The organism is Paenibacillus sp. NPDC056579 (genome assembly GCF_042793215.1).
GTDB lineage: Bacteria > Bacillota > Bacilli > Paenibacillales > NBRC-103111 > Paenibacillus_S.
In genome coordinates, this window is sequence record NZ_JBHTVD010000012.1 from 45491 (window position 1) to 160833 (window position 115343).

Below are 115343 nucleotides of genomic sequence, written 5' to 3' on the forward strand. Positions count from 1 at the left end.
TTTTTTTAAACCACCCCGGGGGGGGCGGGGGCGGGCGGCGCGGGCGCGCGCCCCGCTCCGGGGGGGGGGGGGCCCGCCCCCCCCCGGGTCCCCCCGCCCCCCCACGCCGCCTCGCGCAGCGCGGGCTCGCCCGCTGCTTCGGTGTAGCAGCGGTAGCCTGCAGGCGCGTGCTTCTCGCCGAACAGCAGCGCGTACAGCTCCGGCTGCTGCTTGGGCGGCTCCACCAGCGCGTGCGGCACGCCGAGCCCATGCAGCGCGCGGGCCAGGGCGAGCGCCGCGAACGTGGCGCCTGCGCCGGCGTACAGCGCGCCTACGGCGACGAGCAGCGGCTGCCGCTCCCCCCGCCGGCTGTCCTGCGCCCGCTGCTCCGTGAGCAGGCGCTGCAGCTCGCCGCGCACCTCCGCAGCGCTTTGGCAGCGCGAGTCGGGCTCGGCCTGCAGCAGCTTCTCCACCAGCTCCGCAAGGCCCAGAGGCAGCCCGGCATCGAGCTCGCGCAAATGCTTGCCAGCGGCGTGCCGGTATTGCCCGCCGCTCATCAGGTAGTACATCAGCGCGCCAAGCCCGTACAAGTCGGTCCGCGCATCCGTCTGCCGTCCGGCAAATTGCTCCGGCGCGGCAAAGCCGATCGTGCCGATCGGAACCGTATCGGCATCCTGCCCGATTCGATAGCTGCGCGCAATGCCAAAATCGATCAGCCACAACCGCTCATGCACATCGATCATCAAATTCGACGGCTTCAAGTCCCGATAAATGATCGGATCCTGCAAATGCCCGTGCAAATAGTCCAGCACATCGCACAGCTGCAAAGCATATTCGCTCACTTGGCTTGCCGGCATACGCCGACCTTGCCGCTCGAATCGCTGCAGCAGCGTTTCCCCCTCGATATAATCCATCACCAAATAGTTAAAGCGGCCTTCCCGTTCCGCCCCGTAGTAGTCGACGATATCCGGCAGATTGGGATGGTTCAGCTTGACCAGCATATTGGCCTCGGCGAGGCTGGCGCGGGCTCCCTCCTCCTGCCGGGATTGCTTGACGGCGCGCTTCTTGCCGGGCAAGCGCATATCCTCCGCCAAGTAAACGGTGCTCATTCCTCCTTGTCCGATTAGCGCCTCGATCCGGTATCGCCCTCCAAGCACATCGCCCGGCTTCAGCCTTTGCGGCAGTTCATCCATGCAGATCGCCTCCATCATGTTCTAGTTCCAGCCTTTGATTGTACGGATTCAGCCTGTTTACAGGCTGCACAACCATTTCTGAACAGCAAAAAAAACCGCCCCTCCATGCGACATGCGCATGGCAGAGGCGGTTCTTCCGCTCACGTTTACCAAATGTTGTATATAAATTACCATATATTCCTTACAAATGCAATAAAAAACTCTTTCATGCCCACTGCCTTTTTTTCTCGGTCTTGAACAAGATAGCTAACCGGCCGCTCTGCTTATGTATAAATTCGGACGGTATCGCCCGCATTAACCGTTCCTTCCCGTTCTACGGAACAAACGATGCCCCGCTTCTTCTTGGCTGCCTTTACGAAGGTCGCGGCAATCTCAGGCTTGCCCGTCGCCCGTGCGATCGCTTCCCCCGGACCGATACAGGGCAAATTCTCCCCTTCGCAAATCAGTCCCGTCCCATCGGGGAATAAGAGCCTTGCTCCCTGAGGCAGCAGCGTCAACCCCTCGTACCCGCTTAGCAGCATATTGGCTCCAAGCCATTCCGGAAGCACCTGCTCAATCCCCAGAGCCTCCGCAATTTGGGCGCACTCTTCTGCGGAAACGATACTGATTTGCCTCCGGTTCGCAATCATCGTCCCCCGAGGATAAATGCGCTGTCTCGAATCTGCCGGCCGCAATAGCCCAAAGTGCCGGTCGCCGGGAATCCCTCCAAGCTCAATTGTAATCCGAGGCTCCCGCGACGTAATAAAATGATCGGTATCTCGTGCCGCCAATACCGCATCGGTAACCGCTTCATATACTTTCATTGGCTTCTCCTCCTTAACCATGCCTTTCAGTCGACAAGCATACGGATTCTGTTCCCCAACGCATAATATAAGCTCCGTATTTGTATACCGAACCGGTCATCCCTCTATTATAACTTATCGAATCAGGACGATACTATCCAATGGTCAGTTCCGGATAAAGTTCTGCGAATGATCAATTTTTAGGAAATAATGGGAATTGGATGGATGGGTAATTTTATGCTATTAGGGAAGTCTATGAAGCAATGGAATGAGCACGAAATTACAGGAGGCCATGGGTTATGCATCGTTCAAAAGTGAAAGTATTCGTGCTTTCAAGCTGCATGCTGCTTGCTTTTGGGTCCGCTATAGCGGCGGCGCCGAGCAAAGGGAAAGGACGCCAATATTACGAGAAAAGAGGCGAAGTCGTCTGGGAGGTGCCGACCGAGGAGAAAGTCATTGCTCTGACCTTTGACGACGGCCCCGATCCAGAGGATACGCCGTATATTCTGGATTTGCTGAAGGAATACGATGTCAAAGCGACCTTCTTCATCATCGGCAATAAAGCCGAAAGATACCCCGACTTGGTCAAGAGAGAAGCCGACGAAGGGCATGAGCTCGCCAATCATACGTACAGGCACTTGTATTTCAGCAACAAAGTATCCGAGCGGCAATTCAAAGAGGAATTGAGCAAGACGCAGGAGGCTATTTTTAAAGCAAGCGGGCTTAGACCTCATCTATTCCGGCCGCCTGGCGGGTACTACAACGATACGCTCGTACGAATCGCCAAAAAAGAAGGTTTCAAGGTCGTCATGTGGTCTTGGCATCAAAATACTAACGACTGGAACACGCCAGGCGTTGGCAAAATAACGTCCACCGTGCTCAACAATGCCCGCAATGGCGACATTGTCCTGTTCCATGATTATGTAGAAGGCAAAACGCAAACGATCCCTGCGTTGAAACAAATTTTACCGGAGCTAAGAGACAGAGGCTACCGGTTCGTCACCATTTCCGAGCTTTTGACTTACAGCAAGCATACCCCTGTTAAGCAGGCCGACGATCTGAAATAATGGGCATAAAAGAGAGCAGCCGCCGAAAAAATCGGACAAGCTGCTCTTTTCTTCGTGTTATTTCGTTTTCAAATCTTCAATCGATTCGAGGTTCACATACGAAGGGACGACAAGACCAGTCTTGGTTCCGTTCAAGTTCGGGCCCAAATCTTCAAATTTTCCTTTATACTTGTCGTAATAGTCTTTATGCGTCGTCGGCAGCCAAGCCGCTACAATCGCGTCCGCATCGCCGTTTGAGACTCCGGCCCACATCGGTCCCGCTTCAACCTGAAGCAAATCCACCTTGTAGCCAAGCTTCGTTTCGAGCACCTGCTTGATCACATTCGTGCTTGCGATCTCCGAATCCCATGCGACGTAAGCGAGCTTCAGCTTTTTGCCGTCCGCTTTGGCCGCATCTTTGCTCCAGGCATCGACTTTGGCTGCGTTGCCTTTAACCCATTCCGCAGCCGCTTCCTCCGGCTTTTTCCCGTTCTGGATGTCCACCATCACTTTCGCCATATCCTCAGGCGTCCATTCGAACTTATCCAGCACGCTGTAGGCCGAAGGCTCATCCGTCTTAAGGCCGCTGCGCACAATCGTATGAATTTGCTCGTCTCCGCCGAACACGTTTTTCGGATCCTTTAAATATTTCAAATCGTATTTGCCGAACATCCAGTGCGGAGTCCAGCCGGTGATGATAATCGGCTTTTTGTCCTTGATCGCTTTATCCAAAGCCGCCGTCATGGCTGCGCCCGAGCCCTCGACAAGCTTCCAGTCCTTTAGATCGTAATCCTTGAGTACCTGCGCCGTCGATTTCATAATTCCGGCTCCAGGGTCGATTCCGATAATTTCGTGCTTCACCTGATCTCCGACCGTTTGCGAGGCATTCGCATTCGCATTCGAATTCGTACTTTTGGAACAACCGGATACAATAATAAGTGCAGAAATACTTAGTACTAATATCGATTTAATAGGTTTTAATTTCATATTACCCTCTCCCTTTTCTTTTTCTTTTCATTAAATGCTGTGTCATCCGGTCCAAAAAGATGGCCAAAATGACAATCGCCAGTCCGGCTTCAAACCCTTGCCCCGTTTTAATTTGCGTAACGGCCCTGTAGACGTCGGCGCCAATTCCTTGTGCTCCGATCATGGACGCAATGACGACCATGGATAGAGCAAGCATAAGCGTCTGATTGATGCCTGCCATGATGGAAGGCACCGCTAGCGGCAGCTGAACCTTGAACAGCATTTGCCCGGATGTCGAGCCAAATGCGTCGGCGGCTTCCACCAAATCGGCTGGAACCTGCCTTATACCCAGATTGGTCAGCCGGATCGTTGGCGGAACGGCGAAAATAACGGACGCGATCACTCCGGGTACGACCCCCAAGCCGAAAAAGGTAACGGCGGGAATCAAGTACACGAACGCCGGCATTGTCTGCATGAAATCGAGCACAGGCGTTAATATATTTTGTACTCTCTGGTCCTTGGCGCACAGGATTCCGCTAGGCACTCCAAGCGCTATCGAAATGAGAGCGGAAGTCAGCACCAACGCCAGCGTGTCCATCGTGTGCTCCCAGTAGCCCAGATTGACGATCAAATACATCCCGATCACGGTAAACAGCGCCAGCGGCAGCCTCCCGAACCAATAGGCCAATCCCCCCAGCAAAACTATCATGATAAGTGCCGGAGGCAGGTGCAGCAAGAAGGAGAAGCCTTCAACAATCCCTTCAATGCACCCCGAAACGCCGTCGAAGAAAAACGATAATGACGAGCCCAGCGCATCGACTCCGCTCTCCACCCATTCATCAAGAGGTAGCTTCGGCAGCATGCTCATCCGCCGTCACCTCCTTCACCGGCGAATATTGCCCTGCTAATGCCCCCAGCACGGCTCCGCGCACAATGACGCCGACAATACGGCCAGTCTCATTAATAACGGCAACGGGATATTTGGCCGTCCCGCTTATTTCAAACAATTCGTTCAGCAGCATCTCCGGCGCTACGGTAGGAACGTTCCGGATGACGATATCCTCCAGCGTCCGGCCTTCCCGCGCAGCCGCGGAAGCATCCTCCGCCGTAATAACGCCGATCAGCCGCTTGGACCGGTCAACGACGAACAAGTTCGATATGCCGCTTTCGCGCATAAGCTGAAGGGCAACGCGCGGCCCGCGGTCCAGAGCGATCGTTTCCGGTCTCCGCATGACGTGCGCCGCTGTCAGCACTTTCGACAAATCCACATCTTCGACGAACCGTTCCACGTATTCGTTGGCCGGATTGATCATAATCTCTTCCGGCGTGCCGATCTGTACGATGGCTCCGTCCTTCATAAGCGCGATCCGGTCTCCGATTCGCAGCGCTTCATCCAGATCGTGCGTAATGAAGACGATCGTTTTTTTCATCGTTTCCTGAAGCTCCAGCAGTTCGTCCTGCATATCCTTGCGAATAAGCGGATCCAACGCGCTGAACGCCTCATCCATGAACAAAATATCCGGGTCGTTGGCAAGCGCTCTCGCAAGACCGACCCTCTGCTGCATGCCTCCGCTCAACTGGTCGGGATAGCCGTGCTCCCAGCCCTTCAAGCCGACCAGCTCCAGCGACGCCATCGCCTTTTCCCTGCGGACCGCTTTGTCTATGCCCTGAACCTCCAGGCCGTATTCCGCATTTTCAACTACGGTGCGATGCGGGAACAAGGCGAATTTTTGAAAAACCATGCTGATCTGCTCTCTCCGTACCCGCCTCAGCTCCTCTTGATTCATCTTGACGATGTCTTTGCCGTGCACGGCAATCGATCCGGCCGTCGGCTCAATCAGACGGTTCAAGAGACGGATGAGCGTGGACTTCCCGCTTCCCGACAAGCCCATAATGACGAAGATCTCCCCAGGCTCGATCGTAAAGCTGACTTTGTTGACCCCTATCGTATGCTTCGTTTCTTTGTAAATCTGCTCTTTCGACTTCCCATTCGCAAGGTGCATCAGCGCACTTTCCGGATTAGGGCCGAACACCTTCGTTAGCTCCTTCACCTCGATAATGGCCAAGGTATCACCTCATTCCAGTTTGTTTCCAGTTCACTTAACTAAGTGTAAAGAAAGCACTCTGATGAGTCAACACTTTTTTTAGTTTATTTCGTACGTACAGAAAAAACTGTACAATGTTTTATTTCATTTCCTCCCGTATGCTCCGTTATGTTTGCTTAACGGCCGCTTTACAATCGTTGCATTGTTTTTTACAATAGTCGTGAGTTCTAATCAGGCGGGCGATCCGGATTTAGGACATCGACAGAGGAGAGTGTGCAATATGGACGGGCTCGAAGGAATGACACCCGAGCAGGAAATCGCGATTCAGAAAGCGCGTAAGCGCGTCATTGAGTCCATCGGCAAAAATATGGATTTGTACGGGATCACTCTGTCCCACGGACTTTTATACGGTTTGATGTTCTTCCAAAATAAACCGATGACGCTTGACGATATGGGCAAGGCCATGGAGATGAGCAAGACGAGCATGAGCACGGGGATTCGTACGCTGCTCGATCTGAAGATGGTCAATCAGGTGTGGGAAAAAGGATCGCGGAAAGATCTTTATGAGGTGGAATCGGACTGGTATCAAACCTTCGCCGATTATTTCGGAATCAAGTGGCGCAAAGCGGTGGAAATTAACCAGCAGTCGCTGCGCAAGTCATTGGCCGAGCTGCGCGATTTGACGGACCGTTATCCGGACGATGAATCGTTTCAAGCCCAGCTGGCCGCCGATACGCATAAAATCAAAGAAGCTCTTGCCTACTACGCTTGGCTCGGAAAGCTTATAGATTCGTTCGAATCCGGAGACATTTATCAGTTTATTCCCAAGGAAGCGCCCGACAACGACGGCAAATAAGCCAACCATAGAGCGACGTACTTCAAGAGTGAGGAAAAACAAAAAAGCCAAGCGATCGATAAGATCCTTGGCTTTCTATTTTACCGCATCAGCCCTCGCCGCCATCCGCCGCACCGAGCGCCCTCATGATAAACAGACAGGCGTATTCCGCCGTTTCCTCTACGGTAGCTTCCCGCCCGGCTAAGAGCGGCTGAAGCATGGTCGCTTTTTTCATCGACAAGGCCGTGCTTACAACGAAAATCAAAGTGTGGTCCAACGATTCATAGCGAAACCGTCCGGCCTGCTTTCCCTTTTCGAGCATCTCCCTTATTTTCATCCAGAAGGGTAACGTCCGCTCTTGAATTTGCGGCGCACGCTGCGAGTTCGCAGCAAACTCCTGCTGAATGATGGAAGCCAGCTCCGGGTCGTTCATGCAAAACCATACGATCTCCCGGATCAGCAGCCCTAGCCCTTTCACCGGCTCTCTTAGCTGCTCCTCCACCTCATGCAGGCGATGACCGACGAAAAAATAATCGAACAAGGCATGGAACACTTTTTCCTTGCCGCCAAAATAGTACGAAACCAGCGCTACATTCGCGCCCGCTTCTTCACAAATTTGCCGGACGCTTGTTCCGTCAAACCCTTGCAGAGCAAACAGCTTTTTGGCTGCCAGCAAAATGCGTATTTTCATATCCGATTCCGCGTGTGCCATTGGTATCTCCTTACATATTCCTTTATGAGAGCTCCCAGCTGCAAGCCATGCTCTTTTCTTATTGCTGCATTTCTTCTATTATGAAACTTTATTGGGCGGAGCGCAAGCGATTGCAAAGCAGCTGCATTCACTCCCGTACGGTACTTATTTATCCTAATGGATGCAACAATAACCGCCCGTTCGTCGTCCATCATTCCGGGAGAGGTAATCCCATCATTGTAGAGAGGACCATGCATTGTGTACGACATAGCGATTTTAAGTTATACCGGTATTGTCATTCAGACCGTAGCGCTTATCGGGCTCTATTTCATCTACCGGAAACGGGAACACCTGGAAAATGGATTTGCCTTGAAGCTGTTAGGCTATTTTATGCTCGGCTGCTTCTCCTTCAGCTGGAACTCTCTGTCCATCCCGCTTGGAATAGCGGCATATTTGTTGTGTTTCCGCCCGGTATTGAATCCGGCTCCGAAACGCAAAGCCGTATTTGTCGGCTTCCTGGTGTTTTTGAGCGGCTTCGTCTATCATCTGCTGCCGGACCATTATGTGTCCAGCCACCAAGTGGACGTTCCTGCATCCGACTCGAACATTTACCAGATGAACTGGAAGAGCGACTGGAACGAAATATCCCGCTACACCGGAACCGATGCCATCGTACAGGACGTCCGCGTCAACTTCGAGCCTGACGGGACGCTCGAGCAGTTAAACATGAATTTGGTCCGCGATTCGAATACGGATCATGCCGTTTACTATGCCATCACACTTGACCCGGATCAATCCGAATATCGTATTCAGTACAGCCAGACGCACCCTAAAGATCCGAGGAAGCCTTCCGTCTCAACGAACGGCGGCACAGGCCCGTCACGTCCGCTCTCCGTTCAGCATGTCCGAATGGCTTCCCTGATCCAAACGTTGACCGATCATTCCGTTAAAGACCTGCTGCCTCCCGGGCAAGCCGATGGAAACGGATTCGGTATTTCGGTAGACGGGCAGCTTTGGAGCAGCCATGTCCCCGGTCCGTCCGAAACGGCTTTTGCGATCGACAAAAAAAAGATCCAGCCGCTTGAATCCGGACAGCCGGTTCCGCTGCCTTCTTTTTACCGGATTCTCTTTTACCGTATGGTAAAAGAACCGCCTCAGTATACCAAAGACGGATCGTACACCTTAAGCAGCCGCAGCGAGCAGACCCGTCATTGCTACGTTGCTCCTTAATCCGGCGGGCGGGTTAGGCTCGGGATAATTCCGGCCGGGAAGGAGCGGTACGTGCGCCCGTTTCTTTGCGCAAGCCGACTGCCGCGGTAGCCAGCACCCCGCATACCAGGGCGATGATCGCCAGCGCCCCTGCATCGGAGCCTGCTCCCGGTCCACCGAACAAGATGTTCATCATTCCTTCGACGGCATACGTAGCAGGCAAATAATCGCTTAGCGTCAAATAGAAGCCCGACAGCAGCTCCCGCGGCACCATCGCTCCCGAAGAGACGAGCTGAACGGACAGCATCGCTATGTTAAACAGCATTCCCGCCATGCCGAAAGCAAGCAGGAACAACTGGGAGAACAGCATAAACGTGAACAAAAATAACGTCTGGAACAGCCACATCGCCACAAAGCCCCCGGCCGATTCGCCCCCAAGAGCCATCACAAGCGAGCAGCCTACCAATGCAATTACGACGGATGAAACGATGTTGATAACCATTCTGGCACCAAATTTGCCCCATTTACCCGTTAATTCGGTAGATGGGATCGATAGCGTCGACTGCTGCAAATTCATCCCCATAATCATTGTGCCGACGAAGGAAGCTAGCACCAGCATCATAGGAATCATTTGATTCGCCATATTGCGGACCGGATGCGTATATTCGATGGCCCCCTGCACTTTGTCCGCGATCCCCTGAGCGATCCCCTGAGCGATCTCTTGGGCTTGCTGCGGAGCCATATTCGTTTGCGCCAAAACAGCCTGCGCTCCCGCCGCTGCAGCTTCTTTGTTCACCGTCGTGGTGATGCCATTGGCGACACCTTGCATGATGCTTTTGATTAAAGCAGGATTGGATTCGTTGATCGTGTAGCCGATCTGCCCTTTTTGTCCGGCGGATTGAAGCTGCCGGGTAAAATCGGCCGGTATGTGAAGCACCATTTGCACGTCTCTCCGTTCCAATTGGGCCAGCGCTTCCGTATGGGACGCTTCCTCACGGATCTCGAAAGGCAGGCTTGCCTTTACTTTCTCGGCGATGGCACGGCCCATTCCGCTGTCCTCGTTCACTACAGCAATTTTCAGATGCCTGGTATTGTCCGTAACCCCTGCGTATCCGGTCATCCAGATGACGCTAAAAATAATTTGGAACATCATGGCCGTAACGATCCCTATGATCGTCGTCGGTCTTTTCAAATACTCGCGCAGCGCAGGCAGCATGTATGAATCTCTCCTCTATGTAGGTCTTAAACGTTTATTTTAATTAAACGTTTGTTTAAATAATAAAAGCTATATGTCGGTCCTGTCAACAGCTTCTCGGTTTTATGGCTCGCCGCCGCCGAAGGCCACCCGCGAAAGGCTCCCCACCCCCACCCGAAAGAGTAAGGAGCCTTCCCATCATGGCAGTAGCAGCGCGTTAATCAGCACGCGCATTACCTACTGTGTCATTTTAAGCCGCAGCGCAAGATGATCACGAGCAGAATGAACAGAACCAGAATTGTTCCTGCTGATGATACCCCGCCTACATGGCAACCATGATGGTGATGTTTTTTCGGCCCGTAAATGTTGATTTCTTCGTAGCTGGCGTGAACATTAACCGGTCCCATAGGGTAAGACATTGGCGCAGTCATTGGTGCAGATATTGGCGCAGGACCCATAGGCATTTGCATCGCAGGGGAAGTCATTGGCATTGGCATCGGTTTGTATTTTTCCATGAGGACACCTCCGTAATTTGTAGGGCGTGCTCCTATCGAACACACCAACAGTCTATGGCAATACACCTACTTGGAACACGGCTATTCACCCATATCCCGAAAAATTAGACACTAGCCCTTGAAAAAGCGGTACAAACGCAGTTTCGTACAAGCAACTTTTGGGAATAAAATGCGTCAAAATAGTTAATAAATATTTCCACAGATGGAAAAGCGCTAGCAAGCTTGTCCCCTTTTCCTCTGGAGGCTAAGCATCATGCTTTCGAAGTAAGTTTTGCTCCTCGCAAAACTCAGTAATGCTTTCGAAGCCAGCTTTCCTTTGGAAAGCTCTTAGGAGGGATCCCATGAAAAAAACGCACGAAACCAAGCCGGAGCCGGCACGAACCGATTCCGAAGCCGAATACGTCAATCCTCTAATGCTGGATATGCAAAAAATCGAAGGCGGCGGAACGCCGAAAAAGGCCGACTTGGATTCCATGCCATCCCCAATCCGATATTTCGGCTACTTTTTCTTTGCCTCGGCAACCATCATGCTGATCGTCGGGTTATGGATGCAATTTATGAAGTAAAGCGGCTGCAGCTTGATTGAAGCCTTAAGCGTTAGCGTCATTTATAAGTCAAAGCCTGAACGACATGCGAAATATGCGCAAAAAGCAGGGAAGCCCGCACTGCCGCGGACTTCCCTGTAAGCGCTTTTATAGCGTTAAATGGCCCAATATCACTTGCTTATCCGCACCCGTCACCGCCGGCAAATTGCCGGGCTTGCCCATCAGCGACTGGTGCCCCAGCACGGCAAAGGCAATCGCCTCGCGCGCATCGTCCTGCATGCCGTGTTCGGCAGTGGTCGAAAGCTTCGTGCTGTCCGGGAGCATGCTGCGCATCATGGAGAGCATCGTCTTATTATGCGAGCCTCCGCCCGAAACAATCACTTCCCCGATCCCCGTTGCCGGAAAAACAAATTGCTCGTACGACTGTACGATCGATCGGGCCGTCAAAGCGGTCGCCGAGGCGGCAATATCTTCAAAGCGGAGCTGTCTGCGTCTGCCTTCCGCCAAAAAACGTGCAGCGTAGCCGGAGCCGTATACTTCCCTGCCCGTGCTTTTGGGAGGAACCCGCCGATAAAACTCGTCGCTGTCGTAAAACAATGCAACCAGCTCCTCACAAACCTCGCCCGAGGCGGCAATGGCTCCGCCTTCATCGTACTGCAGCCTGCCTCCGCTCTCTTCACGGACCAATGCGTCGACGACCATATTGCCCGGCCCGGTATCGTAAGCGTACACCTCTTCACCGGTTGAACGTGCCGGAATGACGGTGGCGTTGCCGATGCCGCCGATATTTTGCACGATGCGCCCCTCACCCGGATGTCCGAACAGAAGGCTGTCCAGATATGGAGCGAGCGGTGCTCCTTCACCTCCCGCAGCCATATCGCGGGCACGCAGATTGCCAATGACGGGGATGCCCGTTCGTTCGGCGACCACGGCGGTTTCGCCAATCTGCAGCGTCGAGCGGACAGCTACAGGTCCGGTCGGACCCGGGAAATCGCTCCGCTCCGGCGCATGCCAAATCGTCTGGCCATGCATGCTTATCGCATCGACCTCCGACGGCTTCATCCCCGCCGATTGCAATAGAAGCTGAACCGCATGGGCATACCATTCGGACACCCCGAAGTGGGCCGTTACAAGCTCATCCAACCTAGCGGTGTCGACCGCGCACAAGCGGATGAGCCTATCGCGAAGCTCCTTAGAGAACGGAACGTATTGGAATGCTGCCATGCTTAAAGACTTGATAGTGCCTCCTGAATCAGCACCGGTATCCGTATCGATTTGAACCAAAGCCGCATCCACACCGTCCAGCGATGTTCCGGACATAATGCCGATAACAAAATGCCGTTGTTTGGCTCTATATGACGACCACATCGGAAAACTGCCTTCCCTCACAACCGACTCCCTCCCCATCCTGCTTGATATTCGGGGCTGAGCGTTACAGGCAGCCGGCCTTTGGCCGGAATAGCCCCGATCAAGCATCTAGCGATGCTTTGCAATGCCAGCGGCCGCGATTCATAGGCGGCGAGATACGTTGATATATCCGGGAATTGTTTTATATCGTAAGGATTACGAAGAGCTACAACAATCAGCCGTTTCCCCGTCCTCTGCAGCTCCTTGACCAGCTGTACTTGACCGGGATGGAACGATGCATTGTAGGTGCCGACGACGATTTGCTCGAAGCGTTCCGCCAGCTCGTGCAAGACTTCAAGCTCTTCGCCTGCTTTCGAGGCGGGAATCATCCGTTCTTCAGTCCGAATTCCGGCGGCCGATAACGCTCTGCCCAAGGTCAGCGGCATATGAAGCGTTTCGTCGACAACGGACGAAACCGCCGCCTCCATCTGGATCACCAGCGTATCCGCATGCCGCAAGGGCAAATAGCCGTTGTCGTCCTTCACTAGAGTCATGCTGGCCTCACTTATCACTCTTGCCTTCTCCCTGTGCTCCCGGCTCCCTACCTGCTCGATCGCCATAGGGGCATTCGCCTCTGCGAGCCGTTTTCTCTTGAGCGCCAGCAGCCGTTCTACAGAGCGGTCGATCCGCTCCTCGCTGATTATTCCGGACTCCACCGCCGCAACAATCGCTTCGATAGCGCCTATCTGCAGCTCGTAGCGATGGCTGATCAAGATGCAGTCGGCCCCCGCCTTCACGGCCATGACGGCCGCCTGCACCGTTCCGAAATGGTCCGAAATCGCCTGCATTTCCATGCAATCCGTGACGATGACGCCGCCAAACCCAAGCTCCTCCCTCAGCAAGCCGGTTAGTACGGCAGACGACAGCGTGGCCGGAAGCTTACTCGATTCGAAGGCCGGAGAAACGATGTGCGACGACATAATCGCCTCCACGCCGGCATCTATCGCCTCATGGAACGGCAGCAGCTCCACCTGATCAATCCGTTCCCGCGGGTGGCTGATCGTCGGCAGATCGAGATGCGAGTCGACATTCGTGTCCCCGTGCCCCGGGAAATGCTTGGCGACAGCCACGACACCGGCATCCCGATAACCTCGTATTGCCTCAGCTCCAAAGTCAGCCACTGACTGCGGAGACTCGCCGAACGAGCGAACACCGATAACCGGATTATCCGGATTGACGTTCACGTCCAAATCCGGCGCAAAGTTCATATTAATCCCAAGCGTCCTTAGCTCTTGGCCGCATAGATTCGCCGCATCGTATGCCGCACCCGGATCGCCGCCCGCCGATATCGCCATTTGACCCGGCATCAAGGCGACTCCTTCGGTAATCCGCGCTACCATGCCGCCTTCCTGATCGATAGAGATCCACAGCGGGATGTGGCCGGAGTTTAAGGCAGCCTGTTGAAGCTTATCCGTCAAAGCTGCGACCTGGTTCACGTCTTGAACGTTGCGGGCGAACAATATGACCCCGCCCAAGTGATGCTTCTCGATCAGCTCTATTATTTCCTTGCTTGGCTCCAAGCCGTCGAAGCCGGCCTGAATCATTTGTCCGACCTTTTGCCTCAAGTCCATTGCAGCCAATGCCGTACTGGTAATATGAGCCTTTTCCACCACTACGCATCCACTCCATATAAAAGATAGGGCTGCCGGGTTCGCTCCCATTCGCCAGTTTGACTGTCCCATGCAGAGATGATGCCCTGAAGCCCCTCCGGCTTATGGATAGCGGTCCGAACCGCATCGCTTCCCGACAAATAATCGATGAAAGGTTTGCGCCCTTCCTTGAACGGAGCGATCCATTCAAACTCCGTCGGGTGCATGTCGATCACCGTATGCAAAAGATACAGCGCGCTCATTACGGACCGGTACGAGCCCGGAGAAGTCACGAATGCCTGAACCCCGCCACACAGCTGCCCTTGATGCTTGGAGAACATCGGCGTAAATGTTACCGGATGGTAATGCACGCCGGGAAGCTGCAGACGGCTCATACGCTCGCACAGACGGCGGCCGTCGATCCATGGCGCTCCGATCAATTCGAACGGACGCGTCGTTCCTCTGCCTTCCGAAACGTTCGTTCCCTCGAACAAGCAATGCCCGGCATACACTCTTACCGTATCCATCGTCGGCATATTAGGCGAGGGCATCAGCCACGGCAAGCCCGTTGCAGGATATTCCATCCCGCGCCGCCAGTTCAGCATCGGGATGACCTGCAGCTCACAAGGCTTCTCGAGCCGCGAATTGAAATAACGGGCGAACTCGCCGATGGTCAAGCCCGTGCGAAACGGAACGGGCCCGGCGCCTACCATCGACTCGAACCCCGGCTGAAGCAGCCCGCCCTCACAGACGATGCCGCCGAGCGGATTCGGGCGATCCAGCACAACGAGACGCTTGCCATACTGCGCACATGCCTCCAACATATAAGCAAGCGTGGTCAGATACGTATAAAAACGCACGCCCAAATCTTGAATGTCAAAAATGACGGCGTCGACCGTGCTCATCATTTCTTCGGTCGGCTTTTTGTTCGTTCCGTACAGGCTGAACACGGGGATGCCGAGCAGCGGATCCGTCTCATCCTCGAACAGCACCCCGGCCTGCTTCTCTCCGCGGATTCCATGCTCGCAAGCGAACAACGCTGTCAACACGGCAGAAGACGCGCTTCCGCATACATCGATGAGCGATTCGAACCGGCTCGTTATTCCGGTAGGATTGGTCAGCAATCCGATCCTTAGCCCGCCGATGACCTCCTTTTCCAGCGACAGAAGCCGGTCTGCCCCTGTCACTACCTCGCAAGTGTACGTCATACAGCACTATCCCTCCCTGAGAAACAGCTTCGAGGCGTCGGCAGACAGCCTGCCGTTCTCGCTCCCGCCGGCTTCGTCTTCCTTGCCTGGCAGCACGTTAGCCGTAATTTGATTCAGGAACATGCCGAGCATGCCCAAGTACAGGCAGCCGAAGCCGATTACGGTAAGCCCCAGCAGCAGCGCCATGCTGACCGCCTGAATGAAGGCGCCGAGCGTATACATGGGGTGGGCGACGAACAGCTTCATGCTCCTGCCCATAGCGGTAAATATGCCCGCCTTCTCCTGCACAACCAGTGGAAGCACATACAGCTGCGATACGAAAAACATCGCGACAAAATACGTCTGAAACACAGCCAGGGTCAAATACAGCGTGCCGTTTTTGCTGCCGTAATACCACCAGGACGATACGAGGATCAGCACGAATAAAGCGCAGACGAGCCCGAACAGCAGGGAAGGAAGATAATATTTCCCGGCTCCGGCCAGCATCGCACGAATTCCCGCCCGCTCCCCCTGCAGCTTGCGGTGACAGGCGTAAATGACGCCGGTGCATAAAGGTACATACAGAACAATAAGCGCGATGACGGCGAAAGCGACAGGGAGCAGCAGTACAACCGGAACAAGCACGGCCGAGCTGATCATGCTGAGAAGAAAGACGAATATGATTTCGCGATATACCTGCACCCCGGTTCGGGCTACCATTTCGCTAAGCTTACGCATACCGGACACTCCTTTCTAGCGCTTAAGGCAATTTGCCGATGACAATTCTCGCTTCCGTCTCCGGATCGAAAAAATGCAGCTTGTTGCGATCGAACGCGAACAGCTTCATTTGTCCTACGGCGGCGTCCGTTTCCGGATGTACCCGGGCCGTGACCATACGCTGGCCGACTTTGAAATAAAGCAAGTTTTCCGCGCCCAAATTTTCCACAACCTGTACGACGGCGCGGATTTTATGCTCGCTTGCCGATGGCGGGGCGAACTCTTCGCCGTAAACATGCTCGGGACGTATACCCATAACGATGCTTTTCCCTTCATAGGCTTTCAAGCCTTTTGCCAGCTCGTCACTCAGAGCGAACGAAGCCCCTTCTACATGCGCTTTGCCGTTATCGATCCGCGCATCCATGAAATTCATCGCGGGCGAACCGATAAACCCTGCAACGAACATATTGTTCGGTTCATTATACAGCACCGTAGGCGATGCGACTTGCTGAATCAAGCCCTGATTCATGACGACAATCCGCTCGCCGAGCGTCATCGCCTCGACCTGATCGTGCGTCACGTACACAATCGTCGCTCCCAGCCTTTTGTGAAGCTCCGCCAGCTCCACCCGCATTTGAATACGCAGCTTCGCGTCCAGATTGGACAGCGGCTCGTCGAACAGGAATACCTGCGGATTACGCACGATCGCCCGTCCGACCGCGACCCTCTGCCGCTGGCCGCCGCTTAATTCCTTCGGCTTGCGATCGAGCAGCGCATCCAGACCGAGAATCGTTGACGCCTCATTCACTTTGCGTTCGATCTCGTCCTTGGGGCGTTTCAAATTCCGCAGCCCGAACGACAAATTTTCCTTGATCGTCATATGCGGGTACAGGGCGTAATCCTGAAACACCATGGCAATATCCCGGTCTTTGGGATGCATTTGGTTGACGACCCGGTCTCCGATGTAAATATCTCCGCTCGTCTGCTTTTCCAATCCTGCAATCATGCGAAGCGAGGTCGTTTTTCCGCAGCCGGAAGGGCCGACGAAGACGACGAATTCTTTATCTTCAATGACGAAATTCGAATCAGCTACCGCTGTGAAGCTTCCTCTTTTTTCATCTACATATTCTTTGCGGACGTTTTTGAACACCACTTGTGCCATCGTTTCCTCCCCCTAGCCTTTCACAGCTCCGATAGTAATGCCTTGCAAGAAATATTTTTGCAGCGAGAAAAACAAGATGATCATCGGCAGCGCCCCGATGGTAGCTCCCGCCATGATTGCGCCGTAATCCGTCGATTCCGCAAATTTGAAGCTGGCCAAACCTACCTGAATCGTCCTCATATCGTTGCTTCGGGTAACCAGGAAAGGCCAGAAAAAGTCGTTCCAGTTGGCGACAAACGTGAAAATCGCAAGAACCGCAAGCCCGGGCTTAGCCATAGGCAGGATCACCTTCGAGAAAATACCGAATTCGCTGCAGGCATCGATTCGGGCAGCATGAATGAGCGACGTAGGCAGGGTGGACATATACTGCTTCATCAGAAAAATATTCCCTACGCTGACGAGCGTCGGCACAATCATCGCCGTATACGTGTCCGCCAGATCGAAGACGTTAATGACAAGAACATAAAGCGGAATCAAGGTCACCTGCGCCGGAATCATCATCGTGCCGAGCAGTACCCAGAAGATCGCATTGCTGCCCGGAAACTTCAGCTTGGCGAAGGCATATCCCGCAAGAGATGCGAACAGCAGGTTCGATACCGTCAGCACCGAGGAGACGAACAACGAGTTCAACAGCCATTTGATCGCCATCGTCTTGGAAAAGAACCGCTCGTAAGGAGCGATCGACCATATGTCCGGGATCATCTGAGGCTTGAACGAGGCGGAAGCCATGGAATCCTGAAATGAACCGATAACCATCCAGTACAGAGGGACGATCGTAATGAACGCCCAGAACGAGAGCACGCAGACGGTAATGCTTATGAAAATCACTTTGGCTTTGGTACTCAACACGTCACCCCCTAGTACTCAATGTCCGATGAGAAATATTTGAACTGCACGATGGATATGAGAATGATGATGGCAGCGAGCACGAACGATTGAGCCGACGCCAATCCGAAATCGTAGAACACAAACGCGGTTTGGTAAATCAAATACGCAATCGTCGTCGTGGCAAAGTTCGGACCGCCCTGAGTCATCAAATAGACGCTAATAAACACCTGGAACGACGTAATGACCCCTGTCACGAGCAAATAAAGCGTCGTCGGCTTCAAGAGAGGCCAAGTAATCTTGGTAAACTTCGCCCAGCCGCTGGCATGGTCGATATCCGCCGCTTCATACAGCGATTTCGGAATGCCTCCCATAGCTGCCAAATATAAAATGATCCCGCCCCCGTGGGAGCCGAGGTAAGTCATCAGCATGAGCGAAAACAGGGCGCTGTTCGACTTTCCCAGCCAAATGACCGGATCGAGTCCGAACCAGCTTAATACGGTATTCATAAGCCCCGTAGGGGTCGGATCGAAGATGGCCAGCCAGACGAGCGAGATCGTAACGCCGGAAGCGACTCCCGGCAAATAGAGCGCCGCTTTGAAGAACGTCTGCCACGACTGCTTCATCTGAAAAATAAAGAAGGCCAGCCCAAAGGTAATGATAATATTAACCGGAACGGTGCCTACCGTGAAAATAACGGTGTTTTTCAGCGACTTCCAAAACACCTCGTCCATGAACATATACCGGTAATTGTCCAGTCCCACCCATGTCGTCTTCATGACCGTGTGCTTTTGGAAGCTCATCATAAACGCCGAAATGACCGGGTAGAGCGTAAAGATGAGAAACAGCAGCACCGGGACAAGAATGAACAAATAAGCCCAGCCGTATTCCCTTATAAACTGCCTGACGGGAGAAGCCGTTCGTTGGTCCTTGACGGAGCGATTCGGTACCGGATGTGAATTGTGCATCGCCATTCTCCTTATTCCTTATTTCTTGTAAGCCACCCCTTGCACAGGGAAAAAAGGAGCCCCATATGAGCTCATATAGGGCCGCCGGATTTCTTACTGACCAAAAATTTGTTTCCCTTTCGCCTTGAATTCCTCGGCAATCTGCTCAGGCTTCTTCTCGCCTGCGAGCAATGCCTGGAACGCCGGCTTCTGCACCTGCTCTTGGAACTGCTTCAGCTTCGTCGATTTGTCGACATCCAGCTCGCTCTCGATGGAAGTAACCGTGCTCTTGGTAAAGTTTTGCGCTGCTGCCCAGTTGTGAGGCGTCGCCTTGCTTTTGCCCTCGAACAGTTTGGCTTGGGATTTGCGGACGAACGGCAGATTCAGCTCGTTAGAGGAATTGCCGGCCTTCGCTCCGCTAAGTGCCTCCATGACGAGGAAGGCGTTTTTGGCGTGCTGCTCGCCTTTATCGTTCTTCTGTTTAAACATCACGTAGCCTTCGCCCATGACGTACGTTTTGCCCGGAGCGCTCTCATGGTGAGGAACCGGCAGGTAAATGTAGTCGATCTTCTCGCCCTTCACTTTGCCTGCGTCGATATCCTTGTTGCGGTTCGCAATGATCGTATCGTAATAAGGCAGCGCCTTGCTGATGACAGCCGCTTTGCCGTCATACAGCATTTGCGTTCTTTGTTGCGGAGACAATGCGCCGGTTTCCTTCGGCATGATGCCTTCCTTCATCAGCGTATCGATGAATTTCAAGGAATCGAGGATTTTATTGTCGTTCCAAATAAAGTTGCCTTTGGCATCAACAACTTCGACCAGTCCGGCATTTTTCGTAATCATTTGGCTGAAGTCGAGACTCGTGCCGTCGGTAGCAAGCCCATATTGCATCGATCCGTCAGGGAGCTTCTTCGTCAGCTTTTTGCCGATTTCAATAAACTCCGACCAGGTCCAGCCCTTCTCCTGAATCTTCTTCCAATCGACTCCTGCTTCCTCCAGAATTCGCTTGTTGCCGCCCCAAGCCCATTGTCCCTGCGTCAAAGGCAGACCGTATTGCTTGCCTTGAATTTTACCGAGTTCGAGAGTGCCGGGCAGGTAGTCGTCCTTAATTTCCTGAGTCAAATACTTGTCGAGCTGGATAGCCAAGCCCGTATTCACGTAATGGCCGGATACGGCATGATAATACAGATCCGGCGGATCTCCGGCGTTCAGCGCCACGTCGAACTTCTTCGGTCCTTCCGCCCAGGAGAGCATTTCCGTTTCCACCTTGATGTGCGGATACTGTTTATTGAAATCGGCAACCAATTCCTTCAAGTCTTTCTCATAATCCAAATGAACGGGATAAGTCCATACCTTAACTACGTCAGGCTTGTTGTCGTCCTTGGCCGGCGGAGCCGCCGTATCGCCCTTCGGCTGTTCCGTCTTTGAGCAAGCGGATACGACTACAAGACTCCCGGCGAGCGTTAGTGCCAATAATTTACTAACCTTCATACGTCCATCCCCCAGTACATGGTTTTATTTATGATATTTCGTAAAACCGTTCTCCAGCTCGCGTATCGCTTGACGACTTCTATCCAGGAACATGACGGACTTCTCGTAATTGTCGCTGGCTACGGCGAGATACAAAATGTCGATGACATTCAGCTGAGTCATTCTTGATGCCATAGCGCCGCTGCGGATTTCGTTCTCCGTGGACGAAATGCATAGCGGAATATCCGTGAACGCTCCGAGCGTCGTGGCGCCGTATTTGGAAATGCTAATGGTCGTCGCTCCATTCTGCTTCGCGGCTCGGAGTGAAGCAATGACCTCCCGCGTCTCTCCCGAGTAGCTGATGCCTACGGCGACATCGTCCTCTGTCAGCGTTACCGCCGAGGTCAACTGCACGTGCGGATCGGCAAAGCAGAAGCACATCTTGTTGATGCGCAAAAACTTTTGCTGCGCGTCCTGGCCTATCAGATTGGAAGCTCCTATTCCGTAAAAATAAATGCGTTTGGCTCGACGGAGCGCTTCAACAGCGCGGCTTACCTGATTCAGATCCAAAATTTTGACCGTATCGCGTATCGATTGGATGTTGTTGTTAGATACGTTGTGCACAATAGTTTCGATGGAATCGTTCGAACGAATTTCTTGATAGCCGTGACTTTCCGCGGCGGCCTCCCGCAGATCTCCCGCAACCTTAAGCTTCAAATCCTGATAGCCTTTGACACCCATCGATTTGCATAGTCTGACGATGGCCGCCTGGGAGGCGCCGCTGAATTCGGCAAGCTGTGCGACCGACAGCTCGATCATGCTACCCGGGTGCTCCAAAATATATTCCGCTACCTTCTTCTCTGAAGGGGTCAGATGCTCTATGATTTCCCGTAACCGGACAAGCCCCCCATTCAAAACTCACACCCTCTTTCATGTTATATTAAATTACATAGTACGTATTGTTTTTGTAGGTCTCTGTTATTGATTACGTTTTCAATGAGTCGATTATACAATACATAAAATTTTATATCAATACAATTTTATTTTCATGAAATTTTATTTTACAAACCTAAATTCTTACTTTATACTCTAAATCAAAACTATGCGGGCTCTTTGTCCCCGGTCGAGAGAAGCGGCTGCTGTTTACAGTCGACAGTCCTTTCATTGGACCCTAACCTATTTATAAAGGAGCAAACTTATGTCCAATTTATTGAGCGAACTCACGACGGAACAACGCAATGAACATACGACCCACATCGACAGGCTCTCGTCCGAGCAGATCGTTGCCCTCATCAATGAAGAAGATAAGAACGTGACCATTGCCATTGAGCAAATAACGCCTTTCATCGCCAAAGCTGTGGATATCATTGTTGGCGCTTTCAAACGGGAAGGAAGATTGTTTTATGTCGGAGCCGGAACAAGCGGCCGTCTCGGCATCCTCGACGCATCGGAATGTCCGCCTACATACGGGACGATCCCGTCCATGGTGCAGGGTATTATTGCAGGCGGCGACCAGGCGATCAAGGAATCGGTCGAAGGCGCTGAGGATAACCCGGAACTGGGAGCCCGGGACATGGATACCTACGGCGTCACCTCCCTGGATGTCGTAGTCGGCATAGCCGCCAGCGGCAGAACTCCCTATGTGCTCGGCGCAATGAAGCGCGCGAAAGAAATCGGTGCCAAAGTGATCGGCTTATGCAATAATGAACATACACCTATGGTACAGACCGCGGATTTAATGCTGGAGGCTGTTGTCGGACCGGAAGTCATTCTTGGCTCTACCCGTATGAAATCAGGCTCCGCTCAGAAGCAGATTCTGAACATTTTGACTACCGCCTCTATGATTCAAATGGGAAAAGTGTACGAGAATCTTATGGTCGACGTCATGCCTTCGAACGAAAAGCTCGTCTTCCGCGCTAAACGAATCATCAGCATGGCGACCGGAGCGTCGGAGGAAGCCGTCCATCAAGCGTTCGTCCAATCCGGCGGCCATGTGAAAACGGCTATCGTCATGATTTTGGCGCAGGTGGATTATAACGGGGCGAAACAGCTGCTGGAGCAAACCAATGGTTTCGTACGCCTGGCCCTATTGCAGGCAGAAATGGAAGCAACGGAGCACATTAAGGGAGGAATGTAGGATGTTGGAAATTCGGACGGTCCGTCCGGAAGAGATGAACGATGCCATTGCATTGTCGGATGCCGTATTCCGGGATTCGGAGCAGGTGTCCATGGGAACCGCGTTCCCGGACGTGTTCTCCACAAGCTTGGGACAATCGTACGGCGCGTTCGATAACGGAAAGCTTGTTTCCTTCATGGGCCTTGTGCCCGGTGTCATTCGTATCGGGCAAGCCCGCGTTAACGTTTATTTGCTGGGCTCGGTATGCACGCACACCGAACACCGCGGCCAAGGCTACGCCAGCCAAATTCTCGAGCGCATCTTCGAGCATATCGATAAAGCGGGAGCTTCCCTGCTGCTCGTATCCGGGGGACGCTCCTTGTACACTCGCGTCCATTGCCTTCCCTACGGGCAAATTCAGCGCTTCTCGCTGAATGCCGAGTCGACGGGGCAGCTGCAGGACAGCTCCGGACAGCTGACGCTGCGCGAGCTTGCGCCAACGGATTGGCTGCACCTGCACAAGCTGGCCGCAGCCCGGACCGCTGCCTTCGAGCAAAGCGTCTTTGATATCGCCAAGCTGATACAGAGCGAGGCGATCGTCAGCTGCATCAAGATGAAGCATCGCGTAGTGGTTGCCCAGAAAGCAGGCGTCCCTGTCGCCTACGCGGTCATTGCCGTTCCGAATCCGCCTTACACAAACAAGCGGACTCCGTTCGTTGTCGAGCATGCCGGCGATGCGCAAGCGATCGCCATGCTTGCAGACTATGCGCGTGAGCGATATGGATTGAGCGAAATTCGCGTCGCCGTATCCCCGCATGAAACCGGGCTGTTGGAAGCAATGGCGCCATTCGAATCGAAAACGGAGAAAAACCAGGGAACGGTCAAGATCGTCAGCCTTCCACGCTTACTCGAGCAATTGCAGCCCTATTGGCAGGGCCATCCTGGAGCGGCGCAAGCTCTGCAATCGTTGTCGGTCGAAGCTCTGGAGGAGGACATGATCCGTCTTACCGTACACGGACAGTCCTTCACGCTGAATCCGCAGCAGGTCATCTCGCTCGTATTTGAAGGCGACCTCCCATCGGAAGCCGATCCCCAGGCTGCTTCAGCGCTGTCGGCCCTGTTCCCGGTTCCGTTTCCTTTCACGGATGGGCTTAATTACGTGTAAACGTATTTCCCGCACGTTCGCTCGGGTGGTTAACATCAATAGCCATTAAAAAAACAGCCGGAGACATGAGTATCATGTTCCGGCTCAGGCTGTTGATAAACCTGGCTTACCCGTTGTTTAGTTGCAACGGACCGTAGATCCTTTATTTTACCCAAAATGGCTCAGTATGCAGGGTGATCGGACTCTAGATCCCTTATTTCGTGAAAATACACATGTTTCTCAGGTAAAACTAGCAAATAACGGACTCTCGGTCCGATCGCATTCCAAAAGCAGCATCATTTCAGGAAATAACGGATCTCCTGTCCGATCGATCTTCGTAAGGCTTGACTGGAGAGTGCCTCCACCAACCGAAATATATAATCAAAACACGAGTACCTAGGTATCTCAACAAGCCCAACCGGAGACATGAGTATCATGTTGTTCCGGCTTTTTCTATTCTTGTCTTGGCAGGTCCGACAATCATACCGCCCATCTCGAACCTCCTGGATAAGGGCACCCTCGTTCCTTAAGCAGCGCCCGGACCTGCACGAAGCAGCCGCAATGACGGCATGTATGCGAATCGAGCAGCGATTCGCAATCCTGGCAGCGCGCCAATCTTTGCTCGTACACATCGTCCGGCACGCAATCGGATGGCGTGCGCCGCACGACGTCGGTCAGGCGGACGATTTGCTCCGCCGTGACTTCCATGGCGCCGGGACAGCCGCGGCACGGTCGCGTCGCCATAGCCATCAACCTAGGGTCAGCAGGACTACGGACATCGGCGGCAGCACCGCACTCACCGCTCCGTCCTTCAGCTCAGCGCCCGTGAATTCCACCGCTTGCACGGCCGCCGGCTCCGCAAACGTGTTATGCGCGTTCATGCGCTCCGACGTGACGATCCGCCCGGCAACCGCCGATCCCGTACCGGCATCGGTCTCCGCTCCCCGCAGCTCCAACCGGACGGAGGCTTCCGCCTCATGATCGACGTTGCACAGCGTAATCCGCGTCCGCCCGTCCGTTCCTTTCGAAGCCGAGACGCTGATTTGCGGCAGTGTCGCCCCTTCATACGTATACGGCTCCGATTCCAGCACCCGTACATCCAGCAGCTCCGCATCCTGATGACCTTGGAACAGGTCGAACACATGATAGGTCGGCGTTGTCACCATAGCTCCGCCTTCCGTCAAAATCATCGCCTGAAGCACGTTGACCGTCTGGGCGATGTTGGCCATCTGAACCCGGTCGCAGTGATTGTTGAAAATATTCAGCGTCACCCCGGCGACCAATGCATCGCGCAGCGTATTTTGCTGGTACAGGAAGCCCGGATTCGTTCCCGGCTCAGGATCGAACCAGGTGCCCCATTCGTCGACGATCATGCCGACCCGCTTCTCCGGATCATATTTGTCCATGATCGTCGCATGCTTCGTAACCAGCTCATTCATCGCCTGCGCTTTGCGGATGGTCGTGAACCATTCGTGGACCTCGAAGTCGGTCGCCGAGCCCTTCTTCTGCCACACTCCCGGAACCGTGTAGTAGTGCAGGCTCAAGCCGTGCATATGCCGGCCCGCCTCGCGCATGAGCACCTCGGTCCAGTTGTAATTAAAATCGTTCGCCCCGCCCGCGATTTTGTACACCTTGTTCTCGCCGAAATTGCGCACATACGTCTGAAACTGCCGGTATACGTCCGCATAATATTCCGGCCTCATGCTGCCGCCGCAGCCCCAGTTCTCGTTGCCTACGCCAAAATATTTCAGCTTCCACGGCTTCTCCCGCCCGTTTCTTCTACGCCAATCGGCCATAGGAGACTCTCCGTCGAAGGTCATGTATTCGATCCATTCCTGCATTTCCTGCACCGTTCCGCTGCCCACGTTGCCGCAAATATACGGCTCGCAGTCCAGCAGCTCGCACAACCGCATAAATTCGTGAGTTCCGAAATGGTTGTTCTCAACCAGTCCGCCCCAATGCGTGTTGACCATGCGCTTGCGGGTTTCCTTCGGCCCTACGCCGTCCTTCCAATGGTACTCGTCCGCGAAGCAGCCTCCCGGCCAACGAAGAACCGGAATATTGACCTTCTTAAGCGCTTCCAGCACGTCGTTGCGGAAGCCTTCCGTATTCGGAATCGGCGAATCCTCCCCTACCCAAATGCCTTCGTAAATGCATCGCCCGAGATGCTCGGCGAAATGGCCGTAAATATTTTTGTTAATGGTGCCCCGGGTGATGTCCGTGTTAATAACGATGCGAGTTGTCACGAGAATCGTCCCTTTCTCCATGGTTTGCATGCCAGAGTTTAATTAGATTAATAAATATGTAAATTTAAATAACGAAAACATTAACAACTAATAGTTAATCACACACGAAACCCTTTGACAAGTCTCTTTTGGCTTAACAATGTTGACTTTGTTGAATTTATGTTTATATTAATTACATAGACAAGGTTTCATTTCTAGCCGAATGGGAAGAAGGAGCATCGTATGCTAAAAGCTACAACAGACTCTGTTTATTTGCCCTTGTACGAGGCGCTGGCGAGCGAGGTTAGGCTTCGCATTGTGCAAATGCTGGCGGTACAGCCTATGAATATAAAAGAAATCGCCCATGAGCTCAAGCTGAGCAGCGCGATCATCACGATGCATATCCGCAAGCTGGAGGCGGGCGGGCTCATCCGGACGCAGCTCGTCCGCAAAGAGGGCGGTACGCATAAAATGTGCTCCTTAGCCATAGAGCGCATCCAGATCGACCTTCCGCACAGCGGTACTCCGCAGCGGCATGTGTACGAAAGCGTCATTCCCATCGGGCACTACACGGAGTTCGACATTCATCCGACCTGCGGTCTTGCGACCAAGGAGAAGGTGATAGGGCAGTTCGACGATCCGCGGTATTTTATGGAGCCGGAACGGATGCATGCGCATATCCTCTGGTTCGGCAAAGGGTATGTAGAGTACCGCATTCCGAATTATCTGCTTCCCGGCCAGCAGCTGGAGGAGATCGAAATTACGATGGAGCTGGGCTCGGAAGCGCCGGGCGCGAACGACAATTGGCCGTCGGACATACGCTTTTACTTGAACAGTGTGCCCCTCGGTCAATGGACCAGCCCCGGAGATTACGGAAGCAGCAGGGGACGGTATGCGCCGGACTGGTGGTGGACGGGACTGAATCAGTACGGACTCTTGAAGGTGATTCGCATTCAAGAGGACGGAACCTTCATCGACGGGCAGCTTATGTCGGAAACCGGCTTGGCCGACCTGCCGCTCGACCGCAATCATTGGACGTTGAGGCTTGCGGTGGAGGAGGATTCTACGCACGTCGGTGGCTTGACGATATACGGCGAAGGCTTCGGCAACTACAGTCAGGATCTGCTGTACCGCGTGTATTATCGCTGAGCATAGTCGGCTGCGGCTACGGATTCAGCTGTATGTTCAACAACAAACAGCGCCGGGAAAGAACATGACTTCATGTCCGTTCCTGACGCTGTCTTTTCATTCTATGATCTTTCGATAGAGTGCTCTATATGCTTTTACGTCTTCCGTCTATACGTCTATCGAATACACGTAAAACCCGCTTCTTTTCTCCCAGCCTACCGACGACCAGAAGCCGTTCCCTGCCTCATTATCTTCTAGAACGAACAGGTGGCACTTGTCGATCCCTTCTTTGCGCAATTGCTCCAGGCTCGTTTGCACCAGCTTGTTGCCGAGCTGCTGTTTCCGGCAATCCGGATGTACAGCCACGTGATAGATGTACCCTCTTCTGCCGTCATGCCCGCACAGGATGGTTCCGACAATGGTTTGATCCTGCTCGCCAACGTAGCTTAAGCCCTTGTTTCTGTCTAAATAGCTCTCGATATTGTCCCGGGAGTCGGCATTGCTTAACGCTAGCCCCTCAATGCTGCTCCATAGCTCTATCATTTGCTCGTAGTCGCGGATGGTCATTTCTCTGATCGTGATCATAACGATTGTTCCCCTCTAGGTGATGTATACCATGCCTTTGCTGTGAAAAAAAAGCCGCCTATCCAATCGCGGAAGTCTCATTCCGCCGCAGGCTGCTCGATGTACACTCTTTTATATCCCTACAGTTATCATACTGCAAAATTCATGCCAATAACAGACTGGTAATTAATTTCTTATCGCCGATAATGGGTATATGTCCGAACAAAACAAAAGTTGGAAGCGGAGGTATGAAAATGAAAGTCGGAACTGCACGCACAATGGCGACAGAATGGGTTATACGGCAGGCCAGCCGGGAGGCAGGATTTATCGGGGCCTATTTCAGCGGATCGACGACAGGACTGCCCGATGATGCGGAGCTGTCGGCCTCCTCCGATATCGATGTCATGATCGTCACGGATCAAACCGAACCCCCGCTCAAGCTCGGGAAGTTTACGTACCGAGGCACGCTTGTAGAAGCAACGTACTTGTCGTTGAAAGAGCTCTCCTCTACTCAGGAGGTGCTCTCATCCCATCATTTGGCGAGCAGCCTTCGTCTCGATACGATCATCGCCGACCCGACAGGACAGCTGCGCAGCCTGCAAAGCGAGGTATCGCGCCATTTTGCCGAGTCGGTCTGGGTGCGGCGACGGTGTGTGAATGTGCTGCACAAAATCGAAAGCGGACTGCGTAACACGGATAATTCCGCGCCTCTGCACGATCAAGTGACGTCATGGCTATTCCCAACGGGAATCACCACGCATGTGCTCCTGTTAGCCGCACTACGCAATCCAACGGTAAGACTCCGCTACCTCGCCGCACGTAATGTGCTGCAAGAGTACGGCTTGGACAGCGTATACCCGGAGCTGCTGGGGCTGCTCGGCTGCGCCCATCTGACACCGAAGCGCATAGAGCAGCATGTCGACGGGCTCGCCCGAACCTTCGATGCCGCTGCGGCCGCAGCCAAGACGCCTTTCTTTTTCAGCACGGACATCTCCCCGGTATCTCGGCCCATCGCTATCGACGGGAGCTACGAGCTGATTCGGGCCGGCAACCATCGCGAGGCGATATTCTGGATCGTCGCCACCTACGCGCGCTGCCACAAAATATTGGCCGCCGATGCGCCGCATTTGCAGCATGAGCTCGCTCCGGCATTCGAAGCCGTCATCGCCGATCTTGGCATTGCCACAAGCGATGCACGTAAACGCCGAGCCGACGAAGTCATCCGTTTCCTTCCCAAGCTGCGGGAAACTGCTGAGGCGATTATGCTGGCCAACCCGGACATCGTGAACAAGTAATAAGGACTCGACACGCATGCTAAATCGCGTTCCTTACACCCTCCCGTGATAGTGATAAGGGACGGTGCCGCCCGGTTTTATTTTCAATGTATCAGGCAGGTAAGGCATGAGTTCATTGGCCGTATGCAGATCCATCCACCTCACTTCTTCAATGTCGTTGTCCGGATCCAAAATGCTCATGTCCCCGCCTACGATATTAGCCAAGAAAGTAAACATGATCGCGTGATGTCCCCTCTCTTCGAACAACGCCTCTCTGACCGAATACAGACCGGCGATCTCAATATCATAGCCGGACTCTTCCTTTGCTTCACGTATGGCGGCTTGCTCCAGCGTCTCTCCTTCCTCTACAGCGCCGCCCGGGATGCTCCAATAGGAGGAGTCTCCTTTTTGATTTCTCACCATTAGTATTTTTTCATTGGACGAATCGAATATTAATGCGCATGCCACATTCACTCTAATCACCTGGCGCACCTCCAAAAATAATGACGACACAAAACAAACATAAGCAGACTGCCGCAGCAGTCCGTCCGTTACATAATTCACCGGTTATTTTATCGTACCATAAAGCTCCGCCCGAGTGCTCCCTGCTTTTCATATTTCCGCATGCCAAGCACAATGCTTACAAAAGAAAAAATCCGGGGATAGGTTCCCGCGGATTTTCCTAGAAGCGCTGCGGTTCGTCAGCGCAGCGGTATGGATTTAAACTCTTACTTCTTCATCTTAGCGTCATAAGCTGTTTGATAGATTTCCAAATAGCGCTTCAAATTCATATTTTCCAGGTTTTTCAGGTAACCGTCCCAATCTTTATCCAAGTTTGCATCCCCGATGATAAAGCGGGCGATCATTTCCTGAACATGGTCCGTTATCGTTTTCTCCAGATCTGCGAGCTCCATAGCCTGATCATTGGTGAAGAACATTTGCGGCAGAACGGTATTCAAATTCTGTTTGTAAGGCTCATAGTTCTGTTTGGTTTGGTTATACAGGATCGTCTCTTGCGGATTTTTCGGATCGGCAACCTGGCCTAACCGCAAATCATTGGTTCTGAGTGTCGGTGCGGTTTGCGACCAGGAGACATTTTGTACCGTCGGCAGGATGACATCGGTCTTTTTCCAAATGGCCGGTTTTCCGTTAATGCCCAGCTCGCTTTTATCGGCGTATTTCCACTCAACATCCAGTCGGCCAATCGTTTCACGCATTGTCATTTCTTCATTGTACAGCAAATCTGCAAGCCGGAACGCGGCTTCCGGGTTTTTACTAGCTTTTGTAATAATAAAACGTCCTTGTCCCACGCTGTTGTTAAGCGGTGTAATTTGCACTCCTTTTGGTCCTTTAAGCGGCGGAACCGCAACTACATCAAGCCATCTGCCGCTAGGTCCGTTAAATGTCGTGAATACCCCGTTATGCTGAGCGATGGCCGCTCCTAGAATGTTGATGTCCGGATTTTCCCCCATCTGTCTCGCCTGATCTCTATCCTGCGTGAACGATTGCGGAGCGATCAGTCCTTCGACATACAGCTTATGCAAGTAGGCCAAGCCATCTTTCCACTCCGGCTTATTGTAAGGGACATCCACTTTCCCATTGTTTACAAACAGCCGGTTCCAGTTGTTTTGTCCGACCCCGTTGGCGCTCGAGTCCAGAATAAAAGCATTCATAATAAATGAATCGATATTTACGTTAGGACCTACAGCCGCCCCTGCCAAAGGAATCTCATCCGCCTTGCCGTTGCCGTTGGGATCCTTGGTCTTGAATGCTTTCAGCACTTCGTACAGCTCGTCGGTCGTCTTAGGTACAGCCAGTCCCAGTTTGTCCAGCCACGGCTTGTAGATCCACAGCTTCTGCGACATGGAGCAGTGGAAGCATTCGTTGACCATAGGCAGTGCATAAATCTTGCCTCCCGGCGCCGTAATGGCTTCTTTGACTCCCGAAACCTTTTCGAACATTTTCTTCGTCTCGACTCCATATTTGTCGATGTAAGGAGTAAGGTCAAGGAAATCCCCTTGAGTTCCATAGATGAGCTGCTGAGTAGGAGAAACTCCGAAGCCCATAATCACATCAGGCAAATCTCCGCTTCCCAGTACGAGATTCAGCTTCTCTGTAGCCGATTTCTCCGGAGCAACATCCCATTCGATATGAATGTTCGTCTTCTCTTCAAGAAACTTGGTAAATTCATTTTTGGAGAAATCCTCTACGAACGGACTTCCCTTCACAAGAACCTTTATCGTCGTCTTTTCATTCGTGATCGGCAGCTGTCCGGCCGGATTCACCGTTACCTGCTGTGATTTCCCTGAAGCTTCTTTGGAATCTCCTTTATCCGCACAACCGCTTAGCAGCGTCGTGGTAGCTACCGCCAAGCCCAAGCCTACCGAAACCCATTTTTTCATCTGCATGCTGTTAATCCCCCTTTGAATTTTGCCAATCCATGACCACGTCATCCTATAGCGTCTTAGCCTTTTAACGAACCGATCATAACACCCTTCACAAAATGCTTTTGTACAAACGGATATACCACAAGCAGCGGAACCGATGATACTACAATGAGCGAGTATTTTAACAAAGACCGCAATCCTTCCCGGCTCGCTTGATCCTCTAAGTTGGATAACATGCTTACATCCACCTCGTTTTGTACGAGAATCTCCCTTAACACGAGCTGAAGCGGATACAAAGACGGCTGTTTCAAGTAAATCAAGGCATTAAAATATTGGTTCCAATACCCTACGGCCGAGTAGAGCATAATGACGGCAATAATCGGACCCGATAGCGGGATGACGATTTGCCATACGAATTTAAAATCATTGCAGCCGTCCAATTGGGCAGCCTCCAGCAATTCATCCGGTATCGTCGTCTTGAAATACGTACGCGCAATAATGACATTGAACACACTCAGGGCGCTAGGCAAAATCATGGCCCACACCGTATTTAACATGCCTAAATCTTTTACCAGAATATAGCTTGGAATCAATCCGCCGGAAAAAATCGTAGTAAAAACGAACAACAGCATGAAAGCGTTCTTACCGAACAAGTCTCTTCGCGCCAAAGGATAAGCAGCCATAACCGTCAAGACAACATTGATCAAGGTTCCCGCAACCGTATAAAATACGGAGTTCCGAAACGAGCTCCAAATGAGCTTGTGCTTGAAAACCGCAGCATAGCCTTCAAGGCTTGGCTCAACGGGCCACAGCCATACTCGTCCCGAGGTCACCGCATTAGGGCTGCTGAATGATGCGCTTACAATAAATAGAAGCGGATACAGCACCGTGATGAGGAATAGCGCAAGGATGACATAATTGATAATGTTAAACCAACGGTCGGTTCTGCCTTCTTTTATATTGATGTAATCCATCTCGGTTTCCTCCCCTCTTCGGATCTACCATAGGCTCTCCTGCTTCGCTCTTCTAGCGATGGAGTTGACTGTCACAAGCAGTACCAAGCCTACAACCGATTTGAATAAATTGATCGCCGTTGAGTAAGAGTAATTCATCGCTTGGGAAGCAAGCCCCACCTTGTACACGAACGTATCAATAACTTCGGATGTCCGTACGTTCAGTGAATTTTGCATCAACAGTACCTTCTCGAAGCCGAGATCAAGAATGTGCCCCGTATTCATAATCAGCAATATAATCATGACCGGGATAATACTCGGAAGGTCGATATGGAACATCCGTTGAAATTTGTTGGCGCCGTCAATGACAGCCGCTTCGTGTTGAGCCGGGTCTACTCCGGCAAGGGCGGCCAAGTAAATGATGCAGGAGAAGCCCACGTTCTGCCAAATGCCGGACCAAACATAGATCGAGCTGAAATATTCCGGAATCGCCATGAAATTGATCGGTTCAAAGCCGAGCTGGACCAGCAGCAGATTCACAAGCCCTTTGCGCGGGTCAAGCAGCTCCAGAATGATGCCTACCATAACAACCACGGAAATAAAATGCGGTGCGTAGGTAATCATTTGTACTGTTTTTTTGAAAAACTGGTTTTTTACATAATTCAACGATAACGCCAAAATGATTGGAAACGGGATCCCGGCAAGCAAGCTATATATGCTAATGATCAGCGTATTTTTCATCAGCTTTCCAAACTCATAGGAATTGAAAAACCGGATAAAATGCTTGAAGCCTACCCACTCGCTTCCCGTAATTCCCTTGGATGCAATATAATCCTTAAACGCGATTTGCGCTCCATACATAGGATAATACTTGAATACAAGGACGTAGATAACCGGAAGCGCGAGCAAAGTGTACAATTGCCAGCTTCGCTTCAGCTGCTTCCAGCGGGAAACCTGCTGACTTCTGGTCTTTGTTACACTGCCGTGTTCCGCCTTTACCGTTGCAACCGCTTTCGTCATGCGTTTGTCTCCTTTCTTTTCTGAATACGTTCATCATAAGAGGAGCGGCCAGAAGACGGTAGAAGAAAGCGTATAAATGCTGTGCAATAGTTAGGATTTTACCTTTTGCACTTCGATATTTTCTATACAAAAGTAAAGAAAAACGGCTTATTCAGCCGTGAGCGTGTTGAGAAACCAATGAAAATCGAAATTTATTATATACTCCGGTGGGATATGCCCCTCCAGCCGCTGTTGAAGCCTGTGATTCTGATTAGAATAAGCGGTATTTTCACAGGTTTCAAAGGCGGGCGTAAACTCCTCCGAGGCATATTTTCACCTACCTATTACAAAAATTTCGAGAAAATAAGGCTTCTCAACAGTCTGCCGGCTTATTCAGCCGTGTTTTTCGGCTATCAGCTTCTTATAAACGGTAGGACTAACTCCATGCAGCCGTTTGAACGCTCTGCTAAACGTACTGTGCGAGCTGTAGCCGACATGCTCGGAAATCTCGTTTACCGTTTGGCCTGTCGAATGAAGCAGCACTTTGGCCTGCTCCATACGAAGATTCTCTAAATAATCCGAGAAATTAATGCCGGTTTGCTCTTTGAAAAATTGGGATAAATACACTTTGGATATCCGCATTTGATCGGCTACTTTGTCAAGACAAAGCTCGCTGTCCATATACGAGTTTTGAAGCAAGGAAATTATCGTCTCGATCAGCTCTACATTTTGACTCTTCTTATTTTCGTTCGCGTTGTCACATACCCATTGGAACGTAGCTTTAATCGATTCAAAATTTTTGCACATGCCGTCGTAGGAATCGTTGCTGCCATGCAGCGCAGTCATTTGGTTGTACACGTTCTGAAGATCGAGCTCCATCTGCGGCAGCAGCTTTACCAGGCAGCCCCACATTTCGAACAGAAACAGCTTCATAACCGATATCGACAGATGCCGGTGCTCGAAGTTTTCGCGGTATAGCTCGTCCAGTACAAAGCGGACCTCGGTTTGATCTCCTGCTTTTGCCAAGTGAATTAATCGAGTCTCGACATCCTGAGGAAAGTAGTAATGGTTCATATCGGTAGGGAGCTCGTCATACCATAGTCCCCCTTCTTTGTTGTTCCATATTTGCGCATTTAACGCTTCACGTGCCTGCTCATAAGACCGGGAAATCCCTGTGAGACTGTCACACACCCCGCCCATGCCATATACAGGCACAAGCTTGAGCTGATCGGCAATGTTCTCTTTCGTTTCCTTCAGCTTCTGCTCGACATAATCTTTGTAGAACCCGACTTGCTCCTCTTTATAAATAAAAAGCACGGCAAATTGATCATCGGCTATATCATATACGAAGCCATCGTAATCCATTGATTTGCGCAGAGTCTCTTTGGCCAACACCCGCTTCATATCGAGCTCCTCAAGCAGATCGCTGCTGTAGCCATTATCGAAGCCTCGTAAATGGACGATCGTTACCATATAGGACATCCCTTGCAAATCCAGTCCGACATGCTTTAGCAGCACATCCGCATCGCGTGCAGAGACGAATTGACCGTTAAGAAGCCGCTGAAAATACGCCGCCCGCAAAAGAGGAACCTGTTGTGAGATCTCGGCTTGGAGCCGATGATTATTTTGAAACAGACCGCTGACCGTTTCACCTATAAACCCTAAGGCATCCCGCTGCTGTGAAAGCGCATCCGTTTTTTCCAATATCATATTCACAATCTTCCGAAGCGGACGGCTGTTGCGGTATGCTAATACATAAGCGATGAAAATCCCTGCAACGAGGAACACACAGGCGAAAGTAAAAATAATTTTTTGGATATAGCGAACCTTGGCTAATACGACAGACGTCGGCTGCCCGACCAAATAAGTCCATCCGTTATAGCTGGATTTCGTATAGGTAACCATCATCGGTTTGGCATCCAGCTCTTGTTCTATTACTCCTTTGGAGCCCGTTAGCTGTTTGATATCAAAGGGGAGATCCGTTCCCGTTCCGGCAGACAAGGAACTAATAATTTTACCTTCATTGTCTAATATATAAGCCCAACCGCCCTCCGAAATATGAATCCCTTGAAACAGCTTCTGAATCTCCCTCTGATCGATCATTACGGCGATAACCCCCTGAGGACTCCCCGGGTACCCAATCGATTGGAGATAGGTGAGCATCGAATACGGTATCCCTTGCAGCGTTACGTCTTGGGCGGGCAGCATATGCCGCGTATGGAATTGATTAGCGATTAGGGAGGACCACTTTTTAGCATCGATTTCATTATAGTTGGCAACCGTTTTAAAAAAATGCTCATACGTGTAGCTTGCCCCCGGGGTAAACACCATTTCGCTGTTTTTAAACAAGACGTAATAATTAAAGACGAAGTTGTTGGACAGCTTATAATCGTATAGGCTCTTGTTCATGTCCATGATTCGGTAAGTATTCGTCCCGATAAACGGGTTGACGACCGGTTGAAACTGAATGATTCGCGTATCTGCCGCGAGCTGCTGGGTAATGGAAGCCAGCTCCTCCAGCCTTCGATCCAGCACATCCTTACTTTGTTCAAGCAGGTTCATATGACTCTCAGTCGCTTCTCTCTCTATCAATACAATCGTCTTCTGATAGATCATCCAGCCGATCAACATGGCAAATATAAGAAATACAAGATATGGAATGAGAAGACGGGCAAATAGACGGTGCCTTCCCTTGGCACGTATTGCATCGCTTTTTATAAGCAACGGAGATACCCCCAATTCAAATGGACTCCAGCTTGATGAGCTGCTGCCGGACCCTGGAGCTCGCTAGTATTTTAGACTCATTTTCAAAATGTAAGTGCTTCCTTTCACACATTATACCATATCTTCCTGTCGAAAATTGACGTTAAATAATCTTTTAAGATGGTTTACTAGAGTGAACAAAAAAGAGCTTCACCTTATTCAGATGAAGCCCTTAAAGAAATATTCCTTATGTATAAAAGATCAGCCGCACTCTCTGCTCCTAAATCCTTCTCGCCAGCTTCAGAACAAACTCCGGCTTCGTAACATAATCCATATAATGGATAGCGCCTTTGAAATCCAAATAGGCTTGATATCGCGTCCGGATAGCCGGAGACGAAATCATATCGAGAACTTGCTCCTTAGAAACCCAGCAGCTTTCCGATGTTTCCTCCGATGTGCATAATTGGCCCCCTACGGGTCTGCAAATGAAATCGAGCATGACTTTTGTCGGAACGTCGGTAACGCCGTCATGCCATTTGTAGCCGGAAGTATTCGAGTACACTCCGATCAGCTGTTCAACAACCGTATCGATCCCGCTCTCTTCTTTGATCTCTCTGCATAATGCATCGATCAGATTTTCTCCCGCCTCCACCTGCCCGCCGGGATATACCCAACCATCATTGTGGGTTTTGACCAGCAGAATTTCTCCTTGCCCGTTCTCTACAAGCCCTCCGACTGCTACAATATGAGTTGGCATTGCCATGGTCATTACCTCCTAGAATTAGTTTGTTTGAGACGTTTTCCACCTACCTTCTATATTTGTATATATTTCCACCTGCATCAATGGGCGGCTCCTGATAACTGCCTCACTTTGATTTTATGAGCTTGGCGGGCTATCTTTACAAAAAAAGCTGCAGCAGAGTGAACGTTCCCGCTGCGCGCTTTGCACACAAACAAGGGCCGCCAATCGGCAGCCCTTAACCTCAATATTGTCTTCCGAACCTCTGACCTAATTCCCCTCTTAAGCCAGCCCCTGAAAATCGATTTCAAGAAACCGCGTCACTTCCGTCTCCCAACGATCCCGGACGAAGCTGACATGTGCCGGGTGAGCGTTATACGCCTCATAGGCCGCCTGATCGGCAAACTCCATGGAGAAGCCAAAATCATAATCGTTCTTCGCGCTGACCTGTCTCAGCACTTCAAATTGCTCCACTTGCGGAATCGAGGTGAGAATCGACTGACCATCCTCTAGAAACTTCTCCTCTTCCCGCGAGCCGCGCTCATGCCGGAGGCAGAAAATAACCATATGACGAATTCGTTGCCGGTCCATATCGATCGCTCCTTATTAAATATAATTGCTTTTCGTATCAAAAATGTGCGGGTCGAGCTTGTTCCAAGGCTCGAAGGTCGTCGTCAGGGTGCAGCGCTGCCCGCTTTCGGCCGACTGGTAGGCCGCGAACATGATTTCATGCACGTGCAGCTGCAGACGTCCGGACGGCTTCGGCTGCTCGCCTGTGCGCAAGCAGTGGATGAAGTGACTCATGATGTCGCGCTCGGAATCGATGGACGGCAGCAGCTTCGGCGCATAGCAATCCGAATAGCCGCGCCAGGTAACCGATTCTGCGTCCGGGATCGGCGCTAGAGGGGAATGCACCACGAGCGGGAACCCGCCGTCGTTGATCGCAATCGTTCCTTTACGGCCGTAAATGAGCGTGTTGTTCTGCTTGATGGAGGTCCCCCACAATGTCCGGATGACCGCGTGCTGCCCTCCCGCGAACGTCAGGATAACGGTAGCGTTATCGTCTACGTCGCTTTGAATTTGCTTGCCGCCGTTCACAATCCGGTTCGGAATGATTGTGTTCACTTCCGCCATAACGTTTTGCGCGGGACCCAGCATGGAGATCAGCCTGCTTATGGGATAAACCATGCAATCGAGAATGGCTCCGCCGTGCGAGATTTCCTTGTTATAATACCAGTTGTCCCTTCCCGGTCCGGGAATGTTCAGCTGCGCTTCCGCTCCCGTAATTTTGCCAATAACCTCTTCACTGACATAAGGTATGGCCGACATAAAGCTTGGGTTCAGATCATAGGGCAAGTTCATGAATATTTTGTTGTTAGCCTCGGACAGCTCCACCATTCGTTTGCAGTCCTCGAAAGCGGTAGCCATCGGCTTTTCATTGAGAACGTGAAGCCCTCTTTCCAGTGCGGCCATGACCACTTCGGCATGTACCGAGTGAGGGGTCGTGACGACAACCGCATCGAGCTCCTCCTCGTCCATCATGCGAAGGTAATCGTCATACCAGCGCGGTATGCCATAGACTTTAGCCTTCTTCTCCGCATTGTCCAAATGTCTGGCGCAGGTTGCCACGAAGGATACCTGCTCGAGCTTCGCCGCCTGTTCAAAAAAGCGGTTGCTGATATCCCCGCTTCCTACCATCCCTAATTTGATCGGTTTCATGCCGCATCCTCCCCTTGTAGAAACTGCCGGAATAAGGTCCGGCCGATGCACTTTCACGCACCATCCTGCGATATCTCGTCTCATTATAAGCGACTTTACGAAGGGTGGAAATGACTGAATATTTCGTAAGTTAGTATCTTCTTGTAAAGTGCCTCCGTCGGTACACCTTACCTTTTGTATACTTATGCAATCTGATGTAACTGCTTACAAATGAACTCCCGTTTCCTTATAATTAGAAAAAGGACAACCCGCATTATCGGATTGGGAGAACCTACAGAACAGGAGCTGATTCACGATGAAAAGCAGAACCATTACAGGCACGGATTTGTCGCCTTCCGTCATTTGTCTGGGCACGGCCAACTTCGGCGAAACGGTAAGCCGCGAGCTCTCCTTCGAGCTTATGGATCGTTATCTGGATCGGGGCGGAAATTTCCTCGATACCGCCAAAGTATACAGCGACTGGGTACCGGGAGAGCGGAGCCGAAGCGAGAAGGTCATTGGAGAATGGATGAAATCGCGCGGCAATCGCAGCCGTATCGTTCTCGCGACCAAAGGGGCGCATCCCGAGCTGGATACGATGCATATTCCGCGAATGAGCAAGGAAGAAATCGTTTCCGATCTGGAGCATAGCCTGCAGCATTTGCAGACGGATTATATCGATTTGTACTGGCTGCATCGCGATGACCCCGAGACACCGGTGGAAGTAATTATCGATGTGTTGAACGACCAGGTACGGCAGGGCAAAATCCGCTGCTTCGGCTGCTCCAATTGGCGCTCGGAACGAATAGAAGCCGCTCAGCAATATGCGAGAGACAAAGGCCTTCAAGGATTTGCAGCCAGCCAAACCAAATGGAGCCTTGCGTCATACAGTGCCGGCAACGATCCTACGCTGGTGGCCATGGACGAGAAGGAGCTGGCGTACCATGAGCGCACCGGCTTGGCGGCAATTCCTTATAACTCGCAGGCGAACGGATTTTTCAGCGGACGGTATACCCTCGACATGCTGAAGGAGCCGAGCGAGGCGAACAAAAAGGTGTGGAAGCTGTGCAACGAAGAGAACCTTCGCAAATTGAAGCTCGTTGAAGAAATCGCGCAGCGGAGCGGTCTGACAATGACCCAAGTCGCGCTGGGGTATTTGCTGGCCCATCCGTTCCCTGTCTTCCCGATCTCCGGCTGTAAAACCGCCGCCCAGCTGGACGATTCCTGCGCCGCCGGCGATGTCATGCTCGATCCGGAAGCGTTCGAGGCGCTGCGGGGGATTCGGGCTTAAGTATCTCTTAAACACTAGGCTGCCGCGAGGCAGTCTTTTGCATATGTAGCGCGCTATATCAGCTCCTTGCGGGATTTTAAATAACTGTACAGCATAACGCCGAAGACCGCACAGAGCAAAGCGCATACACCAATAAACACGTAGCCGGCCTGAAGTCCGCGCAGCAGCCCCAATTCCGTCCCGGCACCGTAGGCGTTTTTGAATCCGTTGGTAATCGCACCAATGGCATAATTTCCGATGACGCTCCCTACTCCCATCAACGTAACGATAAACGTAATGGCCGTGTCGCTGCCGTGCGGGTACCTTTTGGCTATTAGCGCCATGACGGTAGGATACACAGGCGCTATGCCTATGCCGGCGGCAGCGAACAAATAGGCCAGCGATTCCCCTCCGACGATAGCGATCAAGGTACAAATCCCGGAGAAGCAGGAAAAAATGATCAGCGACAACGTAAATCCTATTTTATCGGTCACCGGGCCTAGAACGAGCCTCGCTGCGGAGAAACAGAGGAAGAAGGCCGACAGCATCCCTGAAGCCGATACGCTGTCCCATTGATATGCTTTTTCCAAGAAATTGACCAGCCATCCTCCTACAGCCATTTCCGATACGACCCCGAACGAAAGAACGAGCACCAGCAGCCATAAAGCCGGATCACGCAGCAATTGCTTCAGTGGAATCCGATCCTCGTGCGACGTGTGATCCCCCGGAAAGGTGCTCATGAAAGCAGGAATCATAGGCAGTACGGCCAATGACAGCATGATCAGATACATCCCGCGCCAATCGAACACATGCCCGAACCAGCTTACCGTCATCATGCCGGATGCTATGATGGGAGCGACAATAGAGCTCAACCCGTAGAAGAAATGGGACAGATTCATCATGGTGCCTGTATTGCGTACAAAAATGCGCGCCCCGAGAATAGCCAGGCCGATCTCAAGCATCCCGTTTCCTATATACAGGATAAAATACGAGGAGGTAAACACCGGATAGCTATGGGAGAAGAAAATAAGAACTCCCGACAAGACCATCGATCCGAATGCAATCATGCTGACCGTCTTGATCCCCCATATCCGCGTCAGGTAGGCGGTAAAGGAGCAAGCGATCAAATAACCGAGCGAATTGAGCGACAAAAGGGTGCCCAGCTGCTGTTCATCCAGCCCGAAGTCGTATTGGATTCGCGGAATGGCGGGACCTTTAATGTTTTCCGATAATCCGAAAATAATGAATCCGAGAAAAATCGTCGCCAACTGCATGGCATACCTATATTTCTTCGATTCTACGGCGATTTTGTTCATTGAAAATGACTCCTTGCATTGTTAATACCCGGCGCTTTATATTGGGAACAATTAACCCTATTTTCATGGCAAAGCTTACCATGGTTTCCCCGTCCGCGCAATGGTCATTACGATGCTTATGGCAAAAAAAGCCCTAGCCCGATTAAGGCTTCGGACTAAGGCTGATGCGCCAAGGAAATCGGCGGCTGTCTTCTCACGCGCGCATTACCCTTTCACGGATCCGACCAATGCGCCTTTGGCGAAATATTTTTGCAGGAACGGATACACAATCAGGATCGGGATTGTCGATACCATGATGACCGCCATTTTGATCGTCTGCTCCGGCGGCTTGACGAAATCGTCCCCGAAGCCGGATGTATCGGCGCTGAAGGCGCTCGCCACGATAACGATTTGACGCAGCAGCACCTGAATCGGCCATTTGGCTGCATCGTTCAAATAAATGATCGCATTGAAATAGGTGTTCCAATAATTCACCGCATAAAACAGCGAGATCGTAGCGATAGCCGGCATGGACAGCGGGATGACGATTTTGAACAAAATGCCGAAGTCGTTGCATCCGTCCATTTTGGCCGATTCTTCAATGCCGTCGGGCAAGTTCATGAAGAAGCTGCGCATGATGATCAGGTTGAAGGCGTTGACCGCCGTAGGAAGAATAAGCGACCAATAAGAGTCGACCAGGCCCAACTCCTTGACGACGAGGAACGTAGGGATCAGCCCCCCGTTGAACAGCATGGTGAACACGACGAGAAACATGAGCACCCTGCGTCCGTCCAAATCTCTTCTAGTCAAGCCGTACGCCATAAGGCAGGTCAACAACATGCTCACCAGTGTCCCCACTAGAGTCACGCCGATGGATACCCCCAAAGCTTTATAAATCGCATTCGTAGACAAAATATATTGATACGCCTTGACGGTAAATTCCGTCGGAATCAGCACGAACGGCTTTCTTGCCATCTCCTCCTCCGTTGTGAAGGACGCCATGACCACGTGCAGGAACGGGAGGAAGGTTACCAGCGCAACGATTGCCAGCAGCACAATATTGCACAGATCGAACATTCTGCCGCCCAGCGTTTTATCTTTCACCATGATGAGCTCTCCTTTTCTCCTGTGAGTCGCAAATTACAAATTAGTAGATGCCTTCCTCACCGAATTTTTTGGCCAGTTTGTTCGACAGAACGACCAGGAACAGACCGACGAACGATTTGAAAAAGCCTACCGCCGTACTAAAGCTGAATTGTCCCTGCTTCAGACCGACCGTATATACGTACGTATCCAATATTTCCGCAATTGGACGGTTCATTGAGTTAAGCAGCAAGTACACATGCTCGAAACTGAGATCGAGAACGTTGCCTATCCGAAGAATAAGCAGAACGATAATTACACTCCGGATCGAAGGAAGCGTAATATGCCAGATTTGCCGGAACCGGCCCGCTCCGTCCATTCTTGCCGCTTCATACAGTTGTGGGTCTATAGAGGCAATGGCAGCCAGATAGACAATCGTTCCCCAGCCCGCTTCTCTCCAGATGACCTGGATAATGTACATCGGATGGAACCATGTAGGATCGAGCAGGAAGTTCACTTTCGGAAGCCCGAAATAAACGAGCAATTCGTTGATGATCCCGCCGTCCATCGTCAGCATCACGTAAGAAATCGAAACGATAATAACCCAGGACAAGAAGTGAGGAATATAGACGATCGTTTGTACCAGACGTTTGAAAAAAGCATTGGCCACTTCATTCAGCATGATGGCCAATATGATCGGCACTGGGAAATAAAACAAAATGTTATACAGGAACAAAATCAGCGTGTTCTTAAAAATGTTCCAAAACTCGCCGTCCGTGAACAGCTTCTCGAAATGCTTCAAGCCGACCCATTCACTGCCCATGATGCCCTTGTACGGCATATAATCCTGGAAGGAAATGACGAGCCCGTACATTGGAAAATATTTAAAGATGATAAAGTAAACGAGCCCCGGAATAATCATCATATACATGTAGCGGTTCCGGAGCATGCGTTTCCATAAATCGCTGCTGGATTTGGGACGAGCCTCCATTACTTTAGGCCGGGCGATCGTGTTGTTCATCGCGTATAACTTCCTTTCTTTCCGTAAAATCTTCTATGCTCCGCACGAGCGCCGGAGGAAAGGGAAAGGCGCCTGACGGAACCAGGCAGCCTCCCCGTAACCGGATCCAAACTATTATTTGCCGCCGCTTGCTTTGAACGATGCATTGTATTCTTCGATAATTTTGGCTCCGCCGTCATCCTGCCATTTCTTAATCGCAGCCTGGAAGCCCGCCTCATCGATATTGCCGAGCATGAACTTATAGGAAGCATCCTTGATAATGTCCTGCAGTCTTGCACCCTTCTCGTTATATGTCTTGGAGTCCAATGGAACAGTAGGGTCTTGAAGGGCGAATTTCACCGCATCGTTGGACAGGTTCACCGCTTTTTCCTGCGCCTTCAGCGTGTACAAAGACGGCAAAATGTTCGTCGTATCCGCCAGTGCTACGGTCAAATAAGGCTTCTGCTCCTTCTCCTTCATCTTCTCGTCGGTTCCCGGCTGTACTTTGCCGTCCTGCAGCGTATAGTGCTGGCCTTCCACACCGTATTTCAGCAGGTTCGCGATTTCCGGAGTGTAAAACTTGTCATAGAAGGCCAAAATTTGCTTCAGCTCGCCCTCTGTCTTAACCGCCGATTTCGGGAATACAACCAAGGTTCCGTAGCCCGGAATACCCCATGTCGTAGGCTTGGCGTTGCTTGAGCTGGTAATTTGGTTCACCACTTCGAATTGAGCGTCTTTATTGTTCTTGGACGTTTTGTCCTGAATCGTGAGCACATCCTGCATCGAACCGATATACATGCCGGCTTTGCCCGTATACATCATGTTTTGCTGGTCCGTTTTGCTCGTAACCGGGAAGTCCTGGTTGATTAAGCCTTCGTCACGCAGCTTTTTAATAAACTTCATCGTATCCATGTAGCCCTTGGTCATGAACTCAGGCACCAGCTTGCCGTCGACGGCTCCCCAGCCATTCGGAGTGCCGAAGTACGAGGACAGCGTCTTGAACGCTCCGTAAACAAGATCGTTGCGGTCAGCCAAGCCCAGCGTTTTACCGCCGCCTGCAAAATCCGCTTCTTTGAACTTTTTCAGCATATTGTAGATGTCGTCGGTTGTTTTCGGCTCGGACAAGCCCAGTTTATCGGCCCAGTCCTTGCGATAGATGATCCCTTGGCGGGCGATCGGTCTTTCCTGATACAAGGTATAGATTTTGCCTTCTACCGCGGTATTCTTCAATACGTCCGGGTTCAGCTTGCTCAAGTTCGGATAATCCTTCAAATACGGGCCGATCTCCCAGAACTGGCCGTTTTTGATCGCATCGCGCAGCAGCACGAAGGAAGACTGATTCTTCAAATAAGCCGCTTGCGGAAGAGAGCCTGTAGCGAACGCTGCCTGGAACTTCTCGTCATAGGAGCCGTCCGGCACCCATTGGAATTCGATTTGGCTGTTCGTTTTCTCTTCCAGCAGCTTTTCGATTTTGTCCGATGGAACTTCAGGCGTACTCAAGTTAGCCATGATCGTAATTTTCAAAGGCCCTTGATTCGCCTGGCTGCCGTTAGCCGTCCCCTTGCTTTCCGTCTTCGAGTCTCCGCAGCCTGCCAGAATCGTCGTTACGGCCAATACAGCGGCACAAACCATACTCGTTTTTTGAGCGATCTTCTGATTCTTTTTCAAATGCATTCGACCTCCGTTTTTTGTTTTGCCTTTTGGATTTGCAGGTTGTCTAAGTTTTCGGTGCTGGCCTAATCATATATCGCCGGTACGCATTACAACTACAATCATTGACTCACAACAACCACGAAAAACCCCGTCATATCAACGTTTTTGCGCGATAATCAGGGGCAGGTTAAATTCTGCATATCACAGGATATGGATAACGCGGCAGCAAATCGGGTACTTATAAAAGAAAAAAGACCTTGGTGCTTGTCTATGAAGACAAGACCAGATCTCTGATCATGGGCACAAGTTTACTTGCCAGCAATTCCGGATTCAGATCATCAATTGTCGATGTGATGACATTCAATAGCTTAGCAGCTTTTTCCCCGAATCCTTCCACATGCCGATGAAAGGCTCGTCGACCGCCCACTGGATCATGACAACGGATTCATTCGGTGCCAGAGGCACGGTAGCAAGAGGCTTCCTCCCCATCGTTCCGTCGAACGGATACACGGCGATTTCGTCGTCCGATACGATTCCGACCAGTTCATTCCTAGGCGAAGAAAAAGCGTCCTTGGCGTCCGCACGAACGCTGCGGATTTCATTCCAGCCGACGGCAAGCCGATCGTAGGAGACGACGGAATCCGGCAAAGTAAGCGAGACATCGCTCAGCTGATAACGATACGCATCCTTGCTGCCGTATAACGCCAGCTGCGGAACCCATTGACCCTGCTTGCGGACGATGGCCCAGCTCTCGCCAAGGTCGTCCTGCGGCACCTTCGCCGCTTCTCCATTCGAAAATAACGGCTTGCCGGCGGCAACGGCGTTCAAGTCAGGCTGCACCGAGTCCCCATATAGCTTTTTTAACGAGACGTGGGGCTCCGAGGCAGGCTGCATCGTAAGCTTGGACGGGCTCTGTACGACATCCTGGATCTCCTTAACCCATACGTAGTCGTAAGGCACTTCCTTTCCCTGCTCGTTTTTACGGACCGTTTGGGACACGGATATATAGCGATTCCCTGCGAACAGCAGCTTCTCCGACACCTTCAGCGATACGGCAGGCCGAGGAGCCGCCGTGCGCAATTTATTCGAGCTCGAAGCGACCGAGGCGTTAAGCACCCAAGACGGCTCGGTCGTCCCCGTCTGGTTCTGGGGGACAATTTTCATGAATTCCGTCTTGTAAGGCATCAGGATCCCGTCCCCTTCGGCAACCTTTTGCAGCTTGCCCTGGTTGCCCGCCAGCAAGAGCGTCCTGTACGAGCTGTACTCGGGAACTCCGGCGATGGGACTATGATCCGCTCTCAGTCCGATCAGCACCGCTGAACGAATCTCCACCTCCGGTTGACCTTCGGTTTGCTGCGCCGGAGTAGCGGCAATCGATTCCTCCTGTTTCCCCGGCAATACATCGGGCAGGTGCCCCTGACTATTCATCCATCCGACATACAAGAACAGGGAAGCGGCAACGAGCGAAGCGCTGACCGCGCTAAACCAAGGCAGCCATCTTCTGCTCTTGGCCTCCCTTTCGTCCAAACGTTCGCCTATTCTTTTTTTCAATGCATCAGAGAACCCGTTGCGGGTAAGCGGTTCGCTGGCCAAGCCTTTTTTCAACTCGTCATCGATCGGCTCCATCACTCTGACTCTCCTTTATCTTCTTCATTTTGTTGCGGGCGTGAAATAACCGCGATTTGACCGTTCCTTCGGTTACTCCCAGCACTTGAGCCATTTCCTTCATAGACAATTCGTAATGAGCGAATAATATCAGTACTTCACGATATTTGGCAGGCAGCTTCAGCACCATCCTCCACAAGTCGTTCGTGGCCAGCCGGTTCATGACTTCCTGTTCCGTCGAGGGGGCCTCTGCCGAAGGGGCGAGGAAATCCATTAAAGTCACCTTGCGGTAAAATGCTGCGCGCCGATAATCAAGCGTCATATTGCGCGTTATGGTTAGAATCCACGTTTTTACAGAAGATTCGCTCCGAAACGTATACAGGTTCCGGTACACCTTCAAAAAAACCTCTTGCGTGATGTCATCCGCCTGATCCCATTTCCGCGTCATGCTGTACGCATAGTTCCATACGTCCTTCCCGTAAGCGACCATCAGCTGCTCCAAGATGGCCTTCTTATCGGAGGTTTCTGACAAATATTTTAAGTATTCGAAATTTAATTTGGATTCCAAAACTGCCACCTCGATTATTTGACGACCCATCTTCAATATAAGTTCAAACTTCGCTGCATTCGTCCTTATTTGGTAATTTCATTGTAGCATTGATGGGACGAATCGGGCCAACTAAGATTTCTCATCGCAAAAAAACAGCCGTCAAGCAAGGTTGACGGCTGCAGTTATTATTTATTATTAGTTCCTGCCGGCCTGATAAGCCTCGTTATACTCCCTAATAATGCTGGCTCCACCCCGCTTCTCCCACGTGGCGATTTCATTGCGGAACTGTGCCAGGTCAATTTTGCCCAAGATGTAGTTATAGGTCGCGTTCGTAATCACTTCCGCCAGCTCCCCGCCTATGACTTCATTCGTAGTAGAGGTTAAGGACAGCGTCTGATCGCGGATCAATATACTCTCATTATCTTTTGTCAGCTGATCGGCTTTTACCGCCAATGGGTCCTCCCGCTCTTGCTTGGATTTCATCAAATTCGGGTTGCTCATTCCTGCAATAACGAACGAGGTCAGCGGCAGCACTTCCGAATCGTAAAGCTGATCCATCTCTGCGGTGACGACAATTTGCCCGTCCACTGTCTTGTAATGCTTTCCTTCGATGCCGAAATTCAGCAGCTTGCTCACATTCTGATCCATACTCCGGTCGAAGAAAGCAAGAATGCGCCGCAATTCCTGCTCGTTGGCTATAGCCTTCTTGGAAAACAGGAACAGGCCGCCGAATCCGGGATTGGCCCATACGCCTTCCCCTTTCGGGCCGCGAATCCTGTTGATCAGGGTCAACTGCGCGTTCGGCTCGAACTTCTGAAGCTCGCGGAGCAGTCTCGGGGCATCCTCCATACTGCCGATAAAGCCTCCCGCTTTGCCGCTGATCAGCATATATCTTTGAATTTGCTTGCTGGTGACGGCAAAATCCTTATTCATGCTGCCTTCGCTCACCAGCTTTTTCATATAGTTCATCGTATCGACGTATTCGGCAGTCATGAAATCCGGCACGAGCTTGCCATCTCTGACGCCCCAATTGTTAGGCGTACCGAAGTAGGAGCTTAACGTCTTGAACGCCCCGTAGGTAAGGTCCCCGCGGTCTGCCAGCCCTATTGTGTCCTGAGCCCCGTTTCCGTTCGGATCGTTATACGTAAACTGCCTCAGCACTTCATACAGCTCATCCACTGTCGTCGGCTCCTTAAGCTTCAACCGGTCGAGCCAATCTTTGCGCAGAATGACGCCTTGGCGGGATAACGGCCTCTCCGTATAGAGACCGTATAGCTTCTCCTGCACCGCCGTTTCCTTGAGAATTTCTTTGTTCAGCTTTTTTAAGTTCGGATAAAACTCGAGATAAGGGCCGATTTCCCAGAACATATCGGAGCGGAGGGCATTTTTCACAATGCCGTAATCCGTCTGGTTCACGTAGGTGACCTGCTTCAACGAATTCGTTTGCAGAGCATTGATCAGCTTGTCTTTATAATTATCGTTCGGAATCCAGTCCACTTCGAGCTTGGCTTGAGCCGCCCGCTCTACGGCTGTCATCATTTCAGCGGGAGGAGCCTGATTCTGATGCAGCGGGATCATGATGCCGATGGGCTTGGCCGTTTCGTCCGCAGCATTCGCGCCGCCCGGCAGCTGCTCCCTGGTACATCCGCCCAGCAGAACGGCCAGCACCGCTGTGAGCACGAAAGCGATTACAGCTATATGCGGTTTTGTGTACGGATTATGTCCCATCTTAACCCGCTCCTCCTCCGATATATTGGTGTATTTCATTATACACGATTGTGTAATTGGATGAAATCGTTGCTCGTCCGGCTGCGGATTGATACAATTAACTTTGTCCTGTAACGTCGAAAATAGTCGGAAACGGAGGTCCGAGATGCAAAGAACCAGCTATCTAACCAGACTCATACTATTCGGATGCATCCTATGCACGGTTCCCGTAATATTTTTCGGCATCCTGTCGTACCTCCAGTCGTCCAATGAAATTCAAAAGCAGGTCAACCGGGGACAAATCCAGCTGCTGACACAGATGAACTCCAATGTGGAGCAAATCCTCCGGACGATCAACCATGCGTTCGACCAGCTCGTCAATTCCCCCTTGATGGCCAAGGTGCTAAGCGAGCCCTTCACCTCGGACGATTTCATGCTGTACAAGGATTTGCGCAAGGAAATCAGCAATACCCAATCGTTTTATACCAAAGTGGATGATGTCGTTATCGTCAATCTCAAGCAGGATTGGATGATCAAAAACTCCGGCTTCTATACGTTTTCGAATTATATACACCGCTTTCAAATCGCCAACCAGATGCTTTTGCCCAATACGATCTCATGGGTGATGAACCCGAGCGTCTGGTTTTACAGCGAGGAAAAGGCGAATGCCGCAGCCTGTCCGTATACGATCAGCCTCGTCAAGAAGCTTCCTGACCAAAGCCTCGACAAATACGGGCTGGCCTTTACGAATTTGACGACCTGCAGCCTGGCCGAGCTGTTGAATTATACGCCGAGAGAATCGGAGACGGTCATGATCCTGGACGATCAGGAGCGCATCCTGTTCCACTCGGATCCCTCTATGATAGGCAAATACGCCATCAATACGGAATTCATTCGCGACCCGTCCATTTTCACGCAAGCTTCGGGGCAGTTCCAGACCGAAGTGAACGACCAGCTGTATACGGCCACCTATCTCCGGTCGTCGTATAACAACTGGATTTACTTGTCCATTATTTCTATCGACAGTCTGACCCAGGATTCCAAAAAAATCGGAAGATACACGATCTTCGTGTGCCTTATTATCGTCGCCGTCTTCTTGCTTATCGCGTGGCTCGGGTCCCGCAAAATGTACAACCCGATCGAGCGGCTGATGAAAGAAATCGGCGGAGGAAAAGTCCCGAGCGGGGAAAAGCGGCTCAGCAATGAGTTTGATTTCATCAGCGCCCAGGTGCAGACGCTGTTTCAGTCGAAATCGCAGCTGGAAACCGAGATGCACCGGCATCTCCAGCAAGCGCTGACCTATTTCCTGATCAAGGTGTTTCAGGGGAAGGTACGGCGCGACGAGATGATGGAACGGATGGAGCTGTTCGGCTTGAGCGGCATGCTATCGGAGTGGCGGATGCATTCGGTCATTACTCTGCAGATCGATACGCTGGACAACACGCGTTACGGCAAGGAGGATATGGAGCTCCTGCTGTTCGCAATCAATAACATTATCGAGGAAATCATTCCGTCCGACGTCCGGCTCCCGCCGGTCTTCATCGAGCAGACGCAGGTCACTTTGATCGGAAGCAGGGATCCGTCACCGGACGCTTTCAAAAGCTATATGTATACCGTAACCGAGACGATACAGCAAACTGTACAGCGGGTTCTCGGCCTGGAAATCAGCATCGGCATCAGCCTGCCCTTCGACGATTTGAAGCAAGCCTCCGTCGCTTACCGCGAAGGACTGGAAGCTTTGAAGCAGCGCATTCATCTGGGCGGCCGCGTCATCATTTCATATGCCAATATTAACGAAGGGAAGCATCAGCTGCATCTGGATTACCCCTTCCTGACCGAAAGCGAGCTGCTCGACGCCATCCTGCTTGCCGATGAGGACAATGCCCAGCGGCTGCTCAGCCAGTTTATGAAAATTATTTTCAAGCATGAAATGGCGCCTCAGGAATATCAGATCCCGATGGTCCGCCTGTTTACGAGCTTGATGGTCGCGATGCAGGAATCGGGCGTTACCTTGAACCAGCTTCTGCCCAAGGGCGGCTCGCTGTATGAGGAGCTGAACAAGCTGCAAATGAGCAGGGAAATCGAGGAATGGTTCTGGACGCGGGTCATCTCGCCTTTGATCGGCATTTACAAGGACCGGCAAAACTCGCAGTACCAGAGCATCTCCGAGAAAATCATCGATATGATTCACAAGCAGTACGATACCGATCTGACGATCGAGCAGTGTGCTTCCCAGCTGCATTATAACGCAAACTATTTGAGCGGCATTTTCCGCAAGGAAACCAGCACGACGTTTAGCGAATACTTGTCGGCTTACCGTTTCGCCATGGCGAAGAAGTGGCTTACCGAGACGGATATGACGATCAAGGATATCGCCGAAAAGCTGCAATATATGAACTCGCAAAACTTCATCCGTTCTTTCCGCAAGCAGGAAGGCGTTACGCCAGGACAATACCGCGAATCGTTCCGCAAAAGAGGCCAGTGACAGCCGGATCTGCTCCGGCACCTAGGTTTCGGGACAATAGCCCGGATTGAGCTGCTGCAGACGCCGGCTGTAGCCGGTATCGAGCTTCGCGAGCTCTTGGTAGTAGCTGCGGATCGTATGGTTGCCAATGATCGTAGACCGGCTGAACCGCAGCCGAAAGGCGCCCTTCACATGCCGATAATTCGCATAACTCAAGGAGGGGGGGAGAACGGGAACCAGGTCGGATTCATTTACGACCCGAACGCTGTGGCGAATCTTGCGTCCAAAAGCGGAGGCGAAAACGGCGTCACCCGTTTTCGGGGCAGCGTACGTATACAGCTTCGGCTGCTTGAACTTGCTGTTGACGGCTGTATCGAGAGCGCACATGGCAGCTATCGCGCCGCCGAGACTGTGGCCGGCAATCCAAAGGGCCTTGTCTCCGGACTGCTTGCGCAGGCAGCGCATGATGCTGTCCCGTGCCGCTTGCTCGTACAGCCTCGTGAACCCGCGATGCGTTCTGCCCGCCGACGGAACAAACGGGAACCGAACCTGCTGCATATCCGTATTGGTGAGCAGCTCGGCTGCGCTCTCTGTGCCCCGGAAGACGATGATTACCGTCGTCGCGGATTGGAGAATCATGCCTAAATAGGGGTCCTTTTTGCCGCCCAGCACGGCTACTTTGCGATAGCCCTTGGGCAGGATGCATTTTCCCCCGTTCTTATATTGCTGCACCGCCTGGTAGACGGCCGCTGCCAGAAATATCGCCCGGTCCGTGACCGCCTTCGCTGCCTTACCGCTCATCTCCTTCTCCCCCTGGGACGCTCGCGCGCTGCTTGTACTGTTCATACATCCTATGCAGCAGACAAGCAAAAGCTCCTCCGCTATCGCCATAACAGGCCATAACGGAGGAGCTTTTATGTAGGGGAATCGTTAGACGTACGGGTTATTTTCCTTTTCGTAGCCGATGGTCGTCTTGACTCCGTGTCCCGGATAGACGATCGTCTCGTCAGGCAGCTCGAACAGCTTCATATGGATTGAATCCATGAGCGTTTCGGTGCGGCCTCCCGGCAGATCGGTCCGGCCGACGGACAAGCGGAACAGCACGTCACCGCCGAACAAATGCGGGCCGAGCAGGAAGCTTACGCTTCCCGGCGAATGACCAGGCGTATGCATCACCTTCATCTCAAGGCCAAGCAGCTTCAATACTTGACCCTCGTCGAGCGCATATTCCGCCGGATCGGTCACGATAGGCGCTCCCAGCTCCGGCCATCGGGCCGAGCCGTTCAGCTTCGGATTCGTCAGCCATTCGGCCTCCGCATCGTGCAGGTACACCGGACAGCCTTTCAGCTTACGGATTTCGTCTACACCGCCGATATGATCGAAATGGGCATGGGTAAGCAAAATCGCCTCGATCTCCATCCCTTCGATGCGCTTGATCAACGGCTTCGGATTCATGCCGGGATCGATAATAATGCCTTTGTTCTCCGCGGGTCTGGACAGCAGGTATGCGTTCGTTCCTAGCGGCCCCAAGGAAAACGGTTCAATCTTCAAGCCTTCCAAGCTCATTCTCTCACTCCACCTTAGAACGTAGAGAGAAGGTCGCGCAGTTCTTTGACAATCGTCGCATGATAGCCTGTGCCTTCTCCATACTGACGGCCCATTTCCTGGCGCGCCACCTTGATTTTTTCATCATAATCCGGAGCCGTGCGATCCGGGTTCTCTTGTTTGAATTGCGTCATAACCGCCTGTACGTTGCTCGGACGAGGTCCCCAATGTCCCAGTACGTGTCCGCTGAAATCGGTGAAAATAACGATCGGAATCGCTTCTCCGCCGCCCGTCAAAAATTGAGCCATCACGTCAGGATGCTCTTCTTTGATCAGTACTTCTACCGGAATACCGGAATTTTCGAGCGCACGAAACACAACAGGCACGTTACGGACTACATCGCCGCACCAGTCAGCCATCAAAATCAAGCAGCGCAGGTCGTCGCGGTTGTTCAGCGATTCGAAGAACTCCTTATCTTCATCGTTCTGCCAAGCAAAGCTGTCGTACCATTCCTGAAACTTCTCCTGGTTCTTCGTCATCCCGTCGATGAATTGCTGCGGAGTCAAGCCGGTTTTAATTTTACTCGCCAGATTCGCTGCCATATCGTAAAGCCCTCCTTTAGGGTGGTATATATTTCATTGTATATAAAAAGGGACGGCTAGGCAATGCAGGATGCAGCGGCGTGCGGCCGTCTATGACATGTTCTAAACTTGAAGAAGGACGATTTTACAAAAAATTTAAAAAAGTAAGTTCAATTAATATTAAAGCCCCGCTCCGATAAGGAACGAGGCTGTTCGTATTAATTGCCGCTGTTTTCCAGAATCAGCCGTTCAATAGCATCAACTTCTGAGGAAGCAAGCAATGGTTTTTTAGGCTTGTACGATTGAATGAAGGATACGAGCTGATCAAGCTTCAGCGCCGTGAATGCCGGGCTTTTGCCGGTCATGTTGCTGTTCGGATGCGTAAGACAGAGAACTCCGGTCAACTCGGGATTCAGCTCAGCCGAACGGAACAGCTCCCTCAGCACATGCTCATACCGGTACAGTTGGGCGGTCATATCGTTTTTGCTCCCAGAATGACTGGACTCGTTCCATTGAATGTAATTTTGCCCGTGCTTGGCGTCGATATAGAATACGCCGTTCGGTCCGATCACAACGTAGTCTAGCTTCTGGTCGCTCGTTCCCGCCTGCACGCGACGCTCTTTCAGCACGCGATACTCCTTGCCTACGGTTTGCAGCAGCTGCGCCAGCTGCTTCTCTCCATCTGCTCCGCCGCCTCCGTGGCTGACACTTTTCTTGCGCTTGATCAGCTTGAACAGCACATAGAGCACCGTCAGCGTCACCGAAGCGATAATAAACGGCGTCACGTAAGGCGCCGCCTTCTCGTCGATCTGCTCCCAATTCGCGCCAAGCGTCAATCCAAGATAAATGAACAAAATAGACCATGGAATAACCGCTAACGTAGTATAAAGTGTAAACAGGCTGAGGGGCATTCTAGCCATCCCTGCAGGAATGGAAATCGCATGGCGAACTACCGGAATAAACCGGGCCGTAAAAATAACGCCGGTACCGTAGCGGTTAAACCAGTTTTCCGCGACATCGATATGGTGCTTATTTATCAAAATGAATTTGCCGTACCGTTCCAGAAACGGTCTGCCGCCGTAACGGCCGATCCAATATACGAAAATTTGGGCAATCGTTCCTCCGATGGTACCGAAAATAACCGCGACAAGAAATGAAACTTCCCCTTTGGCAACCAAGTAACCGCCGAATGCCAGCACGATTTCACTTGGAATGACTTCCAGCATGAGCCCAAGCATGATTCCCCATGCACCAAGACTTTCAATAAACATCAATGCGCTGTGAACCAGATCTTTTAACATTCTTCTCCAGCCTCTTCCTCTCTTCCCGGGCAAGCCCGACTTGTTCGCAATCGTTCCTATTCTATCATATTTCCATTCGGTTCAACCACCCGCAGGAGAATGAAGAGACAAGCAGGAGCATACATTTAGTACAAACTGTCGGGAGCATTGGAATCCAGCCCGATGGAAGGAGTGAGCACCGTGGCCAAAATATTCGTAGTCAGCAACAGACAGCTTCGCCGCTGGTTTCTGCTCGGACTGATGGCGCTAGTGACTTTGGGTGCCGCGTGGTACTGGGGATTTAGCGAAGCGTCGACGACCAGCGGTTTGCCGGATGCATCAGGACAAGGGGAAGCCCGGACGATCCAGCTCGTTACCGGCGAGTTCAAATCTACGGGAGCCGATGGCAAAGAAATCGAAGCTTACCGCTGGGATCCGGGAACGATCTATGTCAAAAAAGGAGAGCGCATCAATCTCTCGATTTACGGGGTTAACGGGACCAGCCATCCGTTCATTATCGACGGCTTGAATGTGAAGGGCGAAGTGAAAAAAGGAAAAGAAACCGTCGTGTCCTTCCGTGCCGACAAGCCGGGAATATACCGGATCATTTGCCTGACGCACCCCGATATCGCCCATAACGGACCGATGGTCGGTTATATCGTTGTCGACGACTGATCCATGCGCAATAGCTGGAATAAGCCCTCTCGCCCGCCGGCGTCAGGGCTTTTTTCGTTTCTTTGATTCAGGTGCAACGCGCCCTCCTCCCGCATACGATATTGTAGAAGAGGAAGGTGAACTGTCCATGAATCCTGGGAATCAATTGAAACATAACCAGTCTTACCCCAGCGCTCGCAAAATACGCCGGGCCTGCGCAAAGGAAATGTACCGTGCCCGCAAAAAAGTCGGCAAATGGATCGCGCCCGATTTGGTGGAAAAAGCGGATGAGCTGTATTACAAAAAGGTGATGCTCAACCTGCAATGGGTCGTAGAAAATTCAAGCAATCGCAAGGCGCTCGCCGATTGGTGGGAAGAGAACGTATGCCCCGAGATCGCGGAGCTGTGGGGTGTGGAGCCTGCGGTGCTGGAGAAGGCATTTAGGGACTCCTTCGGAGGGTGACGCCGTGATGCGTCGGCCTCCGGTGGGTGTGGGAAAGATAAAACAGCTTAGAACGCGGGAATGCTCCAGGGATGAAGGTATCCCCCTCAGGCCGCTGTTGTTCTCGGGAAATTCAGAATAGATTATGATGATAGGTTATTTCCCGAGAATCAAAGGCGGACGCTGACGCTCCTCCGGGGGATGCCAGCACCCTTCCACTGCGCGTTCGCAGGCACACCAAGCCCCACCCGCCGATCACGGCGGCGGATGGGGGGTATCGCTAACCATCGCGGTACTCGATGGTTGGAGCAAGCACCACCATCCCGCATTGCGGATGGTGAAGAGCAGCACCACTATCCCGCACGGGCGGATGGTGAAGGACAAGAGCCGCCATCCGCTGCGAGAGCGGATGGTCAAGCCCGGTCCACGAGGTCGGCGATATCGCCCGACTCGTAGACCGTGACGCCGCGGCGGCCCATGCGCGCCGCGAGAAGCATCCCTCCGGCGACGGTGTCCGCCGGGATCGGTTTGTATTTACGGAGCGGTCCCGTAAATACAAACGACAAAGCCCGCGCTGCGGCCTCGCCCGCACGCTCGCCGAAGCGGAACTCCTCCCGTTCGCCTGTAAGCAGCGACGGGCGGAGGATGGACAAGCCGGGAAGCGCCAGCTGACGGAGTCTTGCCTCCGTCTCGCCTTTGACCCAGCTGTAGAAAAACATCGACCTCGTGTCCGAGCCCATTGCGGTCACGATGACGTACTGCTCCGCCCCGTGTGCGGCAGCCAGCTCAGCCAGCTTCACTGGATACGCGAAGTCCACTTTGCGAAACTGCTCCTGGCTTCCCGCTTTCTTAATCGTCGTTCCGAGCGTGCAGAATACATCGGCACCTTCAAGTACCGGACGATCCAGCTCCAGACGATCGAAATCGACGACCATTTCCGTCAGCTTGGGATGGCTCCGCCCCGTGGATTTTCGGACCAATATATACACACGTTCATACTGATCGTCAGCCAAAAGCTTCCCGAGCAGCGCTTTGCCTACGAGCCCCGTAGCTCCTGCCAGGACGGCTTGTTTTCCCATGGTCAACATCCTTTCGTTCACTCAACATGATCTCATTATATTATATTCATTTTTCGTTCCCTTTGGGGATCAATTGAACATTAGACATACCATGATCCGACCATATAGAGTATTATGAGGTTGTTGGATATACGATAAAAATCGAGGTGTTGTTATATGGACGCTGCTGCTTTCGTTATCGAAAAGCTGGCTGCCAAACTGAAAACCGTACAGGGCATTCAAGCCATCGTCCTGGGAGGCTCGCGGGCATCCGGAACCCATGCCGAGCAGTCAGATATCGACATCGGCTTGTATTACGATCCGGAAGTCCCTATCGATCTGCCTGCTCTTGAGCAGCTCGCTTCTGAGGTCGACGACGAAAGACGCTCCGGCTTGATTACCCCCATCGGCGAATGGGGCCCCTGGATAAACGGCGGAGGCTGGCTCCAGGTGGACGGGCTCGCGGTAGACTTTCTGTACCGCGACTTGAATAAGGTGAACGGCGTGATGGCCGATTGCCTCCAAGGGCGCGTAACAATCGATTATCAGCCGGGGCATCCTCATGGATTCATCAACGCGATGTATATGGCCGAAGCCGCCCGCTGCCTTCCTTTATGGGATCCTTCGGGAGTTATAACGAAGCTGAAGTCTCAAACGGCACCCTATCCTCCGGAGCTTGCGGCGGCGCTAATCCGGACCTTTTTGTGGGAGGCCGGCTTCTCTGTATCGGCCGCCTGCAAAGGGGCAGCCAAGCAGGATGTGTCCTACGCCGCAGGCTGCTGCTTCCGTGCCGTTTCCTGCCTGAACCAGGTGCTGTTCGCGCTGAACGGCCAATACTGGATGAACGAGAAAGGCGCCGTCCAGCTCGCCGGCCGCTTTCCCGTGACCATAACCGACTACAAGAGCAGAATCAACGGCGTATTCACCGGGCTGACATCCGATCCGGATGAGCTTCATGCTGCAATTCAAACGCTGGAGACTATCGTGCAGGAAACGGAGCGTTTGTCCGGAAGTATATCCCCATAACACCATGATTCGAGGCAATTAGCGATTCCAAACGTTCAGTGCGCCTGTCCGTTGGAAAGCGTCGCCCAAGCTGGTACGGACCGTGGATCCGTTATTTCACCGAAAATGGCTCTATTTGTGGAGTGATCGGACAACAAATCCTTTATTTCGCAAATACACGCCGTCTGTCTAGGTAAAATAAGCAAATAACGGACTCACGGTCCGATCGCACTTCAAAAGAAGCATCATTTTAGGAAATAGCGGATCTCCTGTCCGATCTTCGTAATCCTGGGCCGGAAGGGCTTCCTCCCCCGGGAGACTCTGCACATATGTGTCTCTAAACAAACTCAAAGAGGGGCAATATGCCCCTCTTCGTCATTTACATTAAGCTTCTTTCCTCGACTATTCCGCTTGTCGGTTAAAGTTGCTGGCAACGGTAGTTACATCGAAAATATCGATATCGCCGTCCGCATCCACGTCGTACCGCTTCAAGTCGCCATCAGGCTGCTTGTCGTAAGCTTTGGCGAGCCAAACGATATCCATAATGTCGATTTTTCCGCTTCCGTCGAAATCTCCGACATACATCGTGATATCCGGTACAAGGACAGGCGAGCTGCTTCCGCCGGCTGGAACCGACTGCTTCGCTTTGAGATAGGAATCTTTCGCTACCTCAACTTGATAGCTATCACGGCCCAGATCGCTAAATTGGTAAGATCCGTTGTCGCCCGTTACGGTGTCAAGGCTTGTTACCCCATTCAGAAGCAAGCTAACGTTAAAGCCGTCAAGCTTATCCAGGTGATGCTTGTCCGGAACAGCAACTCGTCCTGTCACCGTCATCTTGTGATCGGCAACTTGGGCTTGGTAACCGGATGCTTGTACCTCGATCGGGTTATTGTTACTGTCGGCGAATTTGATGCTGCCCTCAACCGGAGTGAAGGAAACAGGCTTGGCGTCGCTTCCTTTTACACGGAATTGAATCTTCGCGATATTTCCCGAACCGGCCGACCCCGGGCTGTTCCCCAGAAGCGTCTGTGCGAAGCTGATGATTCCTGTTGCCGGATCCACTGCATTTTGAACGACATGACCTTCCGACATCCAGCTGCCTTTGCTGATCTGAACACCTTCGATGGAAGAATCCGCATCAGCGATTTCCAGCAGAGCAGGATCATAATGGAGCTTAAATGCCGCCCCATAGACATCCTTCATGCCCGAAACCTCTACGTTTAACTCATAGCTTTCACCCGAGTATACCTTCTCAGGCCCGGACAGCTTCAGTGTCGGACTCGACGTTTCGACTTCGAATGTAACAGGCTGCGTATACATTGTATACGAGTGACTTTCATTAATGGCCGTCTTGTAGGCCAGAAGCGCATGAGCCGTTCCCTTTTGCTTGCCGGTTACAACATTTCCGTTCACTTCGACAAACTCGCCGCCGCTTATCAGGATGATTTCAGGGACCGCCTCGGTAACTTCACGGTCATAGGATTCCTTGTACACGGCTGTGCTTACGGATTGGCCCAAAGCCAGCGGATACACAGACTGCTTCGGCTTAATCCCAGCCGTCCAGTCCGAAGCCCAATGCGCATAGTCCGTCGTTAACCCATAGGTACCCATTTCATAATAACGGATGTAGTCGTTCTGATTGCGGAAGGTCCATGGCCACACGGTAGTGCCGCGATGCTTGGCGGCTTCCATAAACTTTTCGCCCAAGCCGTCGTAGCTGGTGTTGAAGGTCGTGTTTAACGGCTGAATCACCTTCAGCGTTTCTCTTAAGGATCTGGATACATTCGCCTCATTCGCATAGCCTCCGGTGAGGAAGCCTGCCGACATGCCGGGCATCTGCTGTCCGAGCAGCTGCAGCTGAGCGCCGGTAAAGGAAATGACGACAACCTGGTCTTCTACCTGTTTGTCCTGAATCAGCTTTACCAGCTCCGCCACGATTTCGGGCTTGTAGCTTTTGATCTCTACAAAATGCAGTACATCTTTTCCTTTAAACTCATCAAACATCTGGGCAAGAGTCGGGATCCCTTCATCCGGATATTGTGCCGGAAACTGCTTGTTGGCTTTGAAAGCTTTCAGCTGCTCCAGCGTGTAATCCTCGATATTCCCCGTACCGGTTGTAGTCCGCTCCAGGGTCGGATCATGCATGATGACAATCTGATTGTCCTTCGTCAAATAAATATCGGTTTCCAGTACATCCGCGCCATGCTCGTAAGCCAGCTTATACCCCGCCATGGTATTTTCCGGCGCCAGCGCAGGTATGCCCCGATGGCCGATATTGAGCGGCTTCCGGATCAATGAAACTCCATCCTTGTACAGCTTGAGCGCATCGAAAGCCCGGCTAGGCGTCTCCGTTACAATACCGTTCGTGCCTGAAGTGACCAGACGCTGCATTCCCGCTGGATTGCTCCCGGCAGCAGCCGAATTTTCCTTCAGCCAGACCGTGACGAGTCTCTCCTGCAAATAGGCTACACGTTCGACGGATGCGGCTGCTTCCGGAAGCAGCGCGATCTTCGCCAAACTGCTGTTCGTAGTTCTTCGAATTTGCATCAGATCTTCGTTGGACGAGGTGCTCGAAGATGTAAAATCTACAATTCCCCGGAGGATCGGATAAGCCAATCGTGCTTTCTTCACCAATGCTCCATCCGAAGAGATGACGAACGCGTCCTCTATTCCCAATGTTTGCAGACGTTCAACCAACGCAGTTACCGTTTCTTCATCCTTAACGTAAAATGCCGGAATGACCTTCGCATCGATTGCAGCCAGTACCTCTTCAAGACTTGCCAGCTGCTGTGTGCCTGCCGGATTGGTTACCTTGAGATTCTCGTTGATGTGCAGAACAACGGTAGCAGGCAAGGTCGCCCCGCTTAAGATGCCGAGCTGGCTTAGCGAGGTGAACTCGGCAACGACCGTCGGAGCAAGCGAGAGGCTTGTGTCCGGCTCGGTTACGTTAACGAACCGGTCTGCCGGCATCGGAGGCAGCGCCTCCTCCTGCAGGCTCACACGGATATTATCCACCTTCATTTTGCTGCCGTTGGCTTGCAGCCCGATTCTTCCTTTGGCATATACGGAAGCCAGATCGTTATTGACGATAAGCTGATTGTTGATAAGCTCCTGAACGCGGTTGCCGTGTACTTTGACGGTATACCGGTACAGCTTGGAAGCGTCGATCGCTTCGGTGTAGGAGCCTTTATCCTGTACGTTCCACGCATTTTGCGGCGTTCTCTCAGCGAATTCCACACCGTTCGCCGCTGTAGCATCCTTCCTTACAGCCATCTGATAGTAAGGGAAATTATTATTTTGTATCCGGTACATGATGGAGTTCCAACGAGCGCTGTCATTGGCAGCCAGATGCGTAATGTCCGCTTCGATGCGGTAATTTCCGAACAAGCCCAAATATTCAGGCAAAAGAACCCGCGACGGGTTATCCGGCGAAGCCGTAGCGTCGATCTCAAAGGCATTTCCCTTCACTGCGGCTTTAGCCGGTGTGGAGCCTTCAATACGGCTCCAGCCCTCCGGCATGGCCCCATCGGCAAGTCCGTCAAAATTTTGCTCGTACAGCACATATTCCGAATCAGCGGCAGCTTTGGCCACTACAAGCATTTGAACGGTTTGCTGATCCTTCCGGGCTTGGACGGTATAGACGCCCTTGCGGCTTACGGTCATTTTGCCGGAAGCGAAGGTAACAGCCGGATCCGCACTCGACCACTCCAATTGATCGCCGGTTAAGGTGCCGGATGTAAAATCACTGAAGCTCGCGTTAAAGCTGATCTGATTCAGCTGAGCCGCTTGTTCTGCCGCAGCCAGGATGTAGCCTTTGTCATGCTGAAGCGAAATCACCGCAGGAGCTTGTCCCGAAGGCTCCACCGTGACCGGCTTCTCTGCCGTTGCATTCAAGTACACAGCTTTTATAGTGGCTTGACCTTGCTTAAGCGGATAGAGTTGATTATCTACCACTTTCAGCACCGTCTCATCGGAGGAATACCACTTGATCCGATCCGATCCTACTGGCTCGGTCAGACCATCCGAGTAATAGACGCTGCCTGTTACGCTTACAGGACCGGATAATGCCTTCATAGCACCGGGCACGTTCAAATCCAATCGATTGGCCATAATCCGGGTTACCTTAAGATTGTCGAACGATACGTTGACCTGATCTCCCTGGTATCCCACCTTGCCCCGCTCAAGAAGGTCTGAAGTAAAGCTTTTATCCATCAGCAGGGTGTATTCCGGATCGTTCTTCGCCTTGATATATTCCTTCACGCGATTATCCGCAACTCTCACCTTAAGCGTATAGTCGGATTGAAGGGCCAGCGGTTTCCATGATCCGCTCACCGGAACCGACCAGCTGTTACTTGGCGTGCGATAAGCCATTTCATATTTGCCGCTTTGTCTAACGGCCATTTGGTTGTAAGGATTCTTGCCGTTAGCCGGCACACGGAACATGACCGATGCCCATCTCTCGGAGTTCAATACCTTCTCAAACCGCATATCGGATTCAATGACATAATGATCCCACTGGACGGGAGCTGTAATTCTTGCCTGCTTTCCTGACGCGTTCCCTTCAAATGAAAGCCTGCTCCCATAAGTGTCCCGGGTTACCGAAAAGGCCGGGCTGCCCGTGTTTACATCCGAAATCCAGCCGAAAGGCACCTGCCCGGCGGGAGTTTGCTCGAAATCTTCTTGAAGAAGAACGTGGTCGCTATTGTAGGTAACCGTCTGCTCATCCAGGTGGAGCGTTCCGTATCCGGTTGTATCGTTCCAGAACGAATTCGATTGGAAGGCGCTCCAATAACTGACCCGGGCCTGAGCTCCTGCATCGTCTCGGTCCGTTACTCCCATCTCGAAGCCAAGCTGCTTAGTTAACATAGGGTCAAAAGAAAGCATGCTCCATGGCACGGCGATCTCGGAGGTCCAGCCTTGATCCGTTGTACGAATAGCTCTTAAAATCTTTTTCTCATCTTTACCGCTGTGATTATTCAGAGCGGCTCCGAATTGAAAGGTCGGCGTCACCGAGTCCGGCTGATAAACCAGACCGATTTGCATATCGTTGGCAGCAAACGGGGCCGACCGGTGGAGTGTCGGATCAAAAAACATGCTGATATTGTCCTGATCGAACCAATAGCCTGGCGCTTCGTGGACAAGACGGTCATCTTTCATCGTTACAGCAATGTAGAGGTATTGATAGTCCCACAACATCCCGAACCGGGCATCCTCGAAGTCTCCCGTTCCGGTGCGCTGCTGCAGAGCTTCATTCATCTGCCAGACGGACTCGTCCGGCTTCCCGTCAATGAGGGGAGGCATCGCCGTACGGGCAACATTCATCGATTTGCGTGAGGGGGTCGGGTCTGCGGCTGACACGGGAAGCTGGAATAAACTGAATAATAGCGACACAATAAGAACGATATTGCAATATCGGAAGCCACGTTTCATCCTTTTTTTCACACCTCGCCATTGTTAATTAATCGCATTAAGATTTGTACACTTTCCGCTCTCGTTGCCTGACCGGATGGAACAAACAGATGCCCTTCCCTTCCTTCGACAAAACCGCGCTCAGCGGCGAAATCCACATAAGGCAATGCCCATTCCGCCACTTGCCCCTTATCCGCGAATGCAGCGGGGATAGAAGCTTGAATCGATTTACCCGTTACATGGGCGTATGCTCTTATCAGCATGGTAACCATTTCCTCCCGGGTAATGGATGCATCCGGTATAAAACGGTTATTCGATGCGCCTGTGACAATCCCGGCTTCAGCCGCTGCATTGACTTCGGTGTAGTACCATTTGTCGGCTGTAACATCCTGGAATACAGAGGCGCTGCCTGAGGTTAATCCGAGCATTCGAACAAGCAGCGCCGCAAACTCCGCGCGAGTCACCGACTGCTCCGGAGCAAAATTCGTTTCACTCACTCCTTTGACGATTTTTTTAGCCGATAACTGCCTGATTGCCTCTTGAGCCCAGTGCTTCTGCGGTACATCCGAATAGGCCTTGCTGTATTGAAGCAGCGCATATTTGCTGAAATGATGCAGGTCGGCATGGAGACGGCCATTCTCAAAGCGCCCTTTTACATACTCAAGCGCGCCGTTATCGCTTAGAAAGTACAAATTCGTTATGGCCGGATTGGCTTGTCCATTTCCCGTCATGACAAGCTTGACCGGTTTCGGAAACGCGGGTAGAGTCCGATCGCTGCCGTCCTTTTCTTGAATGGCTGCCTGCAGCTCCACTACGTCCCCGATCGGGATGATCGATGCACCCTCCCCTTTTTGGGCTTGTTCAAGAAGTGTGTCCCGCTCCGGGCTCTTCATCACATCAACCCGAATGACGATTCGAGAATTCGACGCATTCTCCTCCGATAGCAGTGCCGCCAATGAGGAGAACAGCTCGAACGGCAGGACGAGGGCCGTGCTGCCTTTGACGACAGACACGCTTCCGCTGCCCGACATCAGCTCAGCCAAATTAGGAGGAAAGACGAGCTCCCGCTCGTTATCGGCGAGCGATATATGCAGCATCCCCTCTTTGAGCGCATTCCGTATTTGCTCCTCCGAATAGACCTTCTGGCCCTCCTGGGCATGCTGAGGTACCGATACGGATCCGCCCCCGGAGGAACGGGGTCCCCGGTCAATATCCGGAGTGACGGGAACCAGAATTGTGTCCACTCCTATGTACTTGGCCGCCGAGTTTACCAGCTTGGCTTCTCCGATGGACAAACCGTGCGGGCCGGAGGCTCCCGGCTTTACTTTGAACGTCGCCTTAAACAGCAATTCATTGTCAAAGCTCCGTCCAGGACCGTCTCCCAGCTGTGCCTTGCTGTAGGAAATCAAGCCTTTGGAGGTGTCCGTGCTTTGGATCATGAACGCATCCCAGCCTCCGCTGTCGACCTGCACCCCAGGCTCTTGGGGATTGGCATCGACAACCTCCAGTCTGGCCGGATCGTACTTGAGCTCAACGGTTCCAGCAATCATATCCGATGCAGATACAAGCACCTCCGCTGTAAACGTGCCTCCCTCCTTCGGAAAGCTTTCAGGGAGCTTCACCAGCTTGACGGTCGATTCGGCTGCATAAGCAGGAGGAACAGGCAGCAGCGAGCCCGATGTCGCCAATCCCACTGCGGCGGTAATCGTCAAGCAGAAATGAAGGATTGATTTGCGATGATTGGCCATAAAGTTTCCATCCTTTATATGAAATTTATACAAATAGTTCCACAAAGCTAATTTAACAGAGTAAATGGTTTATTTTGTTAACTAGGCTTAAATCATTTGTAAACGAATCCGTTGCATTCCTAGCGGCATAAGGAACGAGGGAAACGATGCGACTCGCTTTGGGGAAATAGTCTATGTGCAGGATGGCAATGGGGAGATCCGAGTGGACGGCGAGGGCTTCGGCAAAGTGTCTAAAAACGAAAACCCGCCTGGCGGCAAATAGGGCATGCCGAGGCGGGTTTTTCGCATATTTTCTTTAAAAGTGAGAGGTGACGATCTTGGTCGTCAGCAGAACACTACGTCTTCGCGGTCTATTACTTCGCTGCCGGCTGGAAAAACTCAAGACGCTCTCCGTCCGGTCCGAAGAAAAAGGCGATTTGGTCTCCTTGCAAAATCGTCCGCGGAGTTTCGTCCATCAGCTTCACGCCGAAGCTTTTCAGCCGATCGATTTCCGCTTGGATGTCGCTGACGGTGAACGCGATATGATGGACGATCCCGTTGTCCGGCAATCCGTCATGTCCGCGGCCAATCAGCTCGATTTCGATGTTGTCCGATCCCGGGAACGACAAGAAGCTAAGCTCCGCACCGTCTGCCAGCGCAACGCGCTTCACGAGATTCAGCCCCAACACCTCCGTATAAAAGCGGATGGACGCATCCATATCCTTGACCATAACTCCGATATGCTCCAGCTTGTGAATCATTCCGAATCCACCTTTCCGACCGTTAGGTCCTCAACTTTACTAGAATGGAAAAAACCGTTTACGCATGAAGAATATCACGGACAAGCCGTTTGTGCAATCGCTTCATTTAAGGATTAGTCGCGACCCGGCTTCTGATAGCTCGTTATCCCTCAAGTGCACTGGATCGTGCCGCTCTGCTAGCCTTCTCCCCGAATTACCTCCACCCGGTTCCGTCCGAGCTCTTTTGCCATGTACAGCGCCCGGTCGGCGGCATCCGCAAGCTCATAAAATCCTCTATCCTCTCCCGCTTCCCACGATGCCTCAATAGATGCTGCCCCAATGCTTACGGTGAGCGGAATGAGCACCCCCTCATCCGAATAAGGGGCGGCCTCCACTTGCCGCCGAATCGCTTCTCCCTGGCGCATCGCTTCTTCCAGCCCGATTTTCGGCAGCAGGAGGATGAACTCCTCGCCTCCGTACCGGGCAAGCAAGTCGCCCTGCCGCATCGTTTGCTTCAAAATATCGGCCACATAATGCAGCACGCGGTCTCCTGTCGAATGACCGAACGAGTCGTTCACTTTTTTGAAATGATCGACGTCGATCATCAGCAAGGAACAGGGCTGGTGAAGCTTCAAACAGGCGTCCACCAGATGCATCCCTTCCTGCTGCATATATCTCCGGTTATGAAGCTCGGTCAGCGCATCGATTCGGGCGTGCTCCTCCAGCAGCTGTACCGTGCTTCTCAGCTTCCGGCTCATCAGATTGAATGTATCGCACAGCTCCCTAAGCTCTATCGGGGCATACTTGAACACGCTGCGGTTAATCCAGTAGTCGTATTGCCCTTCCTTGATCACCTTCGTTCCCTGCAGCAAAAAGGCAAGCGGCACCTCCATCCGGCGGGTGACCACTATAATGCCGTATAAGCTGATGGTAAGGACGAATAAAGTAATGACAACGATCACGAACACGGAATTGTACAAAGGCCCGAGCACCGCAATGCGCTCCATCTCCGCAACGACAATCCAACGCCGATCCTCGGTCCATTGATATGCCCCGAATACAGCGTCTCCTTTGTAATTGATATAGACCGATCGCTCCTCCTGGTCGCTCTTAGCCTGCTTAACGATGCTGAGGTTGCTTTCTGCTCGAAACCCTTTTTGCTGATCGGGACTCAGCTTGGTAATAAACATGCCGTCGCGGTCCAGCACATACTGTTCCCCCATCCCACGGAGATGCACCGACTGCAAAATATCATGAATCGTGTCGAGCTTAACCTTCCCGATGACGACCCCGTTCGCCTCCCCCCAATCGGTGAGGATCGGAACGGCCAACAGGATAACGGGTTCGGTCGGCTCCAGAACGACGCCTGACACGTATTCCTTCCCGCTCATGCCTGCTTGAAAATATAGCGTATCTTTTATATCGTCGCTCCAATACGGGATCGCGGTTCCGTTCACGACAATTCCTTCCCGGTTCACGAAGGAAATCTCGCTAAAATCATTCTGGTTGATATAAAACCTCTCAAGCTCGCTGCCAATGGAGGACTTGTCCAACGATTTTACGCGGTCACTCCCGGCTAGAGACCATAGATCAGACAACCGTTCCTGCGTCCACCGGTTTACAAACTTCGTCTGCAAATTGAGCTTTTCCTCGATTTGGGCGCGAACGGCCCGTTCCGTCTCCTGTTTCCCCATCCAATAGACCGTCATATTAATGACGAGGCCAAGAACTACAACTATCAATGTGATCCAAAACATTAACTGCTGTTGGAGCGTGTATAATCGAAGCCATCGAAGAAGGATGCGAATCACCTGCTTTTGGTAAAGAAATTAGTATTGTAGAATCGTGTCGATTTTTATATACTAAGCCTATTCTGTCTTGGGGTATCGGGAAAAAGGAGACTTATAGTTTATGGAATGGCCTGCTACGGATATGCTAGTATTTTTGATTATTGCCGGCTTTGTTGCAGCCTTTATCGACTCGGTAGTCGGCGGCGGAGGCTTGATTTCGGTCCCCGCCTTGATGCTTACGGGGCTGCCTCCGAGCATGATGCTCGGAACGAACAAGCTTGGCGGTACTTTATCATCGGCAACAAGTACCATTTCTTTTATATTCTCGGGCAAAATAAACGGAAAGCTCGTTCTTGCCTTATTTCCGCTTTCTTTCATAGGCTCGGTGCTAGGCACGTATTCGGTTCATTTGCTGCCCTCGGCATTTCTGCAGCCGTTGGTTGTAAGCCTTCTCGTCATAGTCCTAATCTACACTTTATTCAAAAAAAACTGGGGAGCCGAAGCCACTCCCCGCCCTTTGAGCACAACCGGCAAAACCATAGCTGCCGTTAGCGCCTTTATTCTCGGCTATTACGACGGCTTCTTCGGTCCCGGAACCGGGTCGTTCCTGTTGTTCCTGTTCCTGCTGCTCGGCTTCGATTTCGTAGGAGCTTCCGCCAACGCCAAGGTGCTGAACCTGGCTAGCAACATCGCTAGTCTAGCTTCCTTTTTTATTCTCGGCTCGGTGCATGTCGGATTCGGGCTTCCAATGGGCATCGCCATGATCGCAGGAGCCTTCGTCGGATCCCGGGTCGCCATTCGCCACGGCTCCCGCTATGTTAAGCCTTTGTTCATCGGCGTTACTACGATTTTAATAGGCAAACAGCTATGGGATCTATTGCATTAACAAAAATAATAACGTTTTTTTCGATAAATATCGTCATAAACCTTCTAAATTCGACACAATCCTTTGTAACTTTTGCTTCTCTATCCTCTCATCGGCACTACTTTTTCAGGCAACAAAAAAACGGCTCAACGGACTCCTTCAAGCAAGGACCGGTCCGAGGGCCGTTTTTCTATTAAAAGCTTGGTCGCCATCTTCATATCAATTAGCGGCAAACCATACAAGAGAGCTCATATAATTGGAGCTGACGTGACGAACCTGATTGCGGAAAAACTCTTTGGTCGGGTCAAGAACGATGAACGGCTCGCTCACATTGCGCGAATCCTCCCACACGCACTCGACGCCGCGGCCGTCTGCTGTGCCCGCAAACATGCTGCAGCCTTTGCAAAACTGCTCGCGCTGCTGATCGTCCAGCTTCACGACTTTATTTCGCAAACAGCAATACACTTGCCCTTCCTGATCCATGTAATTAATATGGTTAACGGTTTTCACCTAAGTCCACCCCTCGATTTGTAAGATATGAATGTAATATTTATTATATAAACCGATTGTTAAATGTATGAACCCTTTTTATTAACCTTTTTTAAAATTGGGCGGCCAAGTGTAAACTTGAATTCATCCAAAAAATCATATAGTATAAACTTGCCTAATGATTGTTAGTTTCTTCTTGTGAAAGGATGCTGCTCTCATTGACAGTCACCAAAATTAAAGAAGCCGCATTGCGGCTGTTCGCACAATACGGCTATGAAGGCACGGCATTAGCGGAAATTGCCAAAGCGGTCGGCATTAAGGCTCCTTCTCTCTATGCCCATTTCAAAAGCAAGGAAGAGCTGTTTCTGGTCATCTTTGACGAAGTCCTGCAGGCTCATTTGGACCGTGCCGCAGCGCTCGAATCGTTGATCCAGGGCAAATCCGTTCACGATAAGCTGTACACGATTCTTCAGGACGCCTGCCAAACCTACCTGCTGAGCGAGGAGCACATCACGTTCCTGAAGCGGGCGATGCTGTTTCCGCCTGGATCGCTGCAGCAGGAGCTGAGAAGGCGGTTCGCCGGCTCCGAAACCGGGCTGTCCGAAGTGCTGCTTGCCATATTCGAAGAGGGGATGAGAGACGGCATCCTCCGCCCCGAGAACAAGGAGGATCTGCTCGCCTCCTATTACTGCCTGCTGGACGGCTCGTTCATTCAGCAATTTTATTACGCCCGCCACGATTTCGAATCGCGGATCCGCAGCGTCTGGCGGTTGTATTGGCAGGGCATTACTTTGTAGAATAGAAAAGACAGGACCTCCCGGTATCTCGTTCGAAGGCGATTTCGCACGAAATGTACCGAAGAATCCTGTCTTTTTTGTTACCCGTTAAACAACCCACTAGTAAGCCAAAAGCTGCGGATGGAAGCCTCTTGCCAGCCCACCGAATACCGAAGACTATCGGCCTTCCTCCCGGTGCAATCCGGTCCGCACGCCAGCTTCCAGAGGAAACGCCGCTTGAATGGCGGCTGCAATCTGTTTGGCCATCGTCATCACCCTGTACAGCGAAGTGCTCTGCAGGGTCGAATACTTTTGTCCCCCGTCTACATTGACGATCCCCGCAATCGAGTAATCCCCTACGGCAGGCAATTGCTTGCCCATCGATTTGCCCGGCTCCATCGGCTGATTGGATACTTGGAAGCAGCTAACGGATGCCGGCTGTCCCAGGCAAGCGTCTATCGCCATCACTTTGAGCCCCTGCGGGATTTCCGCCAGCCGCTCGGTCATATTGCTCGCATCCAAAGGGTACTGCAGCGTTCCGACGATATGCGGGTAGCCCGCCTCCTCCAGCATCGTCCCGACCAAAGGACCGAGCGAATCCCCTGTCGACCGGTCCGTGCCTATACATAGAAACAGCAGCTTCTCAGCGCCGCTATCCGACTGCCGTATCTGCAGAAGCCAATCGGCCAGCTCGGGACCCTTTACTTTTTTGCGAATCACCGGAGCCTGTTCTTGTTTGTTCCCGTCCATGACCTCATCGCCTCCTCTTCCACTGTCCGTATAGCCTCAACGTTTTCCTTATTGTAGCACAGCATCGGAAAGATTTGTTGTTCTGCGGGCGCCCATGATATAATGCCGTAAAAACGGATTGCCAAGAGGACGGGTCCGCCATGCTCATCATCAAGCTTCTTGCCATCATTACCCTTATATATTGGATCGTCATGCTTATGGATACGATACGGGCGCGAAAAAGCATGCTCCATTTGCCTCATGCGCCGGAAGGCATCGCCTCTATGAGCGCCGCAGGCAAAAAGCCGGAAGGTCTCGCAGCGGACAAGCAGGAGCTTCCGCTCGTTTCGGTCATCATTGCCGCCAAAGAAGAAGAGGCATCGATTACGGAAACGGTGAAGCATCTGCTGAACCAGACGTATCCGCGGCTCGAAATTATCGCCGTCAACGACCGCTCGCAGGACGGGACCGGCCGCAAGCTCGAGGAGCTGCGCAAATGGTCGGAGGGTCGCAGACATATTGCCGTCCCGCTGACCGTGATTCATGTAACCTCGCTTCCCGGCGGCTGGCTGGGTAAAAATCATGCGCTTTATCAAGGCTACAAGCAGGCCAGGGGACAGTATATTCTATTCACCGACGCCGATGTGCTGTTCGAGCCGAATACGGTTACCGATGCGGTTCACTTCATGAAGCAGCACGATGTCGATCATTTGGCTCTCGCGCCCGATATGGCCGTGAGCGGCTTCTGGCTCAGAGCGTTCGTCGCGTATTTCTTCTTCACCTTAAGCCTGTATGTCCGCCCGTGGAGGGCGAACGTCGATACCCAGCACAAGCACGGGATGGGAGTCGGCGCCTTCAACATGCTGACCCGGCGGGCATACGAGCAGATCGGCACGCACAAGGCCTTTGCGCTGCGGCCGGACGACGACCTCGTTCTCGGTATGCGGGTCAAGCAAGCGCAGCTGCGGCAGCGCCTGGCTTCCGGCAAAGACCATATTGCCGTAGAGTGGTACACCAGCTTGAAGGAAGCCGTGCGCGGACTGGAGAAAAACTTGTTCTCCGGCTTCCACTACCGAATCGGTCTCGCCGCCGCTGCCGTTGCCGGACAGCTTGCGCTCTTTTTGTTTCCATTTATAGCGGTGTTTGCCGTCGGCGGCTGGCCGCGTTGGATTTACGCCCTATCGATACCGGTCATGCTATTCGTTTATTTCAGGCTGGTCCGCTCGTTAACGAGCTTCAGCGGGAGAGAAGCGTCAGCCTTTCCGCTGACTGTCTGCCTGCTCAGTTACATCGTGGTTCGCTCGGTATGGTTGACGCTTCGCCAGGACGGAATCTATTGGCGGGGCACCTTTTATTCGCTGGACGAGCTGAGGAAAATGCAGCGTTAGCTTTTCCAGCCATCATTTACGAAATTTTTACACAAGCTTTAGTTATGTTATTATATGATAAAAACATAAGGGCGTTTTCGAAAGCTTGATCGAAGCCTACCCGGCTCATCGATCACGGCAGCCGGCGCTGAAATAAAGGGGAGCTGACCATGAATTTATCGATCAGGCAATTCACTTATGTAACGGTCGTCACCGTGCTTACTTTTCTTCTTGTTGCAGCCTATCAGTGTACCACTTTGAACAGCTGAGCTTGGTTTATACAATAGATAAATCTATAGATGAATGACCGACACGGGCGCACCGTGTCTTATTTGTTTTTTTCAGGCCCATTGGGCATAAGGCTGCACCTATTTGAATCTCCACCCCATTTCTCGTTATAGTAACGGTATATCTCCGCAACAAGGACAAGTCCAAGAAGAAGGTGTACGATTCATGAGAATGCATCTGTTAGTGGCCGACGACGATCCCCATATCCGCGAGCTGCTCCGTTTTCATCTCGATAAGGAGGGCTATGTGGTCCACGAGGCGGAGGACGGCGAGCAGGCTTCACATCGATTAGAAAACGAGCCCATCCATCTTGCCGTCGTCGATATTATGATGCCTTTCAAAAACGGTCTGGAGCTGTGTGAGGAAATCCGTTCCCATTACGATATACCCGTTATTATGTTGACGGCCAAAGGCTCCATGGAGGATAAGGAACAAGGCTTCCTGTCCGGCACGGACGATTACCTCGTGAAGCCTTTCGAGCCGCGGGAGCTTCTGTTCCGAATCAAGGCGCTGCTGCGCCGGTATCAAATGGTTTCGTCGGAGATCATTAAGCTGCGCAATACGACGATTGACCGCAAAAGCTACGAAATCCGGATTGACGACGAGCTCTATACGATTCCGCTAAAGGAATTCGAGCTGCTGTCGCATTTGGCCAGCAATCCGGGACGGATTTACACCCGGGAGCAGCTGCTCCGGCATATTTGGGGCGCCGATTACGAAGGGGACAGCCGCACCATCGATGTGCATATCAAAAGGCTGCGCGACCGTTTTTACGATAAAACGGACGACTTTGTCATTACGACGATAAGGGGACTCGGCTATAAGCTTGAGGTGCAGGAAGGATGAGGACACTCTATACGCGCATCGTCCTAACCTTTATTCTTGTGGCCATGGTCAGCAGTATCATTGCGCTGCTTGTGACGAACGTTTATTACACGGCCCAAATCCGCGAATACAATGAGGATAAAATCGTCCGCATTGCCCAGGAAATTCGCTCTTTGCTGGAAGAGACGCCCGATACGAGGATGGAAGCATTGCTGCCCCGCATCGCCAACATGGGCTTTCAAATCTACGCTGTCGACAGCGGGCTTCGCGGCACCTTCTACGGAGCTCCGTTCAAGCATCAAGCCTTCGATATGGACATAGCCCGGCGGGTGCTGGCAGGGGAAACGTACCGCGGGCTGGAGGAAGAGCGGCATTGGCTTATGGTGACCGGCTTCTTCGAGAACAGCCTGCGAAACACCGCCGGCATCCCCCTGCAATCGGGCGGGCAAGCCTATGCATTGTTCATCCGTCCGAATCTGGAGGAGCAGATCGGCGAGGTTCGTATCCTTATGGGGCTGCTCTTAGGCTTGACCTTCCTGTTCAGCATCGGACTGATCATTCTGCTGACCCGCTATATCGTAAAGCCGCTCCAGCTGCTGACTGGCGCAACGAACAAGATCGTCGGCGGCAATTATAATATCGAGATCGATATGTCGAGGAAAGACGAGATCGGCAATTTGGCCCGGCATTTTACGCACATGGCCGGTTCCCTGAAGCGGCTCGAGCAAATGCGCCAGGAGTTCGTCGCCAACGTGTCGCACGAGATTCAGTCTCCGCTGACATCCATTCAAGGATTCGCCCAAACGATGCTTCAAAAGGAAACGTCGCCCGAGGAAGAGGCGAAATATTTGAAAATCATCGAGGAGGAGAGCCGGCGCCTGTCTTCCTTAAGCCAGCAGCTGCTCACCCTAGCATCGCTCGATAAAGAAGAAACCGTGCTGAAGCTGTCGTCCTATCGGCTGGATGAACAAATCCGTCAGGCGTTACTGCTGCTGGAGTGGCAGTGGAGCGAGAAGGAGCTGCACATTGAGCTCGATTTGCCCGATGTCGTCATTCAAGCCGACGAGCAGCTGCTGTATCAAGTATGGCTGAATCTGCTCGGCAATAGCATCAAGTTCAGCCGCAAAGGCGATTCGCTTCGCGTTGCCATGACGGTCGAGGAGCGGCATATAGCCGTCACGGTCAGCGATACGGGTGTCGGTATTCCGGCAAGCGAAGTCCCCTATGTGTTCGACCGTTTCTACAAGGCGGATAAAGCAAGAAACCGCACCCGTTCGGGCAGCGGCCTCGGCTTGTCCATCGTCAAAAAAATCGTCGAGCTGCAGAACGGCACGGTCGAGGTTTCATCCAGCGAGCCTGGAAAAGGAACTGTCGTAACGGTCCGGCTCCCGTTTCTGTAACATTCCGTTCATCGTCCATTCATATTGGTGTCCTACAATTTCACTTGTGAGAGGGACGATATGGTGTGACGATGAGCTGCTGCTCCATCGCATTCCCTTAGGCGTCCAACAGGCTTACTCGACAAAAAAGGGAGTGGATTCGATGTTTGGTTTTATGTTGTTTTTACATTTAACCGGATTATTCGTTTGGCTGGGCTCATTGCTCGCCGTTATCGTTGTACTGCCGCTGCTGCAAAAGCAAACCAGCCCGGATACGGGCGGCTTCGTGATGAAGCGGTTGATCCGGGTGTTCAGCTGGCTGTCTCATCCGAGCGCCGTCGTTGTGCTTGGAAGCGGAGTCTACATGATCGTGCAGATGGGCGTAGGATCGGAAAAGCCGCTATGGCTTAACGCGATGGAAAAAGGCGGCGGCATGATCATCGTGCTCGCGCTTCTTGTCACCGGCATCCTGAGCGGCAAGGTGAAGAAAAGGCTGGATCAGGGACATCATCAAGCCGCGGCAGTCCCGCTGTCCGGATACATTACAACGTTATCCGTCTTTATGGTCCTGATCGTATCGATAGTGTTCATTGTAAGTATGAAACTTTAACTTGTCCGGGGGCGCGGCTTCAGCTGCAGCCCCTTTTCCATGTATCGGGATAGCTCGGACAATGGATCACCGATGCGGACCCCGGCAGCTTCTTCCGCTCTCCCGGCTGCGCCCGCCATCGACAGCTGAGCCGCCCACAGCTGATGGTCCGGGTGCTCTGCCGCCAAATTCATCAGCCCCTCCGTAACCTTGCTCAGGTACGTCTCTTTGTCCCCCCGCATCAGTATATCGAAGGTACCTTCCAGCAAATGAGTCCTAACGGGAAGCTCCATCCCTCTTCCCTCTGCATATTGAATCAAACGGCGGACCGTCCCGTCCACGGTTGCGGGATTCGTGAACACCAGCAGCGGCGGACGCCCTTCAGCACATATCGCTTCGAACAAAGGATCGTCGATTCTAACGACGGGAATGGAGACAGGTAGTGCATCGCTGTCGGGCATATGAGCCGTAAAAAAGGTGCAGGTTACCAGAATCGCATCCACATGGGCGGATTCGACCCATACCAGCGTATCCTGTATTCGAGCTTGCGCCGTTTCGACCGGGAAAGCCGCATCCGACTTGCGCCGGTCAAGTCCCGGATCGACGAAATGCACCAGCTCGACGTCGAAGGGCTCCATGGCCTGCTGAATATAGTCTATATTCGAATAATGGGCATGATAGCATCCTATGGTCTGTTTCATGTAGTGTCCTCCGTCCGTGTGAATCTAGACTATCGGTTCGAATCGGATGATGCCGGTGCCTGTTTAGAGTCCGTGGAATCGGATGCTGGCTTGCTCCCCTCCTTCTGATCCTGCGATGAATCTTGAGATGCCGGATTCCGGTTCACGCCTGATGAACCCGGCTGTTGATTTTTATCCGACGAGGTTCGATTGCCGGTCGTCATACCCGGCTCCTGTTCGCGGTCAGCTGTTTCCTTCTGCTGCGTGCCATTGACGGAAGACGGCTTTTTGCCGCTATCCGTCTGCGGCTTTCCGGCCGTCCCGGAGGAAGTCTTGCTGCCGGTCGAGCTTTTGGTCGCAGAGGAACCGTAAGTGGACTGGCTTACGCTGGATTTGCCTGTCGTCGTTGATTTGGGAGGAGTTGTAACACCGCTCGATTTCGAGCTCCCTGGTGCCGGTTTGACGGTGCCGTATGTACTGGTGTTTGTCGTATCCTCTTTCTCTTCAAACGAATCTTCCTTCGTTGGCGGCGAAACGGTTTCCCCCAGCTCCAGCTTCAAGGCGTTGCTTGCCTGCTCTATGTCTTCTTTTTTGACGATGACATACGGGCTTTCCCACACACCCTCAAGATGGATGTAATCGACGTTCGACGGATTCATGTTGAAGTAGGTGCTGATCAAATCGCGAATTTGCGAGGCCGGCACATCCGTGCGCATATGATTGCCTACCGTCCCAATGATTTGCGACAGCTTCGTGATCCCTCCGGCACTCTTCAACGAGTCGAGCATGACTCCGAGCACCTGCTGCTGCCTCTGGTTGCGTTCCAAATCGCTGGAATCCTGCGTATCGCGGTTGGACTTGCGGTACCTGACAAAATCAAGCACCTGCTTGCCGTTCAGCTTCGATACGCCTTTCTTCAAATTGATATTCGTGCCGTCTTCGTCGTCGACATAGCGCATATCCATATCGACATCGATCGTCAAGCCTCCGAGAATGTCTACGGTTTGACGGAAGCCGTCGAAATCTATCGTCATGGCATAATCGATCGGGATGCCCAGAAGCTCCTGGAACACCTTTTTCGTATTGGCAAAAGCCGTATCTTTGTCTGAATTGTAGAAGTATGGATAATAGTAGTTCGCTTTGCGTTCAGGCAGCCCTTTCGGATCAAGCTGCATATCCCGCGGAATGGAGACAAGTGTGGCGGACTGATCGTTCGGATTGACTGTAACGACCATCATGACATCGGAATTCAAGCTGCCCGACTCTACACGATGATCGATTCCCATAAGAAGAAATGTAAGCGGTTTTACTTTAGCGGATTCGGCTACCGCGACCTGCTCCGGCGTGCCAATTTTTTCTATGACTTCATTCGTATCCTGAACTAAGCTGTAGGCGTAGACGCCGACTGTAGCGGCACCGACGAGGAGACAAGACAGTGCGATCTTGACAATTCTTTTAACCATTCGTATCGTATCCCTCATTTCACAAAAAAACATGGTTACGATTATAAACGTTAAACATTAAAATAACATGACAAAAACATTAAAATTTCGCGAGTTTGTCTATCGTTGTCCAAATCGTGTCGTATTGCGCTGCTTCCCCGCCGCTACAGCAGCGGAAGAAGCAAGCCTCCCAGCGCCGCAGCAGCGACAACAAGCCAAGGCGGCAGCTTCCAAAAGACCAAGCCGCCGAACAGGACAAGCGCTAGGCCGAAATCGGCCGGCGATTCCACGGCGCTCGTCCATACCGGGTCGTACAGCGCTGCGAGCAATATGCCGACGACAGCCGCATGAACACCGGTTAACGCCGCCCTTACCGCCGGCTGCGACCGCAGCCGGTCCCAGAACGGAAGCACGCCGATGACCAATAGGAAGGCGGGCAAGAAGATCGCGAGCGTCGCCATAACCGCACCCGGCCATCCGCCGATGACCATGCCCAAATAGGCGGCGAACGTGAACAATGGTCCCGGGACAGCCTGAGCTGCTCCATATCCTGCAAGAAACTGCTCCTGGCTCATCCAGCCGGACGGGACCACTTCCTTCTCCAGCAGCGGCAGCACGACGTGCCCGCCGCCGAATACCAGCGAGCCGGACCGGTAGAAGCTATCCGCTATAGCAATAAGCTGGGAGCCTGTGCCGGCGTTCAGAAGCGGAAGCCCGATAAGCAGAAGCGCAAACGCCAATAATGCGCTAACCGCCAATTTCATGCCGGGAACACGGTCTTTCCCCTGGATAGTCTGCTTCGGACCGGACTCCTGTCCGCCGGTATGCCGATACAACAGCCATCCTGCCATAGCCGACGCGACGATGACGGTCAATTGCGCGGCGGCGGAAGACCACATCAGCAAAATGACGGCAGATAGGACGGCAACAGCCGCTTTCCATCTGTCCGTTACGAACGATTTGCCCATCCCCCATACTGCTTGCGCAACTATCGCTACCGCTGCCAGCTTCAGTCCGTGAATCCACCCGGAAGCACCGGGATCGACGGCCTGGTACAATGCAGCGAACAGCGCTAACGCAAGCGCCGATGGAAGCGTGAAGCCAAGCCATGCTATGAGACCGCCCAGCATTCCGCCGCGGTAGTAGCCGATTCCGATGCCAACCTGGCTGCTGGCAGGCCCGGGAAGAAACTGGCATAATGCAACCAGATCGGCATAGCTTTGCTCATCCATCCATCGCTTTCTCTGCACGTACTCGTCGCGGAAATAGCCCAAATGAGCGACAGGGCCACCGAAGGACGTAAGCCCGAGCCGCAAAGATACCTTTCCTATTTCAAGCCAAGCCCTCCAACGATTCACCGCAAGCTCCCGCCTTTTCCCGTAGGTTCCGATTGGGTATATTCTCCTATTCAGATTACCATTCAATCGACACGAGGTAAACAGAGAAATCGACAATTAATCGCGAAAGCCCCCGTCGGAATGAATGATTTGTCCCGTGATCCATTCCGCCTCGCTGCTGGCAAGAAAAGCGACCAGTCGCGCCGCATCCTCCGGTCTGCCGAGACGGCCCATCGGAAATTTGGGACGCAGCAGCGTTTTCAACTCATCCGTCATCCAGCCGGAGTCGGTTGGCCCCGGATCCACCGCATTGACTGTAATGTTCAATGGTGCCACCTCCGCTGCCAGCGATACGGTAAAGGCCGAGATCGCTCCCTTCGACGCGACATAAGCCAGCTCTCCAGGCATCGGGCCTTTATCCTGACCCGAGACCATATTGATGATCCGTCCCCCGCCGCCGGAAGACGGGTCGAAACGCTGTGCGAATACCGCGCTCAGAAGGCACGCGGCCCGCACATTGACGGCGTAATGCGCATCCAGAATGTCGGCGCTTAGTTGCTGATATCCGTCTCTCGTGGAATGCGCCGCGTTATTGACAAGGACGGTCGGATTCCCGAGCTTCCCGGCGGCTGTATCCAAGATCCGGTACGGCGAATCCGGCGACGACATGTCGATCTCCAAATGCTCCGCCTTCACACCGGACGCTCGGAGTTCTTCGCACAGCTTCTCCGGCCAATGCTCTGCCGCTCCCCACTCCATCGTCCTGTCATAGGCACGCCAATGGGTGAACAGCACATCGGCTCCATCCTGCGCCAGAGTGCGGCATATTGCTGTACCGATGCCGAGCGGCCGGCTCACTCCCGTAACGATCGCCACATGCCCTTTCAATCTTTCAGCCTTTGAAGTCATAGCTCTCATCCTTTCCAGTTAACATAAGGTTTCTTTCATTATGAAAGAGAACTGCTTCTCCGTAAAAGAGCTTATTTGGCTAGCAACGAAATTCGCCGCTTCTATTCAAAGAAAAAACAGCCCGAATACCGGTCGCAACCGGGCTTCGGACTGTTATTTCATTCTATTGGTCTTCCAGCAGCTTAGGCTCGCTGCTTTTATCGCATCTGCCGCGGCTGCAGCGTATTGGCATTGGTAATCTCAACGGTTTGCATGGCTTGCGTCAGCTGCTCCTGCACCTGCTTGAGCTCCTGCTCATGCTGATGATGATGCTCGCTGATCTGTGCGTCGAGCTGGCTTTGAGCCTGCTCTACGGCTCGCTGCGCCGTCTCCAGCTGCTGAATGGCGGTGGCGAGCTTTCGCGGGTTCGATTCCTGCTGGGCGTGGCGGACCGCCATCTCGGCATCCTTCGCAACCTGAATGGCTTTCTCGGCATTATCGACGACATGACGAAGCGGCATTTGATGCTGGTTTACCTCTGTCACAGGACGCACTTCCTCTCGGTTGAAGTCTTTGAAGTCTCAACCTTAAGATGCTCCGAAACGCCGGACTTCATTCCTGTGAGCCGGTCTATACGGACCGCTGCCGCTCGTAAATAACAAATTCGTAATCGTAAGGATTTTTCTCATCGCGCGGCCCTTTTTCCCGTGAGAGCACGCGCCATTCAGAAGCATCGACCGGATCCAAAAACGTATCGGCCTCAAACGTATGTGCGATTTCCGTTATGTACAGTTTGTCGGCATGCGGCATAAACATCCGGAACACTTCAGCGCCTCCGATAACGAACAGTTCTCCGCTTTCCGCCTCTGAGCCGTACCGTTCAAGCGCTTCCTCCACGGAATGTACCATTTCGCAGCCTTCCGCCGCAAATCCACGGTCCCTCGTCATGACGACATTACGCCGCTTGGGAAGAGGTCTTCCGATGGATTCATAGGTTTTGCGCCCCATAAGGATCGTATGTCCGGTCGTAACTCTTTTGAAAAATGCCAGGTCCGCAGGCAAATGCCAAGGCAGTTTGTTGTTGACGCCAATGCCGCGGCGCTCGTCCATGGCAACTATAAAAGAAATAATCATCGTCAGCCTCTATTCCTTGGAAAGTACTTGTATGGTCTAAACTTCCTGTATCATACCATACTCTACTCCCCTGCACTATAAAGACGCCGTTGCGCCTGCTTCATACATCTCGGTTTTGTTGGCGTTTTCATAAAGCTTCAGCTTTTTATAAATGTAATAGTGTCTTGAACAGTATCCCTTGGATACGGCGTGTCCCTTACAATTGATCCATTGGCACTGCTTAGGCTCTTTTTTTGTTTTTTTACGGATTATGTTAGGATTTCCGTTGCGCAGAAGCCGTTGATGATGCGTCGAGCACAAGCCTTTTGCTTTTAACGCCCGGTCGCATCCTTCGATCATACATCGTTTCACGGTAGATTCCACTCCTTTGTCATAGTTAGTTTCGAAGCTCTTTGGAATGGAGCGGAAATGATTCATATTTATTATACGAATAAATCTTTTATCATAAAAATCGTTTAGTTGGTTAAGAATCGGTAACAGCAGCCCGTTATTGTCCAATTGATTCTATTCATGGCGAATCTGTTAATCGAGGTTAAATTATTAACTTATTATGCGAAAAGTCCCTTTGGGCCAAGGATCATTATAAAATGGTAACTATAGGCTCTTGTTTGTTGCACGATATCATTTGTATACTGGTACACGTCTCTTAACTTACACAGCAGGAGAGGGTTATTTTGCTAACCGTTGAAGCTTTGGTCCGTATAATCAAGAAACCTATGGGAATCATTCGGATAGAGGCCAACAAGCTCTCTTTCGTGGAAATAAACGAACCTTTATGCAATATTTCGGGCTATTCCAAAGAGGAATTAATGCAGATGGACCCGAGCCGTCTGCTCATTAAAAAATACGATACACCGCCCGCGGTTCAATTATACCGGCTTCCGCACGGCTTTTTCGTCAAATCGGAGACGTCCGTGCTGTCCAAATGCAATATCGAGGTGTTTTTCGAAACCGAGGCATATCGCGTCGATGACGGCGATGATAAGCTGCTGGTCGTGTTCATAAATAATATCAGCGCAAAAAAATGGATCGAAAAGCAAATCGCCGCTCAGCCGATCCTCTGTTCCGGAATTATTAACCATAACTATATCATTCAGCATTACGATATTTATTTCGATCCGATCGTCCGGCATCAGAGCAAGTACATGAACATCTCTATCTTCGAAACAATCGCCGCGGAGCAGCATGAGCTGGTACGGCAAGCGTTAAAGGAAATCTCGGATACGAGGCACACGAAACAATTGATTCTGCGTACGACGAAGCTGGACGATCAAATCGAGCTGGAGATGAAAATTACCATCCATCCTCTCTTTGACGGCTTCGGCAATTTGCAGGAGATTGCGTTTGTCATCAGCCACTTGAAGCCATTCGACGAAACCGAGGATCCTTCCGTCCGGTTGAAAATTATTATGGCTCAGCGCAACATTACCGCCCAATGGCTGTCCGAGGCTACCGGCATTACGATTCAGACGATCTCCAAACTGCGCAACGGCAAAATCAAAAAGCCGCAGCAGCTGACCGCCAAGCTGATCGCTTCGGAGCTGGGCGTCTCCGTATCCGATATTTGGTCGGAAACTAGGCGGGGATAACTTCCGGGCTTGCTTTATAGACAAAATAAAAAATCGGTCCTCCCCCAGGAGAGACCGATTTTTTTGCTGCTATGCTGCAGCCCAAGCTTAAATCGCTATTGGCGCCTTAATACCAGGATGAGCCTGGTAGCCTGTGAACTCGAAATCTTCGAACCGGTAGTCGAAAATCGATTCCGGCTTCCGGTGGATGACGAGCTTCGGCTGCGGGAACGGCTCCCTGGTCAACTGCAGCTTCACCTGCTCCAGATGATTCAAATAAATGTGGACGTCGCCGCCGGTCCATACCAGCTCTCCGACCTCCAGGTCGCATTGCTGCGCCACCATATGGGTCAACAAGGCATAGGACGCCAAATTAAACGGCAGACCGAGGAACGTATCCACCGATCGCATTTGAAACATGCACGACAACCGGCCGTTCGCTACATAGAACTGAAACGCATAGTGACATGGAGGCAAAGCCATGCCGTCTACCTCCGCAGGATTCCATGCGCTGACCAGATGGCGCCGCGAGTCCGGATTGGAGCGGATCTGGGCAATCAGATTCGTAATCTGATCGACGACCTGTCCGTTCGGCCCCTGCCATGTACGCCACTGGGCTCCGTATACGCGGCCCAAATTCCCTTCCGCATCCGCCCATTCATCCCAGATGGTGACCCCGTTGTCACGCAAATATTGAATGTTCGTGTTCCCGCTCAAAAACCACAGCAGTTCATGAACGATGGATCTCATATGGAGTTTTTTGGTCGTTAACAGCGGGAAGCCCTGCTGCAGATCGAATCTCATCTGCCTCCCGAATACGGAAATCGTTCCGGTTCCGGTACGATCCCCCTTTTGCACGCCGTTGTCCAATATATCTTGAAGTAAAGTTAGATAAGATTTCATGTGCCACCTCAATTTACGGAATCATCTATCCATTATAGCAAAGGACGGGCCAAAATAGCAGTCCTTATTCCGACTAAGGTACCGCTCGTTATGTGCCGTATAGGTCTTCCACTACCGGATCGTCTCCGAACGCATCGCTCAGCAGCAGCCGGATCAGGCGCTCTGCAGCTTCTTCGGGAGTTTTGAGCCATCCTTTGGTTTTATACATGGCAAACGTGTCCGCCGCCGCAAACCGGCTTACATCCTGCGTCCTCGCCTCCTCCTGCAGCGCCGTATCGATCAGTCCGGGCCATGCCGAGACGATTCGAACATTCTCCAGAGCGACAGTGCGGGTAAACGTGTCCAGCCCAGCCTTCGCCGCCGAATAACAGCTCATCCCCGGGCACAAATATTTGACGGAAGCCGACGATACGTTAAGAATACGCTTTTCCGCAGGGTAGCGGCCCATATGGTTCATCAAGCTGGCGGTCAGCAGCATCGGAGCCAGCAAATTCACATGCACATTCGCAGCAATGACATCCGGCTCACAATGACCGATGGCAGCTAGCGGCTCGACCACGGCCGCATTGTTAATTAAGTGCACGGTCTCCGTTTGCTGCGGATCCACTGCTGCCGCAATGCCCTTCATCAGCCCGTCCAGCCCGTTGCTGCAGCTTAGATCGAATGGCACATAGTGAACGTTGCCGTACTTTCGCACCAACGCTTCATTGACGGTTCTCGATATGCAAAATAGGGTATGGCCGGCAGAGGCAAGACGTTCCGCCATGGCTTGTCCTATTCCGCGCGATGCGCCTGTTATGATGAACACTTTCATTGCCGTTCCTCCCATGGCTCATGCATTTTTTAGTACCAACTACTAATACTTAATATTAAATTACTCTCTTATATGGCAGACGTCAATTCCTTCTATACCTCCTCCTCTCAGTTCTGAGGTATAATGATAGCCATAGACAGATAACGGGAGTGGATAACCATGTATAAAATGCTGGCGATCGATATCGACGATACGCTCATCAATGATGCCAAAGAAGTAACCGAAGGAACGAAGCAGGCTTTGGCGGACGCCATCGCGCACGGGGTTACGGTAACGCTCGCGACCGGGCGCATGTACGCTTCGGCCAAGCAGCTGGCCGCCCAGCTGGAGCTGAATGTGCCGCTCATTACTTATAACGGCTCGCTTGTCAAAAATTCCGTGGACGGGCGCGTCCTATATGAGCAATCGGTTCCGATGGAGGCGGCGCGGACGATTTTCGATTATTGCGAACGCAACGGACTGCATCTGCAAACTTACAACGATGACGTGTTGTATGTAAAAGAAGACAACGACAAGATTAAAGCTTATTCGGAATTATCCAAAATTCCTTATACCGTATATCCATCATTTTCCGAGTTGGTCAACAGGCCTTCCAGCAAGCTGTTGATCATCGACGATCCAGCCAAGCTGGATGAAGTGGCTGTCGAGCTGCGCAGCCTGATCGTAGGACAAGTGCATATTACGAAATCGAAGCCGAACTTCCTGGAGATCATCCACCATCAAGGTACGAAAGGCGATGCGCTCCGTTACCTGGCCGGACAATTCGGCTACGACATGTCCCAGGTCATTGCCGTCGGCGACGGCTCGAACGACCGCGAAATGCTGGAGGCCGCCGGACTTGGCGTAGCGATGGGCAATGCTTCGGCAGCATTGAAGCAAATCGCCAACTACGTTACGCTGAGCAATAACGAAGACGGAGTCAAGCACGTAGTGGATAAGTTCGTCCTGCAAACCGTTTCATAAAAGGCGCATCGCTCATAAATAGACAAAAAAATACGCAGCTCGCGGGATTCGATCTCCGCGGCTGCTTATTTTTTGTAAATGTATAATAGCTATTATGGCTTGCTGTTGCCCGCCGCCGAGCGCGCATAGGCTTCGTATTGCTGCTTTGCATCCGTAATGACGACATCGCCTCCGTGGCATACGCTGACCAATCGCGGATTGACCTCGGTTATGACGGAGCCGCTCTCAACCGCCTGCGCCATATCGGCCGTAAACATAGGCATCGGCCGGTTCAGCCTGCCTTTCTTGGAGGTGAACAGGTCGCCCGCCAGCAGCACGCGATCTTGTTCGTGGAAATAAGCGACATGCCCCGGGGAATGTCCCGGCGTATGGAGAACCGTCAGCCCGGCTGCTGCAGCGATTTGGCTATCGATGCTTTGAACGAGCCCCGGCTCCGTAAGGTGCTCTGCTTTTTTCCTGCCAGGGTAGGGAAGCCGCCCCTCCATATACGGAATCTCCGTCTCGTGAGCATAGACGGGCACGGGGAGAGCTTCGCGGATTTTGCGGATGCCTCCTGTATGATCCGAATGGCCGTGGGTCAGCAGGATGCGCTTAAGAGGAGCGTTCAGTTCACGGAAGCATCTTTGCAAGCCTCCCGCCATCATCGAAATGCCGGTATCGACCAGTGTCAGCCCTTCATCGGATTTGACAACCCATACGTTTACAGGAATGATCATCCAAATGCTGCATCTCCACACATGCTCAGATATTTGTTCGATTTTCATCGTTATTTCCTCCCCGTTTTGTCTTTCGGCTTCTTGCCCTGCTTTGCATCCTGCTTTCGCTTCTTCTCGATACCGAATACCACGATCTCTATCCCTTGATCCAGTATCGGAACGAGTCTTGCATACAGCGGCTCGATTTCCTCTTCGTTCCCGATGTAGGTCGTAACCATGCCATGCAGCATATAAAAGAAAATCCGCGTATAATTCGTCTTCTCTTCCTCCGCATCCGCTTCGATGACCCGATTCAACGCGTCCGCCAAATACCGGAACACTTGATTGCGATGCTTGTTCACTTCGCTCTCAGGGTCCGCCTCGTCCACACGAACGGATTTCACGCTAATTATGACGGTTACCATACTCTTGTGGGATAGGCAGAACAGAAGAAACTGCCGGCTGATCTCCTTCAGCGCCTCCATTGGCGGCAGCTCCGTCCGTTCCGTAACGGCCCGCATCGCCTCTTCCAAGCTTAGCAGCGGCGGCAGCGCCAGCTGCTCAAGCAAGGCTTCCTTATCCTTGTAGTACAAGTAAATGGTCGTATGCGAGCAGCCCGCCTCCTTGGCGATCTCTCTCATCGTTACCGAATCGTATCCCTTCGACGTGAACAGGTTGCCTGCAGCCTCCCGGATACGATTCCTCGTCTCCTCGGAACGGAGCTCCTGACGTGACTTCCCGGTCTTTGTGTCCATCTATGATATCCTCCCGCACTCAATTATAACCAACGGTTACTAACCTATGGTTATAATATAACCAATGGTTATGTTTATTGCAAGCCTATTTTTATTTTTTTAACGCTCATTATTTTCGATGCATGTTCGATTCCAGCCCAAGATAGATTTCCATCCATTTTTTTACAGTGACTTATCAATCGTTATGCGCTTGAAATATTTCGTTCCGCCGGCTTTCTCTTCCGTCACCAACGCTCCGCCTATGCATATGGTGTAGTATCCGGAAGCTTGGGCTTATGCCCTGGGAGGCGATTGGTTTGGACGTTGCTATTGTGTCGTTGCATTGGGTTTATCTGCTTTTTATTTTTCTGATCATCGGATTCATGGTATTTCGCCGCGATACGTCGATTTTATGTATTGCCGGCATTCTCGTGCTGGGGCTGATTTCGACGGGATCGCTGAGCCAGTCGATCAGCGGCGTGTTCAACAGCTTCATCTTTGCAATCAAGGAGCTCATGGGAACGATCCTGATCATCTCGATCATCGTATCCATGAGCAAGGTGCTCACTCAGACCGGAATCAACGAATCGATGATCTCGCCCTTCGCCCGGTTCATCCGTACACCGGCGCTCGCCTTCTGGATTATCGGCGGCTTGATGATGGTCATTTCGTGGTTTTTCTGGCCCTCCCCCGCCGTTGCATTGATGGGCGCGGTGCTGCTGCCGGTAGCGCTGCGCGTCGGCTTGCCGGCGATAGGCGTCGCTATCGCGATGAACTTGTTCGGACACGGGATTGCGCTGTCCGGTGACTTTGTCATCCAAGGCGCGCCTAAGCTGACCGCCGATGCGGCCGGCATCCCGGTAGGCGATGTCATTCAGGCCAGCGTGCCGCTCGTCATCGTGATGGGGGTCGTGACCACCGTCACCAGTTTCTTGCTGCTGCGGCGCGATATGAAGAGCGGCAAGCTTCAAGCAGGGAGCGCCGCGGTAACGGCTAGCCCGCTTGCAGCAGGCTCCCGCGCAGACTTTCTGTCCTCCGGCAACCGGGTCTTGTTCGCCGTGCTGATTCCTGTGCTGTTCGTGGCCGATGTCGTCGCCATGTTCACCTTGAAGCTGCAGGGCGGAGATGCCACCGCCTTGGTCGGAGGCACGGCGCTGCTCATTATGCTTCTCATTACGCTGACGGCCCATAAGCAGAAGGGGCTTGAAAAAGCGTCCGAATATTTAATCGAAGGCCTGCAGTTCGGCTTCAAAATATTCGGACCCGTTATCCCGATCGCCGCATTCTTTTATCTGGGCGACTCGGCTTTCGTGGACATTTTCGGCAAGGTGCTTCCGGCGGGATCGCACGGTCTGGTCAACGACCTCGGGCTTGCGCTCGCTCATACGGTGCCGATTAATCAAACGGTAGGAGCCGTCACGTTAACGACCGTCGGAGCTATCACGGGATTGGACGGATCCGGCTTCTCCGGCATTTCCTTGGCAGGCTCCATCGCCAATCTGTTCTCGGCGGCTATCGGCTCGGGGGTCGCCACGCTGACCGCACTCGGGCAAATTGCCGCCATCTGGGTCGGCGGAGGGACGCTTATTCCTTGGGCGCTCATTCCTGCGGCAGCCATATGCGGCGTCGATCCGTTCGAGGTGGCGCGCCGCAATTTGAAGCCGGTGCTCATAGGATTGGCCGTAACGACTGTCGTCGCCATCTTCCTCATTTAATCCACAGCTGCCCGCTATGGCGAAACGCAAAAAGTCCGGCTGTCACCAGACAGCCGGATTTTTTGTGCGGACAAGCTCTATTTTAACTGTTGAATCGTATGAGTATGCCGGTCATTCTCCTCTTTAATATCTTCATTAAACCTGTCGCGAAGCTCGCTTATATCTTCCTTCAAGGAATCGATACGCTGCTGTGCGGTCCCTTTGGCATACAGCTTCTCCAACGCCGCCTGAGCGTCCTGCCACTGCTTGTCCAGCTCCGCTCTCGCCGCCTCCGCCGCATTCGAGCTGTCGCCCGACAGCTGCTTCAGCTTGTCTCTGATTTCCTTTTCCTTGACTTCCGCTTTCTCGATCGCCTTCTCATAATCGGTGAGGCTGCTGTAAGTACCCGGCTGCTCCTTGCGGATTTGGCTGATTTGGTCCTCCAGCAGCTTTTTATCCTGATTGAACCGCTCTCTTATCTCGCTCAAAACCTTCTGATGGCGGTCGTTCTCCTTCCGAATCGGATCCGTCTGGTTGGATGGATTCGTGCTCGGCAGCGTGCTGGATCCATCCCCCATATCCACCTTGCGGATGAGAACGCCGTTAGCATATTCGCTTACCGAGAGCAGCGTGCCTTTCTTGTCATAATGCGATATGATGCCGTTCATCATGTTGTTCTTGAAATCGCCGGCTACTTTTTCACCGCTTACCGTCTTGAAGGTCCCCGTTCCCTCGCGCTGGCCGTTCACGAAATCCCCTTCGTAGACGTCCCCGTTGCTGTACAGCAGCTTTCCGGTACCGCTAGGCACGTTGTTGTCGAAAGGTCCCGTATATTTGTCACCGTTGTCGTAGTACAAGGTCCCTTTCTCGCGATCGCCGTTCGCAAAGGTTCCGTCGAAAAGCAGGTCGCCGTCGGCGGCATATTGCTTGCCGGCACCGCTGGCAACCCCGTCTTTAATGAGACCGTCAAAATCTACCCGGCCGGTTCCGTGATACGTTTTGGATCGCCCGTCGGACGGAAGCCCGTCTTTCATCGTTCCGTCGAACAGCAGCCTTCCCCCGGCATCCGTCAGCTTGCCCTTTCCTTCAGGAGAACCGCCGACAAGCAGTCCCGTATATTTGCTGCCGTCGGGGTAGACATATTCGCCCCGGACCGGCTTGGCCGGGTCGGTCTCATCGTCCGGCTTAGCCGGCTCCTTCGTACCGCCGCCGGTGTTCGAGCTTCCTTTAGGACTTTTCAAATGAATGGTCCGATTGCTCTGATTCCAGGTCACTTCTTTCCCTGACGCTTCGCTCACGAATCGCAAAGGTACGAGCGTATTGCCTTCGACCAGACGCGGAGCGAGCTCCAGAACACTCTGCTGATCGTTGACAAGTGCCTCCGTATCATCAATCGCCAGCCGGATTGCGAGCCCTTCCTTCGTTCCCGTCACGGTTTGCATCTCGCCGTCCCAGCCTACCTCAAGCCCCAGCTTTTCAAAAATAGCGCGGAACGGAACAAGCGTCGTTCCATTGTCCAGTATCGGATCCACCTCGAATTTGATCAGCTTGTTATCGAGGTATACGCGTACAGGCCGCTCCGCTGCGGCCGCCTGCCCCGGCGAGACCAGCGCGGCGCATAGCACGCAAGCCGCCACGACGGCGCCCCATGGTTTCATCATCTCTTCCCCTCCCCTGCTGTGTTCCTCCCCCATTTTACCACAATAAGGAAGATTCAGCCTCATTTCTTGCTTTTACGACAAAATGAAGCGAAGCATGTCGAAAGACCCGGCTTTAGCAGGAGTTCCGCTCATCCCGCTTGACCTGGCCTCCGGCATCATGTAAATTAGTACTAATCTAAAAAAGTAAAAAAGTTTTAAACCAAAAGCTATGACAAGGACATAAGGGCATCCGTCCGATTGCTGCAGAGAGGGAGAACCAGGCTGTGAGTCTCCCCAATCGACCCGTCCTTCCCGCCTTGAAGCTGCAATGGGGAAATCCGAGTATCCGTTGCCGGTGGAAGCCGTTATTTTTCATGGAGAAACCGCTCCTGCTTCGATCCCATGTCTTTTGACTGGGACTCGATTGGACCGAGCGGCTGCAAACAGGGTGGTACCACGACGCATTCGTCCCTGACGGATGCGTCTTTTTTGCATTTGCGCAGGCAAGCCGGATTCCCCCTGCGGGAGCTCCGCGATTTTGCCGCCATACCTCAACTAAGGAGGCATTTATTACGATGAGACAACGGAATGTTTTGATTCCTACTATGCGGGAAGTGCCTGCGGAAGCGGAAGCTGCGAGCCACAAGCTTTTGATCCGGGCAGGCTACATCCGGCAGCTCGCTGCCGGCATTTACAGCTACCTGCCGCTAGGCTGGAGAGTGCTGCGCAAACTGGAAGGGATTATCCGCGACGAAATGGATCGTACCGGCGCCCAGGAAATGCTCATGCCCGCCATGCAGCCCGCCGAGCTGTGGCACGAATCGGGCCGCTATTCGCTGTACGGCCCCGAGCTGATGCGGCTTCATGACCACAACGGCAGAGAATTCGCTCTTGGGCCGACCCACGAGGAAGTGGTCACTACGTTAGTCCGGGACCATGTGACTTCGTATCGCAGCCTGCCGATGACGCTGTACCAAATCCAGACGAAATTTCGCGATGAACGCCGTCCCCGCTTCGGGCTGCTTCGCGGGCGGGAATTTCTGATGAAGGACGCCTATTCCTTCGGCTTGGACTGGGAGAGTCTCGACCAGTCGTATCAGGCGATGTTCGGCGCCTATCAGCGGATCTTCACGCGCTGCGGCCTGCACTTTCGCGCCGTCGAAGCGGATGCGGGCTCGATCGGCGGCGAAGGCGGCACGCATGAATTCATGGCTCTCGCCGATATCGGCGAGGACACCGTCATCAGCTGCTCGGAATGCGACTACGCAGCCAATCTGGAGATGGCCGAGGCGGCTCCGGAGGAGCATAGCGCCGCCCGCGCGAACGAAGCCGGCGGATCAGCTGCTCCTTCTGCCGCAGGCTGCGAGCCTTTTGCGACGCCCGGCATCAAGACGATCGAGCAGCTCGTGCAGGCTCTGAACATTGGAGCGGATCAGCTGCTCAAGACGCTCATCTATTTAGCGGACGGCGAGCCAGTAGCCGTCGTCGTTCGCGGCGACCATGAGGTGAACGAAATCAAGGTCAAGCATTACCTGCACGCCGAGCACATCGAGCTTGCCGACGAAGCTGCGATCGTGAAGGCAACGGGCTGTCCGGCCGGATTCATCGGCCCGGTCGGCCTGTCCATCCGGCTTCTCGCAGATCGAGAAGCCGCATCGGTCGCCTCCGGCATAGCGGGGGCGAACAAAACCGACATGCACCTTCGCCATGTCGTGCCCGGCAGAGATTTCCCGCTCGATCACATCGGAAGCTTCCGCAATGTGAGAGAAGGGGATCTCTGCCCGCGCTGCTCGGGCGCATTGACCGCCCGGCGGGGCATCGAGATCGGTCACGTGTTCAAGCTCGGGACCAAATACAGCGACAGCCTAGGCGCCGAGCTGACGGACGCCACGGGCAAAGCAGCCAGAATCATCATGGGCTGCTACGGCATCGGCGTGTCCCGGCTGTTATCGGCTGTCGTCGAGCAGCGCCACGATGAGCACGGGATCGTGTGGCCGCTATCGATCGCGCCGTTTCATGTGCATTTGATCCCGGTTTCCGTTCAGGACGGGACGCAAATGGAGCTGACCCATAAGCTTTATGCACGTCTTAAGGAGCTCGGCGTCGAAGTATTAATGGACGACCGTGAGGAGAGACCTGGCGTCAAATTCAAGGACGCCGACCTGATCGGCATCCCGCTGCGCATCGTTATCGGCAAAGGCGCCGCAGACGGCCGGGTGGAATACAAGGAACGGGATGGCGGCAGTCAAGCGGAATTAAGCGCCGATGAAGCTGTGGAGCGTATCGCTAGCCAGATTAGGCAGCTGACGCCTTAGCACTATGCTTTTTTTCACGGAAAGACACAAGTAAGCTGAGAAATAACCAAAATATATTCTCCTATCGGGCTATTAGCCCATAACCTGCTGGGCATTTGTTACATATATTGAATCACAGATAGGCATTTGCTCAGCAGCGAGAAAAAGGAGATGTTCATAGTGAACCCGTTTGAACAACAACCGTTTATTATTGATTACGTAGACGAAAGAAGCTTTGGTCCCGGCGGTCCGGGAGGATTCCCAGGCGGACCTGGGGGCTTTCCGGGTGGTCCCGGAGGATTTCCGGGCACTCCAGGCGGCTTCCCAGGCACTCCAGGTGGCTTCCCGGGCACACCCGGCGGTTTTCCGGGCGGACCTGGAGGCTTCCCCGGCGGCATACCAGGCGGTTTTCCCGGCGGACCCGGAGGAACTCCAGGGGCTCCAGGAAGTGAATTCGGAGCGCCGCAATCGCCACCCCCATCCTTTGTTCCTCCGGAGCCTTCCGTCTCGATGTTCGCCGTAGATCCGGGAAGCATCCGCGGCTGCTTGTTCCGTTACGTCTATATTTGGCAAAATAACGGCGACCAGTACTGGATGTTTTTGACCCATGTAGGACGCCGCTCGATAGCCGGCTTCCGCTGGTTTGGCTTCGGCCCTACAGGCTTCTGGCTCTATTTCGGCCTGGATTTGAACCGGATCCGCTCCTTCACCTGCTTTTAATAAAAAGCCCGTGCGAGAAGAAATTTCTTCTTCGCACGGGCTTTTTCTCATTGGCCGCCTTCAGTCCAGCTGCAGAAGCAGCTGAGCGATAAGCTGCGTATTTTCCAGCTTGTTTTTGGCATAATCATAATCCACTCGGTACTGATCCACCGTCATTTTCGTCTTGGCCAGCATTCTCCGCAATTCATGCGTATGCTGCCATATTTCCGCGTCTCTCGCCTGTTCGTTTTTCCCCGTAATGAGTCCATGGCTGAACAGCTCGCATTCCTTGGCGTGCAGAGCCAGCTTCGTATCCTCGAGACGGCTTAACGCCTGATAGTACCCCGTCTCAGCCTCCTTCAGCTGCTCCGGCAATTGCTGCAGCAGCAGCAGCACTTCTTCCTTCGTCAACATCCATCGCCTCCGCCTAAGCTCTCGGTTTCCGATCCACTTCCAGCTTATGCTAAGCTCTCCGCAATTAAGCTAGTTTCCCTCCAATTCCCTGCCCGTTTTCAGTCGATTTTCAGTTTGGCGTCACACTTGCGACATTTACTTATGAGATGATAGTCTCCGGAAACCTAAAACTATAGATAAAAAACACATTGGATACGGAGAACAATCATGGAAAAACGACTTGCCATTCCTTTTATTCAGGCTGCCCGAGGCGTTGCCGTCGTATTGGTCATGCTGTTCCATACGGCGCAGATGGCCGACAAATATTTTCATATCGACTTTCTCGGAATCAGCGACATGGGGCGCTCCGGCGGCTATGCTTATTTCTTCGTGCTGACCGGCTTTCTCATGTACACCATCTATCACAACCAATTCGGCCATGCCGACGTATGGAAAACGTTTATCGTCAAAAGGTTTTTGCGCATATTCCCGCTATATTGGCTTGTTACCGCAGCCGTTTTGCCGGTCTATTTCCTCGTTCCCTCCTTTGGGCTGGGGTTCGAGACGAAGCCTTCGGTCATCGTACAGTCGCTGCTGCTGCTGCCGCAGTCCCATGCACCGATATTGCCGGTTGCCTGGTCGCTAACCTATATCGTCTTCTTTTACTTGGCGTTTTCCTTGTCGTTTGTTTTGAGTCGCAGGACGGTTATCGTCATTTGGACGCTTTGGCTCGCCATCGTCTGCTTGATTAATCTCGGGTGGATTCATTTGAAGGAAGACGTCTGGATACACTTCCTGTTTGACGCGCTGCATCTGGAGTTTGTTCTCGGGGTCGCCATCGCCTGGTTAGTACGGCGCTTTACCATTCGCTACAGCGGGTATTGGCTGGCTGCAGGCATTCTGCTGTTCCCGCTCGTATGGATATTGCGTTGGATGAATCCGAACGTGGGTTATATCAATACGATGTATACCATCGGCTCGGCATTAGTGCTGATAGGGATCGGCGCTCTGCGTACCGAGACTCCCGCGTGGATTAAGCCGCTGCAGTTTCTCGGCGACGCCTCCTATTCGATCCTGCTGACAAGCTTGGCCTGCTTGTCCATAACGCTGAAGCTGGCCTCCGCGGCTCACGCTGACCAATGGCTCGGACCTTTTGCCGTCACTATCGTTTGCTTTGCCGTTTCGCTTTCGCTATGCTGCCTTTTCTATGTCATCGTCGAAAAGCCGTTGGTGCAGCGTCTTCGCACACTGCTGGTTCCGAAAAAACAGCCTGCCACCTCGCGGTGAGCAGGTTATTTTTGTATGAAGGCTTAATCCTCCAGCAATCGCCGCAAATACAGCTCCCTGTTGTTCAAAAAGCCTCTGGTAATCTCATAATGAGGCGTTTCCTCATAATTGACGGGATGAATCGGCGTGCTGTCGAATGTATATATTTGCGCATCGGGATACCCGAGCAAAATCGGGGAATGCGTTGCAATAATGAACTGTGAGTGGGACGAAAGCTCATGCATTCGTCTTAAAAAGGCAAGCTGCCGCGCAGGAGATAACGCCGCTTCCGGCTCGTCCAGCAAATAAATGCCTTTTTTGCCGAACCGGTTGGCGAACAATGCGAAGAAGGCCTCCCCGTGGGACTGCTCGTGCAGCGAACGGTTGCCGTATGCCTGATAAGCCTTATAGCCTTCCAGCGGGTCCTTGGACAGCTCGTCGAGATGCGAGGCAAAATGGTAAAACGATTCCGCACGCAAAAAGAACCCGTTCGTCACCTTGGGCATCCAGGATAAACGAAGATGCGGCCCGAGCGCCGACCCGGAAGCATCGACATGGTGCTGGTTGTTCCGTCCGCCGCCTGCCGTGTTGAAGCCCGCCTGATAGGCGATTGCCTCTAGCAGGGTCGATTTGCCCGATCCGTTCTCCCCGACGAAAAACGTCACCGGCGCCTTGAGCTCAAGCTGCCTGAACGTTCGGATACTCGGTATGCCAAACGGATACTCCTCCGTCTCCGGAAGCTCCTCCTGCAAAAGCGTCACTGTTCGAAGATACATCCTGGTCGTCCGTCTCCTTCCATAACCCGCGGCCACGCGGTCCGTTCCCTCCAGTATAGCATACCGCGGAGCATCCATAGCGTGGAGTCCATTAGCGTCAATAAGACAAAAAAAGACGCTCCGCGCCTAAACGCGGAACGTCTCTCTAGGGCTACTCTTCCGGCGTACGATCCAAATACAGACGGGTCACTAGGGTCGAATCGCCTTCGTGCACTTCGTCCTCGGTCGCTTTTTCCTCCAGTGGGTCATGGGTGTTCATTCCCGGCGCTATCGTAGGCTCATGCCCGGTTTCGCGCTGGTTCTCGTGCTTACTCTCGTACTCTCGGTCCTTTTCCATGATTGCCCACCTCCTTCCTCTTTCCTTAGAATGGATGGCAGGGCAGCATCTTATTCACCGGATGTCTCCGCTCCGGTCCACATCATTGAATCACAGTACAGTTCAACCTTAGCTTTGTAGTTTCTTCCGACTTTGACGGTTGTCACACGCAATTGGCTGCAAGGTTATAGTGCCAGCAATCGATCCCTCAACTGCTTGTATGCGTCCTCCCAGCCCATCATGGCATAAAACCGCATCCCATCGATTCCTTTAAAATAACGCGCGCCGGTCAATCGCTCCTGAAAGTCCGGTACCTCAAAGCCGATTCGTTCATAATGGAGCCGGAACCGCTCCGCAAGGTCGATGCCGGGAAAGGCCGATTCGATCGTTGCAATATCAATGAGAAAATCCCCGTAAATACAATTGCCGTCAATGATACCGGTAATCGATTGTCCGTCCGAGAGAATGTTCCATGCATGGCAGTCGTGATGGACAAAATGGCGGTGCGGTGCGTTATACCGGCAGTGCTCGAGCAAGCGGGCGTAGCATTCGTCGAATACGTCCTTTTCCAGGCAGGTTGTGTGGAAATAACGGTACCACCCCTCCCAGAACGTGCCGGTCTGTTCTTCACTGAAGAAGCTTCGGACGAACGCCTCCCACGAAGCAAATTGCCCGTTGTTGTCCTTTCCCAGAAAGCCGTAGCCGGACGCTCCTCTCAGATCGACTTGATTCATCATGGCAATGACGCGGATGAGGTCCGGCAGCAGAGCGGATTTCTGCTCCGGCTTCAGGTTGGCCACAATCTTTCCTGCAGCCCGCTGCGAAATACAGTAGGTAAAGCCATCCTTGCGGCCTTTTCCGAATACTTGAGGGTATGGGACCCCTTGAGGATGCAGCAGGCTCGACAAATACACCTCATGCTCGTAAGCTTCCTCTGAAGAGTTGAAGCGAATAATATAATCGCGCTCTCCGATGCGAAAAGAAAACGCGCTGCTGAAGTTGCCGCCTTCCACAGGCTCCAGCGCTGTGATAGTGCCGTCGAGATGATGGCCTATGACCGTTTGAATATACTCCAATGGAATTGGAGCATTGCTTTTTAGTGTCATGCTTATAAACTCCCTCCTTGTCTCTTTGTTCGCTACCGCTTTGATCCAGTTATTTGGAAGCGATTTCAAGATGGTTTGGATACACATAGAGAGCTAACCGGATATAATTCCATAGTAAGGTAAGACCCTCTTAGGCAACAGGGTGCTTTTCTTGTACTAGTGATTTTTTCCCGAGGTTGCATGGCGCTGTGAGCCGGAGCTTAGCGCAAAAAAGATCAGCCGGTAAACACCGGCTGACCAGACGAATCACCAGCAAATCCAACCACTGGTTCGTTTGTAGTTTACAATGAGATCGAACTTCTCCGTGCGGATCAAATGGGCCATTTTATTTCTGTACAGTCTGTAATGATCTCTGCGGCAATCCGCTGTTTCTTTATCGTAATGTACGGCTTTTAAGCCTTTTCGAACTTCTTTCAGCTTGTCGGCTCTAGGATCCTTATAACGTTTGGTTTTGATGAACGTCTTTCTTCGTACAATTTCTTGTTCCCAAGCCAGAATTTCTTCTTGATCGAACATCTTCTTCCCCGCTGCGTGGGGCTAGATTATGGCTAAGCCATGGCACCTGCGCAACTAACGAAAGAAGATATTGGGATTCAGCATGTTAACCACTCCTTATAAGAAGTGTCACGTTCCATACTCATTATCATACAAAAAATTCCATTGTTCAAGTGCTGCAATAATTAATCCTTAGCTTCCTCATCCCCAACAAAAAAAGAAGCGTTCCATAACAGGAGTCGCTTCTCTTCTTGTCTAATCCATCTCGTAGATCGAGCCGGATTTGCTCGCGAACATTTCGGCATACACCTTCTCCGCGTAGGCATCCGTCATGCCGGAAATATAGTCGGCGACAAACCTCGGCCAAGGCCATTTGCCTTTGTGCAGCTCATAATTCTCCATCCAGTCGGGGGGCAGAATGAGCCGGCCCGTCTCGGATTCGATGAAGCTGGTCCACAGGCGCTGTATCATGATTTCACTGCGCTTTTGCAGCCGCTGCACCCGAAAATCCTTGATGAGCGTTACCCAGGCAAGCTTCTTCAATATTTCCATCGTCCGGAGCAGATCGATATCTTCCTTACCGTCGCGCACGAAGGTAACGCGCTTCCACCCTTTTTTCGCGTCGTCGATGATGCCTACCTGATGAGCGAAAAGGCTGACCCAGCGAGCCTTGATTTCTCTGCGGGTACGCGACGCCTCTTTGCCGCACTCCTCGTAGATTTTCTCCCATTGGGCTAGGAAATCGATCAGCACTCGCGTAACCATCGCCTTCATATCGACCTGATCCCAGTCCATATTCTCATTGCCGTTATCGTCGATAATTTCCTGCATAACGTTGGCTACAAGCCTTGCGTCCTCGAAGAACGTCCGGTTCATCTGGATTTTGCCTGCACGGATGCCGTCCTCGATATCATGGGTCGAGTAGGCGATATCGTCGCACAAATCCATCAGCTGCGCCTCCAGCGTAGAACAGCCCTCGGGCATCCCCCATTTGTGGCGGATCGCCGCAATTTCCTGCCATTCCATACCATAGACGCCCTTAATCCGGCCCGGCTCGTCCAAATTGTACGGGTACTTGTTGATCCCAAGCAGCACCGCCGCCGTCAAGTCAAGACCGCTTCCGCTGCCCGCGCGCTTCTCCAAAAACATCAAGATGCGAAAATTTTGCGCGTTGCCTTCATATTTCATCCCGTGCACTACGGCGAGCAGACGGTTCAGCACATCCTCGCCTTTGTGTCCGAAAGGAGGGTGCCCCAAATCATGCGCCAATGACGCGCATTCGACTACCGCCGGATCCATCATAAGGCCGGGATGCTCCCGCTTGCTTAGAAAAGAATACGTTTTCCCCATCCTGCGCGCCACTTCTCTCGCAATTTGGGACACTTCAAGAGAATGGGTCAGCCGGGTGCGGTAATAGTCTCCCGAACCGGCGCCAAACACTTGCGATTTACCCTGCAACCGGCGAAACGCCGGGGACTGGATCAGTCTTGCATAATCCTTCTCGTATTCGTCCCGCTCCTCGCTGGACTTCGATTGTGTCGTATCATTGATCCGCAGCTTCCGCAAATCCATAGATGCCTCATCTCCACTTCCCCATACCTAAGCCGTGTCAGGTTATCTATATTGAAAAACGACGTCCCGCAAGAACGCCGTTTGCTCTTCATCTTCTTCATTCTACCATCTACAACCTTAAAATAAAATCATCACTTGAAACGCGCATGGACGATGCATAGGGCATAGGGCAGCTCGGACCGTTCTCCACGAATCGTGCGGGAACTTTTTGGCAAGTCGGCGGTCTTATTAGGTAGAGGTGATCGATTTGGAACGGCACTACTTGCAATACCTGGCTCCCGGCTACGACCGGAATGAAGTATTGCGCGATCTTATGACGACCTATGGGGACGACGTATGGAACTTCGCCTATTTTTTGACGCGCAGGGCCGATGCCGCCGACGATATATCGCAGGAAGTGTTTTTAATCGCCTATAGCAAGCTGTATTCGTTCCGAGGCGAGTGCAGTGTAAAAAGCTGGCTGTTGACCATTGCCCGCAACAAATCGCTGCATTATTTGCAAAGCGCCTTCATCCGCAAAGTGACGCTCTGGGACACCGTGCTATACCGCAAAGAAACGTCGCCGTCGGCTGAACACATCATGTTCGAGCGTCTGGAGACAAAGCAGCTGTGGGAGCATGTCTTGACTCTGCCGCGCAAATTCCGCGAGGTCCTTATTCTGGACTATCATTACGGACTCCCGATGAAGGAGATTGCCGAGCTGCTGCAAGTATCCGAAGGAACGGTAAAATCCAGGCTGCACCGGGCCCGGCACAAGCTTACCGCTTTGCTGAAACACGAAACGGAGGGTGAAGGAAGATGACGGACCGGCAAAAACCCCATTGGGCGAAAGAGATGGAGAGCTCTCCGTTTATAAAAAGCCGCTTCACGAAGGAAATGCAGCAGCAGGTGCTTCGCAAAGCGAATGTCGAGAAAAAGGCGGGGGCGGCCCGCCATCGCCGATCCCGCGCACCTAAGACGGCAGCGGCAGTCTTGATTGTCGCGGCGTTGGGAGCCGCCGGCTTATGGCTATCGGGCGACGGGACCTCGCTGCTGCCGTCATGGCCGCCGGACGTCGTCTCGTCCAACAAGCCGGCAGGGGAGCGGACCCAATATTACGAGAACGGCAAGCTGTTGTTCTCCGTATTCCCTGATCCTGAGCTGAAGGCCGGCCGGCCATACGGCTATCTCTTCTCGTTTCAGGCTCCGTTCGAGGAGCTCCGCGGCAAATCGCTCGCCATCTATGCCGAGCATGTGCATTCCGGCTACAAGGTTACGGCAGCAGCTCCAGCAGCGATTACAGAGCCGAGCAGCGGCTATCAAGGGCTGGAGCGGTTTGGCGTAGCCAACCTGGGACTTCCGCTCAGCGGACTATGGAGGTATACCGTCGAGCTGGACGGCAAGCGGTACGGCGATGTCACCTTGTTCGTCCCGGAATCGTCATGGGAGCTGAGCCCCCTGTTCAAGTCCGGAAGCGTGGAGCTTAGAGGCACCGCGCAGAATATCGGCTTCATTGATCCCGGATTCCGGGCCGGAGCTCCGCAAAAAGCGATGTGGCACGTGTGGGGTCGCGATGACGAGCTGAAGGGCTCTTTCTCTGTAAAAGCGGTCAAGCAGGGAGAGGAGCGCATCATCGATGTGCTCTCTCCTCTTACGTTGGGAGGAAGCGTTAACGGAGCGGACCGGACCGCCCCTTCGATGGTGACGCTGCCGGAGCAAGGGCGCTGGCGGCTGTTGCCTTACATCGGAGACCGGATGCTGGACAGCATTGTCGTGGATGTCAAATAGCCGGTACTATATCGAAAAAACACCCTAGCCCCCGAGTGCATATAAGCTCTAAGGGGGCTAAGGTGTTTCTGTTAGCGAGGCGCCCAGAAGCGGCCGCCGTTACCGGCCGCCGGCACCTTCCAATATATACGTGTCCGGATGCTGCGCCGTCACGAACGGGCTGAGCTCGCCGAGAGCATAAATATGCAGCAGGTGCATCGCTCTCGTACATGCCGTATAAAACAGCTTCCGCTCGCTCTCGCGGCTGTACTGCTCTTCGGAGCCGTTATAGAGGATAACGGCATCGAATTCGACGCCCTTCGCGAGGTACGCGGGAAGGACGACGATGCCCTTCACGAACTCCGGCGTCGTCTTCGTGATCAGCTGCAGCGGGAGCCGCCCGTTAAGCGCCTCATAGACTTCGGCGCTCTCGCCCGCCGTCTTGCAGATGATCGCGATCGACTCGAAGCTCTCCGCGCGAAGCGCTGCGACATCGCTCACGATCTTGTCGTGCAGCGCGTCGCGGCTTGCAAAGGTTGCAACGAGCGGCTTGTCGCCGCCGCGGTTGAACGGCACGATCTCTTCGCCTCCCGGCACCATGCCGCGGGAGAACTCGACGATTTCCTGCGTCGATCGATAGCTGCGCGTCAAGCGGATCAGCTCGGTCTGCTCCGGCCCGTACAGCGCCGTGATCGGGTCGAGCTCGCCAAGCGCCGAGGCATGGGCGTAGATCGCCTGGTTCATGTCGCCGAGCGCCGTCATCCGGCTCCTCGGGAACAGACGTTTCAGAAATTCAAGCTGGAACGGGGAGTAGTCCTGCGCTTCGTCCACGATGACGTGGCGGACGGACGTATTCATTTGGAAGCCCAGCATCAGCTCGTTCAAATAGAGCAGCGGCGTCGCATCCTCATAAGCGATCTCTCCTCGCTCCATCGTATCGGCGGTCAGACGGCAAATATCGGCCCACAGAGCAGGCATTCCCGCTTCACCCGCTGCCTGAAGGAACAGTTCCTCTTTCTCGAACAACTGCCGATAAATAGCCGACATATGAACGAAGCGCAGCCGCTTGACCCGCGACCGCACCGGTTTCAGCCGATCATTGACGACCATGCGCGCCAAAATGTCTCTTTCTACTTCATAGTCATCGAACGTGTTCTCAGGACTGTCCTGCCGCTTGCGGCGCATCTGGGTATAAGCGCGCTGATAATCTTCGCGGTCCAGCAGGTTGATGCTTTCATCGACCCAATCCGCCTGCCGTTCTTTTTTCTCGAACTCCCGAATTTCTCCTAGCAGCCAGTCGCGCAGCAGCACGAGCCGGTTCGGCAACCGAATGGACGAATCGAACTCGTAGAACTGCTTTCGTATTCGTTCCGCAGAGACGATGGTCTTGCCCTGGAACCGGATCGGCTTAAAAATCATCCCTTCCCGCTCCAGCACTTCCTTATAACGGTTAATGACGTTGAGGAAATCGACCGAGGATTTATACCGGATGCCTTCGATTCTTGCGGCATAATCCGGCTCGCCCGCAGCGGCGAGAACATATTCCAGCTGGCCGAACGGATCCTCAAGCTGATAATCCTTGCCGAGGCGATGCTCCAAATACTGCTGGAACGTCGTCTGCTGCATATTTTCCTCGCCAAGCTCCGGAAGCACGGTCGAGACGTAGCTGTTGAACATCGGGTTCGGCGAGAACAGCACCATCTGATCCGCCGAAAGCGTCTCGCGGTGCTTATACAGCAAATAGGCGACCCGCTGCAGCGCGGCCGATGTTTTTCCGCTTCCTGCAGCTCCCTGCACGATCAGCATACGGCTTGTGTCGTTACGGATAATCCGGTTTTGCTCCCTCTGAATCGTCGCCACGATGCTCTTCATTTGCGCGTCGGAGCTGCGGCTCAGCACCTGCTTCAGCAGCTCATCGCCGATAGTGACGCCGGTGTCGAACATCAGCGCAATCTTCCCGTCGCGAATGACATACTGCCGTTTGAGCTCCATCGTTCCGGTTACTTCGCCACCCGGCGTCTCGTACGATGCAGGTCCGGGCGGATAATCATAATACAGGCTCGACACGGGGGCGCGCCAATCGTATACGAGAAACGTATTCTCATCTTCATCGGAAAACGATGCAATTCCCAAATAGATGGCCTCGGTCCGGCCTCCCCCGTCCTCCGTAAAATCGATCCTTCCGAAATAAGGCGATTTCACCAGACGTCTCAGCTTGCCAAGGGCAATGGATGCCTGCCGATGACGGCGTTCCCTGTCGTTAAGTATTTCGACCTGCTGCTTCAGGCTGAAATACGTTTCGTTGAGGTCCTCCATGCTGCTCAAGTTGACGGTTACTTCATCCCAAAAATGTTTGCGGATATCGACGACATCCGACCTGGCATCGCCGACCTCCTCTTCCAAACGTTCGATGCGCTTGCCGATTTTGCTTATAACTGAATCAACCCGCTGCTGCTCTTCACGCCAATCGACTTCCGTCATACTCAAAAAAATCGCCTCTCTTCCGAATGGGATCTAAGGATGGATGCCTGCCAGAAATAAAAGTTTGACTTTTCCCTCTTGCAATGCTATAATCATAATAAGGATTGAAATGTATTGATGTGCATACTGTGCAAATAGTGACGAACGTTCCCTATTGTATCACCGTCTGCTTTTGAATGCAACTATAGATTAGCACCTATAACGTCGAACGACGTTTTTTTTATTACATTTTATTACAATTGAATGGATAAGATTCCGAAGGCGATATAAACAACCTCTGCATGCGGTCGCTCCTCTGTGAACGGACTTCGGGTAGAGGTTGTTCTTATGTTGCATCATAAAAAGGCCGTCCGCTAAGGACTGCCTTTTTATCATTTAAGCGTGTTGCGCGTTCTCGTCTTAAGCCCGGAGCCGCCCCCGGCATAAAGCTGTAAAATCATGTAAGGTAGCCCATACATAATCCGGTTTCGACGGAAATTTCTCCATATCCTCTATCGATGTAACTCCCGTAAGTACCAGTGCGGTGCGTATCCCGTTGTTGATCCCGAACATAATGTCCGTTTCCAGCCGGTCTCCCACCATTAGACACCGTTCAGCCGCAAGCCCGCTCCACTCCAGCACCTTCGAGCCGTAATATAAGGACGGCTTGCCTATCACCGTTAACGGCGCGACGCCGCTTGCCGCTTCGATCGCCTTCACCATCGACCACGTATCGGGAATAATATCTCCCATAATCGGGCAGCTCGGATCCGGATTAGCCGCAATAAGCGCGGCACCGCCAAGGACGGCCTTCATCGCTTGGTGCAGCTTGTCGTAGGTGAAATGCATATCCATTCCCACCAGGACATGGGTCGCTGCGAGCGCATCTGTCGTGTACGGGATTCCCTGCTCCTCCAGCTCACGAATAAGCGCCGGCTCACCGACTACGAGCACATTGCAATTTTGCTGCTCCCGCAAGTAGACGGCCGAGACGAACGCTGCCGTTACAATCTCCTCCACATCGGCTTCCAAACCAAGCTGCTGCAGCCTGATCCGGCAATCCTCCCTCGTCCGGGTCGTCGTATTGGTCAGAAACCATATGCTTTTGCCCGCCTGACGAAGCACCTCCAAGGTGTCCCGGACACCGGGAAGCAGCTGACTGCCAAGGAACAAGGTTCCGTCCAAATCAAAAAAATAGCCGTCAAAATTCAGTACATCCGGCAAACGTAGCGCAGCTCCTTTCTGTAATAAACCATCATGAAGACAACCCAAAAAACCCTTACATCCAACAAACGAAAGCAACCGCGTGCTTCATTCGCTGCATACAAGGGTTTTCTCCTCGACTCGTACCCTAATATGTGTTTTTCTATCTTTGCTATTCTTTACAGCTCCATTGTACCTGCACAATGTTAACGGAATATCAAACTTATGTGAATAAATTATTAACCGCGAGGTCCTGAGGAGAGAAATCTGTGGATAACTCGAAATGTGGATATGTTTATAAAACGACTCTGCTTTATGCACAGCACTGCTTTGAAGCCTGTTGATATTGTGCATAACCTTGTGGACAAATGGTTTCAGCCGTATTTATCAGATCGTTCCTTTAAGAGGTAAGAGGCTGCTTTCATTCATCGTTGAAAAAGAAAAGAAAGGCATCTTAGCGACCGTTATCGCGAAAATGCCTTCCTTATTTATTCCTTCTTCCGAGCGCAGGCGGAACCTGTGTCCGCGCCGGCCAATTCTTCCTTATACCGCTTAAGGCTCCACCCGTGTTCGGTCGCCTGGCAACCATTGCTCGCAGCTGTCAGCCAGCTGCTGCAGCTCATGGAACAGGAGTCCGGTATGATAGCCGTCGCATACAGCGTGGTGTACCTGCACGGAGAGAGGCAGCCGGATCGCGCCGTCCTGTTCATCGTACTTTCCCATTGTAAATATAGGGAGCAAATAGGCGCTTCCGTTATCGATATTCAGGTTAAATCCCGTGAAATGAACCCAAGGGATACACGAAATGTTGAAGGTATTTGGCGGTTCGTTTGCTTTAGCCATAAGCTTCATGACGCTTCCGTACTTGTCTTGGTCCTCCAGCCAGCCGTTATAGAACTCGTCGAAAACTTCACGGTACGCGGTCCATATACTGGAGAAGGTTTTATTCTCATTGTGAAACAGCGTATAACTGGGAGACATGGAGTCCCAATACCCCGGCCTTCCTTCGGCATCAAGGCAGGTACGAAATTCGACATGACGGTTCACCACGGTTACAATCATGTAGATCAGCGCCGGGTACAGCTTGATTCCTCGGCTTTTTGACTTGGCAAGCAAATGGGTAATGTCAATGTTGGCCGTCATGCTGTAGGTACATCTGACCTGGTTTAAATAATGCTCAAAATAAGGCTTTCTGCTCCAATGATCCATATCGATCAAATGAAAATTCATTTTTATGCCCTCCTAATAGTACTTATTTTCGTATTAGGAGGTACGATCCACTGCTTTAACCATAACCATTCACAATCCTCGTCATTATTGTTGCTGCTGCTCTCATTATAACATAACAACAAGCTTGGCTGAGGGTGCATTATGACGTGCTTCTCCTTATTGAGAATCGGAACTACGAATGCATCCGGTCGGCAGCGTCTCTCTTGCTTCCTCTTCCCACCCATCTTACCGATACGAAACAGCTTATGAGCAGCACGAACGAGCCGAACAAATAAGGCAGGTTCATATGGACATCGAACAAAATGCCGGCTGCAAGCGGCCCGAAGATCGTGCCGAGGCTCATATAGGCGTTGTTCATTCCCGCAACGAAGCCCTGCTCCTCCCCGGCCTGTTTGGATAGCAGCGTGTTGATCGTCGGACGGATAATGTTGTTGAAGGTGAAAAACAGCATCGTCATGAACAGCACATAGTAGAAATTTCCCGAGAACAGCAGCAATACAAGCGAGACAGCCGATAGCAGAAGCATCCAATGAATAACCGTAGGCTCCCCGAACCTTCGGGTCAGCCAGTTAGTCAATACAAGCTGATTGAACGTAGCGATCAGAGAGCAAACCGTGAACAAGATTGCAATATCACGGGTCGTAAATCCGTAGCTTTGCACTACGAACAGCGGATAAATCGCTTCAAAGTGAGTCATGCCGAACGTCATGGCGAAGACAATAAACAGCAATATAAAATATTTCGACCGGAACGAAAGCACCAGCTGGCGGAATACGTTCTCTCTTTTCTGCAGCGACTGCCTCCGATTCAAGCGGCTCTCTTTGGACAAGGATTCGGGCAAAAGCGGGATGCTGCACAGCATCGCCAGCAGCCCCATGCACACGGATGCATAAAATGGAGCCCGGATGCCCCATTCCGCCAGGAACCCTCCGACACCGGGGCCGATAATAAAGCCTGATGTCATCGAAGCCCCTAGCCATGACATCGCCTTGTTGCGCTGCTCCTCCGTCGTAATATCGGCGACATAAGCCATAATGGAAGGAACCAAGGCGGCGGAGCCGATTCCGCCGATCAAACGCGATACGTACATAATGATAATATGGTCCGCCGTAGCCGCCAGCCAATTGGATATAGCGAACAGGAATAGCCCGATAATAATCATCGGCTTGCGGCCGTATTTATCGGACCACTCGCCTGCGACGGGGGAAAATAAAAACTGGCTCAGGCCGAAGGCCGATACCAGGTATCCTGCCGCCTGGCCGCTTGCATTGAATAGCTGCAAAAACTCCGGCAATACCGGCACGACAAGCCCGACGCCCAGCATAGCAAGAAACATATTTACTAATAATAATGGAAACGATGAACGGGATGACACGAATTCATTACTCCTTTGTGACGGACTCGCCCAGATTCAGATTTGCTGCAATAGCATTATGCCCACACTCTTCTGCGGCAAACAGGTTTGACTCTATGCTAACATGCACTGATATATAATGGAAAATATAATCTCGATTGCTTTTTCATACGTTTTACATATAGGGAATAATTGGAATTATTATAAAGTTCGGAAACAACGGAAAAAAGGACACCACCTTGTATCAGGCAGTGTCCTTCGTTTTGTGCGACAGGGGGGAGGTTCGAATTACTCCTGGAACGGTACCCCGTACAAGCGCCACGGCTTGTTGGCACCGAAATAATTGCGCAGGCTGCGCTTCGCCGCAACCGGCTCGATGCGGAACGGCTCGGGCCGTTCGCCCTCGTATAGCAGCGCTTCCTCGCCCTGCTTCAACTCCAGCTCGACGAGTCCGTCTCCGAGCAGGCGAAGCGGCACTTCGCGCTCCCCGATCGCGCGAATGTTCAGGCTGCGCCAATCCGTCTGGATCCGGCATGGCTCGCCAACCAGGCTCTGCACGCGGATGAACGCCGTGCGGCCCGCCTTTCTCTCTGCGCTGAGCAGGAATGCTCCTTCCGCCCGCAGGTTGTGGAAGCTGATTTCCTGCCATTCGTCTGGTACGGCAGGAAATACGCGAATCGTATCGCCCCAGCTTTGCAGCAGCAAATCCTGGATCGACTCGGCGCAGGCAAGCGGCGACTCGATGACCGGCCCGGCCTCCCGATACATCGTGTTCGGCTTGATGAGATGCATGAAGCTGCGGATATATTGCAGCGCTTCGTTGCCGAGACCGATAGCAGCTGCAATGGAGGCTGCGCCCGTGAACGTAAAGCCGCGCATATCGCCTTCCATCCCGGTCCAGTAGCGGAGCGACTTATGGATCAATTCGCGCTCCTCCGGCTGCTCTCCGGTCATGATATGCAGCGGGAATACTGCGAGCAAATGGCTGAAATGACGATGCCCGAATTCAATCGGGGCGTCTTTGCCGAGGAGCAAGCCGTTCTCATCCGTCGGCAGCGGCGTCAGATGCTCCAACACGTACGTCCAGCGCTCAGCAGACGGATCGTCAAGCTGCAGCCTGCCGTTTGCGGCGAGCAGCGTCTCACAGCCCCAGCGAATGAGTGCCAGATCGTAATGGCAGTCCGGCACGGTCATTTTCTTGAATGATCCGTATTCCGGCGAGACAGTCGGAGGCAAATGCAGCTTGCCGTCCTCCCCTTGCTCCAAAATGTGGATAAAATATTGCACACCCCGCTTCAACAGCGGGAACAGGCCGTTGCGCAGCATCGACTCGTCCATGGAATAGCGGTATTGGCGCCAGTAATTGTGACAAATCCATAGCAGGTTGCCGGTCTCGTCCACAACCTTGGCCTTCAGATCGTAGCTGCAGCTCCGGCCCAGGCCTGCCGAATCCTCGCGGTACTCCTCCGGTACGTTGGCAATAAGGTTGTCGAAGTTTTCTTCCAGCCCGCGAATAAGCGATTCGCCAAGCTCCAGTCGGTTCGACGTGTATACCGGAGAATAGCTCATCTGCACGTTCATGTTGAACCATACGCCGGGCCACGGGGTCGGAGCCATCCAAGGACCCTGATTATCGATGATCATGTACTCCTTGCGCGTCGCCGAAGCCAGCTTGTACATTTGAATCCAGTAAAAGCCTTCCAGCATCGTATCCGGTATCGATACAAAGCTTTGCGGATAATACGCATGCCACCAGCTGCGGTGCGCTTGAACCTCCTGCTCCAGATCGGCTTGCGCGGTTTCTCGCACGAGGCTGACGGCTTCTTGGCGGGCGTCGTCGCCGACTCCTTTTTGCACCGTCAAATAGCAGATCCGGTGATTCGGAGCCTTCTCGATCTCCTGCCATGCCGTCGTGCAGCCGTCACCCAACGGGTATTGCTGGACACCGATCTGTACTCCCTGTTCAGTATACCGGTTCAATTGAATGTCCGGGATATATTGGTTCAAATTGATGCCGTCCGCATTTTTGAGAACAGGGGACACCTCGGGCTCTGCATACCATTGCAGCTTGGCTCCCCGCTCTCCCTCGGTCGGCTCGATTTCGATGACCAGCACCATTTTTTCGCTATGGATGAACGCTCTCAGCCCAATCTCGCCTTTGGTCGTAACAACCCGGGCTTTGATCTCGGCATTCCACAGATCCACCTTAATTTCCGTCGGCTGATACACCCAGCCTTCACATTCGAGATCGATCTCCCCGATCGGTATCCGCGGACTGTAGCCGCTGGTGCGGGCTGCCGTAATATCCGTTCGCCCGAGGACGAAGCGAAGCACATTCCGCTTGTCGCGGTGCTCTTCCCCGAACATCATCGCCCCCATCAAGCCGTTGCCGATAAAGGCCCCTTCATTCCACGTCATCGGACGTGTCGTCCACGACATATCGTGCCTGGACAAAAAGTCGCTCCAATCGAGGTTCACTTCCAACAAGCCCGATTTCTGTTGCTCCACCTTCATGCCGCTTTCCTCCTCATTTCCTCTGAATCTGCTTGCGTCTGAATGCAATTATAGGGAAAAGCTTCTATGTAAACTATGTTGAAAATTCACTACTTCATAGAAAATATTCACTTATTTCGATTTCGAGCCGTGAGAAAAACCTCTACCGTAATCCTTTCCCACAGGAGCAACTACTTTAGAGGTAGTTTTCATCGTCAATAAGACTATTTCCTATGATCCGTTTGCAGCACTTAATCATATAAAATTCTTATGTGGTGAGATAAACTCGTATCGTAGTGCTTCGAGGCGGATCACCTTAACGTTTTGCATTAGCAAAACCGGCTTGCAAGCAGGATCGGTTTTATTGCAAAGGATCGATTTTTGCCACACAACACTTCTTCACTTTAAAGCACTAAATAAACAAGGTAATAAAAAAACAGCGCTCAACCGGCCCTGTAGACAAATTTTAACTAAAGTTTGAATTTTTCCAAATTCCAACCAGAGGTTCCTATGCAGTTGTTTCCTATAATAATAGATTACCATACAGAAAAGAAAAAGTCTACTTTTTTTCCAATATTTCCACTATATTTTTTAATACTGCTTCGCAAAACTCAGTAACGCTTTCGGAGCAAGTTTTGCTTCGCAAAACTTTTAGGAGGTGCCTCCCCATATTCTCATTAACGTTAGCCCGCAAATCTTACGCCAAAAATTTGCAGTACCGCAAAGCACACATCCTGCGCATGCTCGCCAGCGTCGCCATCGGCTACGTCTACATGTCGGTCTGGACCGGGGTCAGCGGGGGTGAATCGCTCGGCGCCTATGGCATGCACGGAATGATCAGCTATATCGCCTTCAACCAGGCCTGCATCTGGATTTTGCTGACAACGAACGGCCTCGGCATAGACGCCATGGTCAGGACGGGGCAAATCGCGAGCGAGCTGATGAAGCCGATGCATTTTTTCTGGTATATGCTGAGCAAGGAATGGGGGCAGTCGTTCTATCAATTTGTGTACAGCACACTTCCGATTCTCCTCATTTACGTACTGCTTCTCGGCATCCGTACGCCGGAGCATCCGATCAACTGGCTGTGGACGCTGCTGGCGCTGTTTTTCTCGGCCTACCTCTCCTTATGTATCGGCTATATGATCGGCATAACCGCTCTTTGGACGACGGAGTCGCGCTGGTTCTCCCACGTGCACCATGGTTTCAACATGCTGTTGTCCGGCTTCTTCATCCCTGTCGAATGGCTGCCGGGATGGCTGAAAAACGTAAGCCTGCTCACTCCGTACCCCTGCCTGCAATATATTCCGGCAAGAATTTACCTGGAGATGGATTCGGTATCCTCCCTTAAGCTATCCCTCGTTTGGTCCGTCCTTCTGACAGCAGTCTGCTTCGCCTTGACGCATGCAGTACGCCGTAAAGTGGAGGTGCAGGGAGGATGAGTTGGATACGCATTTACATTCAATTGGCCGGAGCCAGTCTTAGAAGCCAAATGCAGCACAAATTCAATTTCTTATTATCGTCCTTCCTCGTGCTGCTCGTGTTTGGATTGGAGTTTGTTACGGTATCCACCGTCATCTACAAATTCGGGGGGATCAAGGGCTGGAGCGTATACGAGACGGGATATATGTTTGCGGTCATGATGTTTACCAGAGCGTTTTACCGCATGCTGGCGGGGGAAGTGAACGGCTTTGAGAAATATTTGGTCCAGGGAATGCTCGATCAGCTGCTCCTGCGCCCTATGCCGGTGCTTCTGGTACTTTGTACGCGCAATTTCCGCCCGATGGCAGGCGAGCTCGTGCTGGGGGCGACATTGGCAGGAATATGCCTGAACCATTTGATGGCTTCCGGACAAGTGACGCTATGGGCGGTTCCGTTCACATTAGCCGCCATTGTGAGCGGCACTCTCATCACGCTGTCCATCGGACTGACGGTGGCGACCGTCGGCTTTTGGACTCACCGCATCGACGACCTGCAGCGGATAACCGATAATGCGGCTACTACGGCCAGCCAGTACCCATTATCGATCTATCCCCAATGGATGCGGATCGTTCTGCTGACCGTCATCCCCATGGGCTTTACGAGCTACATTCCATCGCTCTATATTATCCGCGGAGAGCTCGGCATGTGGATCATACCGGCGACGATGACGTTAGCCGTCGTGCTGCTGCTCGGTGCGCTTCGCTTCTGGAAGCACGGCATAGCTCATTATCAGAGCACGGGCACATGATACAGCCACCTGGATCTTGCGGATACATGAAAGCGACGAGACCTGCTGGAGAGTTCGATCGACCGCCGATTGCGCGTCTGGAGCTCAAGCATTAGAAAACAAGGTCAACAGCACCGCCGGAATGGCAGCAATACAAGCCAATCCGCAAGTACGGATAAAAAACTGCCAACGCTACATCAAAATACTCGTGATCCATCGGAGGGATTGTATGATTCACGCACATCAATTGGTCAAAACGTTCCGGCTCCCCGTCGTCAAGGAAGGACGTTTCAGCAGCCTTCGTACACTCGTATCCCGTTCTTACCGTTCGGTGGATGCGGTCAAAGGGGTCAGCTTTGAGATTGAAAAGGGCGAGTTCGTCGGCTACATCGGCCCGAACGGCGCCGGAAAATCGACGACGATCAAAATGCTCTGCGGCATTTTGCACCCTACCTCGGGCGAGGTTACGATCAACGGCAGCAGCCCGCAAAAGCATAGACAGCATGTCGTCAAGCATCTGGGCGTCGTGTTCGGTCAGCGAACGCAGCTGTGGTGGGATCTTCCGGTCAAGGATTCGCTTGACATTCTCGCTGCCTTGTACAAACTCGAAAAGCGGCAAGCCGCCCGCCAGCTCGCCCTTCTGACCGAGGTGCTGCAGATGAGCGATTTTATCGATACCCCGGTGCGCAAGCTATCGCTTGGCCAGCGGATGAGGGCGGATCTCGCCGCTTCCCTGCTTCACGATCCGGATGTGCTATTCCTCGATGAGCCGACCATAGGCCTCGACGTGCTCGCCAAAAAGCAAATTCGCGCTTATCTCAAGCAGCTCAACCGGGAATGGAACAAGACGATTTTGCTGACAACGCACGACATGGACGATATCGAGCAGCTGTGCAGCCGGGTTATAGTCATTAACCATGGCGAGACGATATACGACGGTAATCTCGAGCATTTGCGCGAGCGGATCGGGCTGCCGACGGTCATGAAAATTACGTATCGAGAGCCGGTAAACCAGCTTCATGAGGTCGAAAGCCGGTTTTTGCATTTTGAGATAAAGGAGATTGCCGATAAGGTCGTCACCGTCGCATGCAATAGGCAGGAAACGACGGCCATGGACGTGCTGAGGGAAATGAATCGCTGGGGCACGATTGAAGACGTTCATATGGAGGAGCCCGATTTTGAAGAAATTATTCATCGAGTCTACTAGAGGATGTGGACGAGGATGAGGATGAGGATGAGGCTGCTCAGGAAGTACATCTTACTCGTCCTGATATGAGAAAAAGCATGACGGAAGCGGAGGATCGTCCCTCCGTCCGACATGCTTCGCTTGCTGTTGATTACGCCTCTTGCTTAACGGCCGGAGCGGAGAGGATGACCTCGCCTACCACGATTTGCGGGTTAGCCAGCAAATTCAAGACAGGGCATACGCGCTCCACCGCTTCATGCAGCTCCACTATCGTCTGCTCCGACTCCGGAGATACGATATGCAGCTTGTATTGGATATTATGAGGATAAATAGGGATATCCTCATAGCCCGGCTTGCCTGCCAGCGGATGCTGCTGCCCGCTCACCTCGACCTCCAGCGACTCCAGCTTCACTCCGCGCTCGGCCGCTTGGATGAGCGTAATATGCGTCAGGCAACTGCCCAATACGCCCAATTGCAGCTCAGGAGAGCTCGGTCCAAGATCGTACCCGGCGAAGTCCGGAGGGCTGTCGCTGATGATTTGGAAATCACGGATGCGGATTTCCCGCACGCCGCTGCGCCCCTTGGCACGAACTTTTGCGCCGAAGCGGTGAGGCTGCAGGTTCGGATCGTTTTGGGCTTTCTCCCGCCGGGCGATGGAAGCTTCGCGCTTCTCCAGCAAATATTCGTTTAAAGTACTCATGGGTACACTCTCCTCTATGATATGAATGATTGGAATGAAAACTAGTTGAGTGAAATTGACCAGCCGGACGTTACTTCGTGTCACCTCCTTCAAATCGGTTCGCATGATAATGCAGACGCTCGATACGAATCGTCATTTTGTTCAAGTCGGGATGGTTTGCGCTGCGTTGCTCTACTATAACTTCTTCAGCCTGTGCCCCCGTTTCGGTTATGAGCCAAAAAGCGGGAATCGTTTCTTTCAGCAGAGCGATATCGCTCTGCTCCAACCGGACGCCATCCAGCCCTTCTTCTACAAGGCGGTAGTCCGCCTTTTCATGCAGACCGAACCGGTATCGCAAGTAGGATGTAAGGCCGCGGATGGTCAAAAACTTGAACGCGTAGCCTTCGCGAATGGCTCGTTCCAGGTCGTCCGGGTACTCGTCGGCATATTCGCTCAAAATATCCCACGACAGCTGCTCGGGACCAAATCGCTGCAAAGCGTCGATTCGTTTCTCTCGAATCGCTCCCAGCAGCACTTCCTCGGACAGACCGCCCGCTCTTGCGATTTCCAGCCGCAGGGCTACAGGCTGCGGCAATGTGACCTTCTGTGCTCTTGTAACGGACATGAGCATTCCTCCTGTCAAAGCGCGGATCCTATTGCTGCAAGCAGCACTTTCCGATTTCCGTTGCCTGCTCCGCTTCATTTCTCGTTCCGTAAGCTCTATTCTGCTGCCGATCGGCATTAAGGATCCGGCGACTTCGCTATACCAAGTGGCAGGCGACAAAATGGCCTCCGCCGGCATCGCGAAACTCGGGTGCCTGCTCCAGGCACACGCTAGCGGCGATGGGGCAGCGCGTATGAAACTTGCAGCCGGAGGGCGGATTGGCAGGGCTCGGGATGTCTCCCTTGAGCACAATCCGCTCCCGCTTGGCGCGCGGGTCCGGAACCGGCAATGCCGACAGCAGTGCCTTCGTGTACGGGTGCTGCGGGCGGGCGAACAGCTCGTCCCGCGAACCCATCTCTACCAGCGAGCCGAGATAGAGCACGCCGATGGTCGAGCACAGATGCTCCACGACGCTCAAATCGTGCGAGATGAACAAGTACGTCAGCTGCTTCTGCTCCTGCAGATCGCACAGCAGGTTAATGATTTGCGCCTGGATGGAGACATCCAGCGCAGACACCGGCTCGTCCGCGACGATAAATTCCGGGTTCAATATCATCGCCCGAGCAATCCCGATCCGCTGGCGCTGACCGCCGGAAAATTCATGCGGATACCGGTCGATATGATACGGCGCCAGCCCGCATAGAGACAACACCTCCAGCGCCCGCTCCCTCGCTTCGGCTCGGGAGGCTATGCCGTGATCGAGCAAAGCTTCCCCTATCGCATCGCCGATCCGAATACGCGGATTCAGCGAGCCGTACGGGTCCTGAAACACCATCTGCATCCGTGGACGTAGGCGGCGCAGCTCGCTTGGGGACAAGCCGTACAGGTCGATGCCGTCGAAGCGGACATCGCCGTCCGTTTTATCGGACAGACGGAGCAGCGCCCGCCCTATCGTGCTTTTGCCGCTGCCGGATTCCCCGACAAGGCCGAACGTCTCTCCCCGGCGGATCGTCAAATCGATACCGTCCACCGCTTTGACATCGCCTGTTTTTCCGCCGAAGACGCCTTTGTTAACCGGAAAATACTTTTTCAGCCGCTGAACCTGAACTAACGGTTCGCTCATGTTGCCCCGCCTCCTCGTACAGCCAGCATGCGATTTGATGCCGGTCCTCCGTCTCCCGCAGCGGCGGCTGCTTCGTCCGGCAAATATCCATGCAGCGGTCGCACCGGTCGCTGAAATAACAGCCGTCGCCCAGTCCGACAGGGCTCGGAACCTGACCGGGAATCGAGTAGAGCCGCTCCCTCCGCTCGCGGATCACGGGCCTCGCCTTGAGCAGGCCCTGCGTGTACGGATGCTTCGGCTGCTCGAACAGCGATAGAACCGGAGCCTGCTCGATGACCTTGCCGCAGTACATAACCACGACATAGTCGGCCATCTCGGCGACAACGCCCAGATCGTGAGTGATCAGCAGGATGGACATCCGCTGCTCCTCCTTGATTTCCCGCAGCAAATCGAGAATTTGCGCCTGAATCGTCACGTCGAGCGCCGTAGTCGGCTCGTCGGCGATAAGCAGCTTCGGATTGCAGCTGAGCGCTATCGCAATCATGACCCGCTGCAGCATCCCTCCGCTCAGCTCGTGCGGATAAGCGTCGGCAATGTCCCGCGCTCGCGGAATGCCAACCCGCTCGATCAATTCGACGGCCCGGATCCGGGCCACTTTTTTGCTTAAGTGCAAATGATGAATCAAAGGCTCCATGATCTGCTCGCCGATGGTCAGCACCGGATTTAAGGAAGACATCGGCTCCTGAAAAATCATGGCCAGCTCTTTGCCCCGCAAGCGGTGAATTTCTTTGTTCCCCGCCGTCAGCAGGTCCCGGTTATCGAATACAATCCGTCCTCCCATTACCTTGCCCGGCGGCTCCTCGATAAGTCCCATCATGGACAGCGCCGTCACGCTTTTACCGCAGCCGGACTCGCCTACCAGCGCTACCGTCTCCCCTTCGTGAATGCGGAAGCTCACTCCGTTGACCGATTGGACGACGCCTTCCTCGGTGAAAAAATACGTATGCAAATCTTGAAATTCCGCTAACGCCGTACGGGTCAATCGGCTTCACCTACCTTTTCATTCTCGGGTCCAATGCGTCGCGCAGGCCGTCCCCCAACAAATTAATGGCTATGACGGTCAAAAAGATCGCGGTGCCCGGCGGGATCCACAGCCATGGTCTCGACTGAAAATCGATCAACGAATTGGCTGCAGCCATCATGTTGCCCCACGACGGAGTCGGAGGCACGACGCCAAGGCCCAAATAGCTTAATACCGTTTCGCTCAAAATAGCTCTGGCCACGCTCAGCGTCGCAACGACGAT

The 115343-nt window shown here is 52.6% G+C and carries 103 protein-coding genes and 1 pseudogene (1 of these 104 cut by a window edge); 30 read left to right on the top strand and 74 right to left on the bottom strand.

The annotated features are described in order from the left end of the window. Positions 1–5: 5 nt before the first annotated feature. On the bottom strand, positions 6–1172 hold the full coding sequence (locus ACFQ88_RS32495; RefSeq protein WP_379461028.1) for a serine/threonine protein kinase: 1167 nt from the start codon (positions 1170–1172) through the stop codon (positions 6–8). A 263-nt stretch (positions 1173–1435) separates the two neighbouring features. Next, positions 1436–1975, bottom strand: a complete 540-nt coding sequence (locus ACFQ88_RS32500; protein ID WP_379461030.1) for an MOSC domain-containing protein — start codon at positions 1973–1975, stop codon at positions 1436–1438. Positions 1976–2295: 320 nt separating this feature from the next. On the opposite strand from ACFQ88_RS32500, the gene ACFQ88_RS32505 reads away from it, so the two are divergent. After that, entirely contained in the window at positions 2296–3021 is a 726-nt protein-coding gene (locus tag ACFQ88_RS32505) for a polysaccharide deacetylase family protein (protein ID WP_481857627.1), read from the top strand. Positions 3022–3078: 57 nt separating this feature from the next. Here ACFQ88_RS32505 and ACFQ88_RS32510 read toward each other — a convergent pair whose 3' ends face one another. From ACFQ88_RS32510 to ACFQ88_RS32520, 3 genes are read right to left on the bottom strand one after another with little or no spacing between them, the layout of a single operon-like run. After that, positions 3079–3987: a glycine betaine ABC transporter substrate-binding protein gene (locus tag ACFQ88_RS32510; protein WP_379461032.1), complete on the bottom strand. Its 909-nt coding sequence runs from the start codon at positions 3985–3987 to the stop codon at positions 3079–3081. Between the two features lies 1 nt (position 3988). Continuing rightward, the gene (locus ACFQ88_RS32515) at positions 3989–4834 is read right to left on the bottom strand and encodes an ABC transporter permease (RefSeq protein ID WP_239629607.1); all 846 of its coding nucleotides are present in this window, start codon (positions 4832–4834) and stop codon (positions 3989–3991) included. Further along, positions 4806–6032 carry a quaternary amine ABC transporter ATP-binding protein gene (locus tag ACFQ88_RS32520; protein WP_379461035.1) on the bottom strand — a complete coding sequence of 409 codons (1227 nt, stop codon included), beginning with the start codon at positions 6030–6032 and terminating at the stop codon, positions 4806–4808. Before ACFQ88_RS32520 ends, ACFQ88_RS32515 begins: the two co-directional genes overlap by 29 nt. Before the next feature lie 259 nt (positions 6033–6291). Here ACFQ88_RS32520 and ACFQ88_RS32525 point away from each other — a divergent pair, with 259 nt between their 5' ends. Beyond that, positions 6292–6867, top strand: coding sequence for a GbsR/MarR family transcriptional regulator (locus ACFQ88_RS32525; protein ID WP_379461037.1), 576 nt, complete (start codon positions 6292–6294; stop codon positions 6865–6867). Positions 6868–6955: 88 nt separating this feature from the next. Here the strand turns inward: ACFQ88_RS32525 and ACFQ88_RS32530 are convergent, their stop codons facing one another. Further along, entirely contained in the window at positions 6956–7558 is a 603-nt protein-coding gene (locus ACFQ88_RS32530; RefSeq protein ID WP_239629612.1) for a TetR family transcriptional regulator, read from the bottom strand. A 237-nt stretch (positions 7559–7795) separates the two neighbouring features. Here ACFQ88_RS32530 and ACFQ88_RS32535 point away from each other — a divergent pair, with 237 nt between their 5' ends. Next, entirely contained in the window at positions 7796–8767 is a 972-nt protein-coding gene (locus ACFQ88_RS32535; RefSeq protein WP_379461039.1) for a hypothetical protein, read from the top strand. A 13-nt stretch (positions 8768–8780) separates the two neighbouring features. Here the strand turns inward: ACFQ88_RS32535 and ACFQ88_RS32540 are convergent, their stop codons facing one another. After that, positions 8781–9962 (bottom strand): YhgE/Pip domain-containing protein, encoded by a 1182-nt coding sequence (locus ACFQ88_RS32540; RefSeq protein ID WP_379461041.1) that lies wholly within the window; start codon positions 9960–9962, stop codon positions 8781–8783. 224 nt (positions 9963–10186) lie between these two features. Next, complete coding sequence (locus tag ACFQ88_RS32545; protein WP_239629618.1) at positions 10187–10456, bottom strand: hypothetical protein; 270 nt, start codon at positions 10454–10456, stop codon at positions 10187–10189. Positions 10457–10797: 341 nt separating this feature from the next. Between ACFQ88_RS32545 and ACFQ88_RS32550 the strand changes: the two genes are divergently transcribed. Next, complete coding sequence (locus ACFQ88_RS32550) at positions 10798–11022, top strand: hypothetical protein (protein WP_239629621.1); 225 nt, start codon at positions 10798–10800, stop codon at positions 11020–11022. 126 nt (positions 11023–11148) lie between these two features. On the opposite strand, the gene ACFQ88_RS32555 is transcribed toward ACFQ88_RS32550, so the two are convergent. The 9 genes from ACFQ88_RS32555 to ACFQ88_RS32595 form a co-directional block, all read right to left on the bottom strand. Further along, entirely contained in the window at positions 11149–12390 is a 1242-nt protein-coding gene (locus ACFQ88_RS32555) for an anhydro-N-acetylmuramic acid kinase (protein WP_379461043.1), read from the bottom strand. Continuing rightward, positions 12387–14018, bottom strand: a complete 1632-nt coding sequence (gene nagZ / locus ACFQ88_RS32560) for a beta-N-acetylhexosaminidase (protein ID WP_379461045.1) — start codon at positions 14016–14018, stop codon at positions 12387–12389. The genes ACFQ88_RS32555 and nagZ overlap by 4 nt, the downstream gene beginning before the upstream one ends. 2 nt (positions 14019–14020) lie before the next feature. Further along, on the bottom strand, positions 14021–15205 hold the full coding sequence (locus ACFQ88_RS32565) for an exo-beta-N-acetylmuramidase NamZ family protein (RefSeq protein ID WP_379461047.1): 1185 nt from the start codon (positions 15203–15205) through the stop codon (positions 14021–14023). A 6-nt stretch (positions 15206–15211) separates the two neighbouring features. Next, positions 15212–15922, bottom strand: coding sequence for a hypothetical protein (locus tag ACFQ88_RS32570; RefSeq protein WP_379461049.1), 711 nt, complete (start codon positions 15920–15922; stop codon positions 15212–15214). A 22-nt stretch (positions 15923–15944) separates the two neighbouring features. Beyond that, a complete protein-coding gene (locus tag ACFQ88_RS32575) occupies positions 15945–17063 on the bottom strand; it encodes an ABC transporter ATP-binding protein (protein ID WP_379461051.1) in 1119 nt (372 codons plus the stop codon). Between the two features lie 12 nt (positions 17064–17075). Next, positions 17076–17819 (bottom strand): carbohydrate ABC transporter permease, encoded by a 744-nt coding sequence (locus ACFQ88_RS32580; RefSeq protein WP_379461345.1) that lies wholly within the window; start codon positions 17817–17819, stop codon positions 17076–17078. A 101-nt stretch (positions 17820–17920) separates the two neighbouring features. Then, entirely contained in the window at positions 17921–18856 is a 936-nt protein-coding gene (locus ACFQ88_RS32585; RefSeq protein ID WP_239629635.1) for a carbohydrate ABC transporter permease, read from the bottom strand. A gap of 93 nt (positions 18857–18949) precedes the next feature. Next, the gene (locus ACFQ88_RS32590; protein WP_379461053.1) at positions 18950–20326 is read right to left on the bottom strand and encodes an ABC transporter substrate-binding protein; all 1377 of its coding nucleotides are present in this window, start codon (positions 20324–20326) and stop codon (positions 18950–18952) included. Positions 20327–20350: 24 nt separating this feature from the next. Further along, positions 20351–21220, bottom strand: a complete 870-nt coding sequence (locus tag ACFQ88_RS32595) for a MurR/RpiR family transcriptional regulator (protein ID WP_239629639.1) — start codon at positions 21218–21220, stop codon at positions 20351–20353. Positions 21221–21503: 283 nt separating this feature from the next. On the opposite strand from ACFQ88_RS32595, the gene murQ reads away from it, so the two are divergent. Continuing rightward, a complete protein-coding gene (murQ, locus tag ACFQ88_RS32600; RefSeq protein WP_379461056.1) occupies positions 21504–22442 on the top strand; it encodes an N-acetylmuramic acid 6-phosphate etherase in 939 nt (312 codons plus the stop codon). Position 22443: 1 nt separating this feature from the next. Then, entirely contained in the window at positions 22444–23586 is a 1143-nt protein-coding gene (locus ACFQ88_RS32605) for a GNAT family N-acetyltransferase (RefSeq protein ID WP_379461058.1), read from the top strand. Positions 23587–24045: 459 nt separating this feature from the next. On the opposite strand, the gene ACFQ88_RS32610 is transcribed toward ACFQ88_RS32605, so the two are convergent. Then, positions 24046–24309, bottom strand: coding sequence for a DUF6171 family protein (locus ACFQ88_RS32610; RefSeq protein ID WP_379461060.1), 264 nt, complete (start codon positions 24307–24309; stop codon positions 24046–24048). A 5-nt stretch (positions 24310–24314) separates the two neighbouring features. Further along, complete coding sequence (locus ACFQ88_RS32615; protein ID WP_379461062.1) at positions 24315–25811, bottom strand: alpha-N-arabinofuranosidase; 1497 nt, start codon at positions 25809–25811, stop codon at positions 24315–24317. Between the two features lie 222 nt (positions 25812–26033). On the opposite strand from ACFQ88_RS32615, the gene ACFQ88_RS32620 reads away from it, so the two are divergent. Next, positions 26034–26939 (top strand): ArsR/SmtB family transcription factor, encoded by a 906-nt coding sequence (locus ACFQ88_RS32620; protein ID WP_379461066.1) that lies wholly within the window; start codon positions 26034–26036, stop codon positions 26937–26939. A gap of 147 nt (positions 26940–27086) precedes the next feature. Here ACFQ88_RS32620 and ACFQ88_RS32625 read toward each other — a convergent pair whose 3' ends face one another. Next, complete coding sequence (locus tag ACFQ88_RS32625; protein WP_379461073.1) at positions 27087–27503, bottom strand: GNAT family N-acetyltransferase; 417 nt, start codon at positions 27501–27503, stop codon at positions 27087–27089. A gap of 233 nt (positions 27504–27736) precedes the next feature. Between ACFQ88_RS32625 and ACFQ88_RS32630 the strand changes: the two genes are divergently transcribed. After that, a complete protein-coding gene (locus tag ACFQ88_RS32630; RefSeq protein WP_239629655.1) occupies positions 27737–28777 on the top strand; it encodes a hypothetical protein in 1041 nt (346 codons plus the stop codon). Positions 28778–28810: 33 nt separating this feature from the next. On the opposite strand, the gene ACFQ88_RS32635 is transcribed toward ACFQ88_RS32630, so the two are convergent. The 8 genes from ACFQ88_RS32635 to ACFQ88_RS32670 form a co-directional block, all read right to left on the bottom strand. Next, on the bottom strand, positions 28811–29239 hold the full coding sequence (locus ACFQ88_RS32635; protein ID WP_239629657.1) for an NUDIX hydrolase: 429 nt from the start codon (positions 29237–29239) through the stop codon (positions 28811–28813). 245 nt (positions 29240–29484) lie between these two features. Beyond that, positions 29485–31164 carry an ABC transporter substrate-binding protein gene (locus ACFQ88_RS32640; protein ID WP_379461077.1) on the bottom strand — a complete coding sequence of 560 codons (1680 nt, stop codon included), beginning with the start codon at positions 31162–31164 and terminating at the stop codon, positions 29485–29487. Positions 31165–31220: 56 nt separating this feature from the next. Continuing rightward, positions 31221–32117, bottom strand: coding sequence for a carbohydrate ABC transporter permease (locus ACFQ88_RS32645; RefSeq protein ID WP_239629662.1), 897 nt, complete (start codon positions 32115–32117; stop codon positions 31221–31223). 24 nt (positions 32118–32141) lie between these two features. After that, entirely contained in the window at positions 32142–33116 is a 975-nt protein-coding gene (locus ACFQ88_RS32650) for an ABC transporter permease (protein WP_379461079.1), read from the bottom strand. 372 nt (positions 33117–33488) lie between these two features. Continuing rightward, entirely contained in the window at positions 33489–35819 is a 2331-nt protein-coding gene (locus ACFQ88_RS32655; RefSeq protein WP_379461081.1) for a helix-turn-helix domain-containing protein, read from the bottom strand. Positions 35820–36078: 259 nt separating this feature from the next. Next, positions 36079–36561: an NUDIX hydrolase gene (locus tag ACFQ88_RS32660; protein WP_379461087.1), complete on the bottom strand. Its 483-nt coding sequence runs from the start codon at positions 36559–36561 to the stop codon at positions 36079–36081. Positions 36562–36819: 258 nt separating this feature from the next. Beyond that, positions 36820–37128: a Dabb family protein gene (locus ACFQ88_RS32665; protein ID WP_379461097.1), complete on the bottom strand. Its 309-nt coding sequence runs from the start codon at positions 37126–37128 to the stop codon at positions 36820–36822. Between the two features lie 15 nt (positions 37129–37143). Then, positions 37144–38256, bottom strand: a complete 1113-nt coding sequence (locus ACFQ88_RS32670; RefSeq protein ID WP_379461101.1) for a Gfo/Idh/MocA family protein — start codon at positions 38254–38256, stop codon at positions 37144–37146. Between the two features lie 295 nt (positions 38257–38551). Here ACFQ88_RS32670 and ACFQ88_RS32675 point away from each other — a divergent pair, with 295 nt between their 5' ends. Further along, positions 38552–39526, top strand: a complete 975-nt coding sequence (locus tag ACFQ88_RS32675; protein ID WP_379461103.1) for an aldo/keto reductase — start codon at positions 38552–38554, stop codon at positions 39524–39526. Positions 39527–39579: 53 nt separating this feature from the next. Here the strand turns inward: ACFQ88_RS32675 and ACFQ88_RS32680 are convergent, their stop codons facing one another. The 7 genes from ACFQ88_RS32680 to ACFQ88_RS32710 form a co-directional block, all read right to left on the bottom strand. Continuing rightward, positions 39580–40821 carry an MFS transporter gene (locus ACFQ88_RS32680; RefSeq protein WP_379461105.1) on the bottom strand — a complete coding sequence of 414 codons (1242 nt, stop codon included), beginning with the start codon at positions 40819–40821 and terminating at the stop codon, positions 39580–39582. Positions 40822–41025: 204 nt separating this feature from the next. Next, on the bottom strand, positions 41026–41907 hold the full coding sequence (locus ACFQ88_RS32685) for a carbohydrate ABC transporter permease (protein WP_239629680.1): 882 nt from the start codon (positions 41905–41907) through the stop codon (positions 41026–41028). Between the two features lie 40 nt (positions 41908–41947). Beyond that, positions 41948–42904 carry an ABC transporter permease gene (locus ACFQ88_RS32690; RefSeq protein ID WP_275590438.1) on the bottom strand — a complete coding sequence of 319 codons (957 nt, stop codon included), beginning with the start codon at positions 42902–42904 and terminating at the stop codon, positions 41948–41950. 114 nt (positions 42905–43018) lie between these two features. Further along, a complete protein-coding gene (locus ACFQ88_RS32695; RefSeq protein ID WP_379461347.1) occupies positions 43019–44515 on the bottom strand; it encodes an extracellular solute-binding protein in 1497 nt (498 codons plus the stop codon). A gap of 381 nt (positions 44516–44896) precedes the next feature. Further along, entirely contained in the window at positions 44897–46162 is a 1266-nt protein-coding gene (locus tag ACFQ88_RS32700; RefSeq protein WP_239629690.1) for a hypothetical protein, read from the bottom strand. Further along, entirely contained in the window at positions 46146–46739 is a 594-nt protein-coding gene (locus tag ACFQ88_RS32705; RefSeq protein WP_379461110.1) for an RNA polymerase sigma factor, read from the bottom strand. The genes ACFQ88_RS32700 and ACFQ88_RS32705 overlap by 17 nt, the downstream gene beginning before the upstream one ends. 147 nt (positions 46740–46886) lie before the next feature. Continuing rightward, entirely contained in the window at positions 46887–48419 is a 1533-nt protein-coding gene (locus ACFQ88_RS32710; RefSeq protein ID WP_379461112.1) for an extracellular solute-binding protein, read from the bottom strand. Between the two features lie 145 nt (positions 48420–48564). Here ACFQ88_RS32710 and ACFQ88_RS32715 point away from each other — a divergent pair, with 145 nt between their 5' ends. Then, entirely contained in the window at positions 48565–50883 is a 2319-nt protein-coding gene (locus ACFQ88_RS32715) for an AraC family transcriptional regulator (protein ID WP_379461115.1), read from the top strand. Between the two features lie 21 nt (positions 50884–50904). On the opposite strand, the gene ACFQ88_RS32720 is transcribed toward ACFQ88_RS32715, so the two are convergent. The 5 genes and pseudogenes from ACFQ88_RS32720 to uptA form a co-directional block, all read right to left on the bottom strand. Next, positions 50905–51663 carry a lipase family protein gene (locus ACFQ88_RS32720; protein WP_239629702.1) on the bottom strand — a complete coding sequence of 253 codons (759 nt, stop codon included), beginning with the start codon at positions 51661–51663 and terminating at the stop codon, positions 50905–50907. Positions 51664–51792: 129 nt separating this feature from the next. After that, positions 51793–52428 carry an MBL fold metallo-hydrolase gene (locus ACFQ88_RS32725; protein WP_379461117.1) on the bottom strand — a complete coding sequence of 212 codons (636 nt, stop codon included), beginning with the start codon at positions 52426–52428 and terminating at the stop codon, positions 51793–51795. A 14-nt stretch (positions 52429–52442) separates the two neighbouring features. Then, on the bottom strand, positions 52443–53009 hold the full coding sequence (locus ACFQ88_RS32730; protein WP_239629708.1) for a thioredoxin family protein: 567 nt from the start codon (positions 53007–53009) through the stop codon (positions 52443–52445). A gap of 197 nt (positions 53010–53206) precedes the next feature. After that, on the bottom strand, positions 53207–53716 hold the full coding sequence (locus tag ACFQ88_RS32735; protein ID WP_379461372.1) for a nuclease-related domain-containing protein: 510 nt from the start codon (positions 53714–53716) through the stop codon (positions 53207–53209). Then, positions 53690–54289, bottom strand: a pseudogene (gene uptA, locus ACFQ88_RS32740) (undecaprenyl phosphate transporter UptA); the annotation flags it as partial. The gene ACFQ88_RS32735 and the pseudogene uptA, both read right to left, overlap by 27 nt. Before the next feature lie 180 nt (positions 54290–54469). On the opposite strand from uptA, the gene ACFQ88_RS32745 reads away from it, so the two are divergent. Together ACFQ88_RS32745 and ACFQ88_RS32750 are read left to right on the top strand one after the other, a co-directional pair. Next, a complete protein-coding gene (locus tag ACFQ88_RS32745; protein ID WP_239629711.1) occupies positions 54470–54943 on the top strand; it encodes a cupredoxin domain-containing protein in 474 nt (157 codons plus the stop codon). 127 nt (positions 54944–55070) lie between these two features. Next, positions 55071–55385: a dehydrogenase gene (locus ACFQ88_RS32750; protein ID WP_239629714.1), complete on the top strand. Its 315-nt coding sequence runs from the start codon at positions 55071–55073 to the stop codon at positions 55383–55385. Between the two features lie 392 nt (positions 55386–55777). On the opposite strand, the gene ACFQ88_RS32755 is transcribed toward ACFQ88_RS32750, so the two are convergent. Beyond that, positions 55778–56443, bottom strand: a complete 666-nt coding sequence (locus ACFQ88_RS32755; protein ID WP_379461120.1) for an NAD(P)H-binding protein — start codon at positions 56441–56443, stop codon at positions 55778–55780. A 156-nt stretch (positions 56444–56599) separates the two neighbouring features. On the opposite strand from ACFQ88_RS32755, the gene ACFQ88_RS32760 reads away from it, so the two are divergent. Further along, the gene (locus ACFQ88_RS32760; protein ID WP_379461122.1) at positions 56600–57448 is read left to right on the top strand and encodes a nucleotidyltransferase domain-containing protein; all 849 of its coding nucleotides are present in this window, start codon (positions 56600–56602) and stop codon (positions 57446–57448) included. A gap of 381 nt (positions 57449–57829) precedes the next feature. Here ACFQ88_RS32760 and ACFQ88_RS32765 read toward each other — a convergent pair whose 3' ends face one another. From ACFQ88_RS32765 to ACFQ88_RS32780, 4 genes are all read right to left on the bottom strand, one after another. Next, on the bottom strand, positions 57830–62860 hold the full coding sequence (locus ACFQ88_RS32765) for a glycerophosphodiester phosphodiesterase family protein (RefSeq protein ID WP_379461124.1): 5031 nt from the start codon (positions 62858–62860) through the stop codon (positions 57830–57832). A gap of 8 nt (positions 62861–62868) precedes the next feature. Continuing rightward, positions 62869–64587 (bottom strand): S-layer homology domain-containing protein, encoded by a 1719-nt coding sequence (locus ACFQ88_RS32770; protein ID WP_379461126.1) that lies wholly within the window; start codon positions 64585–64587, stop codon positions 62869–62871. 353 nt (positions 64588–64940) lie between these two features. Beyond that, positions 64941–65327 (bottom strand): VOC family protein, encoded by a 387-nt coding sequence (locus tag ACFQ88_RS32775; RefSeq protein WP_239629724.1) that lies wholly within the window; start codon positions 65325–65327, stop codon positions 64941–64943. A gap of 176 nt (positions 65328–65503) precedes the next feature. Next, complete coding sequence (locus ACFQ88_RS32780) at positions 65504–67063, bottom strand: sensor domain-containing diguanylate cyclase (protein ID WP_379461129.1); 1560 nt, start codon at positions 67061–67063, stop codon at positions 65504–65506. A 154-nt stretch (positions 67064–67217) separates the two neighbouring features. On the opposite strand from ACFQ88_RS32780, the gene ACFQ88_RS32785 reads away from it, so the two are divergent. Next, positions 67218–67982, top strand: a complete 765-nt coding sequence (locus ACFQ88_RS32785; protein WP_379461131.1) for a sulfite exporter TauE/SafE family protein — start codon at positions 67218–67220, stop codon at positions 67980–67982. A 198-nt stretch (positions 67983–68180) separates the two neighbouring features. On the opposite strand, the gene ACFQ88_RS32790 is transcribed toward ACFQ88_RS32785, so the two are convergent. Then, positions 68181–68471, bottom strand: a complete 291-nt coding sequence (locus tag ACFQ88_RS32790) for a hypothetical protein (RefSeq protein WP_239629730.1) — start codon at positions 68469–68471, stop codon at positions 68181–68183. Between the two features lie 197 nt (positions 68472–68668). On the opposite strand from ACFQ88_RS32790, the gene ACFQ88_RS32795 reads away from it, so the two are divergent. After that, on the top strand, positions 68669–69247 hold the full coding sequence (locus ACFQ88_RS32795; RefSeq protein WP_239629732.1) for a TetR/AcrR family transcriptional regulator: 579 nt from the start codon (positions 68669–68671) through the stop codon (positions 69245–69247). Positions 69248–69403: 156 nt separating this feature from the next. On the opposite strand, the gene yyaC is transcribed toward ACFQ88_RS32795, so the two are convergent. Continuing rightward, complete coding sequence (gene yyaC, locus ACFQ88_RS32800) at positions 69404–69976, bottom strand: spore protease YyaC (protein WP_379461134.1); 573 nt, start codon at positions 69974–69976, stop codon at positions 69404–69406. 140 nt (positions 69977–70116) lie between these two features. Here yyaC and ACFQ88_RS32805 point away from each other — a divergent pair, with 140 nt between their 5' ends. The 4 genes from ACFQ88_RS32805 to ACFQ88_RS32820 all read left to right on the top strand — a co-directional run bounded on the left by ACFQ88_RS32805 (position 70117) and on the right by ACFQ88_RS32820 (position 74424). Continuing rightward, entirely contained in the window at positions 70117–71343 is a 1227-nt protein-coding gene (locus ACFQ88_RS32805) for a glycosyltransferase family 2 protein (RefSeq protein WP_239629736.1), read from the top strand. A gap of 432 nt (positions 71344–71775) precedes the next feature. Next, a complete protein-coding gene (locus tag ACFQ88_RS32810) occupies positions 71776–72456 on the top strand; it encodes a response regulator transcription factor (RefSeq protein ID WP_239629738.1) in 681 nt (226 codons plus the stop codon). Beyond that, complete coding sequence (locus ACFQ88_RS32815; RefSeq protein ID WP_379461137.1) at positions 72453–73835, top strand: sensor histidine kinase; 1383 nt, start codon at positions 72453–72455, stop codon at positions 73833–73835. The genes ACFQ88_RS32810 and ACFQ88_RS32815 overlap by 4 nt, the downstream gene beginning before the upstream one ends. Before the next feature lie 142 nt (positions 73836–73977). Then, positions 73978–74424: a hypothetical protein gene (locus ACFQ88_RS32820; RefSeq protein WP_379461139.1), complete on the top strand. Its 447-nt coding sequence runs from the start codon at positions 73978–73980 to the stop codon at positions 74422–74424. Here ACFQ88_RS32820 and ACFQ88_RS32825 read toward each other — a convergent pair. The 6 genes from ACFQ88_RS32825 to ACFQ88_RS32850 all read right to left on the bottom strand — a co-directional run bounded on the left by ACFQ88_RS32825 (position 74421) and on the right by ACFQ88_RS32850 (position 79884). Further along, positions 74421–75104: an aspartate/glutamate racemase family protein gene (locus ACFQ88_RS32825; protein ID WP_379461141.1), complete on the bottom strand. Its 684-nt coding sequence runs from the start codon at positions 75102–75104 to the stop codon at positions 74421–74423. The two genes, ACFQ88_RS32820 and ACFQ88_RS32825, sit on opposite strands and share 4 nt — an antisense overlap. A gap of 29 nt (positions 75105–75133) precedes the next feature. Then, entirely contained in the window at positions 75134–76546 is a 1413-nt protein-coding gene (locus ACFQ88_RS32830; RefSeq protein WP_379461143.1) for an LCP family glycopolymer transferase, read from the bottom strand. A 143-nt stretch (positions 76547–76689) separates the two neighbouring features. Next, on the bottom strand, positions 76690–77883 hold the full coding sequence (gene chrA, locus ACFQ88_RS32835) for a chromate efflux transporter (protein ID WP_379461145.1): 1194 nt from the start codon (positions 77881–77883) through the stop codon (positions 76690–76692). Positions 77884–77979: 96 nt separating this feature from the next. After that, positions 77980–78771 carry an SDR family oxidoreductase gene (locus ACFQ88_RS32840; RefSeq protein WP_379461147.1) on the bottom strand — a complete coding sequence of 264 codons (792 nt, stop codon included), beginning with the start codon at positions 78769–78771 and terminating at the stop codon, positions 77980–77982. Between the two features lie 197 nt (positions 78772–78968). After that, the gene (locus tag ACFQ88_RS32845; RefSeq protein ID WP_239629754.1) at positions 78969–79295 is read right to left on the bottom strand and encodes a hypothetical protein; all 327 of its coding nucleotides are present in this window, start codon (positions 79293–79295) and stop codon (positions 78969–78971) included. 85 nt (positions 79296–79380) lie between these two features. After that, positions 79381–79884 carry a dihydrofolate reductase gene (locus tag ACFQ88_RS32850; RefSeq protein WP_239629756.1) on the bottom strand — a complete coding sequence of 168 codons (504 nt, stop codon included), beginning with the start codon at positions 79882–79884 and terminating at the stop codon, positions 79381–79383. Positions 79885–80558: 674 nt separating this feature from the next. On the opposite strand from ACFQ88_RS32850, the gene ACFQ88_RS32855 reads away from it, so the two are divergent. Continuing rightward, a complete protein-coding gene (locus ACFQ88_RS32855; protein ID WP_379461150.1) occupies positions 80559–81473 on the top strand; it encodes a helix-turn-helix domain-containing protein in 915 nt (304 codons plus the stop codon). A gap of 87 nt (positions 81474–81560) precedes the next feature. Here the strand turns inward: ACFQ88_RS32855 and thyA are convergent, their stop codons facing one another. Together thyA and ACFQ88_RS32865 are read right to left on the bottom strand one after the other, a co-directional pair. Then, positions 81561–82355: a thymidylate synthase gene (gene thyA / locus ACFQ88_RS32860; protein WP_239629761.1), complete on the bottom strand. Its 795-nt coding sequence runs from the start codon at positions 82353–82355 to the stop codon at positions 81561–81563. 88 nt (positions 82356–82443) lie between these two features. Then, complete coding sequence (locus ACFQ88_RS32865) at positions 82444–83169, bottom strand: SDR family NAD(P)-dependent oxidoreductase (RefSeq protein WP_379461152.1); 726 nt, start codon at positions 83167–83169, stop codon at positions 82444–82446. Positions 83170–83328: 159 nt separating this feature from the next. Between ACFQ88_RS32865 and ACFQ88_RS32870 the strand changes: the two genes are divergently transcribed. Beyond that, on the top strand, positions 83329–84132 hold the full coding sequence (locus ACFQ88_RS32870) for a Cof-type HAD-IIB family hydrolase (protein WP_239629765.1): 804 nt from the start codon (positions 83329–83331) through the stop codon (positions 84130–84132). 92 nt (positions 84133–84224) lie between these two features. Here the strand turns inward: ACFQ88_RS32870 and ACFQ88_RS32875 are convergent, their stop codons facing one another. Both ACFQ88_RS32875 and ACFQ88_RS32880 read right to left on the bottom strand, forming a co-directional pair. Continuing rightward, the gene (locus tag ACFQ88_RS32875) at positions 84225–84896 is read right to left on the bottom strand and encodes an MBL fold metallo-hydrolase (RefSeq protein ID WP_379461155.1); all 672 of its coding nucleotides are present in this window, start codon (positions 84894–84896) and stop codon (positions 84225–84227) included. A 2-nt stretch (positions 84897–84898) separates the two neighbouring features. Continuing rightward, positions 84899–85582, bottom strand: coding sequence for a TetR/AcrR family transcriptional regulator (locus tag ACFQ88_RS32880; protein ID WP_379461157.1), 684 nt, complete (start codon positions 85580–85582; stop codon positions 84899–84901). Between the two features lie 275 nt (positions 85583–85857). Between ACFQ88_RS32880 and ACFQ88_RS32885 the strand changes: the two genes are divergently transcribed. Beyond that, positions 85858–87276: a hypothetical protein gene (locus ACFQ88_RS32885; RefSeq protein ID WP_379461159.1), complete on the top strand. Its 1419-nt coding sequence runs from the start codon at positions 85858–85860 to the stop codon at positions 87274–87276. A gap of 77 nt (positions 87277–87353) precedes the next feature. Here ACFQ88_RS32885 and ACFQ88_RS32890 read toward each other — a convergent pair whose 3' ends face one another. Next, positions 87354–88916 carry a stalk domain-containing protein gene (locus ACFQ88_RS32890; protein ID WP_379461173.1) on the bottom strand — a complete coding sequence of 521 codons (1563 nt, stop codon included), beginning with the start codon at positions 88914–88916 and terminating at the stop codon, positions 87354–87356. Positions 88917–89470: 554 nt separating this feature from the next. Between ACFQ88_RS32890 and ACFQ88_RS32895 the strand changes: the two genes are divergently transcribed. Then, a complete protein-coding gene (locus ACFQ88_RS32895; RefSeq protein WP_379461175.1) occupies positions 89471–91210 on the top strand; it encodes a proline--tRNA ligase in 1740 nt (579 codons plus the stop codon). Between the two features lie 150 nt (positions 91211–91360). After that, a complete protein-coding gene (locus ACFQ88_RS32900) occupies positions 91361–91909 on the top strand; it encodes a hypothetical protein (RefSeq protein WP_379461177.1) in 549 nt (182 codons plus the stop codon). 60 nt (positions 91910–91969) lie between these two features. On the opposite strand, the gene ACFQ88_RS32905 is transcribed toward ACFQ88_RS32900, so the two are convergent. Then, a complete protein-coding gene (locus ACFQ88_RS32905; RefSeq protein WP_379461179.1) occupies positions 91970–92302 on the bottom strand; it encodes a hypothetical protein in 333 nt (110 codons plus the stop codon). 207 nt (positions 92303–92509) lie between these two features. Between ACFQ88_RS32905 and ACFQ88_RS32910 the strand changes: the two genes are divergently transcribed. Then, positions 92510–93568 carry an acyltransferase family protein gene (locus ACFQ88_RS32910; protein ID WP_379461181.1) on the top strand — a complete coding sequence of 353 codons (1059 nt, stop codon included), beginning with the start codon at positions 92510–92512 and terminating at the stop codon, positions 93566–93568. A 23-nt stretch (positions 93569–93591) separates the two neighbouring features. On the opposite strand, the gene ACFQ88_RS32915 is transcribed toward ACFQ88_RS32910, so the two are convergent. The 5 genes from ACFQ88_RS32915 to ACFQ88_RS32935 form a co-directional block, all read right to left on the bottom strand. Next, positions 93592–94323, bottom strand: coding sequence for an AAA family ATPase (locus ACFQ88_RS32915; RefSeq protein ID WP_379461183.1), 732 nt, complete (start codon positions 94321–94323; stop codon positions 93592–93594). Between the two features lie 151 nt (positions 94324–94474). Further along, positions 94475–94660 (bottom strand): hypothetical protein, encoded by a 186-nt coding sequence (locus ACFQ88_RS32920; RefSeq protein ID WP_239629785.1) that lies wholly within the window; start codon positions 94658–94660, stop codon positions 94475–94477. 164 nt (positions 94661–94824) lie between these two features. Then, complete coding sequence (locus ACFQ88_RS32925) at positions 94825–95745, bottom strand: phosphotransferase family protein (RefSeq protein ID WP_379461185.1); 921 nt, start codon at positions 95743–95745, stop codon at positions 94825–94827. Between the two features lie 246 nt (positions 95746–95991). Further along, positions 95992–96261 carry a hypothetical protein gene (locus ACFQ88_RS32930; protein WP_379461190.1) on the bottom strand — a complete coding sequence of 90 codons (270 nt, stop codon included), beginning with the start codon at positions 96259–96261 and terminating at the stop codon, positions 95992–95994. Positions 96262–96495: 234 nt separating this feature from the next. Continuing rightward, positions 96496–97812 (bottom strand): deoxyguanosinetriphosphate triphosphohydrolase family protein, encoded by a 1317-nt coding sequence (locus ACFQ88_RS32935; RefSeq protein ID WP_239629793.1) that lies wholly within the window; start codon positions 97810–97812, stop codon positions 96496–96498. Positions 97813–98050: 238 nt separating this feature from the next. Here ACFQ88_RS32935 and ACFQ88_RS32940 point away from each other — a divergent pair, with 238 nt between their 5' ends. Together ACFQ88_RS32940 and ACFQ88_RS32945 are read left to right on the top strand one after the other, a co-directional pair. Continuing rightward, entirely contained in the window at positions 98051–98614 is a 564-nt protein-coding gene (locus ACFQ88_RS32940) for an RNA polymerase sigma factor (RefSeq protein WP_379461192.1), read from the top strand. Then, positions 98611–99579, top strand: a complete 969-nt coding sequence (locus ACFQ88_RS32945) for a hypothetical protein (RefSeq protein ID WP_379461194.1) — start codon at positions 98611–98613, stop codon at positions 99577–99579. The genes ACFQ88_RS32940 and ACFQ88_RS32945 overlap by 4 nt, the downstream gene beginning before the upstream one ends. A gap of 99 nt (positions 99580–99678) precedes the next feature. Here the strand turns inward: ACFQ88_RS32945 and helD are convergent, their stop codons facing one another. The 5 genes from helD to ACFQ88_RS32970 all read right to left on the bottom strand — a co-directional run bounded on the left by helD (position 99679) and on the right by ACFQ88_RS32970 (position 108319). Then, a complete protein-coding gene (gene helD / locus ACFQ88_RS32950; protein ID WP_379461374.1) occupies positions 99679–102039 on the bottom strand; it encodes an RNA polymerase recycling motor HelD in 2361 nt (786 codons plus the stop codon). A 399-nt stretch (positions 102040–102438) separates the two neighbouring features. Continuing rightward, positions 102439–103242, bottom strand: a complete 804-nt coding sequence (locus ACFQ88_RS32955) for an HAD-IIA family hydrolase (RefSeq protein WP_239629809.1) — start codon at positions 103240–103242, stop codon at positions 102439–102441. Positions 103243–103773: 531 nt separating this feature from the next. After that, a complete protein-coding gene (catA, locus tag ACFQ88_RS32960) occupies positions 103774–104451 on the bottom strand; it encodes a type A chloramphenicol O-acetyltransferase (protein WP_379461197.1) in 678 nt (225 codons plus the stop codon). Positions 104452–104623: 172 nt separating this feature from the next. After that, complete coding sequence (locus ACFQ88_RS32965; protein ID WP_379461376.1) at positions 104624–105787, bottom strand: MFS transporter; 1164 nt, start codon at positions 105785–105787, stop codon at positions 104624–104626. A 306-nt stretch (positions 105788–106093) separates the two neighbouring features. Further along, positions 106094–108319: a glycosyl hydrolase family 95 catalytic domain-containing protein gene (locus ACFQ88_RS32970; protein WP_379461199.1), complete on the bottom strand. Its 2226-nt coding sequence runs from the start codon at positions 108317–108319 to the stop codon at positions 106094–106096. Positions 108320–108933: 614 nt separating this feature from the next. Here ACFQ88_RS32970 and ACFQ88_RS32975 point away from each other — a divergent pair. From ACFQ88_RS32975 to ACFQ88_RS32985, 3 genes are all read left to right on the top strand, one after another. After that, positions 108934–109740: an ABC transporter permease gene (locus ACFQ88_RS32975; RefSeq protein ID WP_379461256.1), complete on the top strand. Its 807-nt coding sequence runs from the start codon at positions 108934–108936 to the stop codon at positions 109738–109740. Next, entirely contained in the window at positions 109737–110528 is a 792-nt protein-coding gene (locus ACFQ88_RS32980; RefSeq protein ID WP_379461258.1) for an ABC transporter permease, read from the top strand. Before ACFQ88_RS32975 ends, ACFQ88_RS32980 begins: the two co-directional genes overlap by 4 nt. A 208-nt stretch (positions 110529–110736) precedes the next feature. Next, complete coding sequence (locus ACFQ88_RS32985; RefSeq protein WP_379461260.1) at positions 110737–111714, top strand: ABC transporter ATP-binding protein; 978 nt, start codon at positions 110737–110739, stop codon at positions 111712–111714. A gap of 130 nt (positions 111715–111844) precedes the next feature. On the opposite strand, the gene ACFQ88_RS32990 is transcribed toward ACFQ88_RS32985, so the two are convergent. From ACFQ88_RS32990 to opp4C, 5 genes are all read right to left on the bottom strand, one after another. Then, positions 111845–112393: an OsmC family protein gene (locus tag ACFQ88_RS32990; protein ID WP_379461262.1), complete on the bottom strand. Its 549-nt coding sequence runs from the start codon at positions 112391–112393 to the stop codon at positions 111845–111847. A 70-nt stretch (positions 112394–112463) separates the two neighbouring features. Beyond that, complete coding sequence (locus ACFQ88_RS32995; RefSeq protein ID WP_379461265.1) at positions 112464–112997, bottom strand: hypothetical protein; 534 nt, start codon at positions 112995–112997, stop codon at positions 112464–112466. A 136-nt stretch (positions 112998–113133) separates the two neighbouring features. Further along, positions 113134–114099: an ABC transporter ATP-binding protein gene (locus tag ACFQ88_RS33000; protein WP_379461267.1), complete on the bottom strand. Its 966-nt coding sequence runs from the start codon at positions 114097–114099 to the stop codon at positions 113134–113136. Beyond that, a complete protein-coding gene (locus ACFQ88_RS33005; protein WP_379461269.1) occupies positions 114047–115081 on the bottom strand; it encodes an ABC transporter ATP-binding protein in 1035 nt (344 codons plus the stop codon). The genes ACFQ88_RS33000 and ACFQ88_RS33005 overlap by 53 nt, the downstream gene beginning before the upstream one ends. A 10-nt stretch (positions 115082–115091) precedes the next feature. Further along, on the bottom strand, positions 115092–115343 hold the final stretch of the coding sequence (opp4C, locus tag ACFQ88_RS33010) for an oligopeptide ABC transporter permease (RefSeq protein WP_379461271.1). The gene runs 690 nt beyond the window's last position; the window shows 252 of its 942 coding nt (coding positions 691–942); its start codon lies beyond the right edge, outside the window; it ends in the stop codon at positions 115092–115094.

Bases quoted from the DNA above. Each gene is read 5' to 3' on its own strand.
- ACFQ88_RS32495 (WP_379461028.1), bottom strand. From the start codon at position 1,172: ATGGATGAACTGCCGCAAAGGCTGAAGCCGGGCGATGTGCTTGGAGGG.
- ACFQ88_RS32500 (WP_379461030.1), bottom strand. From the start codon at position 1,975: ATGAAAGTATATGAAGCGGTTACCGATGCGGTATTGGCGGCACGAGAT.
- ACFQ88_RS32505 (WP_481857627.1), top strand. From the start codon at position 2,296: ATGCTGCTTGCTTTTGGGTCCGCTATAGCGGCGGCGCCGAGCAAAGGG.
- ACFQ88_RS32510 (WP_379461032.1), bottom strand. From the start codon at position 3,987: ATGAAATTAAAACCTATTAAATCGATATTAGTACTAAGTATTTCTGCA.
- ACFQ88_RS32515 (WP_239629607.1), bottom strand. From the start codon at position 4,834: ATGAGCATGCTGCCGAAGCTACCTCTTGATGAATGGGTGGAGAGCGGA.
- ACFQ88_RS32525 (WP_379461037.1), top strand. From the start codon at position 6,292: ATGGACGGGCTCGAAGGAATGACACCCGAGCAGGAAATCGCGATTCAG.
- ACFQ88_RS32530 (WP_239629612.1), bottom strand. From the start codon at position 7,558: ATGGCACACGCGGAATCGGATATGAAAATACGCATTTTGCTGGCAGCC.
- ACFQ88_RS32540 (WP_379461041.1), bottom strand. From the start codon at position 9,962: ATGCTGCCTGCGCTGCGCGAGTATTTGAAAAGACCGACGACGATCATA.
- ACFQ88_RS32545 (WP_239629618.1), bottom strand. From the start codon at position 10,456: ATGGAAAAATACAAACCGATGCCAATGCCAATGACTTCCCCTGCGATG.
- ACFQ88_RS32550 (WP_239629621.1), top strand. From the start codon at position 10,798: ATGAAAAAAACGCACGAAACCAAGCCGGAGCCGGCACGAACCGATTCC.
- ACFQ88_RS32565 (WP_379461047.1), bottom strand. From the start codon at position 15,205: ATGACGTACACTTGCGAGGTAGTGACAGGGGCAGACCGGCTTCTGTCG.
- ACFQ88_RS32570 (WP_379461049.1), bottom strand. From the start codon at position 15,922: ATGCGTAAGCTTAGCGAAATGGTAGCCCGAACCGGGGTGCAGGTATAT.
- ACFQ88_RS32575 (WP_379461051.1), bottom strand. From the start codon at position 17,063: ATGGCACAAGTGGTGTTCAAAAACGTCCGCAAAGAATATGTAGATGAA.
- ACFQ88_RS32580 (WP_379461345.1), bottom strand. From the start codon at position 17,819: ATGGTTATCGGTTCATTTCAGGATTCCATGGCTTCCGCCTCGTTCAAG.
- ACFQ88_RS32585 (WP_239629635.1), bottom strand. From the start codon at position 18,856: ATGCACAATTCACATCCGGTACCGAATCGCTCCGTCAAGGACCAACGA.
- ACFQ88_RS32590 (WP_379461053.1), bottom strand. From the start codon at position 20,326: ATGAAGGTTAGTAAATTATTGGCACTAACGCTCGCCGGGAGTCTTGTA.
- murQ (WP_379461056.1), top strand. From the start codon at position 21,504: ATGTCCAATTTATTGAGCGAACTCACGACGGAACAACGCAATGAACAT.
- ACFQ88_RS32605 (WP_379461058.1), top strand. From the start codon at position 22,444: ATGTTGGAAATTCGGACGGTCCGTCCGGAAGAGATGAACGATGCCATT.
- ACFQ88_RS32610 (WP_379461060.1), bottom strand. From the start codon at position 24,309: ATGGCGACGCGACCGTGCCGCGGCTGTCCCGGCGCCATGGAAGTCACG.
- ACFQ88_RS32620 (WP_379461066.1), top strand. From the start codon at position 26,034: ATGCTAAAAGCTACAACAGACTCTGTTTATTTGCCCTTGTACGAGGCG.
- ACFQ88_RS32625 (WP_379461073.1), bottom strand. From the start codon at position 27,503: ATGATCACGATCAGAGAAATGACCATCCGCGACTACGAGCAAATGATA.
- ACFQ88_RS32630 (WP_239629655.1), top strand. From the start codon at position 27,737: ATGAAAGTCGGAACTGCACGCACAATGGCGACAGAATGGGTTATACGG.
- ACFQ88_RS32640 (WP_379461077.1), bottom strand. From the start codon at position 31,164: ATGCAGATGAAAAAATGGGTTTCGGTAGGCTTGGGCTTGGCGGTAGCT.
- ACFQ88_RS32645 (WP_239629662.1), bottom strand. From the start codon at position 32,117: ATGGATTACATCAATATAAAAGAAGGCAGAACCGACCGTTGGTTTAAC.
- ACFQ88_RS32650 (WP_379461079.1), bottom strand. From the start codon at position 33,116: ATGACGAAAGCGGTTGCAACGGTAAAGGCGGAACACGGCAGTGTAACA.
- ACFQ88_RS32660 (WP_379461087.1), bottom strand. From the start codon at position 36,561: ATGGCAATGCCAACTCATATTGTAGCAGTCGGAGGGCTTGTAGAGAAC.
- ACFQ88_RS32665 (WP_379461097.1), bottom strand. From the start codon at position 37,128: ATGGACCGGCAACGAATTCGTCATATGGTTATTTTCTGCCTCCGGCAT.
- ACFQ88_RS32670 (WP_379461101.1), bottom strand. From the start codon at position 38,256: ATGAAACCGATCAAATTAGGGATGGTAGGAAGCGGGGATATCAGCAAC.
- ACFQ88_RS32675 (WP_379461103.1), top strand. From the start codon at position 38,552: ATGAAAAGCAGAACCATTACAGGCACGGATTTGTCGCCTTCCGTCATT.
- ACFQ88_RS32680 (WP_379461105.1), bottom strand. From the start codon at position 40,821: ATGAACAAAATCGCCGTAGAATCGAAGAAATATAGGTATGCCATGCAG.
- ACFQ88_RS32685 (WP_239629680.1), bottom strand. From the start codon at position 41,907: ATGGTGAAAGATAAAACGCTGGGCGGCAGAATGTTCGATCTGTGCAAT.
- ACFQ88_RS32690 (WP_275590438.1), bottom strand. From the start codon at position 42,904: ATGAACAACACGATCGCCCGGCCTAAAGTAATGGAGGCTCGTCCCAAA.
- ACFQ88_RS32695 (WP_379461347.1), bottom strand. From the start codon at position 44,515: ATGGTTTGTGCCGCTGTATTGGCCGTAACGACGATTCTGGCAGGCTGC.
- ACFQ88_RS32700 (WP_239629690.1), bottom strand. From the start codon at position 46,162: ATGGAGCCGATCGATGACGAGTTGAAAAAAGGCTTGGCCAGCGAACCG.
- ACFQ88_RS32705 (WP_379461110.1), bottom strand. From the start codon at position 46,739: ATGGGTCGTCAAATAATCGAGGTGGCAGTTTTGGAATCCAAATTAAAT.
- ACFQ88_RS32710 (WP_379461112.1), bottom strand. From the start codon at position 48,419: ATGGGACATAATCCGTACACAAAACCGCATATAGCTGTAATCGCTTTC.
- ACFQ88_RS32715 (WP_379461115.1), top strand. From the start codon at position 48,565: ATGCAAAGAACCAGCTATCTAACCAGACTCATACTATTCGGATGCATC.
- ACFQ88_RS32720 (WP_239629702.1), bottom strand. From the start codon at position 51,663: ATGAGCGGTAAGGCAGCGAAGGCGGTCACGGACCGGGCGATATTTCTG.
- ACFQ88_RS32725 (WP_379461117.1), bottom strand. From the start codon at position 52,428: ATGAGCTTGGAAGGCTTGAAGATTGAACCGTTTTCCTTGGGGCCGCTA.
- ACFQ88_RS32730 (WP_239629708.1), bottom strand. From the start codon at position 53,009: ATGGCAGCGAATCTGGCGAGTAAAATTAAAACCGGCTTGACTCCGCAG.
- ACFQ88_RS32750 (WP_239629714.1), top strand. From the start codon at position 55,071: ATGAATCCTGGGAATCAATTGAAACATAACCAGTCTTACCCCAGCGCT.
- ACFQ88_RS32755 (WP_379461120.1), bottom strand. From the start codon at position 56,443: ATGGGAAAACAAGCCGTCCTGGCAGGAGCTACGGGGCTCGTAGGCAAA.
- ACFQ88_RS32760 (WP_379461122.1), top strand. From the start codon at position 56,600: ATGGACGCTGCTGCTTTCGTTATCGAAAAGCTGGCTGCCAAACTGAAA.
- ACFQ88_RS32765 (WP_379461124.1), bottom strand. From the start codon at position 62,860: ATGAAACGTGGCTTCCGATATTGCAATATCGTTCTTATTGTGTCGCTA.
- ACFQ88_RS32770 (WP_379461126.1), bottom strand. From the start codon at position 64,587: ATGGCCAATCATCGCAAATCAATCCTTCATTTCTGCTTGACGATTACC.
- ACFQ88_RS32775 (WP_239629724.1), bottom strand. From the start codon at position 65,327: ATGATTCACAAGCTGGAGCATATCGGAGTTATGGTCAAGGATATGGAT.
- ACFQ88_RS32780 (WP_379461129.1), bottom strand. From the start codon at position 67,063: ATGTTTTGGATCACATTGATAGTTGTAGTTCTTGGCCTCGTCATTAAT.
- ACFQ88_RS32785 (WP_379461131.1), top strand. From the start codon at position 67,218: ATGGAATGGCCTGCTACGGATATGCTAGTATTTTTGATTATTGCCGGC.
- yyaC (WP_379461134.1), bottom strand. From the start codon at position 69,976: ATGGACGGGAACAAACAAGAACAGGCTCCGGTGATTCGCAAAAAAGTA.
- ACFQ88_RS32805 (WP_239629736.1), top strand. From the start codon at position 70,117: ATGCTCATCATCAAGCTTCTTGCCATCATTACCCTTATATATTGGATC.
- ACFQ88_RS32810 (WP_239629738.1), top strand. From the start codon at position 71,776: ATGAGAATGCATCTGTTAGTGGCCGACGACGATCCCCATATCCGCGAG.
- ACFQ88_RS32815 (WP_379461137.1), top strand. From the start codon at position 72,453: ATGAGGACACTCTATACGCGCATCGTCCTAACCTTTATTCTTGTGGCC.
- ACFQ88_RS32820 (WP_379461139.1), top strand. From the start codon at position 73,978: ATGTTTGGTTTTATGTTGTTTTTACATTTAACCGGATTATTCGTTTGG.
- ACFQ88_RS32825 (WP_379461141.1), bottom strand. From the start codon at position 75,104: ATGAAACAGACCATAGGATGCTATCATGCCCATTATTCGAATATAGAC.
- ACFQ88_RS32830 (WP_379461143.1), bottom strand. From the start codon at position 76,546: ATGGTTAAAAGAATTGTCAAGATCGCACTGTCTTGTCTCCTCGTCGGT.
- ACFQ88_RS32840 (WP_379461147.1), bottom strand. From the start codon at position 78,771: ATGACTTCAAAGGCTGAAAGATTGAAAGGGCATGTGGCGATCGTTACG.
- ACFQ88_RS32850 (WP_239629756.1), bottom strand. From the start codon at position 79,884: ATGATTATTTCTTTTATAGTTGCCATGGACGAGCGCCGCGGCATTGGC.
- thyA (WP_239629761.1), bottom strand. From the start codon at position 82,355: ATGAAATCTTATCTAACTTTACTTCAAGATATATTGGACAACGGCGTG.
- ACFQ88_RS32865 (WP_379461152.1), bottom strand. From the start codon at position 83,169: ATGAAAGTGTTCATCATAACAGGCGCATCGCGCGGAATAGGACAAGCC.
- ACFQ88_RS32870 (WP_239629765.1), top strand. From the start codon at position 83,329: ATGTATAAAATGCTGGCGATCGATATCGACGATACGCTCATCAATGAT.
- ACFQ88_RS32875 (WP_379461155.1), bottom strand. From the start codon at position 84,896: ATGAAAATCGAACAAATATCTGAGCATGTGTGGAGATGCAGCATTTGG.
- ACFQ88_RS32880 (WP_379461157.1), bottom strand. From the start codon at position 85,582: ATGGACACAAAGACCGGGAAGTCACGTCAGGAGCTCCGTTCCGAGGAG.
- ACFQ88_RS32885 (WP_379461159.1), top strand. From the start codon at position 85,858: ATGCCCTGGGAGGCGATTGGTTTGGACGTTGCTATTGTGTCGTTGCAT.
- ACFQ88_RS32890 (WP_379461173.1), bottom strand. From the start codon at position 88,916: ATGATGAAACCATGGGGCGCCGTCGTGGCGGCTTGCGTGCTATGCGCC.
- ACFQ88_RS32895 (WP_379461175.1), top strand. From the start codon at position 89,471: ATGAGACAACGGAATGTTTTGATTCCTACTATGCGGGAAGTGCCTGCG.
- ACFQ88_RS32900 (WP_379461177.1), top strand. From the start codon at position 91,361: ATGTTCATAGTGAACCCGTTTGAACAACAACCGTTTATTATTGATTAC.
- ACFQ88_RS32905 (WP_379461179.1), bottom strand. From the start codon at position 92,302: ATGTTGACGAAGGAAGAAGTGCTGCTGCTGCTGCAGCAATTGCCGGAG.
- ACFQ88_RS32910 (WP_379461181.1), top strand. From the start codon at position 92,510: ATGGAAAAACGACTTGCCATTCCTTTTATTCAGGCTGCCCGAGGCGTT.
- ACFQ88_RS32915 (WP_379461183.1), bottom strand. From the start codon at position 94,323: ATGTATCTTCGAACAGTGACGCTTTTGCAGGAGGAGCTTCCGGAGACG.
- ACFQ88_RS32920 (WP_239629785.1), bottom strand. From the start codon at position 94,660: ATGGAAAAGGACCGAGAGTACGAGAGTAAGCACGAGAACCAGCGCGAA.
- ACFQ88_RS32925 (WP_379461185.1), bottom strand. From the start codon at position 95,745: ATGACACTAAAAAGCAATGCTCCAATTCCATTGGAGTATATTCAAACG.
- ACFQ88_RS32930 (WP_379461190.1), bottom strand. From the start codon at position 96,261: ATGTTCGATCAAGAAGAAATTCTGGCTTGGGAACAAGAAATTGTACGA.
- ACFQ88_RS32935 (WP_239629793.1), bottom strand. From the start codon at position 97,812: ATGGATTTGCGGAAGCTGCGGATCAATGATACGACACAATCGAAGTCC.
- ACFQ88_RS32945 (WP_379461194.1), top strand. From the start codon at position 98,611: ATGACGGACCGGCAAAAACCCCATTGGGCGAAAGAGATGGAGAGCTCT.
- helD (WP_379461374.1), bottom strand. From the start codon at position 102,039: ATGACGGAAGTCGATTGGCGTGAAGAGCAGCAGCGGGTTGATTCAGTT.
- catA (WP_379461197.1), bottom strand. From the start codon at position 104,451: ATGAATTTTCATTTGATCGATATGGATCATTGGAGCAGAAAGCCTTAT.
- ACFQ88_RS32965 (WP_379461376.1), bottom strand. From the start codon at position 105,787: ATGTTTCTTGCTATGCTGGGCGTCGGGCTTGTCGTGCCGGTATTGCCG.
- ACFQ88_RS32970 (WP_379461199.1), bottom strand. From the start codon at position 108,319: ATGAAGGTGGAGCAACAGAAATCGGGCTTGTTGGAAGTGAACCTCGAT.
- ACFQ88_RS32980 (WP_379461258.1), top strand. From the start codon at position 109,737: ATGAGTTGGATACGCATTTACATTCAATTGGCCGGAGCCAGTCTTAGA.
- ACFQ88_RS32985 (WP_379461260.1), top strand. From the start codon at position 110,737: ATGATTCACGCACATCAATTGGTCAAAACGTTCCGGCTCCCCGTCGTC.
- ACFQ88_RS32990 (WP_379461262.1), bottom strand. From the start codon at position 112,393: ATGAGTACTTTAAACGAATATTTGCTGGAGAAGCGCGAAGCTTCCATC.
- ACFQ88_RS32995 (WP_379461265.1), bottom strand. From the start codon at position 112,997: ATGTCCGTTACAAGAGCACAGAAGGTCACATTGCCGCAGCCTGTAGCC.
- ACFQ88_RS33000 (WP_379461267.1), bottom strand. From the start codon at position 114,099: ATGAGCGAACCGTTAGTTCAGGTTCAGCGGCTGAAAAAGTATTTTCCG.